The following is a 111,079-nucleotide window of genomic DNA, read 5'->3' on the forward strand; positions in this document are numbered from 1 at the left end:
GAAGCTGACGGTGTTCGGCGACGACTACCCCACGGCCGACGGCACCTGCGAGCGCGACTACCTGCACGTGGAGGATCTCGCCGCCGGGCACGTCGCCGCCCTGGAGCACCTGGACGCGATGGCCACGCCCGTGCGCGCGTTCAACCTCGGCACCGGTACCGGCACGTCGGTGCTGCAGATGATCAAGGCGTTCGAGCGGGCTGTAGGCCGCGAACTGCCCTACGAGGTCGGCCCGCGGCGGGCCGGTGACCTGCCGGCGTTCTGGGCGGACCCGAGCCGGGCGAACACCGAGCTCGGCTGGCACGCCCGCAAGACCATCGACGACATGTGCGCCGACACCTGGCGCTGGCAGTCGGCGAACCCCCAGGGCTTCCCGGACTCCTGAGCCGGCCGTCCGACCGCTTGCGCGGCGTCATCCCGGGGCGCAAGGATGGTGCCATGACCGACGACGGCCGCACCCGCCCTGACCAGCGCTGGAACCCTGGCGCGCGGTACCGGGCGCCCATGCCGGCACGTCGGCAGGTAGCGGCCACCGCCACGGTCCAGCCCTTGGCCGGGCGTCTGCGCCGCGGCCCGGCACGCCGCACCGCCGTGTTCGACCGCGACGTGTGGCGTCCCGACCTCGCCGGAGTGCGGCCTCAGGTCGCCGAGGCCCTGTCCGTGGCGGCCGACCGATACCGCCGAGGTGCCGTGAGCACCAGCGGCCTGGTCCGCGCCGTGGGGCACGCCCTGGCGTCCTGAGCCGGCGACGACGTCGAGCACACGATCCTGACGTGCCGGCAGGCGGCGTCGGTGGCCGCGAGCGCCGAGGTCCGCCACCTCGTGCCGACGCCCTTCTCCCAGCGGTACGCCGAGCCGGCCGAGCTGCCGCTCGCCTTCGAGCGCGAGGCCCGCAAGGTGTTCGACGGTGAGGTGGCGGTGGCCGCCGACCTGGACCGCGTACCGCTACCGCCGCGACGTCGGCACGCAGGGGTCGTCACAGCACGTCGCTGAGCGGCACCTGCTCGAGCCCGTGGGCCTCGGCGACGCCCGGGTGAGTGACGACGCCGTCGTGCGTGGTGAGCCCGTGGGCGAGCGTCGCGTCGGCGCGCAGCGCGTCGCGCCATCCGTGGTCGGCGAGAGCAGCGACGTAGGGCAGGGTGACGTTGGTCAGGGCGTAGGTGGAGGTGCGCGGGACGGCGCCAGGCATGTTGGCGACGCAGTAGAAGACGCAGTCGTGCACGCCGTAGGTGGGGTGCTCGTGCGTCGTGGGGCGCGAGTCCTCGAAGCAGCCGCCCTGGTCGATGGCGATGTCGACGAGCACGGTGCCGGGGCGCATGCGGGCCACGACGTCGTCGGGCACGAGCACGGGAGCCCTGGCGCCGGCGACCAGGACGGCACCGATGACCAGGTCGGCCTCCAGCACGGCATGGGTGAGGGTGAGCTGGTTCGAGGCGAGCGTCTGCACGCGCCCAGCGAGCTCGCGGTCGGCGGCGCGCAGCGCGTCGGCGTCGGTGTCCAGCAGGGTGACGCGGGCTCCCATGCCGACCGCGATGCGGGCGGCGTTCATGCCGGACACGCCGGCACCGATGATCACGGCGTGTCCGGCGGCGACGCTCGGCACGCCGCCGAGCAGGACACCGCGCCCGCCGGCCGCCTTGAGCAGGGTGGCTGCGCCGACCTGTGTGGCGAGCCGGCCGGCGACCTCGGACATGGGGGCGAGCAGCGGCAGCGAGCCGGTGGCCGTCTGGACCGTCTCGTAGGCGACGGCGGTGACGCGGCGCGCCAGGAGCTCCTCGGTGAGCACCTTGTCGGCCGCCAGGTGGAGGTAGGTGAACAGCAGCTGGTCCTCGCGCAGCCGGTGGTACTCCTCGGCCACGGGTTCCTTGACCTTGAGCACCATGTCGCCGGCGGCCCACGTGGCGTCGGCGTCGCCGATGATGTCGGCGCCTGCGTCCGCGTACTCCTCGTCGCTCACGCCGGCCCCGAGTCCAGCGCCCGACTGCACGTGCACGGTGTGGTGGTGCGCGGTGAGCTCGTGGACCCCGGCCGGGGTGATCGCCACCCGGTACTCGTGGTTCTTGACTTCCTTCGGGACCGCGATGCGCATGGTGTGCCGCCTTCAGGTGTGGCTCCGGTCGGAGCGTGCTGGTGCGCGTCGGGGGTGTGACGGCGCTCACGTCCAGTGTGGGGCAGAAGTTCGACTGCACGCCACAGATTCGGTGATCGTTCGGTAGGTTGGCGAGATGGTGTCGGATGCTTCAGGAGGTAGGCCGGACAGGGTGGTCGGCCCGAACGATCTTCGGACGCGCGTCGGCGGCCAGTCGGGTCTCGAACGCCGCTCGGCGGCGCCCCTGCGGCTCGACGACGTCGACCACCGCCTGCTCGCGGCGCTGGCCGAGGACGCCCGCCTGGCGAACAACGCGCTGGCCCGGCGGGTCGGGATCGCGCCGTCGACGTGCCTGACCCGGGTGCGACGACTGCGCGAGGAGGGGGTGGTGCGGGGTTTCCACGCCGACGTCGACCCGGCGCTGGCCGGCCGGCCGCTGCAGGCGATCGTCGCGGTGCGGATGCACGGCACCGCCAGGTCGCGGCTCAAGGCGTTCCTGCGCGAGCTCGCCGAGCTACCGGGCGTGATGAACGTCTACCTGCTGGGCGGGGCGCACGACTTCTTCATCCATGTCGCCGCGCCGGACTCGGACGGACTCAACGACTTCGTCATCGAGAACCTGTCCACCAACCCCGGCGTCGCACTGACCGAGACGAACCTGATCTTCGAGCACGCCCGGGCGAGCTGGTACTGATCCCGGCTCGCGGGCAGCAGGTCAGTGAGCGCCCGCGGTGGCGGCGGTCAGCCAGCGGTGCAGCTCGGTGGCGAGCGCGACCGGGGCGTCGAGCTGGATCAGGTGCCCGGCGTCGGGCACGATCGTGAGCGTGCTGCTGTCGATGGCCGCAGCCAGGCGCTCGGCGCGGTCCGGCGGGATCCAGGTGTCCTGCTCGCCCCAGACGATGTGGGTGGGCGCGGTGATCTCGCCGAGGTGCGGCTCGAGCTCGGCGGTGAAGCGCTCGTCGGCCTCGGCGACCTGCCGGTAGAACGCGGCCTGCCCGACGGCGTCGAGCCAGGGGGCGAGGATCGCTGCGGTCTCGTCGGGGCGCAGGCCGCGGTGGCTCGCGCCGGCGACATAGGCCTCGAGCGCGCCGCGGTGCACGGGCTCCGGGAGGCGGGCGAAGGTGTCGGCGTGCTCGGCCACGAGGGTGAAGAACGCCGATCCCCACGGACGCAGCGCGACCACGTCGACCAGGCACAAGGACGCGTAGTCCCGGCCGTGCAGCAGGTGGGCACGCAGGGACACCGCGCCGCCGTAGTCGTGGGCGATCACGTGCGGTGCGTCGAGGCCGCAGTGCTCCAGCAGCGCGGCGAAGGCCTCGCCCTGCGTGCCGAGGTCGACCTCGTGCCCGGGGTCCTTGGACGAGACGCCGTACCCGGGCATGTCCCACAGGTGCACGGTGAACTCGGCGGCCAGAGCACGGGCGAACGGCGCCCACAGCCAGGAGGACCACGGGGTGCCGTGGCACATGACCAGCGGCGGCCCCGACCCGACGGCCGTCCAGGCGATCTCGCGTCCACGCCAGGCGAACCGGCGCTCGAGCTCCAGCCCGGTGCCCGGCGCGACGGCCATCAGTCCTGGCTCCCGGACTCGGAGGTACTCGCGTCGGCGCCGCGTGCCTCGAGGGCCAGGCGTAGCCCGGCTGCCTCACCCTCGGCCTGAGCCCGCGCCGCGGCCTCGGTGGCACGTTCGCGCTCCGCCCGGCGGGCCTGATCCCGGGCCTCCTGGAGCTCACCGCGCAAGGTGCTGGTCTCGCCCTCGAGACGCGCGACCGCGGCCTGCGCGGCCGTGCGGTCGGCATCGGCCTGGGCCCGGTCCTCCTGGGCCTGCAGGCTCGCGGCCCGCGCGCGCTCCAGGGCGGTCCGGGCCTCGGCCAGGGCTTCGCGGGTGCCCTCCGCGGATCCTTGCGCCTGGGCGCGGGCCTCGGCCTGCTCGGCCCGGCCGCGCTCCGCGTCGGCGAGGCGGCCGCGCAGGTCGGCGATCTGGGAGCGAGTCTGTTCGAGCTCGGTGCCCCACGTCGCGGCCTGCCCGACGGCCTGGGCGGCCTCGGCCCGCGCCTCGTCGCGCGCGGCGGTCGTCTCGTCCAGCCGCGCTGCCAAGGTTTCCACTTCCGCGTGCGCCGCCAGCAGGTCGGCACGAGTGGCCGCGTGCTCGGCCTCGGCGCCGTCCAGCAGTGCGGCGACCCGGTCGGCGTCTTCGCGGGCGGCGTCCAGCTGCTCGCGCGCCTGGGTCAGCTCGGCGGTGTGGGCGGCCCGGGCGGTGCGTACGGCCTCGGACCACAGCGCCGTGACGCCCCGTTCGACGAGCAGCCCGACGCCGCGGGGCAGCTCGGGCAGCCGTGCCGCCTCCGCCTCGGCCGCCGAACGGTCGGCGCGCCACCGGCGCAGGTAGGTCGTCGCGACGGCGTTGGAGCAGCCCGCGCGCTCGCGCACCGTCGTGACGGTGACGGCGGCGTCCTCGGCCAGGAGCGCGTCGGCGGCGGCGTACACCCGGTCTCGGGCGGTGACCGGCAGCGGCTCGGCGTCCGGGCGGTCCTCGTGCCCGGGGGAGTCGTGCACCGGCCTGTCCGCCGGGGCTGCCGCGGCGATCGTCTCGGTCATCATCACGTCCTGCCCTGGGAGGAATAGGAGAAGTGCGGTCAAACTACTACTACTCCTGGCATTCTTCTACCGACACCCGCTTTTCCAAAGCGGGTGCGCAACGATCCGGTCGTAAGTCCGTCGAGACGTATCAGTGCAGGTCAGCGCGCTGCAATGCGAGGCAGCTGACGGACGCCGGGCGTCGCTTCAGTGGCCTCCGTGAGCACATGGTGAGCACCAGATGCAAAGTCCTGCGCTGCGAACTGCGCGGACATCGCCTCGCCCAACCGGTCGAGATCGTCCTCGAACAGGCCGGCGTAGGTGCGCAGCGTGAGCACGGGAGACTCGTGGCCGAGCATGCGCTGGACGGCCTTGACGCTCGCGCCGCCGGCGATCGCCAGCGAGGCGGCCGTGTGGCGCAGGTCGTGCAGGGTCAAGGGCGCGAAGTCCTCCGCCCCGGCACCGAGGGTGAGCCGGGCCGCGACCTCCAGCCGGTGGGTCCGAGCGATCTTCGCGGCGCGGGACAGGTCGTCGCGCCGCCGGCGGTCCGCCTCGACGAGCACCTCCCAGGTGGCGGCGTCGACCACACCCGTGGCCGGGAGCCCGGCCTGCTCCTGGACGCGGCGGACCTGCTCGAGGGTGGCCGCGTCCACCAGGCGGGTGGCCCGCAGCCCGAGCAGCTCCTGCAGCGTCGTGACCGCCGCGCCCGCGGCACGCACCGCTGGGCGGAACGCGTTGCGGTCGAAGCTCTCGCGGCGCAACGCTCCGCCGTCGCGCCCGACGAACAGCAGGCCGGAGCCCCGGGCGGCCAGCAGCACGGACAGGTCCGCGACGAGGACGCCGGGCACCGGCACCTCACGCCGGGCGTGCGTCTTGGTGTCGCCGAGCAGCAGCGTGCCGTCGTCGAGCCGGGTGTAGGCGCGCTCGATCACGACGCGCCCGCGCAGCAGGTCGACGTCACCGGTGCGCAGCGCGGAGAGCTCGCCCCAGCGCAGGCCGGTCAGACCGGCCAGCAGCACCAGGGTCCGGCCCTGGTGGGTGCGCGCGGCGTCCGCGACGCGGCGCAGCTGTTCGTGGCTCAGGTAGCGGTGCGCCTTGGTCTTCGGCGCCCGGGGCAGCCCGGAGACCTTGCCGGACGGCGTGCGAGCGGGGTTCGCGGTCAGGCGCCGTGAGTCGACGGCCGCGTCGAGCAGCGCCACAAGCAGCCGGACGGCGTCGCGCCGCCTGGCCGGGGAGGCCACCTCGCCGCTGCGCGGTGCCCGCATGCCGGCCGCCCAGCGGATGACGTCGTCGTGCGTGATGCGGCGCAGCGGTACCTCGCCGAAGGTCGGCGCCACCAGGGAGCGGAACCGCTCACGCTCCGCCTCCAGCGTGCGAGGTGCGCGGTCGGCCCTCGTGGCCTGCCAGTCGTCGAACCACTCGGCCACCGCGATCGCCGACCCGCGCGGGTCCACCCAGGCGCCGAGCTTGCCGGCCTCCTCGGCCCGGCGCGCCTCGGCCAGCGCGTCACGGCGCGAGCGGAACGCACGGGTGCTGCGCAGCCGCCCGTCGACGCGGAACCGGCCCACGTAGGAGGCCGCGCCACCGCGGGTACCGCGCTTCTCCGTGTAGGCCATGGGCCGACCCTACTGGGAGTCGGGCCGCCCTGACCTGCGAGGACTCTCGCCAGACCGCACCCGGCACGACCTCGACCGTGCGGTGGTCTCACTCGGGCTCAGGACGGGACCAGTTCACCGCACGCGGCGACCAGAACGCCACGAGCGTCGTCGCCAGGACGAACGCGCTGACGAACGCCGACAGCATCAGGGCATCGCTGCTGCTCGTGCTCATCCGGTCGCTGAGCAGGCTCTGCGCGACCCCCTGGAACGCCAGAGGGAACCCGATCGGTGTCCACACGCTGCCGGTCTGGAGCCGGAGCAGGCCGAGCACGACGCCGAGCCCGAAGAACAGCAGACCCCGCTCGGCCAGGACTCCCCACCCGGCGCTGGCGACCCACAGCGCCACACCGAACACGGTGAAGAGCGCTGCCTGCACCATGGCGGCGGCCCACGGCGCCATCGCGGTCATCAGGTTGCGCTGGAGGTAGCCGCGGAAGATCAGCTCCTCCGGCAGCGCCTCGAAGAAGACGAGCACGACGAGCAGGCCCGCCCATCCGACGATCGTGGACCACGGCACCTGAGGTCGCAGGTCGGTCCATCCGGTCAGCAGAGCCACCGTCAGCCCGATCGCCGACGGCACGAGGAAGGCGGCGACGCCCACAAGGAACGGGCGGGCCGCCCGGGACAGCGGATCCAGTCCGAGCCCCGCCCAGGGGCGACGATCCAGACGACGCCGGGCGACGACCACGAGCGGCACGGCGAGCGCACTGATCAGCACGGCGTTCATCGCACGGACCGGGACCGTCAGGTCGCCGGTGACGACAGTGTCGTTGAGCCAGCTCGTCAGGGCCTAGACGGACATCGCACCGAGCAGCACGACGAGGAGGCGAACGGTCAGCGGTGGTCGACGCACCGCGAGGGCGGTGCGATGCCGCCCGGTACCAGCGCGGCGTCCGTGTCGAGGGCGGGAGGCCCCTGGTCAGGCCGTCTCCGGGACGCCGAAGTGGTGGCGCAGGCGTCGGTGCCGATGCTCGAACAGGGCCGTCACCGTCGCCCGGGCGAGGCGCTCGACGCCGGGCACGTGCCTCGGCACGGCGCGGAGCCGGAAGCGGACGGTGTCGCGGACCCGACCCGCACCACGCTCCCCGTCCTCGACCACGCGCTCGTGCTCCCACAACACCGACGTCAGCATCGACGAGCGTTCGAGGAAGCGCCGGCCGGGCTCGAGGTCAGCTATCACGATGTCGTCGTACTCCACGGGCAGCAGCCCGCCCAGGAGCAGCACGCTCCGCCCGAGGCCAGCGCTCGGGGCGATCTCGTCGAGCCGTCGTGCCCGGAGCCCGCGCGGAGTGGTCATGTCGAGCCACGGCCACAGCTCGGCCCTGATCCCTGCGAACGACGTCGCGTGCTGCCACAGCACCGACCGCGGCGCGTCGAGCTCGCTGATCGTCACCACCGGACGTCGCCAGTCCATGACTGAGACCTTAGTGAGGCATCAGGGCAGCGTCAGCGTCATGAAGGTGCTGTGCGGGTCCTCGACGTAGTCGGCGAACGGGCCGCACCCGACGAACCCGTGACGGGCGTACAGGCGGCGGGCGGGAGCGAAGGAGTCCTGCGTGCCCGTCTCGAGGCTGACGCGGGCGTAGCCGCGTGCGGTCGCCAGGTCGAGCAGACGAGCCAGCACGGCTGTCGCCACCCCGCGGCCACGGGCCGCCCGGGCGGTCCGCATGGACTTCAGCTCCCCGTGGCCGCCGCCTGGGCCCGTGGCGCCGACCAGCTCGGTCAGCGCGCCGCAGCCCAGCAGGGAGCCGTCTGCACTGCGCGCCGTGACGAACGTGACCGACGGCGCCAGCAGCGCCGAGTGGTCCAGGGCGTGGACGGAGTCGGGCGGCGAGGTGGCGAACATGTCGGTCAGGTGCTCGTCGAGCAGCGTGCGCACGTCGTCGCGCGCGGGGGAGTCGACCGCGATGATCACGGCCCCATCATCGCCCGGCGATGTTTCGACGGTGTGTCCCGGCCGACCGGTCGGACTCGGTGCGTCCCAGCCGCGCGCGGGTGCCGGCCCCCGCGACCCTGGAGCCGACGCGCATGGACCGCGCGTCGATAGCCGATGGACGTGGCGGTACCCCTCGTGCTGACGTGGCAGCGTGCGCATCACCCGAGAGACCGTCGCTGACGGCGTCCGTGAGCAGATCTTTGCGGTGGGGGACGTCCCGGGCGTGCTCTGGACTCCCTCGGCAGCGACAGGGCCTCGGCCCCTCGTCCTGGTCGGGCACGGTGGCGGTCAACGAGTGGCTCACACGCCCTGCGGCGCGGGTCACCGTCCCGGTCGAGTTCCTGGTGCAGTGGGACGACGAGGAGGTTCCTCGCGACGGCGCCATGAGAATCTTCGAGGCCCTCGCCACCACCGAGAAGTCCCTCCACGCGAACGGGGGTGGCCACCACCAGGTGCCGCACTTCGAGATCGACAGTGCCATCCGCTTTTTCACCCGGCACCTCGGCACGGGAAGCATGAGCTGATCGCGTCCACCGACGGTGGCGTCCTGAGCCGGACCCAGATCTCGTCCGTACGGGTACGGGTACGGGGCCGGTCCGCCTCAGGGTGCGTGCACGGCGGGGTCGCCGCGCAGCACGTCGAGCAGCAGGGCGCGCACCGCGTCGGGGCGTTCGAGCGCCGGCAGGTGGCCGGCGTCGTCGAGGACGAGGTGCTCGGCCCGGGGGATCGTCTCGGCCAGGTGGGCCGCGACGTGCTGGAAGTGGTCCATGTCCCGGGTCCCGCTGACCACCAGCGTCGGTACCGCGATCGCGGCCGGGTCCACCTCGACGTGGTGCGGCGCCGGCGGGTCCTCACGCGCGTCGGCGGCCAGCTGGACCTCGAACGCGTGGCGCTGCATGGCCGCGAGCGCCTCGCGGACGGACAGGTCGGCGTCGGGCCCGAGCCAGGTGGCGACGTTGAGCCGCACGGCGCCCTCGATGTCGCCGGCCTCCAGGAGCCGGGTCTCGGCGTCGTCGAACGCCTGGGCGGCCGGCGTCGGGGCCAGGCCGTCGTAGGCGGGGTCGAGCAGGACGAGCCGGCGCACGCGGGCCGGGTGGGCGGTGGCGAGCTCGAGGGCGACCTGCCCGCCGAACGAGGAGCCGACGACGGCGACGTCGGGCACGTCCAGGTGGTTCAGGAGCGCCGCGAGGTCGTCGGCGTCGGCGTACTCGTCGCCGGGCAGCGGTGTGTCGCCGTACCCGCGCAGGTCGGGCCGGATCACGCGGAAGGCGTGGCTCAGTGCGGGGACCAGAGGTTCCCACATGCGGCGGTCGGCCACGCCCGCGTGGACGAGCAGGACGGGCGGACCGGTGCCGACGTCGTCGTGAGCGAGGATCACGCGTCGAGGCTACGCGGCGTCCGCGGCGTCGGCACGCGAGCGGCCCGCCTACGCTCGTACCATGTCACCGGACCCCGCGACGATCGGCCCCGACGTGCGCTCCGCGCCCTTGCGTGAACAGCTCGAGGCGTTCCTCGACGAGCACCGACGGCACCTGGCGAAGAGCCTCGACGGACTGACCGAGGAGCAGGTGCGGCGGCGTCTGGTGGCGTCCAAGACCACGCTGCTCGGCCTGGTCAAGCATGCGACGTTCGTCGAGCAGGTCTGGTTCGACGAGGCGATCACGAGGCGCTCGCGGGTCGACATCGGCATCCCGGCCACCCCGGACGAGTCGTTCGACCTGACCGACCGGGACACGATCGACGCCGTACGGGCGCACTACCTCGAGGTGTGCGCGGCCTCGCGCGAGCGCGCCGCCACGCTCGACCTGGACGACCTGGTGCGCGGCAACCGCCGCGGCCCGCTGCCGCTGCGCTGGGTCTACCTGCACGTGCTGCGCGAGCTCGCCCAGCACGGCGGGCACGCCGACATCCTGCGCGAGCAGCTCCTGGCCCAGGATCCGGGAATGTCGCCCCCTCCGGGGCGTTGACGCCGGTATGAAGCGCATCGGGTTCTTGTCCTTCGGCCACTGGACCGACCACCCGTCCTCGGCGACACGCAGCGCCGCCGACGTCCTGGCCCAGTCCATCGAGCTGGCCGAGGCGGCCGAGGAGGTCGGGGCCGACGGCGCCTACTTCCGGGTGCACCACTTCGCTCACCAGCTCGCCAGCCCGTTCCCGCTGCTGGCCGCCGTCGGGGCGCGCACCCGCCGCATCGAGATCGGCACCGGCGTGATCGACATGCGCTACGAGAACCCCGCCTACATGGCCGAGGACGCCGGTGCCGCCGACCTCATCGCCGGCGAGCGCCTGCAGCTCGGCATCTCACGGGGATCACCGGAGCAGGTGATCGAGGGGTACCGCCACTTCGGTCACGTCCCGGCACCGGGGGAGTCGGACGCCGACATGGCCCGCCGGCACACCGCCCGGTTCCTCGAGCTGCTCGAGGGCGAGGGGTTCGCCGAGCCGAACCCGCAGCCGATGTTCCCCAACCCGCCCGGGCTGCTGCGTCTGGAGCCGCACTCGCCGGGCCTGCGTCGGCGCATCTGGTGGGGCGCGGGCTCACGCGCCACGGCCGAGTGGACGGCCGCCCAGGGGATGAACCTCATGAGCTCGACGCTGCTGACCGAGGACACCGGCGTGCCGTTCCACGCGCTGCAGGCCGAGCAGATCCAGCGCTTCCGTGACGCGTGGGCCGCCGCCGGTCACGGCTGGGAGCCGCGCGTGTCGGTGTCGCGCTCGATCTTCCCGATCACCGACGACCGCGACCGCGCCTACTTCGGCCTCGAGACGCAGTCGACCGACCAGGTCGGCATCATCGACGGCGGCCGAGCACGGTTCGGCAAGACCTACGCCGGCGAGATCGACGAGATCGTGGCCGACCTGGAGAACGACAGCGCGATCGCCGCCGCGGACACCCTGCTGCTGACGGTGCCGAACCAGCTCGGTGTGGACTACAACGCCCACGTCATGGAGAACGTCGTGGCGCACGTGGCGCCGGCGCTCGGCTGGCGCTAGCGGGCCGGCCGCTCAGTCCCGCCTGAGGTGACGTCGCCCCGACGTCAGCCCACCTGCGCCAGGGCCGCGCGGATCAGGCGGTGACCGTGCGCCTCGAACGCGGCGTCACCCACCTGGTAGGCCCACACCGCCGTCCCGATCGCCACGCGCACCAGGGTGCGCCGCCAGACGTCACCGGTGCGCGGGTCGCCCCCGTAGCCGGCCGCGAACGCCGACGCCAGGTCCTCGCGCCCGGCCAGCTGCTGACGGTGCAGGCGGGCGAAGTCCGTGCACGGCGCGCGCCAGCCCGCGCGGCCGAAGTCGATGACACGCACCACGCCGTCCTCGACCACCCAGCTGCGCGGGTGGAAGTCGCCGTGGGTGGGCACCACCCGCACCGGCGGGTGGGCGTGCGCCGCCACCACCGCACGCAACTGCTCCGTCGTCGCCACGTCGATGCGGTGCGGCGAGTCCAGCCACCGCATCGCGCGCGCGTCCTGCGCCGCCTCCCAGTCGCCGTCCACACGCGTACCCAGCGCGTGCAGGCACGCCAACAGCTCGCCCGCCTGCCGGTAGGTGTCCGGCTCCCGCTCGGCCGCACCGCCCTCGACGAGGTCGCCCGGCAGCCACGCGGTAGCCAGCAGGTGGCGCTCGCGGTCGGCGTGCAGCAGCCGCGGCACCCGCCCACCCGGCACCAGCGGCGCCAGCAGCGTCCGATGGGCGACGATCTCTCGATCCAGGTGATGGTCGGCAGGCCCGGAAGCCTTGAGCGCGACGTCGGTGCCGTCCTCGGCGCGCAGCCGCAGCACCGCGGCGTCCCCCGGCCCCCGGGAGTGGTCCGCGACCAGCGTCACGGCACCGAACCAGGCCGCGACGAGCTCGTGCTGGACGCCGTCGAGGCCGGGCAGGTCGCTGGTCACCCGTGCACGGTACCCGCCGACGGCATACTGGCCCCGACACATCGGTCCCACCGGGCGGCAGCGCTGCCGCCCGAGAAGGAAGGCATCGTGGCTCTTCCCAGCCCCAGCTACACCATCACCCTGCGCGTGCAGGTCCCCGCCTCCCAGCGCGCGACGAGCACCGTGGTCGGCGCGGTCGCCGACGCCGGCGCGGCAGTCACCGGCGTCGACATCGCCCACTCCACACCCGACGGCCTCGTCGTGGACGTCACCTGCGACACCGTCGACACCCAGCACAGCGAACAGGTCGTGGCCACCCTCGAGGCCCTCGACGGGGTGCACGTGCTCAAGTGGTCCGACTCGACGTTCCTGCTGCACCTGGGCGGCAAGATCGAGATCGCGCTCAAGGCGCCCATCAAGACACGCCGCGACCTGTCGCGCGCCTACACCCCCGGGGTGGCACGGGTGTGCACCGCGATCGCCGACAACCCCGACGACGCCCGGCGTCTGACGATCAAGCGCAACACCGTCGCCGTGGTCACCGACGGCACCGCCGTGCTCGGCCTGGGAGACATCGGCCCGGCCGCCGCCCTGCCCGTCATGGAAGGCAAGGCCGCACTGTTCAAGCAGTTCGCCGACGTCGACGCCTGGCCGGTGTGCCTCGACACGACCGACACCGAGGAGATCATCGCCGTGGTCAAGGCGATCGCCCCCGTCTACGGGGGAGTCAACCTCGAGGACATCTCCGCGCCGCGCTGCTTCGAGATCGAGGCACGCCTGCGCGACGAGCTCGACATCCCCGTCTTCCACGACGACCAGCACGGCACCGCCATCGTGGTGCTCGCCGCCCTGGTCAACGCCCTGAAGGTGGTCGGCAAGGAGCTGTCGCAGGTGCGCATCGTGGTCTCCGGCGTCGGCGCGGCAGGCAACGCCATCATCCGCCTGCTCAAGGCCCAGGGCGCCGAGCACATCGTCGCCTTCGGCCGCGGGGGAGCACTCGGACCCGACACCCTCGACGGCGACCCGCACCGCAACTGGATCTCGGCGAACACCAACGCCGCACGGTTCACCGGCACCCTGCGCGAAGGCCTCGACGGCGCCGACGTCTTCATCGGCGTGTCCGCCGGCAACATCCTGACCGGCGCCGACATCGCCACCATGAACGACGACGCGATCGTGTTCGCCCTGGCCAACCCCGCCCCCGAGGTCGACCCCCTCGCCGCGGCCGAGACCGCCGCCGTCGTAGCCACCGGCCGCTCGGACCACCCCAACCAGATCAACAACGTCCTCGCCTTCCCCGGCCTGTTCCGCGGGCTGCTCGACGTCGGCGCCACCCAGATCACCACCGAGCTGATGCGCGTGGCCGCCCTGGCCATCGCCGACGTCGTCGCCGACGACGAGCTCAACAGTGCGTTCGTCATCCCCGGCGTCTTCGACCACCGCGTCGCCGAAGCGGTCGCCGAGGCGGTGCGCGCCGTCCAGGCCGACTGAGCCCGGCACCCGCCGCGCCCACCGCCAGCCAGGCGGGGGACGCCGCCTGCGAGCGCCGGCCGAGCACCGGCACTAGCCTGGCCCCGTGACCGCACGCCGCGCCCCCCGCCCCCTCCTCGCCGCCCTGCTGACCACCGTGCTCGCCACGACGGCGCTCGCGGCCTGCGCCGGCGGCCCGAGCGACGTCGCCGGCCGCACCTTCGTCGCCACCGACGTCGAAGGCCACGAGCTCGCCGAGGGGACCGAGATCGTCCTGGCCTTCACCGACGACTCCGTGGGCGCCCAACCCGGCTGCAACAGCATGTCGGCCCCGGCCACCTGGGACGACGGCACCCTGCGCCTGACCGGCGAGATGCGATCGACCATGATGGCCTGCTCCGACGAGCTCATGGACCAAGAAGCCTGGTTCAGCGAGCTGCTGCGCGCGGAACCGACGCTCGCCCTCGACGACGGCACGCTCACGCTCACCGGGCCGGACGCGACCGTGACGCTCGTCGAGCAGGACCGCCCCTGACCCTGCCCGGCGGATCCCCACCCCCCCCGGGCCACGACCGAGGCGCAGGAGGCACACATGGAGCTCACCGAGCAGGCCAGCGGGCGCACGGACGGGCTGCTGATGTTCGCGATCACCCCACCGCGGCGCACCACCACCCCCGCCGAGGCACAACGCATCGCCGACCGCACCGTCGAACGGCTGGCCGACCTCGACCTCGACGCGCTCGTGCTGTACGACATCGACGACGAGACCGACCGCAACCCCGACGAACGCCCCTTCCCCTACCTGCCCACCCTCGACCCCGCCGAGTTCCGCACCCGCCACCTCACCGGTTGGGAACGCCCCGTGGTCGTCTACCGCAGCACCGGCAAGTACAGCCCCACCGAGCTCACCGACTGGGCCGCCGCCCAGGACCCCGACCGCGTCAGCACCGTGTTCGTGGGTGCCTCGACCAGCGACAGCGCCGTGCGCACCACGCTCGGCCAGGCCCAGCGCCTGTGCCGCGAGCACGCGCCGGACCTGGCTCTCGGGGGAGTGGCGATCCCCGAGCGCCACGAGTCCCGCGGCGACGAGCACGAACGCATGCGCCGCAAGCAGGACGCCGGAGTCGGCTTCTTCGTCACCCAGGTCGTCTACGACGTCGGAGCCGCCAAGTCGATGGTCTCCGACTACCACTACGCCTGCCAGGACCGCGGCCAGAAGCCCGTCCCCGTCGTCTTCACCCTCTCGGTGTGCGGCTCGCCCAAGACCCTCGAGTTCCTCGAATGGCTCGGCGTGCACGTACCGCGCTGGATGCGCAACGACCTGCGCCACACCGACGACGCGTTGACCACCTCGTTCAACCAGTGCACAGCCATCGCCGACGACCTCGCCCAGTTCTGCACCCGCCACGAGATCCCGTACGGGTTCAACGTCGAGTCGGTCTCCATCCGCCGCGCCGAGATCGAGGCGTCGGTCCGCCTGGCCAAGCACCTGCGCGCCACGACCGGCACGGCAGCATCGACGTCATGAGCAGCCGCAGCGCCGCCGACCAGCACCTGCGCGACCTCGCGCTGCTGCGCCGCGTGCGCGACCGCATCGACCGCGAGTACGCCCGACCCCTCGACGTGCCGGCGCTCGCGGCCGACGCCGGCCTCTCGGCCGGGCACCTGAGCCGGCAGTTCAAGGCGGCCTACGGCGAGTCGCCCTACAGCTACCTGATGACCCGCCGGGTCGAACGGGCGATGGCGCTGCTGCGCCGCGGCTCCAGCGTCACCGACGCCTGCTTCGCGGTCGGCTTCTCCTCCCTCGGCACGTTCAGCACGCGGTTCACCGAGCTGGTCGGCATGCCGCCCAGCGAGTACCGGCGACGGGCCCAGGACGCCACCGAGCTGCCCTCGTGCGTGACGAAGCAGGTCGCCAGACCGATCAGGAATCGAGAAGCGCCGGGGGTACGGGCACATCTAGCGTGAGGCGCATGGACATCACCATTCACACCACGTTCCTCCCGCACACCGACCCGGACGCCTCCGTGGCGTTCTACCGCGACCTGCTCGGCTTCGAGGTCCAGGGCGACGTCGGCCAGGGCGACATGCGCTGGCTCACCTTCGTCTCCCCGGCACAGCCCGACGTCCGCCTCGTCCTCGCCCCGCCCGCCGCCGACCCCGGCGTCACCGAGGACGAGCGCCGCACCGTCCTCGAGCTGATGGCCAAGGGCGCCTACCAGTCCATCATCCTGGCCACCCGTGACCTGGACGCGACGTTCGACCGACTCCAGGCCGCCGACGCCGAGGTCGCCTCCGAACCCACCGAGCAGCCGTGGGGAGTGCGCGACTGCGCCTTCCGCGACCCCGCCGGCAACATGGTCCGCATCGACGAGGTCAGGTGACACCGATGACCACCACCACCCCGCGACGACCCGGACGGTTCTCCCGCTGGCTCCAGCACACCGCCAACTCCCGCACCGCGGCCAAGGTCCGCACCAAGGGCGGCACCCAGATGGGCATGGAGCTGCTGGTGCTGCACACCGTGGGGCGCCGCAGCGGCCACCCACGGCAGAACCCTCTGGCGTTCGTCGACGACGGCGCGGACGGCTGGGTCGTCGTCGCCTCGGGCGGCGGGCAGCGCCACCCCGACTGGTACGACAACCTGCTGGCACGCCCCGACGACGCCACCGTCGAGGTCCACGGCAGCACGCCCGTCCCGATCACGCCGCAGGTGCTCGCCGGCGCACCACGCGAGGCCGCCTGGCACCGGCTGACGCAGGTCGTCCGCAGCCTGACCAAGTACCAGGCCCGGAGCGCGCGCACCTACCCGGTGGTCCGGCTCGCCCGCCGCTAACCTGAGTGACGCCGCACCGCGCCACCGACGGCGCACCACACCCCTGAAGGAGACCCCCGCACATGGCTCCCAGCACCCCCCAGCCGGCGCCCGCCCGACCCGCCGACGCCCACGACGTCATCCGGGTCCAGGGCGCTCGCGAGAACAACCTGCGCGGCATCGACGTCGAGCTGCCCAAGAGACGCCTGACGGTGTTCACGGGGGTGTCCGGGTCAGGCAAGAGCTCGTTGGTGTTCGCCACCGTCGCCGCGGAGTCGCGCCGGCTCATCGACGAGACCTACTCGACGTTCGTCCAGGGATTCATGCCGTCCCTGCCGCGGCCCGACGTCGACCACCTCGAGGGGATCACCACCGCGATCCTCGTCGACCAGGAGCGCATGGGCGCCAACGTGCGGTCCACGGTCGGGACCGTCACCGACGCCAACGCCATGCTGCGCAACCTGTTCAGCCGCATCGGCGAGCCGTACGTCGGCCCGCCCACGGCGTTCTCGTTCAACATCCCGACGTCGAAGGCGAGCGGGGTGTTCCGCACCGACAAGGCCGACGGCAAGACGGAGAAGAAGGTCGTGCGCGACCAGGTCTACCTCGGCGGCATGTGCCCAGAGTGCGAGGGCCGGGGGACCGTCTCCGACCTCGACCTGTCGGTGATCGTCGACGAGTCCCGGTCGTTGCGCGGGGGTGCGATCCTCGTGCCCGGATACAAGGCCGACGGCTGGATGGTCAAGGGATTCACCGAGTCGGGGTTCGTCGACGGCGACAAGCCGGTGCGCGAGTACACCGAGACCGAGCGCCACGACCTGCTGTACCGCGAGAAGGGCAAGGTCAAGGCCCTGGGCATGAACATGACCTACCAGGGCCTCATCCCCAAGCTGCGCGAGTCGCTGTTCTCCAAGGACCCGGAGTCGCTGCAGCCGCACCTGCGGCGGTTCGTCGAGCGGGCGGCCGTCTTCGGTCCCTGCCCCGCCTGCGAGGGGACCCGGCTCAACGCCTCGGCCCGCTCGGCCAAGGTCGAGGGCCGCAACATCGCCGAGGTGTGCGCGATGCAGATCACCGACGCCGCGCAGTGGGTCCGCAGCATCACCGACCCCGGCGTGGCGCCCCTGGTGCGCAGCCTGCTGCACCTGTTCGACGCGTTCGTCGAGATCGGGCTCGGCTACCTCTCCCTCGACCGGCCCGCCGGGACGCTGTCCGGGGGAGAGGCGCAGCGCACCAAGATGATCCGCCACCTCGGCTCCGCCCTGACCGACGTCACCTACGTCTTCGACGAGCCCACCATCGGGCTGCACCCGCACGACATCGCGCGGATGAACAACCTGCTGGTCGAGCTGCGGGACAAGGGCAACACCGTGCTCGTGGTCGAGCACAAGCCCGAGGCCATCGCGATCGCCGACCACGTCGTCGACCTGGGCCCCGGCGCCGGGTCCGACGGTGGAACCATCTGCTACGAGGGCACCGTCGACGGTCTGCGGGACAGTGACACCCTCACCGGCCGCCACCTCGACTACCGCGTGCAGGTCAAGGAGACGGTCCGTGAGCCTGACGGCGCGCTCGAGATCCGCGGAGCGTCCCAGAACAACCTGCGCGACCTCGACGTCGACATCCCCACGGGGGTCCTCACGGTGGTCACCGGTGTCGCCGGTTCGGGCAAGAGCTCGCTGATCCACGGCAACCTCGCCGGCCGCGACGGCGTCGTCGTCGTGGACCAGGGCGCCATCAAGGGCTCCCGTCGTTCGAACCCCGCGACCTACACGGGCCTGCTCGAGCCCGTCCGCAAGGCCTTCGCCAAGGCGAACGGCGTCAAGCCCGCCCTGTTCAGCGCCAACTCCGAGGGCGCCTGTCCCACCTGCAAGGGCAACGGGCGCATCTACACCGAGCTCGGGTTCATGGAGACCGTCGAGACGCCGTGCGAGGACTGCGGCGGAAAGCGCTTCATGGCGGAGGTGCTCGACTACACCCTCGGCGGCAGGAACATCGCCGAGGTCCTCGACCTGTCCGTCGCTCAGGCTCACGAGTTCTTTGCGCACGGGGAGGCCAAGATTCCTGCCGTCGCGAAGACCCTCGGTCATCTGAAGGACGTCGGTCTCGGCTACATCCACCTCGGCCAGCCGCTCAACACGCTCTCCGGGGGAGAGCGCCAGCGCCTCAAGCTCGCCATGCACATGGGGGAGCGGGGCGGGGTGTACATCCTCGACGAGCCCACGACCGGCCTGCACCTGGCCGACGTCGAGAACCTCCTGGGCCTGCTCGACCGGCTCGTGGACGCGGGCAGGTCCGTCATCGTGATCGAGCACCACCAGGCCGTCATGGCCCACGCCGACCGGATCATCGACATCGGCCCCGGCGCGGGGCACGACGGCGGCACCGTCGTCTTCGAGGGCACGCCCGCCGAGCTCGTGGCCGCCCGGTCCACGCTGACGGGGGAGCACCTGGCCGAGTACGTCCAGGCCTGAGGCCCATCGGAGGACGCCGGCTGGTGGGTGACATCGGCGCAGGGACGCGCCCGACGTCCTCAGCCTTCGTCAGGCGGGCCCGCACACGACGGCCTGGGTCTCGATGTCGGACGCCAGCCACAGGCCGGGGGTCGAGGCGACATGGAGCACGTCGGCCAGGTCGGCGGCCTCCGGTGCCAGGTCCGCCAACAGGTTCGGCAGGTCGGTCACGCGTTCGGGGCGTACGTCGACGTCAGGTCGCCCGGCGTGCAGGGCGACGTAGAAGATCCCTGCCTCGACGAGGTCCTGGAAGAAGTGGCTGCCGAACGACAGCTCCGGGGCGATGCCCGCATCGGGTGCGGCGACCTCCACGATCCCGACCATCCGGCCGAGCTCGGAGAACCGGACCGGCACGCCGAGCGACGGCGTCGTCGTGCCCCAGCGTCCCGGTCCGACCAGGAGCGTCGGCTGCTGCGCCGCGACGGTCCGGTTGAGCCGGCCGACCGCCCGGGCCACGGCGTGCTTGCGCTGCTGCGGCAGCGCGAGGTACTCGGCGGGACGGACAAGCACGACATGGTCGACGGGCAGGCGCACGTTGCCGCCCATGAAGCTGCCCGTCGCGGCGAACAGCCGCGTGCCGGGGTCGGCACGCGGCATCTGCACCGGTGAGCCAGGTCCGCGCGTCTGCAGCGGCCGACACTGCACGACGTTCATCCGCACCGTGCCGTCGGCGGCGAGGTTGGCGGTGAACTCGATGTCGACGGGGTGGTCGTAGGCCGCCTCGAGCAGGCGCAGGGCACGTCGGACCGTCGCGGGGAGCTCGGTGCGCGTGAGCAGCCCGCGCAGGTCCACGAGCTGCCGGACCGGGCTCGGGCGACCCCAGTCGGCCGCGATGCGCGCGGCCTCCAGGTCCGGGCTCGTCAGGAGCGCAGCGTCCTCGCCCAGGGTTGCGACCGGCTCCTCGCACGGGCGGCTGACCAGCGTGTTCTCACTCAGGCTCAGCAGGTCGACGCGACGCTGCGCGAAGCGCGCCGCGTCGCCGTACAGCGTGGGCGGCACCCGGGCCGGGTCGTCGAGGCAGACGATCCGCGCGTAGTCCTCCGATGTGCGGTCGACCGCGCGGGTCCCCAAACCCATGACGACGCGCATCATGCCGGCCTCGGCGTCGATCCTCGGGTCCCACAGGTAGAGGTTGCGCGAGACGGCGACGCCGGCCGCGTGGGGGAAGAATCCGTCGCCGTGCCGGTCCCCGGAGACACGCTGCACGAGGATCGCCATCTGCTCGTCGCGGTCCTGCAGGCCACGGGCCGCGCGGTAGGCGAGGGCCTCCGTGCTGAACGCGCTCGCGTAGACGGTGCGCACGGCGTCCTCGAACGCCGCGAGCCGCTCGACGGGGTCGCCCTGGTTCACGCAGAAAACGCTGTCGTACTTGCCGGCGAACGCGTTGCCGAAGTCGTCCTCCAGCAGCGAGCTGGACCGCACGATGACGGGGGACTGGCCGAAGTGCTCGAGCATCTCCACGAACTGCTCGCGGACCTCGTGGGGGAAGTGCCCGTGATGGATCCGCTCGCGCAGCTCGGCGGCACGGGTGTCGTAGCCCGCCGGGGTGCGCTGCTCGGCGCGCAGCAACCACCACCCGTTCTCGACCAGGTAGGTGTAGAAGACGTCGGAGCCCACGTAGAAGGAGTCGTGCGGTTCGAGCGATCCGACGAGCTCGGCGTCGTCGCTCGCCTCCAGGATCGCGCGTGCGACGAGCATGCCGGCGCTCTTGCCACCGATCGCCCCGGTGCCGATGGACCGGGCACCCACGAGCAGGAGCTCGGCGAGCGACAGGTACGACTCGGCGAGCCGCGTCATGCGCTCGGAACCGCCCATCAGCATGTGCACCAGCCCCGTGGCGGCACCGCGTTGGTGCTCCGGGGGCAGGTCGAGGGCGCTGTGGGCCCGGTCGAAGGCAACATGCCACGGATCGAGCCGGTCGCCCTGCCGCGGGCGCCGGGCGGACAGTCGCGCGAGCTCGACGCTCGAGGTGACCGGGACGGCCGCGTCGCCACGCACCCGGTGGGGGAAGAACATCGTGGGGGAGTGACGCTCCCAGGCCTTGAGAGGGTGGACGTACACCTCACCGTCCATGCGGTACACGTCGAGGAGCACCTGCGTCGTCTCTCGGATGCGCGCCACCGTGCGGTGGGTGTGCCCACCACGCTCGAGCGCGAAGTACGCGACCGTGTCGAGACGGAACAGGTAGGGGCACGTGACGACGAAGAAGTTCGCGATCATCAGGTCCGAGAACCACCGGGGCAGCAGGTCCGTGAGGCTGTCGAACACGTAGAAGACCCCGGGACCCTCGTCGTTCACGAGGTGGTGGATCCGCAGGGCGAAGCTCTCGAAGCCCTGGTCGGGGTCGATCTCGACCGTGAGCACGCCGTCGTCGTCGGTGAGCAGGCGTTGGTGCTTGCCGAAGCGGACGTAGACCACGCGGCGGCCGTCGGTGACGGCCTGCGTCGCGAACGCACGCGCGACGGTCCGGTAGTCGGCGACGTCGTCGACTCGCCAGACGACGTTGTCACCGATGCGCAGCCCGTCGACCACCGCGTCGAGGCCGGCGAACCCGGTGCTCACGGTGCTCGCGGTGGCAGCGGGTGTGGCGTGGTCCGGCATAGCGAGCATCATGCCGGACCGTCCGTGATCAATCGAGTCGTCTCCGCGCCGCTGGGCGCCGATAATGCGCATTATGTCATTACGGCGGAAGGGAGCGGCCGGCACGCGCCACCGACCGCTCCCCGTGGGCCTGCCTCAGTGCGTCGTCAGCTTCAGTCCCGCCACGCACGCGACGATGCCCAGGATGAGCGCGATCCGCACGACGGTGACCGGCTCGGCGCCGGTCGCCATTGCATAGCCGGCGGTCAGCGACGCGCCGATGCCGACCCAGACGGCGTAGGCGGTGCCGACCGGCAGCTCGCGCAACGAGTACGCCAGGCCGGCCATGCTGGCAGCCAGGCTCACGACGAACACGATGCTGGGCACCAGGCGCGAGAATCCTTCGGAACGGCCGAGCGCCGTGGCCCACACGGCCTCCAGCAGCCCGGAGACGACCAGGACGATCCATGACATGCGGCCCACTCCCCGATGCCGTCTTGTCGCACTCCGGGTACGGCAACCCTCGTCCGGGAGCCATGTCAGGCTCTGCCGAGATCATCGCACGCAACAGCCCGGTGCCGACGGCCGGCCCGACATCGCTGGTCGGCCACGGCTCGCCAGGACGCCGCGCCACAGGTATGCTGAATCGGACAATCGGGCACAAACCATTGTGTATGCCGCAACACAGTGGTCTCATCGATGTCGGTACCTCCGCCTAGCCTGACGACGATGGCCGTGCAGGTCACAGACCTGCGCTCCCCCGGTCGTCCCACCGTCGGACAGGAGGAACCTCATGGTCGCGCCGCCACGGCTCGAACGCCTCACCGTCGCCCAGGCGGCAGACCGCTACCTCGCCTCGGTGCGGGTCGAGACCGTCCGTGGCGTCCTCTCCCCCGCCACCGAACGCTCCTACGCGCGTGACGTCAGCGAGCTCGTCCGGCTGCTCGGCCCCGACCGCGTGCTCGACGACGTCACCGGCGACGACGTCGACGACGCCCTCGTGCGCTACCAGTCGGGCCCGGACGGCCGATACACGGACCCCACCCGCAAGACCGCACCCGGCCGGTCCACCGCCACCGTCAACCGCTTCCGGCAGTCCGTGACCCGGTTCTTCTCCCACTCCGCACGCCACTGCTGGGTGCAGGCAGACCCCATGCAGTGGGCCGCACCACCGGCCAAGGTGCGCGAACGCCTGCGCGTCGAACGCACCGCACTGTCGGCGTCGGCCGCCCAGGCGCTGGTCCACACCGTCCAGGAAGCCGCCGACCGCCCGGGCACGGCCGGCACCACGCGCGCCGACCAGGCGCTCGCTGCCCGCGACCGCCTCGTCGTCGCGCTGCTGATCGTCCTCGGGCCACGCGTCTCAGAACTCGCCCGCGCCGACGTCGCCGACCTGACCCGCGAGCCCGAGGAGACCCGCTGGCGCATCGTCGGCAAGGGCGGCTCGACGAGGACCGTCGCCCTCAGCCCTCCCCTGGCCACCGCGCTGGAGAGCTACCTGACCGACCTGCGCCCCCGGCTGGCCGCGCGGCGACCCGACGACACCGATGCCCAGCGCGCCCTCCTGCTCTCGTGGCGGGGCCGACGCCTCGACACCCAGGCCATCCGGGCGCTGCTGGCGCGCGCGGTGGTACGGATGCCGGAGGCCTACCGCCGACCCGCCACCCCCCACGCGCTGCGCCACACCACCGCCACGCTGCTCGTCGCGGACGGCTGGGACGTCAAGGTGGTGGCCGAGCTGCTCGGCCACGCCTCCATCGCCACGACCGGCGCCTACCTCGACCGGATCGACGGCGAGCTCGCCGCGGCCATCCGCACCCACCCGCTCGCCGGCTCCCTGCGGGACGTCTCACACACCTCCGGGGCGGAATCACCGGGCGCGACGGCGTCGTCGCCGCTAGCGTGAGGGCGTGCCCAGCCCGCAGCAGCAGTCTCTCGCACTCCCGGTCAGGATCCAGGTCGACTGGCGACGCATCCGCAAGGTCGCACGACGCGCCGCGACCGTCGCCTGCGCGATCCCACTCTCCGCCGGTGCCGCGGTCATGGTCACCGACAAGATCCGTGGCCAGCGCCACCCGCTCAACAGCAAGTTCCCTACCGCGGCCCCGCTGTCGACCGAGATCGACGGCACCAACGCCACCCTCTACACCTATGGCGACGACCTCTTCGACGCCATGCTCGAGGCGATCGACGGCGCCCAGCACACGGTCTTCCTGGAGACCTACATCTGGAAGGGCGACGCCACGGGTGAACGCTTCAAGGAGGCGATCTCCCGGGCCGCCGCGCGAGGCGTCGAGGTCTACGTCATCTACGACGGCTTCGCCAACCTCGTCGTCCCCCGGGAGTTCTTCCACTTTCCCCCGCAGGTCCACGTCCTGCGCTTCCCCGCACTGCGACCCGGGCTCCTCACGCTCGACGTGCGCCGCTCCGGGCGTGACCACCGCAAGATCCTCGTCGTCGACGAGGAGGTGGCGTTCGTCGGCGGGTACAACATCGGCGAGGAGTACGCCACCAAGTGGCGCGACACGCACATCCGGCTGGAAGGGCGGGCCGCGTGGGAGCTGCAGAACGCGTTCGTCGACTTCTGGAACCGCTGGCGCACCCACAAGCTCCCTGTGCTCCAGGACAAGGGCGCCGAGCACTGGCAGCCCAGCCTCCGGGCGGCCCGCAACGCCCCCAGCGACCTCGTCTTCCCGATCCGGGGCCTGTACCTGGACGCGATCGACCGTGCGACCAGCCACATCTACATCACGCAGGCCTACTTCATCCCCGACCGCGACATCCTCGAGGCGCTCCTGGCCGCCTCAGCACGCGGGGTGGACGTCCGGGTGCTGGTGCCCGAACGCTCCAACCACTCCCTGGCCGACTGGCTGGCCCGAGGCCGGTACACCAAGCTCCTGCGCGGCGGCGTGCGGATCATGCTGTACGAGGGAGCGATGGTCCACGCCAAGACCGCGACCATCGACGGACGCTGGTCCACCGTCGGCACCGCGAACATCGACCGGCTCAGCCTCACCGGCAACTACGAGATCAACCTCGAGATCGTGGACGCCGGCCTGGCGAGCAAGCTCGAAGAGATCTTCCGCATGGACGAGAGCAACTCCCACGAGCTCACCTACGACGAGTGGCGCGGGCGCTCCCTGCTGACCAAGATCGCCGAGCGCGTGCTCGAGCCCCTCGAACCGCTGCTCTGAACCCCCTCGAACCGTCCCCGTGCGGGGTCGTCTCACACCTCGAAGGACTCCCCCGCGCCGAGCCGGCGGTACACGTGCTCACCGCCGAGGCGTGCGGTGTCCAGCCACCGCCGGGTCAGCTCGTGGCCCGTCTCGCTGAGCATCGCGTCGTGCACCGGGACGACCGTCCGGGCGCTCGCGGCCAGCGTGGCGTCGATGGCCTCGGTCAGCCGTAGCCACGGCCCGGACACCGGCAGGCACAGCACGTCGAGCGCCTCCGTGGGCACGTCGAACGAGTCACCAGGATGGTGGACCGTGGCGCCCTCCAGGGTGACCGTGTACGTCCGGTTGGCCACCCGGGGAGCCCGCGAGTGGATCAGGGCGTGATCACCGCCACCGACACGCACCAGTGCGGCACCGAACTGGAGCTCCTCCACCGGTTCGACGGCGTGCAGCCTCTCGCCGGCCGCCCCGGCGTGCAGCAGTGCCTCGACGGCCCCGGCCGTCCCCCGCACCGTCAGCGCGTCGTCGGCACGCAGCGCCGCGACCACCGCCGCGACGTCCAGGTGGTCGGCGTGCTCGTGGGTGATCAGCACCGCCGTGGCGCCGTCCAGCGCCTCGGCCGAGCGGGCGAGCGTGCCCGGGTCGAGCACGATGCGTGAGCCGGCGCCCGTCAGGCTCACGCAGGCGTGGCCGTGGAACGTCAGCCGCACGGCTCAGCCCACGTGCCGTGCCCGACGTCGGGCGGCGAGCTCGTCCTCGCCGTGCGACCGGTCGTCGCCCTCGTCCTCGAGCGACTCGGTCGGCATCTGCGCCAGCGTGCCCTCGATCTCGCGCCACACGCGGCCGACAGCGATCCCGAAGACGCCCTGGCCGCCCTGGACGAGATCGACGACCTCGTCCGGCGAGGTGCACTCGTAGACGGACGCCCCGTCGCTCATCAAGGTGATCTGCGCCAGGTCGTCGACGCCCCGCTCTCGCAGGTGCGTCACGGCGCTGCGGATCTGCTGCAGCGACACCCCGGTGTCGAGCAGCCGCTTGACGACCTTGAGCACCAGGACGTCACGGAAGCTGTAGAGCCGGTGGGTGCCGGAACCGCTGGCCGACCGGATCGACGGTTCGACCAGTCCGGTCCGCGCCCAGTAGTCGAGCTGTCGATAGGTGATCCCCGCAACCCGGCAGGCGGTCGTGCCGCGGTATCCGGTGCCGCCGTCCTGCTCCGTGAGGTCCTCACCGAAAAGAAGCCCCTGGGCGCCGGTCGGCGCTGCGCCGGTCTCGACGCTCGCCTCACCGCTGCTGTTCACTGTGCCTCCAAGATGTCGACTCCACGCTAGGACCGCCCCTGGGGGCCGTCAACGACGTAGCGCTCGAGAGGTTCGGCGTGTCGCGGGACGGTGCTGAACCGTGACATGTCGCGGAGCGCTGAACCGTGGCCTTGAACTTCCGGTAGAGGGTTCCTCCACACCATAGCCCCCAACCTTCAGGTTGAACCTGAGGGTGGAGGTGGTGTGTCGTCGCCCGGTTCGGTGGGCCCCTCGGGGGTGGTGAAGTCCTCGGCGGTGACGTGGTCGAGAAAGTCGCGAAACTTCTCGACCTCCTTCTGCTGGTCGAGGTCGACGACCTCGACGCCGGCGGCCGCGACCACCTCGGCGGAGCACAGCACCGGGCTCTCGGTCCGCACGGCGAGAGCGATCGCGTCGGAGGCCCGCGAGTCGAGCCGGACGCCGGTGGACAGGACCAGCTCGGCGAAGAAGATCCCGCCGTCGAGCGCGACGATCTCGACCCGGTCGAGGTCGACGCCCACGGCGCCGAGCAGGTCGCGCAGGAGGTCGTGCGTCATCGGCCGCGGCGTAGCGACGCCGGCCTGCGCCATCGCGATCGCGGAGGCTTCGCGGGCGCCGATGACGATGGGCACGGCGAGCTCTGCCGCGGTGTCGAAGAGCAGCACCACGATCTCCTGGTCCCGCTGCTGCTGCCGCACCCCGAGCACCTCGACCGGCACCATCGGGGCCTCGGCCTCGTCGTCGCTCTCCACGCGTCAACGGTATTACGGCACGAGGTCGCACGCTCTGGAAGTCGTGCCGTCGGCAAGGGCTCAGCCGAGGGACGAGGTTCCTTCGCGGACCCAGGCGCTGTGCAGCCGGGCGACGAGGTCACCGAGCTCGTCGGCGAGGCTTGCCGCGTGCGCGCGGCCGTCCGACGTCTGCTGGCTGCGGTACGGAGCGACGACCTGGTCGACGAGGCCGACGTGGCGGTCGGCGGACGAACGCAGCGGCCGCAGGTGCCGGGGCTCGATGCCGTGCTCGGCCAGCCGGGTGGCGAGCCGCACCACCTCGGGCGCTCCGGCATCGAGATATCCCGAGGACGTGCGCAGCAAGCCTGCGGTGATCAGGGACCGGACGAACTCCGGCGGGGTGCTGGTCGCGTCGCAGACCGACTCGACGGTCCAGCGGCGACGGGCCGCGTCGGTCTCCCCCGCGACCGGCGGGGCGAGGCGCGGGGCAGGACCGGGGGCGGGCTCGCCGGCGTCCATCGCGGCGAGCCGTTCCTTGATGACCTTCAACGGCAGGTAGGAGTCGCGCTGCTCCGCCAGGACGAAGCGCAGCCGTTCGACGTCGGCAGGGCTGTACTGGCGGTAGCCGGCCGGCGTACGCACGGGCGTGATCAGCCCTTGCTCCTCGAGGAAGCGCAGCTTGGAGTGCGAGACGGACGGGAAGTCGCCGCGCAGCAGCGCGAGGACCTCGGAGATCCGCATCGAGGCCTGCCTCGAGATCCCGCGCGGCCAGGGCTCCGGGGCGTCGTCGGGCTCCGGGACCGGCTCGATCCCGGCCCCGAAGGTCACGAGACCGGCGCCTGGTCGTCCCGCGGCGCCTGCGGGCTCGCGTGGAAGGACATGCGGAACTTGCCGATCTGCACCTCGTCGCCCGTGGTGAGCTTCGCGGCGTCGATGCGGTCGCGGTTGACGTACGTGCCGTTCAGCGACCCGATGTCGCGCACCACGAACCGGTCGCCCTCACGGACGAACTCCGCGTGCCTGCGCGAGACGGTCACGTCGTCGAGGAAGATGTCCGCCCGCTCGCTGCGCCCCGCGATCGTCCGGTCGGAGTCCAGGAGGAAGCGTTCGCCGACCGCGCCGGAACCGTACTGCACCACCAGCAGGGCGGAGTGTCTCGGCAGCGCGGCCACCGCCGCGCCCTCCTCGGCGGTCAGAGGGATCCGGGGAGCCTGCTCCTCCGCGTGCGCACCGAGCCTACCGAGGTGGGCCGTCGTGTCGACGCCCGTCTCGTGCGGGATTGCGCGGGGGTCCGTCATCAGTCCTCCTGGCTGGGTCGGCCGGTCCGACGTGCGCCGTCGTCCGTCAAACCTACCCTCTCACCGGTCGTGGCGGGAAGCCGCACGAAGCGTCGCGGCGCGACTCATCCCTCGGGTCCTCGGGGCGTGGCGTACTGCGGCTCGGGCGGTTCGCGCACCGCGGTCACCTCGACCTCGTCGTGCTCGGTGATCGTGGCCTCGGCCCCGGCGGTGCGCAGGGTCGCCAGAGCACCGCCGGGGATCTCCAGCGCGGGGCTGAGCGTCGACGGGTCGCCGATGACGGTCCACCGGTACGGCGGGTCGAGCGCCTGGCCGTCGACGACGATCCCCTCGTCCGTGTCGCTGAACCACGTCGAGGTCACCAGGCGGATGCCGTCGAGCTCGACCACCTCCGCGCCCGCGTTGCGCAGCTCCTCGAGCACGTTGAACATCTTCGAGGCGTCCAGGAGGCCGCCCCGGTCGCGCACCACGATCTCCACGCCGGGTCCGACGGCGGGCAGGCGGCCCGACAGGATGCCCTCGGCGCCGGCGCGCTCCTCGGCCAGGTCGACCGCTGCCTGCGCCTGGCCGCTGCCCGACTGCAGCTCGTCGCGCGTCCCGGAGAGCTCGGCGACCTGCTCGGCCAGCTGTTCGGAGCGTTGCGTGACCTCGTCCAGGAGCCGCACGAGGTCGTCCTGGCGCGCGGACGACAGCGGGTCCTGAGCGGACTGCTGCACCTGGACGACGAGGGCGAAGCCCAGCGCGGCACACAGCACCGCGGCCAGGAGCTGCGACCGGTTGGCGCGCGGACGCATCGCACCGACCAGGGCTCGCCACCCGTCGGGCGGCGGCACGGCCGACGCGGCGCCGTCGTCGCCCCGCTCGTTCGCGTCGTGTCCTGCGGCGAGGTCCGGCACCTCAGGCACCGCCGGGACCGCACCCGTGCCCGGGCCGGGCCACGTCCCGGGCACGCTCGGGCTACCCGCGGAGGACGGCGAGCCCGCGCCGCGCTCGCGCGACTCCTCGGCGACCTGCGGGCCGGTGATCGTGGCCACGGGGACGGACAGGTCGAGGGGGTCCGGCGGGCCGGAGTGCTCGGCGGGACCGGCATCCTCGGCCCGGTCCGGCCCGTCGGCCTCCTCGGGGGCGCTCTGCGCGGAACCCGCCCCGTCCGGGGTCGCACCGGAGCCCGACGCGTCTCCCCCGCCGACCGGCGACGCATCGTGCTCGGCCTGCGGCTCGGGAGGTGTGTCCGCCGAGCCGTCGTGCTCGCGGCGTTCGTCGCTCATGCTCACGCCCTGAACAGGTGCCGTCGGATCGCTGCGGCGTTGGAGAAGATCCGGATGCCGAGCACGACCACCACCGCCGTCGACAGCTGGGAACCGACGCCCAGCTGGTCGCCCAGGAAGACGATGAACGCCGCCACGAGAACGTTCGACAGGAACGACACGACGAAGACCTTGTCGTCGAACAGCCCGTCGAGCTTGGCGCGCAGCCCCCCGAAGAGCGCGTCGAGCGCCGCCACCACGGCGATCGGCAGGTACGGCTGCAACGCGACCGGCACCGTCGGGTGCAGGACCATCCCTGCCACGACACCGATCACCAGCCCGACCACGGCGATCATGGAATCTCCTCCTGGCTCTCGTCCACGTCCGGCTCCACCGGTTCTGCGTAGCGCAGACCCTGCCCACCCACGCTCGGCAGGTCGATCTCGTCCACCGTGGCCATGCTCGACCCGATGCCCCACTCCGAGGACAGGTACTGGGTGTACGCCGGAGCGCCGGTCCGAGCGTACGCGGCCTGCATGTCCTCCGGGTCACCGACGGCGCGTACCACGTACGACGGGCCCGGCAGCGGCACCAGGTCGACGAGGATCGCCTCGCCCGCGTGCCGGATGGCCGACAACGACGTCAGCCGCTGGCCCCCCACGCTGACGGCCTCGGCACCCGAGGCCCACAACGCGTTGACGACCGTCTGCAGGTCGACCGCCTGGACTCGCGTGTCCGAGGCCGCGACGTCCGGGTCCAGGTCCGCGTCGCTGTCGCTCAGGGTGAGCTCCAGGCCCGGGCCGGACACCGCCGTGGCGCCCGTCACGACGCCGTCCAGACGCAACCGGTCCAGCAGCCCCTGGTCCGCGGCAGACAGCGCCGCCGACTGCAGCTCCTCGATCTCCTCGTTGAGCGCGACGGTCTGCGCCCGCAGCTCGTCCGCCGACTGCTGCCGCTCGGAGATCTCCTGCTCCAGCAGCTCACGGGCCGACGGCCCGTCGGACGGCGCCCTGAGCTGCTGCGCGGCCGCCACCGTCATGAGGCCCAGCAGCACGGCGACCAGCAGCAGCAGGAGCGTCCCCGCCCCCCGCGCAGGGGCCTCACCCGCCGCACGACGGCGGGCGGCCTCGGCGTAGCCCGCGTCCAGCGGCTTCTCCATGACCTCGACCAGGAGCGTCATGGACGCGTCCGGCCGCCGGTCCGGCGGTACCCGGGTCATCCCGGGCCCTCCTGACGATCACCCTGCTGCAGGACCAGCCGGCGCGTCTGCACGACGTAGTGCCAGCCGGCCAACCAGTACAGCCCGATGCCCCACCAGGCGAACGCCCAGCCCACCGCGTGGGAGACGGTGCCCACCGCCCCCGGCGTCTCGGCGAGGAGCAGCAGCGGGAAGGCGTACAGCAGCGCGAACGTCCCGGCCTTGCCGGTCATGCTCACCGCCAGCGGACCGTAACCGTGCCGAGCGAGGACCGGGGCGAGACAGGCCAGCAGCACGTCACGCAGCACCACCAGGGTCAGCACCCACCACGGCACCACGCCGCGCCACAACAGCCCGACGAGCGTGACCAGGATGAACAACCGGTCCGCCGCGGGGTCCAGCATCTGACCGAGCTTGGTCACCTGGTTCAGCCGCCGCGCGAGGAACCCGTCGAGCCAGTCGCTGGCGCCGGACACCGCCAGCACCACCAACGCCCACACGTCCTCGCCCGAGACGATGAGCACGGCGAACACCGGGACGAGCGCCAGGCGCGCCATGCTCACGACGTTCGGCACCGTCCACACGGCTGCGTCGCCCTGCCCTGCCTGCACGATCACCGCCTGTGTCCACCGAGTCCCCTGCCGCGCACATCCTACGCAGGACCGGGCAGAGCCTGCGGCAGTGGGCAAACTCACCGGGCACCTCACCACCGCCCGGCGCTCGCGACCCGTACGATGGGACCAATCCATCGGAGTTCGTCGTCCTCCCGCGTGTTCGTAGGCCCTGGCAGTCGATCAGACAGCCAGCCAGGTGCAGGTGTGTGTACGGGACCGAGCGACCGCCGTGCCGCAAGGCACGGCAGGACTCCCACCCCGCACCCGACGAAACGGTCACTTCGCCATGAGCACCCCTGACTCCACGCTGCCCACCGAGGCCCAGGTCACCTTCGCCGACCTCGACCTTCCCGCACAGCTGCAGAAGGCCGTCGACGACCTCGGCTTCACCACCCCCTCCCCCATCCAGGCCGAGGCGATCCCCGCCCTCCTGGCCGGCCGCGACATCACCGGCGTCGCCCAGACCGGCACCGGCAAGACCGCCGCCTTCGGCATCCCGCTGCTCGCCGCCGTCGACCCCGCCGCCGACGTCTCCCGCGGGCACGTCCAGGCCCTCGTCCTGGCCCCCACCCGCGAGCTCGCCATGCAGGTCGCCGACGCCGTCGAAAGCTTCGCCGCCCACATGCCCGGCGTCCGGGTGCTGCCCGTCTACGGCGGCGCGCCCTACGTGCCCCAGCAGCGCGCCCTGCGCGACGGCGTCCAGGTCGTCGTCGGCACGCCCGGCCGGATCATGGACCACCTCGAGCGCGGGTCGCTCCACCTCGACACCGTCAAGTTCCTCGTCCTCGACGAGGCCGACGAGATGCTCCGCATGGGCTTCGCCGAGGACGTCGAGAAGATCTTCGGCCAGGCGGCCACCGAGCGGCAGGTCGCCCTCTTCTCCGCGACCATGCCGCCCGCCATCCGCGCGGTCGCCGACACCCACCTGAACAACCCGGTCCAGGTCGCCGTCTCGCGCCAGTCCAGCACCGTCACCGCCGTCGAGCAGACGTACGCCGTCGTGCCGTTCCGCCACAAGGTCGGTTCCCTCGTGCGCGTCCTCGCCACCTCCGAGGCCGACGCGACCATCGTCTTCACCCGCACCCGTGCCGCCGCCGAGGAGGTCGGGGTCGCCCTCGTCGAGCGAGGCGTCTCCGCCGCGACCATCTCCGGCGACGTCGCCCAGAAGGAGCGCGAGAAGATCGTCGAGCGACTGCGCAACGGCTCCCTCGACGTCCTCGTCGCCACCGACGTCGCGGCCCGCGGGCTCGACGTCGACCGCATCGGCCTGGTCGTCAACTTCGACATCCCCCGCGAGCCCGAGGCCTACGTGCACCGTGTCGGGCGCACCGGCCGCGCCGGACGCACCGGCCGCGCGCTGTCGTTCGTCACCCCCCACGAGCGCGGCAAGCTCAAGCACATCGAGCGCACCATCCGGGCCAAGCTCACCGAGGTCGAGATCCCCTCCCCCCGCGACGTGTCGGCACACCGGGCCCGCACCATCCTCGGCACCGTGCCCGCACGCCTCGAAGCCGGCCGCCTCGATCTCTACACCGAGCTCCTGAGCGAGCACCTCGCCCCCCGCGAGGACGGCACCGCACCGGACGCCGCGCAGGTCGCGGCCGCGCTGCTGGCGCTCGCGGTCGGCGACGACGGCCCCGCGCACCGTGCCGCCCAGGAGGAGCACGAGCGGGAGCGCGCCGAGGTCAAGGGCGGGCGCACCCGCGAGACGCACCGGGCGGAGCGTGGCGACCGGGACGGCGACCGCACGCGTCGCCACCCGCGGGCCGACCGTGACGGCCGTGGCGAGTCGGGCCGCGGCATCCGCCGTCCGGCCGAGGGCACCCGCTACCGCATCGCCGTCGGGCACACCCACGGTGCCCAGCCGCGCGGCATCGTCGGTGCGCTGACGAACGAGGGTGGTCTGCGCGGTGGCGACATCGGCAAGATCGACATCTTCGGCAACTTCTCCCTGGTCGACATCACCAAGCCGCTGGACGACGCGACGATGAACCGCATCGGCCGCGCCAACGTCGCCGGTCGGCAGCTGCGGATCTCGGTCGACAAGGGCGCCCCGGAGCGTCGCGCACCCCGCACGGAGCGCCGACCGGCGCACGCCGCGCACTGAGCGAGGCAGGTCAGGGGCTGTCGGGGGCCTCGCCGAGCTGACGGGCCAGTGCCTGCAGCCGGCGGGCCTCCGCCATCCCCCGCTCGCCGTCGGCACGCTGGATCCCCATGACGGCCAGCGTGCCGCCGTCGGCGAGGTCGAGGATCACCCACGGGTCGTTCACCGTCAGCCGGACGGCGACCACCTCGGGCCACGCGACGCGCCGTCTGCGGACGATGTTGCGCACCGTGAGCCCTTCGGCGTCAGGCTTCGCGTGCACGCCACCCAGCCGCCAGAGCAACCACACCGCGAAGATCGCGAAGGCGCCGAGCGAGACGCGCGTCCCGGCACCGAGCAGGACGCCCTGCTCGGCGAACAACGCCACGAGCAGGCTCCCGCCCGCGGCGACGACGCCCGTCACGACGACCGCGACGCGCGTCCACCACGGACGGAAGGTCCGGAACCGGTCCTGCTGCTGCGTGCCGTCGTCGCTCATCGTCTACAGACGGCTCGCGTGGATACGGGTCACCAGGATGCCGCGCGCTCCGACGTCGTACAGCGCGTCCATGACCCGGTTGGTCTCCGAGCGCCGCACCATCGAGCGCACGGCGGCGGACTGCCCGTTGTGCAGGGGTGACACCGTGGGCGACTCGAACCCCGGCGTGACGGCCACGGCCGCGTCGAGCAGCTCGGTCGGCACGTCGTAGTCCAGCAGGACGTACTCCCGCGCGGTGATGACACCCTGCAGCCGACGGGTGAGGATGTCGATCCCGTTCGGGACCTCGTCGCCGGACCGGCGGATGAGCACGGCCTCGGAGCGCAGGATCGGCTCGCCGAAGACCTCGAGCCCGGCGGCCCGCAGCGTGGTGCCGGTCTCGACGACGTCGGCGATCACGTCGGCGACCCCGAGCCGTACCGAGCTCTCCACCGCGCCGTCGAGGTGGACGATGGCCGCGGGCTCGACGCCCTGCCGCGCCAGGTACCGCCGCACGATCGTGGTGTACGACGAGGCGACACGCTTGCCGGCGATCTGGGCGACCTCCTCGATCGTCCCGGCGGGAGCCGCGAACCGGAAGGTCGACCCGGCGAATCCGAGCGGGAGGTGCTCCACGGCGTCGGCGTCGGAGTCGAGCATCAGGTCGCGCCCTGTGATCCCGACGTCCACGGTCCCCGCACCGACGTAGACGGCGACGTCCCGCGGACGCAGGAAGAAGAACTCGACGCCGTTGTCGGCGTCGGCGAGCACGAGCTCGCGGCTGTCGCGGCGCTGGCGGTAGCCGGCCTCGCGCAGCATGTCGGTGGCTGGAGCGGAGAGCGAGCCCTTGTTGGGGACGGCGATGCGGAGCAACGGGTTACCTCGTTCGGATCGGGCGGGACGACGGCGATGGTGCGGATCGGAGCGCGCGCTGCGGTCCGGTGTCGGGCGACACCGGACCGGGCGCTCACAGATGCGCGTACACGTCGTCCAGCGTGAGCCCCTTGGCGATCATCAGCACCTGCAGGTGGTAGAGCAGCTGCGAGATCTCTTCCGCCGCAGCCTCGTCCGGCTCGTGCTCGGCGGCCATCCATACCTCGGCGGCCTCCTCCACGACCTTCTTGCCGATCGCATGGATGCCGGCGTCCAGCTGAGCCACGGTCCCCGACCCCGCGGGTCGGGTGCGGGCCTTCTCGGACAGCTCGGCGAACAGGGAGTCGAAGGTCTTCACCCCACCAGCGTAGACGCCGCCCCCGGTCGTCCAGGCTTCGTCCCGGTGCGCGGGACGGAGGTCACAGGTGTCATATCGGCGCTTGGCACACTATTTCTGTTGAAGGAACAAGGCTCCCCTGCTGCGGAGATGCTCGCTGATCCCCCGCCTCAGTGCGTGTGCTTGCTCGCCAGGTCCCGGAGCACGTCGATCTCCGCCGGGACGTCGTCCGCCCCGAACACCGCGGATCCCGCGACGAAGACGTTCGCCCCGGCGTCGGCCGCCCGCTCGATCGTCTCCCGCGACACTCCCCCGTCGACCTGGATGTGCACGTCGAGCCCCGACTCGCTGACGGCACGGCGTGCCCGCCGGATCTTGGGCAGGGTCCCCTCGATGAAGGACTGGCCGCCGAACCCGGGCTCGACCGTCATCACCAGGATCAGGTCCACCTCCGCCAGCAGGTCCAGGAAGGGCTCCACCGGGGTCGCAGGGCGCAGGGCGACGCCCGCCCGGGCACCCAGCCGGCGCAGCTCGCGTGCGAGCCGCACAGGCGCCCGTGCGGCCTCGGCGTGGAACGTGACCGTCGCCGCGCCCGCCTCGGCGTAGGCGGGCGCCCAGCGGTCGGGGTCCTCGATCATGAGATGCCCGTCGATCGGCACCGGAGAGATCTGCACCAGCCGCTCGAAGACCGGCAGGCCGAGCGTCAGGTTGGGCACGAAGTGGTTGTCCATGACGTCGACGTGCGCGGCGTCCGCCGTCGCGATGACCTGGAGGTCACGCTCGAGGTTCGCGAAGTCGGCCGACAGGATGCTCGGGTTGATCAGGGCTGCCATGGCTACCAGCCTAGAGCCGGGCGCCGGTCGGCACGTCCCGGCTCGCCCGCTCAGGGACCACGTCGGGCGTTGAGCCGGGCGGCCTGGCGCACCAGGTGATCGCGCTCCGGCAGGCTGGACGCCGCCCGCGCGGCGTCGGCGTAGAGCCGTGCCGCGGTCGCCGGGTCCCCGTCTCGCTCGTGCAGGTACGCGGCCGCCGCGGTGAACCGCGGCAGGGCAGGGTCGAGTTCCTCCAGCGCGGCGAGGCCGGCTCTCGCGCCGTCGGCCTCGCCCACCGCGACGGCCCGGTTGAGCCTGGCCACCGGGCTGTCCCTGACCCGCAGGAGCTCGTCGTACCACTCGACGATCTGCACCCAGTCGGTTTCCTCGGCCGTCCGGGCATCCGCGTGGAGCGCGGCGACGGCGGCCTGAGCCTGGAACTCGCCGAGCCGGTCCCGCACGAGCGCCGCCTGGAGGATCTCGACCCCCTCGGCGATCAGGCGCGCGTCCCACCGCCCGCGGTCCTGGTCGGCGAGGGGCACCAGGCTCCCGTCGGCCCGGGTCCGGGCGGCACGGCGGGCGTGGTGGAGCAGCATGAGGGCGAGCAGTCCCGAGACCTCCGGATGGTCGACCTTCGCGCGGAGCTCGCGCGTGAGGCGGATCGCCTCGGCGGCCAGGTCGACGTCGCCCGAGTACCCCTCGTTGAAGACGAGGTAGAGGACACGCAGGACGGTCGCCACGTCACCCGCACGGTCCAGCCGGACACCGGCGACCGTGCGCTTGGCACGGCTGATGCGTTGCGCCATCGTCGCCTCCGGCACCAGGTAGGCCTCGGCGATCTGCCGCGTCGTCAGCCCGCCGACGGCCCGCAGCGTCAGGGCGACCGCCGAGGCGGGTGAGAGGGCGGGATGCGTGCAGAGGAAGTACAGCCGGAGCGTGTCGTCCGTCGATCCTCCCGGGCCCGGCGGCGGCTCGGCCCCGACCCGGGTCTCGCGCTGCCGACGGGACGCGTCCGCGCGGACCATGTCGAGGAACTTGCGCCAGGCGACCGTGACCAGCCACCCCTGCGGGTCCCGGGGCGAGCCGTGCGGCCACCGGCGCACGGCCTCGACCAGCGCCTCCTGGACGGCGTCCTCTGCCGTCGCGAAGTCGGCTCCGCGACGGCAGAGGACGCCGATCACCGTGGGCGTGAGCGCCCGCAGCAACGCTTCGTCCACCGGCTCACTCCATGACGGTCGGCGGTTCGGTGAGGAACGGCCGCAGCTCGAGCCACTCGTGGATCGGACGGCCCCCCGCACCGGGCGCCGCCGACAGCTCCCCGGCCAGCTCCACGGCTCGTTCCTGGCTCTCGACGTCGATCACCATCCAGCCCGCGATCAGGTCCTTGGTCTCCGGGAACGGGCCGTCGGTCACCGGCTGCCGCCCCTCGCCGTCGTACCGCACGAACATGCCCTCCGGGGAGAGAGCGTGACTGTCGACGTACTCGCCGGTGCCCTCGAGCCGGGCCGCGAAGTCGTTCATGTACTGGACGTGCGCGGAGACCTCGTCGGGCGTCCACCGGTCCATCGGCACGTCGTTGACCGAGGCCGGCGCACCCCGGTAGTGCTTGAGCAGCAGGTACTTCGCCATCGTTCGCTCCTTCGTCGTGGCGGCCGTCGTGGCCGCTCTCGTCCCGGGGACGGAGCCGAGCCGGCGTTCTCGACATCCGGTCACGCATCATCCTGACCGGGCCCCGGTACTCTCGCGCCGTGGACACACCCGCCGCCCGGCCGCTCGTCCGTCCCGCCACCCCGGACGACCTGCCTGCCGTCGCCGCGATCCTCGAGCCGTACGTGCTGGGCACCGCCGTGACGTTCGACGAGGATCCTCCTGGGGTCCCGGCCTGGGAGGCCCGGCTGGACGACCTGCACGACCGTGGGCTGCCGTTCCTCGTCGCGGAGGTCGACGGCGTCGTCGTCGGGTACGCCTACGCCGCTCCGTGGCGTCCGAAGGCGGCGTACCGGCATACCGTCGAGACGACGGTCTACCTCTCCCCCGCGGCGCAGCGGCGCGGGGTCGGCACCCGGCTGCTCTCCGCGCTGCTCGACGCGTGCTCCCTGGCCGGTGTGCGCGAGGTCGTCGCCGTCGTCGCGGACGACCCGGCAGCGGCAGGATCGCTGCCGCTGCACCGCCGCCTCGGCTTCGAGGTGGCCGGCGTGCTGCGCGACGTGGGGGTCAAGCACGGGCGCAGCGTCAGCACGATGCTGCTGCAACGCTCCCTCCACTGACGCTCAGCCCACCGACGTCCGCAGGACGTCCGTGTGGTCGACGACGGTCCGCCAGGCCTCGGCCGGGACGCCCGGGTGCCGACCGCGGTCGATCTCGTCCAGCGCGGTCCTGAGGTCGTCGAGCGTCCGCGCGACGACGCGTTCGGCACGACGGCGCGGCAGGCCCCACGAGACGCCCTCCGCGACGAGGTGCTCCCCCGTGATCGAGTCCATGTCCCGCTCCCCCGCGACGTCCATCGCGAAGACGCGCGAGGCGTGGGAGTGGTGCAGGTGCATCGAGACGTCGTAGGCGGGAGCGAGCGCGACGGTGCCGTCCTCGCGGCGGAGCAGCGAGATGTTCTTCGCATGGGCGTCGGTGTTCCCGAGCGCGAGGTTCAGCGCGGTGAGCGCCAGCAGCCGGTCCGGCCTGGCGCCGTCGTCGCGCAGGACCTGGGCGATCCGGGCGAGCGACGGCAGGGCGCGCCCGTGCTGGAACTTGCGCTCCGGGTCGCGGGTGTTGATGCCTAGCGCCTGGGCGGAGTCCTCCTGGTGGATGCGTCGCAGCCCGCCGGGCACGCCGTCGTCGGGCACCCGGTCGTAGCGGGTGACGACGATGCAGCGCATGTCGCCGAACGTCTCGACGCGCGCGTCGACCGTCGTCAGGCCGATGCGACGGGCGAGGTCGAGCGAGGCGGCCTCGGTGTCGACGAGGTCGGCGGTGGGCGATCCCGCGGCGCGGGCGACCTTGAGGATGTGGGTGGTCGGCTGCTCCGGGGAAGCCCGCCACCACCCGCCGTCGGCGTGGACGAGGCCGATCTTCGGCTCCATCCCGGGCAGCGAGCTGGTGAGACGTTGCGTGCGGCCCTGCCCTCCGGCACGGGCGACGCTCGCACGCAGGAGTGTGGCGATGCCCGCCCCGTCGAGCGGCTGGTCGCTGACGGTGCCCGATCGCGGCGCGGCACCGACGGGGACGAACTCGAGCGCACCGACGGTGTCCCCGCCGTAGGCACTGAAGAAGCCGACGACGTCCTCGGGGTCGACTCCGGCGTCCATGGCCATGTGGTCACGGACGCGCCCTTCGGGCATCAGCCCGTCGAGCCACGCGGTGACGCGGGCAGGCGGCGGAGGATCGTCCGGGTCCATGGGCAGGAGGTGGGAGAGCACCCGGGCGCCGTAACCCCAGCGGACGACGGCGTCGGGGTCCCAGGTGAGCTCGACGCGGGGTGCGGCACGACCCACGTCGCGCGCGGTGAAGCGCGCAACGCGACTGCCGTACAGCCATGCGTCCAGCTCAGGCGTCAGCATCGGCCGTCCGCTCCTCCAGGCGTACGTCGATGCCGAGCTCGTCGAAGATCTCGAAGAGCCGTGTGATGTAGAGGTTCCCGACGCCGGACTCCACCTCGGAGACGTACTGCCGGGTGAGGCCGAGCTCGTCCGCGAGCGCCACCTGGCTGAGGCCGCGTCGTCGGCGCGCCTGCTGGACGAAGCGTCCGAGGTCGCGTGGTCCTCGTGGCTGGGTCCAGCGGGACGGTTCGCCGGGCATGGCTCCTCCGATGACAGGCTATTCTGGCAGAAACGTTCTGCCACTTTATCCTGGCGAACGCCAGATCGCAAGGAATACCTGTCAGCCCGTCCGGCGCAGCAGCGTCAGGTGCATCGCGTCGGTGCCGTGCACGTGCGGCCAGAGCTGCGCGTCGAGCCCGTCCGCGCCGCCGCCGTCGGCCCCCAGGTCGATCTCGGCGTGCGGGACGAGCACGTCACGCACCGCGGCACGGGCGTCGAGGCGTTCGACGTCGTCGCGCCGGCGCAGCACGTCGTCCACCACGAGGCGGGTCTCGGCCAGGTGGGGCGAGCACGTCACGTACGCCACCACTCCCCCGGGTCGCACGGCGTCGAGGGCGGAGGCGAGCAGCTCGCCCTGCAGCCCGGTGAGCGTGCCGAGGTCGGCGGGCGTGCGCCGCCACCGGGACTCGGGTCGCCGGCGCAGCGCACCCAGGCCGGTGCACGGCGCGTCGACGAGCACGCGGTCGTAGGCGCCGGGTTCGTCGGAGCCCACCTCACGGCCGTCCCCGGTACGCACGGCCTCCACCGTCTCCTGGGGCACGGCGCGCAGCCCCTGGCGTACGAGACGTGTGCGGTGCGGCTGGACCTCGTTGGCCACGAGCCGGGCGCCCTGCCGGGCCGCGAGCGCCCCGAGGAGCGCGGCCTTGCCGCCCGGTCCGGCGCACAGGTCGAGCCAGCGTTCGTCGCGGCCCTCGAGCGGCGTGGCGGCCAGCGCGAGGGTGACGAGCTGGGACCCCTCGTCCTGCACGCCGGCGCGTCCGTCGGCCACGGGCTCGAGGGCGGCAGGGTCGGTCCCGGAGGCGAGCACCTGTGCCGTGGGTGCCCAGCGGCCGGGCGTGAGGCGCACGTCGGTCTCCGCGCTGCCGGTCAGCTCGTCGGGTCCGACCAGCCCGGGCCGCACGACGAGCGTGACGCGCGGTGCGGTGTTGTCGGCCTGCAGCAGGTCGGCGAGCTCGTCCACGGAGCGTCCGGAGCCGTGCAGGGCCTCGCGCAGGGCGCGGGTGATCCACACGGGGTGGGAGCCGGTCAGCGCGAGCGCGGTGGTCTCGTCCGGGGCTTCGGTGCGCAGCCGGTCGAGCCAGTCGTCGAGGCTCGTGCGCCCGACGGCGCGCAGGACGGCGTTGACCATCTGCGCCGGGCCTGCGCCGACGCGGTCGCGGCACAGCCCCACCGTCTCCGAGACGGCGGCGTGGGCGGGCACCCGCATGCCGAGCACCTGGTGGGCGCCCAGGCGCAGCACGTCGAGGACCTCGGGGTCGAGCCGGTCCAGGGGCCGGTTGACGCAGTGGGCCAGGATCGCGTCGTAGCGGCCCTGCAGGCGCAGAGTGCCGTAGGCGAGCTCGGTGGCGAACGCGGCGTCCCGGCCGGTGATGCGGCGCTCGCGCAGCAGCGGCGGGAGCACGAGGTTGGCGTAGGCGTCCGAGGCGTCGACCTCGCGCAGCACGTCGTAGGCGGCGGTGCGGGCCGGGTCGGTCGCCCGGCGGCGCTGCGAGGGTGCCTGGGAGGTGCGGTGTCCCTGGCTGCGGGAGCGGGCCGCACCGCGCTGGCGGCCGCGCGCGTCCCGCCGGTCGCCGTCCCGGTCCTCGTCACGGTGGACGTTCATCGCGTGCCTCCCAGCGCTGCGTCGGCGGCGAGCACGGCACGGCCGGCGCCGCGTGCCCAGTCGGCTGCCGGCATCGGCCGCTTGCCGACCGGCTGCACGTCGCCGAGGGCGACGGCGTGCGTGGCGGTGCCCACCAGCACCTCGGTCCTGGTGGCACGTACCCGGCCTGGCCCGAGGTCGGTGACCTCGGGCCGCGGGCGCACGGGTCCGACGCCGAGACGTGGCCCCGGCGTGTCGTCGTCGGCCGGGAGCGTGGTCCACGCGCCGGGGGCCGGCGTGACCGCACGGATGCGCCGGTCTACCGCGAGCGCCGGCTCGTCCCACTGCACCAGGGCGTCCTCACGGGTGATCTTGGGGGCGACCGAGGCGCCCTCGGCGGCCTGCGGCCGGGGTGCGAGCCGGCCGGCGCCCAGCGCGTCCAGGGTCGCCACGAGCAGCTCCGCACCGGAGACCGCGAGCCGGGCGAGCAGGTCGCCGGACGTGTCGCGGGGGCGGACGGTCTCGGTGGCGGTGCCGAGGACGGGTCCGGTGTCCATGCCCTCGTCGAGCAGGAACGTGGTGGCGCCGGTGACCTCGTCGCCGGCGAGGATCGCGTGCTGCACCGGGGCGGCACCGCGCCACGCGGGCAGCACCGAGAAGTGCAGGTTGACCCACCCGAGGCGGGGCACGGCCAGGACGTCGGGGCGTAGCAGGTGCCCGTAGGCCACCACGGGGGCGACGTCGACGTCGAGGTCGCGCAGGCGGGCGACGAAGTCCTCCCCGCGGGGCACGTCCGTGATCACCTCGATGCCCGCCTCCTCGGCGGCGACGCGCACGGGGCTCGGCACGAGGCGGCGACCACGTCCGGCACGGGCGTCGGCCCGGGTCAGGACGGCGGCCACCTCGTGCTGGGAGTCGATCAGCGCACGCAGCGCGGGGACGGCGGGTTCCGGGGTTCCGGCGAAGAGCAGACGCACCGCACAAGTCTAGGGCCGGCGCCGCACCGGGACGCCGAGGTCGGCGAGCGCCGTCCGCAGCGCGGGCGTGCCGGTGAAGTGCACGGCCTGGAACCCGACGGTGCGGGCGGCCTCGACGTTGCGGGCGGTGTCGTCGACGAAGACGGTGCGCCCCGGGTCGACGGCGAAGCGTCCGGCGGCGAGGCGGAAGATCGCCGGGTCGGGCTTGGCGACGCCCACCTGGCCGGAGACGATGACGTCACCCAGCCGACCGATGGCGGGTGCGGCCGGCACCGCGTGGTGGAAGGTGTCGGCGGCCCAGTTGGTCAGCCCGTACCGGCGCAGCCCGAGCTCGTCGAGCTCGTCGACGAGCTCCGCCGACCCGGGCACGGGGCCGGTGAGGGTGCCGGGGTACGCGGTGCGGTAGCGCTCGGCGTACGCGGCGAGGTGCGGTCGGGTGGCCTCCAGGTGGGCGACCGCCTCGGACCACGTGCGGCCCGCGTCCTGGGCGTGGTTGAACGCGGCGAAGTCGACGTCGGCCATCCAGGCGTCGACGGCGGCGCGGTCCAGTCCGTCGAACGCCCCGTAGGGGTCCCATCCCACCAGCACGTTGCCGAGGTCGTAGATCACGGCCTCGACCGGGCCGCGGGCGGTCGCGGGGTCGGTCGCCATCAGAGCATCTCCGCGGGGTCGAGCTGGACACGAGCGCTGCCGCCCTCGCGGCGGGCGGCGCGCACAGCCATCGAGGCGCGCAGCTGGTGGGCGAGCTCGGTGCCCTGGGCGAGCGGGACGCGCACCACGACACGTACCGCCGGCTCGAGCCGGGTGCCGTCGTCGGGCAGGTCGACCGGGCCGAGCACGGCCTCGGGCGTGGCGAGCCCGACGCGGGCGACGACGGCGCGCACCGCGTCGACCTGACCGGTGACGGCGGCGACGCGCACGGCGGGCGGCAGGTCCAGCTCGCGGCGCTCGTCCAGCTCGCGCTCGGCCAGACCCGGCGCGTCGAAGCGCACGAGGGCGCTGGTCGGGGCCGGCGCGGCGTCACCCACCAGCAGGACCTGCCCCTGGGGTGCGGGTCGCACCAGGGCGGCGGCGGCGAGCCAACGGTGCGCCGCCTCGGTGGCGGTGGCCAGGCCGGTGCCCGCCGTGGCGACCGCTGCGTCGAGCAGCAGCGCGGCGGCGTACCCGTCCTCGGCCACCGGTTCGGCGCCGGGAGTGGCGACCACGAGCGCCCGGGCCGCGTCGACGTGGTCCAGCACACCGCCGGGCGCGGAGGACGCCGACACCCGCACCGGGACGCCGGGGAAGGCGCGCCCCAGCTCCTCGGCCGTGCGCTCCGAGCCGACCCGCACGGCCCGCACCCGGTCGTGCCCGCACTCGGTGCAGCGCCACCCCCCGGCGAGCCGGCCGCACCAGGTGCACTGCGGCGTCGCGCTCGCCCCGCGCAGCCCCAGCGGGCCGTGGCAGTGCTCGCAGCGTGCCGCCGTCCGGCACCGCGCGCACGCCACCACCGGCAGGTAGCCGGTCCGGGGCACCTGGACGAGCACCGGGCCGTGGGCCAGCGCGTCGCGGGCGGCCCGCCAGGCCGCGCTCGGCAGCCGCGCGGCCGCACCGGCGCCCTCGCGGGCCAGCTCCACGGACGTCAGGGCGCGCACCCGCGGCGCCCGGGAGCGTACGACGTCGCGCGGGGCGCCGATCTCCTGCGCCCAGCCGTGCGCCAGCAGCGCCTGCGCCTGGACGGTCCGGCCGGGCGAGCCGAGCAGGAACGCCGCGCCCTGCAGCTCGCTGCGCAGCGCCAGGACCTCCCGGGCGTGCGGGTACGGGGCGTGCGGCTCGGCAAGCGTCTCCTCGCCGTCGCCCCACAGCACCACGAGGCCCAGGTCCGGCACGGGGGCGAACATCGCCGCGCGCGTGCCGACCACCGCCGCCGCCAGACCGTGCCGTGCGTGCAGGAACGCCCGGTAGCGCGGCGCGGGGCCGTCGTCGGCCTGCAGCCGCACCACGTCGGGCACGCCCGCGACGGCCAGCGCGGCGCACACCCGGTCGACGTCGCGGGCGTCGGGCACCACCACCAGGGCGCGACGCCCGCCCGCCAGGCACGCGCGCACGGTGTGCGCCACGGCGGCCGCCCAGTGCGGCGTGCGCGCCGGACCCTCGGGGCCGGCCGCCAGGCCCGGCAGAGGCGTCCACACGGCCCGCGGAGCCTGTCCGGCCAGCACCCGGCGACTGAACGCCTCCCCGCCCCGGTACGGCGCCCACACGCCCGCCCAGCCGTCACCGTCGGACGGGGAGGCAGGAGGCGGTGCCTGCCCGTCGTTCGTCTGCTCGGCGAGCGCGGCCAGCACCTCGGCCTCGACGCGGGCGTGCCGCGGTGGCACCGCGAGGCGCAGCACGTCCGACAGCGTCCCCGCGTACCGCTCGGCCACCCGGCGTGCCAGCGCCAGCACCTCCGGGGCCAGCACGGGATCGGGCGAGACGACACGCCGCAGGGCCACCAGCCGCCCGTCGTGGTCGGACGTCGCCGCGCGGCCCACGAGGTAGCCGCCGACCTCCTGCGGGCCGAACCGCGCGCGCACCCGCACGCCCGGCACGGCGTCGTCGGCCAGCGGGGCGGGGACCAGGTAGTCGAACTCGCGGTCGAGGTGGGCCGGGGCCAGATCGAGGACCACCCGGGCCACCGGGTCGACGGCGGCCGGACCGGCAGGCTGCTTCGCGCGGCCGCGCCTGCGGGGCGCCGGGGCCGCCGGCACGTCGTCGAGCCCGAGCAGCGCGGGCTGCTCGGGCTCGTCAGCGGTCGTCACGGGACCATGCAACCACGCACCGGCGCTCACACCGCGGCGCGCAGCGCGTCCACCCGGTCGGTGCGCTCCCAGGTGAAGCCGTCGAGCTCACGACCGAAGTGCCCGTAGGCCGCCGTGGTGGCATAGACGGGACGCAGCAGGTCCAGGTCGCGCACGATCGCCGCCGGGCGGAGGTCGAACACCTCGCCGATGGCCGCGCTGATGCGCTCGGGTGCGACCGTCTCGGTGCCGAACGTCTCGACGTACAGACCGACCGGGTGCGCCTTGCCGATCGCGTACGCCACCTGCACCTCGCAGCGCCGCGCCAGACCCGCGGCCACGACGTTCTTGGCCACCCACCGCATGGCGTACGCGGCCGAGCGGTCGACCTTCGAAGGGTCCTTGCCGGAGAAGGCCCCCCCGCCGTGCCGAGACATCCCGCCGTAGGTGTCGACGATGATCTTGCGACCCGTCAGCCCGGCGTCGCCCTGCGGCCCGCCGACGACGAACTTGCCGGTCGGGTTGACGATGAGGCGCACGTCGGACGTCGCCAGGCCCACGGACGCGGCCACCTCGTCGACCACGGGGTCGATCACGTGGTCGGCCACCTCGCGGAAGAGCTTGTCCTGCTCGATGTCGGCGTCGTGCTGGGTGGACAGCACCACCGTGTCCAGGCTCACCGGCCGGTCGCCGTCGTAGCCGATCGTGACCTGCGTCTTGCCGTCGGGCCGCAGCCCCGCCACCGCACCGGACTTGCGGACCTCGGCCAGCCGCTCCGCGAGGCGGTGCGCCAGCCAGATCGGCAGCGGCATCAGGGACGGCGTCTCGTCGGTGGCGTAGCCGAACATGAGCCCCTGGTCGCCCGCGCCCTGCGCGTCGAGCAGGTCGTCCGCCGTGGCCTCGGCGGCGCGGGTGCGGCGCTCGAGGGCGGTGTCGACACCCTGGGCGATGTCCGGCGACTGCTGCCCGATGGACACCGACACCCCGCACGAATCACCGTCGAACCCGATCACCGAGGAGGTGTAGCCGATGCCTCGGACCACCTCGCGCACGATCTGGGGGATCTCGACGTACGCCTCGGTGGTGACCTCGCCGGCCACGTGCACCAGCCCGGTGGTCACCATGGTCTCCACCGCCACCCGCGAGCGGGGATCCTGCGCGAGGAGCGCGTCCAGGATGGCGTCGGAGATCTGGTCGCACACCTTGTCCGGGTGACCCTCCGTCACGGACTCGGACGTGAAGAGGCGCAGCGCATCGCTCATGCCGCCCAGCCTACGTCCCCGGATGCCGTAGACCCAGCAGATCCACCCGAAAACGTCTCACAGCATGGGAACGTCTCACATGTCGGTCAGAATCTTGGCCACAGCGTCCCAGAGCCCGTCCGCGACCTCGCGCTTGGAGCCCGCGACGGCGGCCACCGTCTCACCGTGCGCGTCCAGCACCGTCACGTCGTTCACGTCCGTGCCGAACCCCAGGTTCTCGCCCACCGCGTTCACGGCCAGCAGGTCGGCGCCCTTGCGCCGTGCCTTCGCGCGCCCGTGCTCCAGGACGGAGGTCCCGTCGCCGCCGGTCTCGGCCGCGAAACCCACCACGACCTGGTCGGCGCGGAGACGATGCGCAGCCAGCTCGGCCAGGATGTCGGGATTCTCCACCAGCTCGATCGGGGCGGGCGACGAGCCCGCGACCTTCTTGATCTTGGCCCGCGGCGGAGCGCTCGGACGAAAGTCCGCGACGGCCGCCGCCATGACGACGGCGTCGGCGCTCTCGGCCGCGGAACGCACGGCCTCGCGCAGCTCGGCCGTCGAGCCGACCGCCCGCACCGAGACGCCGGCGGCGACCAACGGTGCCGTCAGGTCCGCGGCCAGGTTCGCCGCGACGAGCGTCACCTGCGCGCCCCGCGTCGCGGCCGCCTGCGCCAGCGCGACGCCCTGGCGTCCGCTGGACCTGTTGCCGATGAAGCGCACCGGGTCGATCGGCTCGCGCGTGCCACCGCCGGACACCACGACATGCCGGCCGGCGAGGTCGTGCCGGACGGAGGCGTCCGCCCCTACCGCCGCAGCCTCCAGCGCCGCACGAGCGATGTCCTCGGGCTCGGGCAGGCGGCCCGCGCCGGTGTCGGCGCCGGTCAGCCGACCGCTGGCCGGCTCGATGACGTGCACGCCCCGGCCGCGCAAGGTCTCGACGTTCGCCCGCGTGGCCGGGTGCTGCCACATCTCGGTGTGCATGGCCGGGGCCATCACGACCGGGCAGCGGGCGACCAGCAGGGTCGAGGTGAGCAGGTCGTCCGCGCGGCCGGCCGCGGCCCGGGCCAGCAGGTCCGCGGTGGCCGGTGCCACCACGACCAGGTCGGCCTCCTGGCCGAGCCCGACGTGCTGGACGCCCGGGACGTCGTCGAACACCTCGGTGCTGACGGGCTCGCCCGAGAGCGCCTCGAACGTCGGCGCGCCTACGAACCGCAGCGCGGCAGCGGTCGGCACCACGCGCACCGCGTGCCCCTGCTCGCGCAGGAGCCGCAGCAGAAGCACCGCCTTGTAGGCGGCGATGCCGCCGCTCACTCCGAGCAGGATCCTCATCGCGGCGCGCCGGGGGTCCGGATCAGACGATCTCGTCGCCGGCGGCCTGCTCGGAGTCCACGACCTCCACGCCCTCGGGGAGCGACGGCGTGGTCGGCTGCTCAGGAGCCGGCTCGGCAGGCTCCGCCGTGAGCAGGCCCTGGTTGATCTCGCGCATCGCGATCGACAGCGGCTTCTCCTGGATGCGGGTGTCCACCAGCGGCCCGACGTTCTCCAGCAGGCCCTCGTTGAGCTGGGCGTAGTACGCGTTGATCTGACGGGCACGCTTGGAGGCGTACAGCACCAGGCCGTACTTGGACTCGCTGTGCGTGAGCAGGTCATCGATCGGCGGGTCGGTGATGCCGATGGGCTGGGGCACGGTTCCGGCCATGAGTGTCACTCCAAGCAGACGTACGGACCGGTGGCGGGGGCCACCGGAAGTTCAGGGGGGAAGTCGTCGCCCAGTCTACCCGCCGCGATCAAGCAGACCGGGAGGTCGCGGGTGCGCCGTCCTGGGCTCGCACGCCCAGCAGCCGCGCCAGCTCGTCCGTGGCCCGCGTGACGTCGTCGTTGACGATCGTCACGTCGAACTCGGGCTCGGCCGCCATCTCCACCGCGGCCGTGGCCAGCCGGCGCTCGCGCTCGGCAGAGCTCTCGGTCCCCCGCCCCACGAGCCGGCGCACCAGCTCCTCGTGGCTCGGCGGGGCCAGGAACACGAACTGCGCGTCGAGGCCCGCCGCACCCATCGCGTCGCGCACCTGCCGGGCACCCTGGAGGTCGATCTCCAGCAGGGTGGGACGGCCGGCGGCCAGATGCTCGGCGACCGGGCCGCGAGGGGTGCCGTAGCGGTGGCGGCCGTGCACCACCGCCCACTCCAGCATCTCCCCCGCGGCGACCATCCGGTCGAACTCCTCGGGCTCGACGAACAGGTAGTGCACACCGTGCACCTCGCCCGGTCGTGGTGGCCGCGTCGTGGCCGAGACCGACAGCCACACCTGCGGGTAGCGGGCGCGGATGTCGGCCGAGACGGTGCCCTTGCCGACGGCCGTGGGTCCGGCCAGCACGGTCAGCCGTGCCGGCCCTCGCAGGGCGTCGTCGTCAGGAGCGGCGCCTCGGGGAGCCGGCATGCCGGCAGGTGATGCGGAAATCTCAGCCAAACCTCTCGATGAGCGCCTGGGCCTGGTGCGGCCCGAGGCCACGGACACGGCGGGTCTCGGCGATCCCGATCTCTTCCATGATCGCCCGAGCCTTCACCTTACCGACTCCGGGGAGCGACTCCAGCAACGAGACGACCTTGAGCTTGCCCACGACGTCGTCCGCCTGGCCCTGCTCGATCACCTCCCGCAGCGACCCCTGGGAGTACTTCAGACGGTTCTTGATCTCCGCCCGGACGCGTCGTGCCTCGGCCGCCTTCTCGAGGGCCGCCGCACGCTGTTCCGGGGTGAGTGGAGGAAGGGCCACGCAAGTCACCTACTCAATCGAACCGACAGGACGTACTGCTCACTCGAAAGTAGCCACGACCTGCGGCGGCGGCAATCGCTGGGGCCTCCTGCGGCGCGACGAACGCCAGATTCCACCCCGCATAGCGACTCAAACGCGGCGAACCGGGCGTGCCGTGTGACTCTTCCGACATCACCGCCGGTCAGGGCCGCGCGCGCAGCGCCGCCCGGACCTCCGCCGTCGACCGCTGCGCGGCACGCAGCAACGCCGTCGGGTCGGGACCCGCCGCAAGGACCCCGCGCGAGGACGAGGCGAGCACGTTGCGGCGCACCGCACCGAACACGTCGGCCAGCTCACGCTCCCCCGCTCCCTGGGCTCCGACGCCCGGGGCGAGCAGCGGGCCGCCGACCGCCTCGAGGTCGGCCCCGGTGCGCCGCGCCGCGTCGCCGATCGTCGCGCCGACCACCAGGCCGACAGAACCCATCGGCAGACCGGCCGACACCGCCGGGGCGTTGAGCGCCGACGCCCGGGCCGCGACGTTCGCCGCGACGCTGACCCCGTCCGGACCGACGGCGTGCTGCACCTCGTGACCCTCCGCGTTCGAGGTCAGGCACAGCACGAAGATGCCCCGGCCCGTGGCCGCCGCGAGATCCGCCGCGGGGGCCAGGGACCCGAAGCCGAGGTACGGCGAGAGCGTCACCGCGTCACCGGCGAGCGCGGAGCCGTCGGCGAGGAACGCCTCGGCGTACCCGCCCATCGTCGAGCCGATGTCACCGCGCTTGGCGTCCACGATCGTCAGCGTGCCCGCCGTCCGCGCGGCGGCGACCACCTCCTCGAGGGCGGCCACCCCCGGGGAACCGTGCCGCTCGAAGAACGCCGCCTGCGGCTTGAGCGCCGCCACGTGGCCGCCCAGCGCCTCGACGACGCGCAGGCCGAACCGACGCACGCCCTCGGCGTCGTCGGGCAGCCCCCAGTCGGCCAGCAACGACGGGTGCGGGTCGATCCCCACGCACAACGGGCCGAGCTCGTCCATCGCGGCCGCGAGCCGGGCCCCGAACGGGAGCCGCGCGGCACGCGGCACGCTCGCGGCGCTCACGCCCCGGCCCCGGCGACCGCCCCGGCGAGCCCACGGCGCACCTGCGCCGCCGCGTCGTGCTCCTGCAGGCTCGCCACGGCGAAGGGCCCGCCCCTGACCGCCTCGATGGCCTGCACCGCCGCGGCCAGCTGGTCCACCGTGGTGGCCATCGGCTTGTCCGCCGCGGTCGTGGCCGCCCGGATCTCGTAGCCGTCGGCCCGCGCGCCCTGGCCCGACGGGGAGTTGACCACGAGGTCCACCCGTCCCTCGCTGATGAGGTCGACCACCGTCGGCTCGCCGCCCGGGCCGGCACCGTCGGAGTGCTTGCGCACCGTCGTCGCCTCGATGCCGTTGCGTGCCAGCACCTGGGCCGTGCCCGCCGTCGCGAGGATCTCGAAGCCGATGTCCGCCAGGCGCTTGACCGGGAACACGATCGACCGCTTGTCGCGGTCGGCCACCGAGACGAACACCGTGCCCGACGTCGGCAGACCGCCGAACGCCGCGGCCTGCGACTTGGCGAACGCGTGCGGGAAGTCCTTGTCGAAGCCCATGACCTCGCCCGTGGAACGCATCTCCGGCCCGAGCACCGTGTCCACCACCTGCCCGTCGGCGGTCCGGAACCGCTTGAACGGCAGCACCGCCTCCTTGACCGCGAGCGGCGCACCCAGATCGAGCATGCCGCCGTCGCCCACCGCCGGCAGGATGCCCTCGGCCCGCAGGTCGGCGATCGACTCGCCCACCATGACGCGGGCGGCAGCCTTGGCCAGCGACGCCCCGGTCGCCTTCGAGACGAAGGGCACCGTCCTCGAGGCGCGCGGGTTCGCCTCGAGGACGTAGAGGACGTCCGAGACGAGCGCGTACTGGACGTTGAGCAGGCCGCGCACCCCGACGCCGCGCGCGATCGCCTCGGTGGAGCGACGGATCCGCTCGATCTCGGACTCGCTCAGCGAGACGGGAGGCAGCACGCAGGCGGAGTCGCCCGAGTGGATGCCCGCCTCCTCGATGTGCTCCATGACGCCGCCGAGGAAGAGCTCCTCGCCGTCGAACAGGGCGTCGACGTCGATCTCCATCGCGTCGTCGAGGAAGCGGTCGATGAGCAGCGGCGCGGGCAGCGTGCCCGGTGCCTTCGCCGCGGCCACCGTGGCGGCGTCCGCCAGCGCTCGCTCGACGTAGCCGGTGAGCTGCTCGGCGGAGTACACGATCTCCATCCCGCGGCCGCCGAGCACGTAGGACGGACGCACGAGGACGGGGTAGCCGATCCGCTCGGCGACCTCCTGGGCCTGTCCCAGCGACCGGGCGGTGCCGAACGCGGGTGCGGGCAGACCGGCGTCGGCCAGGACCTGGCCGAAGAGCCCACGGTCCTCGGCGGCGTCGATCGCCTCGGGCGTCGTGCCGAGGATCGGCAGGCCGGCGTCCGCGAGGCGCTGCGCCAGGCCCAGCGGCGTCTGGCCGCCGAGCTGGACGATGATGCCCTTGACCGGTCCCGCGGCAAGCTCGGCGGCGTAGACCTCCAGGACGTCCTCGAGGGTGAGCGGCTCGAAGTAGAGCCGGTCCGAGGTGTCGTAGTCCGTCGAGACCGTCTCGGGGTTGCAGTTGACCATGACGGTCTCGTACTCGTCCTTGAGCGTCAGCGCCGCGTGCACGCACGAGTAGTCGAACTCGATGCCCTGCCCGATCCGGTTCGGCCCCGAGCCCAGGATGATGACCGCCTCGCGCTCGCGCGGTGCGACCTCCGTCTCCGTGTCGTAGGACGAGTAGTGGTACGGGGTGGTGGCGGCGAACTCGGCCGCGCAGGTGTCCACCGTCTTGTACACGGGACGGACCCCGAGCCCGTGCCGTGCCTCGCGCACCGCGGCCTCGCCGCCCGGCCCCATCTTGCGCAGCTGCGCGACCTGGACGTCGGACAGCCCGTGCCGCTTGGCCCGGCGCAGCACGTCCGTCGTCAGCGTCTGCGACGCAGCGGTCTCCTCGGCCACCTCGTTCATCAGCAGGATCTGGTCGAGGAACCACGGGTCGATCTTCGTGGCGTCGAAGACCTGCTCGAGCGTGGCGTGGCCCGCGACGACGGAACGCAGCGCCTGCTGGACTCCCACGAGCCGCTGCTCGGTCGGCCGTGCGATGTCGGCGAGCAGCTCGGCCAGCGCGTCACCGGACGGCGCCTCGCCCTGCCAGTGGAAGTCGACGCCGCCCTTGTCGATGCTGCGCAGCGCCTTGCCGAGCGCCTCGGTGAAGTTGCGGCCCAGGGCCATCGCCTCGCCCACCGACTTCATCGTGGTCGTCAGCGTGTCGTCCGCGGCCGGGAACTTCTCGAACGCGAAGCGCGGCACCTTGACCACCACGTAGTCCAGGGTGGGCTCGAAGCTCGCCGGAGTGACCCCCGTGATGTCGTTCGGGATCTCGTCGAGCGTGTAGCCGATGGCCAGCTTCGCGGCGATCTTCGCGATCGGGAAGCCGGTGGCCTTGGACGCCAGGGCCGACGAGCGCGACACGCGCGGGTTCATCTCGATGACGATGACGCGCCCGGACTCGGGGTCCACCGCGAACTGGATGTTGCAGCCGCCGGTGTCGACGCCGACCTCACGGATGACGGCGATGCCGATGTCGCGCAGGTTCTGGTACTCGCGGTCGGTCAGCGTCATCGCGGGGGCGACCGTGACCGAGTCGCCCGTGTGCACGCCGACGGGGTCGACGTTCTCGATGGAGCACACCACGACGACGTTGTCGTCCTTGTCGCGCATGAGCTCGAGCTCGTACTCCTTCCAGCCGAGGATCGACTCCTCCAGGAGCACCTCGGTGGTCGGCGAGTAGTGCAGCCCCTGACCGACGATCCGGCGCAGGTCGGACTCGTCGTAGGCCAGGCCGGACCCGAGGCCGCCCATCGTGAACGACGGGCGCACGACCATCGGGTACCCGAGGTCGTCCGCCGCCACGACGGCCTCGTCGACCGTGTGGATGATCTTCGAGCGGGCCGACTCGCCGCCGCACAGCTCGACGACGCCCTTGAACTCCTCGCGGTCCTCGCCCTTGCGGATGGCCGCGATGTTGGCGCCGATCAGCTCCACGCCGTACTCGTCCAGGACGCCGGCCTCGTGCAGCTCGATCGCCGCGTTGAGGGCCGTCTGGCCGCCGAGGGTGGGCAGCAGCGCGTCGGGCCGCTCCTTGGCGATGATGGTGGTCAGGACCTCCCGGGTGATCGGTTCGACGTACGTGGCGTCGGCGAACTCGGGGTCGGTCATGATCGTGGCCGGGTTGGAGTTGACCAGGACGACCCGCAGGCCCTCCTCCCGCAGCACGCGGCAGGCCTGCGTGCCGGAGTAGTCGAACTCGCAGGCCTGGCCGATGACGATCGGGCCGGACCCGATGACCAGGACGGAGGTCAGGTCGGAACGGCGGGGCATCAGTTCTCCTTGTCGCCGGAGCCGCCGGCCAGCAGCGCGAGGGCGCTGGCAGGCACGGTCACGGGCTCGCGGGTGGTCATGAGCTCGACGAAACGGTCGAACAGGTAGGCGCTGTCGTGCGGTCCGGCAGCGGCCTCCGGGTGGTACTGCACCGAGAAGGCCGGCAGGTCGAGCGCGGTGAGTCCCTCGACCACCTGGTCGTTGAGACCCACGTGGGACACGATCACGCGGCCGTACCGGGCTCCTTCGGCGCCCTGGTCGTCTCGCTCCAGGTCGTAGGGCGCGGTGCTCACCGCGTCCAGCGGGGCGTCGACGGCGAACCCGTGGTTCTGGGCGGTCACCTCCACCTTGGCGGTGGTCCGGTCCATCACGGGCTGGTTGATGCCACGGTGACCGTAGCCGAGCTTGTAGGTGCCGTAGCCCAGCGCCCGGCCGAAGAGCTGGTTGCCGAAGCAGATGCCGAAGAACGGGATCCGCCGGTCGAGGACCTGGCGCAGGAGGTCGATCTCGGCGGTCGCCGCCGACGGGTCGCCCGGGCCGTTCGAGAAGAACACGCCGACCGGGCTCCCGGCAGGCAGCAGCGCCTCCACCTCGGCGATGGTGATCGACTGCGGCACCACGTGCACGCGCACGCCGCGCTCAGCCAGCCGCGCCGGTGTCATCGACTTCATCCCCAGGTCGACGGCCACGACGGTCGCGACCGCGTCCGACCCCTCGGGCAGGCCGCGTGGCTCCACCGTGTAGGCCTCGGGGGTCGTGACCTCGCGGGCGAGGTCTGCGCCCGCCATCGGCGGCGCGTCCTGCACCTGCGCGACGAGGTCGTCGACGGCACGCTCGACGCCGTCGCGCAGCAGGTCGTCGCCGGAGAAGATCCCGGCGCGCATCACGCCGCGCTCGCGCAGGTGACGGGTCACGAACCGGGTGTCGACCTCGGCGATCCCGACGACACCCTGCTCGGCGAGCTCGTCGGCCAGGTCGCCGCGCGAGCGCCAGCTCGAGGTGCGTCGTGCCGGGTCGCGCAGGACGTAGCCCGCGACCCAGATCCGGTGGGACTCGGGGTCGTCGTCGTTCACACCGGTGTTGCCCACGTGCGGGGCCGTCATCACGACGATCTGGCGGTGGTACGACGGGTCGGTCAGCGTCTCCTGGTAGCCGGTCATCCCGGTGGAGAAGACGATCTCGCCGACGGTGGTGCCGCGTGCGCCGTAGGCGACGCCGCGGGCGACCGTGCCGTCCTCGAGGACGAGGACCGCCGGGTCGGTGCTGGTGCTGGAGGTCACTTCGTGTCCTTCGTGCTCGGGGTGGACGGGGTGATGAGGGAGCTGGCCGCCTCGACGAGCCGCGCCCTGTCGGCCGTGTAGCGCGGACGCAGCCCGGTGTCGAGCAGCGTCGCGTCGGTCTCGCCGTCGGACGGCACGGACCAGGTCAGGACGACCAGCCCGTCACCGCCGACGTACTTGCCGGCCATGCCGGGGGCGGTGCCGACGTCGAAGAGCGTGGCCGCCGGGACGAGCAGCGGCGGGTTGCCGTCGCGGTCGACGACGATGCCGCCGTCGAGGACCGTCACCTCGGCCGCGCTGCGGTCGCCGAGACCGTGGGTCCCCACGCGGGCGAGCCAGTCGCCCGCCAGGGTGCTGGAGACGTAGGTCGCCTCGAGGGGGCCGAGCCGGAGCGCGCCGAGCGCGCCGTCCGCACCAGGCACCTCGGGAGGCCTCGGCACGAGGTGCCTCGTGCGCGCGGCGATCCGGCGCCGACCGGTCAGCACGAGCAGCAGCAGCGCCAGGCCGAGCACGATCCAGATCCCGACCGCCACGGGCATCGGCAGGTTCATCGCGCACCCACCACGTCGGCGTCGACCGGTGCCCCGTCGAGCACGGTGGCCCGTCCCCGCAGGAAGGTGGCCACGACCCGGCCGGGCAGCTCGCGCCCACGGAACGGGGTGTTGCCGCTGGCGGTCGCCTGCTCGGCGCCGTCGACCGTGCGCGTCGCCGCCGGGTCGACGAGGGTGAGGTTGGCGGGCTCGCCGACCGCGATCGGCCGTCCCTGCGTGGCCTCGACCCGGCCGATGCGGGCAGGGTTGGCGGAGAGCACCCGGGCGACGTCCGCCCAGGTCAGCCGGCCCGTGTCCACCATGGTCTGCTGGACCACGCTCAGCGCGGTCTCCAGACCGGTCATGCCGAACGCCGCGGCGCCCCACTCGCAGTCCTTGTCCTCGCGCGTGTGGGGTGCGTGGTCGGTCGCCACGATGTCGATCGTGCCGTCGGCCAGGCCCTGTCGCACCGCCTCGACGTCGGCCGCCGTTCGCAGCGGGGGGTTGACTTTGAAGGTGGGGTCGTAGGTGCGGGCCAGCTCGTCGGTGAGGACCAGGTGGTGCGGCGTGACCTCTGCCGTGACGTCGATCCCGCGTGACTTCGCCCACCGGATGATCTCGACCGAGCCGGCCGTGGACAGGTGGCACACGTGCAGGCGGGAGCCGACGTGCTCGGCGAGGAGCACGTCACGGGCGATGATCGCCTCCTCGGCGACGGCGGGCCAGCCGGTCAGGCCGACCTGGGAGGAGACGACCCCCTCGTTCATCTGGGCACCCTCGGTGAGCCGGGGTTCCTGGGCGTGCTGCGCCACCACGCCGTCGAACGCCTTGACGTACTCCAGCGCCCGGCGCATCAGGACCGGGTCGTGCACGCACTTGCCGTCGTCGGAGAAGACGCGGACGCGCGCCGCGGAGTCCGCCATGGCCCCCAGCTCGGCCAGCCGCACGCCGTCGAGACCGACGGTCACGGCACCGACCGGGTGGACGTCGGCCCAGCCGGCCTGCTCGCCGAGGCGGTGCACCTGCTCGACGACGCCGGCGGTGTCCGCGACCGGGGAGGTGTTGGCCATCGCGTGCACCGCGGTGAAGCCCCCGACGGCGGCCGCCCGGGTCCCCGAGGCCACCGTCTCGGCGTCCTCGCGCCCCGGCTCACGCAGGTGGGTGTGCAGGTCGACGAGCCCGGGAAGGAGGACGTGGTCGACGGCGTCGACCACCGTCGCACCCTGGACCGTGGCGGTGCCCGCCGCGGTGATCTCGGTGACGACACCGTCGGCCAGGACGACGTCGACCGCGTCTCCGTCGAGGGGACGCGCGCCCCGCAGGACGTACGTGGTGGGGTCGGTGCTCACAGGTCGTTCCCTTCTGCCGAGCTGTCGCCGGCCATCAGCAGGTAGAGGGCCGCCATGCGCACGGCGATGCCGTTGGCGACCTGCTCGACGATCACGGCCTTGTCGGAGTCGGCGGCCTCGGCCGAGATCTCCAGGCCACGGTTCATCGGACCGGGGTGCATGACGATGGCGTGGTCGGCGAGCCGCGCCAGCCGGCGTGCGTCCAGGCCGTAGTAGCGGCTGTACTCCAGCGGGCTGGGGAAGAACGACCCGGAGCCGCCGGACATCCGTTCACGCTGGACCCGCAGCATCATCACCGCGTCGGGGCGCCACTCGTCGAGGGTGGCGTCGAGGTCGTACGAGGTGCGGCACGGCCAGGCCCCGACCCCGACGGGCACCAGCGTGGGCGGGGCGACGAGCGTCACCTCGGCACCGAGGGTGCGCAGCAGCGCGACGTTGGCACGCGCCACCCGCGAGTGGAGCACGTCCCCCACGATGGCGACCCGCAGGCCCGAGAGGTCCGCGCCGACCCCGTCACCGCCGTCGCCCGCCAGGCCCGAGCCGCGTGCCGCGAGGTGGCGGCGGATCGTGTAGGCGTCCAGCAGCGCCTGGGTGGGATGCATGTGCATGCCGTCGCCCGCGTTGAGCACCGCGGCGTCGAGCCAGCCGGCGTGCGCCAGCTGGTAGGGCGCGCCGGACGCCCAGTGGCGCACGACGACGGCGTCGGCACCCATCGCGTGCAGCGTCAGCGCGGTGTCCTTGAGCGACTCGCCCTTGGACACGCTGGAGCCCTTGGCGGAGAAGTTGATGACGTCGGCGCTCAGCCGCTTGGCGGCCGTCTCGAACGAGATGCGCGTGCGGGTGGAGTCCTCGAAGAAGAGGTTGACGACGGTCCGTCCCCGCAGCGTGGGCAGCTTCTTGATCTCCCGCGACTGGGTCGCGGCCATCTGGGCCGCGGTGTCGAGGAGCCCGACGGCCTCCTCCTTGGACAGGTCCGCGGTGGACAGCAGGTGCTTCATCGCGCCGACTCCTTGCCCGCCGCGTCGTCCCGGCCGGCGATCACCACGGCGTCTGCGACGTCGTCGACCTCGGCGAGGCGTACTCGCACGCGCTCGTTCTGGGCGGTCGGCAGGTTCTTGCCGACGAAGTCGGGACGGATCGGGACCTCGCGGTGGCCGCGGTCGACGAGGCAGGCGAGCCGCACCGCCCGCGGCCGGCCGAGGTCGCCGAGCGCGTCGAGGGCGGCACGGATGGTGCGTCCGGAGAAGAGCACGTCGTCCACGAGCACGACCGTCCTGTTCTCGATGCCTGCCGCAGGAAGGCGCGTGACGCCGACGGCACGGGTGGGCTGGCGTCGCAGGTCGTCGCGGTACATCGTGACGTCCAGCTCGCCGACGCGGGCGTCGACGTCGAAGGCCGGGTCGATCTGGGCGAGCCGCTCGGCCAGTCGCCGGGCGAGGGTCACGCCGCGGGTCGGGATGCCGAGGAGGACGAGGTCGTCCACCCCTCGGGCCCGCTCGACGATCTCGTGGGCGATGCGGGTCAGCGCGCGGGCGACGTCGCTCGCGCCGAGGACGGTCGTACCGTCCGGGTCAGAGTCTGCGGGCAGGGCAGGACCAGAGCTCAACGGGACTCCTTCTCCGCCTCACAGGACGGTGTTAAAGGGGGTCTGTCCCGCTCACTGTAACCCGCTGGTCCGGGGACGAGGCAGCCGACGACCAGCATGTGGTCGTCGGCTGCGTCACACCGGCGTCCCCGGCACGCCGAGCTCCGCGCCCGTCAGGCGAGCAGGGTCGGCTTGATCTCGAGGAGGCGCCCCAGGAGGCCGTTGACGAAGGCCGGAGAGTCGTCGGTCGACAGCTCGTGGGCCAGGTCCACGGCCTCGTCCACCGCGACGGCGTCCGGGATGTCGTCGTTGAAGATCAGCTCGAACGTCCCCACCCGCAGCAGCGCGCGGTCGACCGCTGGCATCCGGGCGATCGTCCACCCGCGCGAGTAGGTCTCGAGCAGCTCGTCGATGCGCTCCCGGTGCGCGACGACACCCTCAACGAGGTCGACGGTGTACTGCGGCACCGAGGCTTCGGCGTGCGGCTCGAGGACGCGGTCCTGCAGCAGCACGAGCGGGTCGACACCCCGTGCCTCCGACTCGAAGAGGATGTCGGCGGCCCGCTTGCGGGCCTTGGTGCGGGAGGCCATGTCAGTCGTTCACACGGCCGAGGTACGAACCGTCACGGGTGTCGACCTTGACCTTGGTGCCCTGGTCGAGGAACAGCGGCACCTGGATCTCCGCGCCCGTCTCGAGGGTCGCCGGCTTGGTGCCGCCCGTGGAACGGTCGCCCTGGAGCCCCGGCTCGGTGTAGGTGATCTCGAGCACGACGGACGACGGCAGCTCGACGTAGAGGGGCTGGCCCTCGTTCGACGCGATCATGATGCTCATGCCCTCGAGCATGTAGTCCTTGGCGTCACCGACGGTGGCGGCCGGCACCATGATCTGGTCGTAGGTGTCGGTGTCCATGAACACGAAGTCGGTGCCGTCCATGTACAGGTACTGGAAGTCGCGACGGTCGACGTTCGCCGTCTCGACCTTGGTGCCCGCGTTGAACGTCTTGTCGACGACCTTGCCCGAGAGCACGTTCTTCATCTTGGTCCGGACGAACGCGCCCCCCTTGCCCGGCTTGACGTGCTGGAACTCGAGGATCGACCACAGCTGCCCGTCGATGCGCAGCACGGTGCCGTTCTTGATGTCGTTGGAGGTAGCCACGTTCTTGTCTGTCCTCGGCGGTGTCTCGGGGTCAGGCGGTGAGCCTGTCGGAAAAGCGTGCGGCGCCCACGATAGGCCCGGAACATCCTACAGCGCGCCGACGACTGCGTGCCCGGCCAGCCCGAGTGCCGCCGCCCACACCAGGGACGCGAGGGTGCCGACGACGAAACGCTCGCCCGCGACGGGGTGCTCGCGCAGCTCCGGCAACCGGCCCAGCGCCTTGACTGCCACGACCACCGCGACGCCCTCGGGATAGCCGGCCAGGATCGTCCCGGTGATGGAGAACCGTTCCAGCAGGCCGAGCCAGGTGCCGTTGCCCAGCACGGCCAGCGCCTCGGCCCGTGCCGTCTGTCCGGACTCGGCGTGCCGGAGCACCAGCGGGACGAGCCATGCGCCGAGCCCCACGCTCAGGGCCAGCACGGCTGCCGAGATGCCCGCGATCGCCAGGCCAGTCGCCACCAGTCACTCCTCGTCGTCGTGCGGTCCGTCCGGACGGTCGTCCACGGCGGTCGCTGCGGCGTCCGCCGCCCGCAGCAGGCGCCCGGCGAGCGGCCTCGACGCCAGCTCCTCGGCCCACAGTGCGGTCCGCAGCCGTTGACTGACGGCCTGCTCGCTCACACCGAGCCGCGCGGCGGTCGCCCGTTGCGGGGCATCCACCCCTTCGTGCTCGGCGAGCGTATCGACGGCCTCCCACCCGGCGTCGGACCGACGCGCCGCTACGGCACCCAGGAGCCGCAGCAGCGCCTGGGCGTCCCTCGCGATGGTGGCCGCGGGCTCGTCCTGGGGGCCGACGACGGCGATCGGCGCCGAGCTGCCCCGACCTTTCGCGTCCTCGACGGCCGCGCGGGCCCGGACGAACGCGGGCCCGGCGGCGGCACGGGAGCTCGTGGGCAGGGGCTCGTCCACCCCGCCGACGCCGACGCCGACCGACCAGCCACCGTCGCGCAGGAGGTCGGCGATCAGACCTACCGCCACCCGCGCGCCGTCGTCGTCGGCCGCGAGGACGCCCTGGACCTCGTCGCCGACCGTCCGCTCGAAGGGCAGGACGAGGGCGGCATCTGCACCACGGTCGGCAGAGATCCTCGCCCGCAGGCGCTCGAGGAGGGCGGGCACGAGGTCCCCGCGCGTGGTGCTCGCCTTCTGGTCGACGGTAAGGACGATCATTCATTAAGGCTACACCCTTGATTGGCATCTATCAAGGGTCGAGGCTTGATCAGCGCCGCTCTAGCCCCTGACCTTGTGTGAAACCGCACTCAGGGCGAGACGGTACGAGTCGAAACCGAACCCTGCCACGGTCCCCGTCGCGATGCCCGCGACGACGGAGTAATGCCGGAAGGACTCGCGCGACGCCGGGTTCGACAGGTGGACCTCGACGAGAACGAGCCCCGAGGTGGTCACCTGCGCGGCGGCGTCACGCAAGGCGTAGCTGTAGTGGGTAAAGGCTGCAGGGTTGAGCACAACGTTGGAGCGGATGTCCACGGCCTCGTGCAACCAGCCCACCAGGGTCGACTCGTCGTCGGTCTGGCGCACCTGGACGGCGAGGTCCAGGTCGCTCCCCCAGTGCGCCGCCTCCCGCTCCAGGTCGGCCATGGACGCGTGGCCGTAGATCTCCGGCTCTCGCACCCCGAGGCGCCCGAGGTTGGGACCGTTGAGGATCATCACGCGCGCCGCGCGGCCGTCGACTGTCATGGGCGTGAGCGTACTCACCCCCGTGCCGTGACGGCTCGCGCCGACACACCGGCTTCCCCCTTGACCTCAAGCCCGCTCGAGGTCCGACGCTGGTGAGCGCCGGTGACGAGGAGGCCGATGAGAACTCGCCGCCCGCGCGGTCCTCCTGACCGGAACCGCCTGCTCGCTCCCACCCACCTGGAGACACCATGACCAGCACCCCGCCCCCGTCCGCGCTGCGCGCCGCCCTCGACGGCACCGCCACCGTCCTGACCCCGGAGGCCGACGCGTTCGAGGCAGCGCACCAGATCCGGCTCGGCGGGGTCGACGCCGTGCCGACCGCCGTCGTGCGCCCCACCGACACCACCGGCGTGGCCCGCACCGTCCGGTTCGCCGCCGAGAACGGGCTCGAGCTCGCGGTCCGCTCCGGCGGGCACTCCGCCCTCGGCCGCGGCCGGCAGCACGGCGCGCTGGTCCTCGACGTCCGTGGCCTCGACACGGTCCGGATCGACCACGACGCCGGCACGGCGACCGCCGGGGGCGGGACCACGGCCGGCGCCTACACGGCGGCGACGGCCGCGCACGGCCTGGTCACGCCGTTCGGCGACACCGGGACGGTCGGCGTCGCCGGCATCACGCTGGGCGGCGGCGTCGGCTTCCTGTCCCGCCGGCTCGGCATGACGATCGACTCCTTGCGGGCCGCACAGGTCGTCACGGCCGACGGCGAGGTCCGGCTCGCCTCCCCTGATTCGAACCCGGAGCTGTTCTGGGGGATCCGGGGCGGTGGCGGGAACCTCGGAGTCGTCACCGAGCTGACGTTCGACGTCCACGAGCTCGGTACCGTCGTCGGCGGTCCCCTGATCCTGCCGGGGACGCCGGCCTCCGTGGCGGGAGCGGTCTCCCTGCTGCGGGCGGCTCCCCGCGAGCTGGCGGCCATCGTCATGGTCATGGTGGCGCCGCCGATGCCGTTCCTGCCCGCCGAGGTCCACGGCCGGCTCATCGCCATGGTGAACCTGTGCTGGTCGGGCGACGTCGACGAGGCGGAGGCGGCCGTCGCGCCCCTGCGCGCGCTCGGCGACCAAGAGGGTGGCGTGCTCGCCGACCTGGTGGCCCCCGGCCCGTACCCAGGGCTGCTGGTCGGTCCGGAGGGCCCGCCCCTGGCGATGCACAACAGCTCCTTCTTCGCCGACGACCTCGACGAGTCGCGTGCCGCCGAGCTCCTGGCCGCCCTGGAGTCGAGCACCGCCATGATGCGGGCGGTGCAGCTACGGGTGCTCGGCGGAGCCGTCGCCGACGTCCCAGCCGACGCCACCGCGTTCGCCCACCGCGACGCCGCGATCACCGGCGTCGTGGCCGCGGCCGATCGGACGGCCGCCGCGGTGGCCGAGCACCGCGGGTGGGCGTCCGATCTCGCCGACCGGCTGCGCGCGGGCCGGCCGGGCGCCTACGTCAACTTCGTGCCGGACGGCGACCCGGCACGGCTCGCGGACGCCTACCCCGGAGCCACCGGCCGCCGGCTGGCGGCGCTCAAGGCGACGTACGACCCGCACAACCTCTTCAGGGGCAACCTCAACGTCGAGCCCGTTCAGGCTTCCTGAGCCGTCGTCGACCCGGTCGCCGTCGGCCCCAGTGCACCGACTGCCTCCTCGGCGGTGACGAGGTCGGCCATCGTCACGCAGCGGCCGGGCGCGACGTCCACGACGCGCTCGGCGGCCAGCGCGGTGAGCAGGCCGGTGGCCCGCGACTGCCCGGACCCGACCGCGGCCAGCTGCCGACCGTCCCTCCGGACGGTCGCCTGGAGACTCCAGGCGTCCGAGCCGATCGGCGGCGCTCCGCCGATGAGTCGCCTCCCCCGCCCGAGCCCGCCGACGATCGCCACGGCTGCGGTCGCCGTGGCACTGGAGAACGTCAGCCACGACCGGACGACGAGATCGTCCCTCAGCACGTGGTCGGCCAGATCCGCGCGCAGGTGGGTGCGACGTCGCCCGTCGGGCCCGACGATGCGTCGCCGCTCGTGCAGGTTGCGCACGTGCCCGCCCTCGGGCGGCGCGTGCAGCGCGGTGCCGACGAGGCCCTCCGTCCACGCCACCGCGGCCGCCCCGTGCTTCTCCCCGGATCCCAGCATCACGGCCAGGTCGACCTCGTCGCCGCGGCGCGCTCCCGTCGCGGAGATCAGGACCGTGGACAGTCCTGGCACGAGCCCGGCACCGAGCACCGCGGACACGCCAGCAGGAACCGCCGCACGGAGGCCGACGAGATACGAGCTGGACGCGCTGATGTCCACCAGGGCCGCGCCTCCCAGCACCCCGGCGATCCGAGCGTCCTCGATGCCCGAGGCGTTGACCACCACGTCGTGCCCGGCAGCGGCACGGCCGAGCTGGTCCCGGCCGTCGCTCGCCGTCAGGTCGACGAGAGCGCCGCCGTCGGCCCCCGACCGGCCCGCTGGGGTGACGTCGTGCCCGACCGACCGCAGCGCGTCCACGACATGTCGCCCGACCGCGCCACGGGCGCCCACGACCAGTGCTCTCACGATCATCTCCAAACGTTCAGTTGGAACGCGACCATATCCCAACCGATCGGTTGGAGTCTAGGATGTGCACATGCCCTGGGACACCGCCCGCACCCGCGAGCGCCTGCTGGACGCGGGCAGCAGACAGTTCGCCGCTACCGGGTTCGCCGGCACGTCGGTCGCCGACATCGGCCGCGACTCGGGGGTGAACAAGGAACGCCTGTACGCCTACTTCGGCAGCAAGCGGAAGTTCTTCGACCAGGTGCTGGCCCACCGGCTCGACGGGCTGCTCGACGACCTCGAGGTCCCGGGTACCGGGCCGGAAGCGGTCGGCGCGTGGGCCGGGCTCCTGTGGGACCGCTACGTCGCCGACCCGGACGTCGCCCGCCTGCTCGCCTGGGAGGGTCTCGAGCTCGACGGACCCGCCGCCGCCGCGCACCGGACGTCGGCGTGCGCCGACGTCACGAGGCGTCTGCAGGACGCCCTGCCCACCGCCGACGAGAAGGCCGCCCGCCACCTCCTGCTGTCGGTGATCACCCTGGTCACCGGCGCATGGACGCTGGCGGGCCTCACGGCGCTCGTCACACCCGACGACGACAGGGACGACAGGCGCGCCGCCACGGTCCGTCACGCCGTCGTCCTGGCGCGGGCCGTTCAGGCTCCCTGAGCCGTCCAGCCCGTCCACCGGTCGACGTGCACCCTGACCACCGGGCCGGTGGGGCGGCGCTCGCGGTACGGCGGGTAGCGGCCCGAGAGCGCGTCCAGCGCGATCTCGCGGGCCGGGCCGTCGTGCTCGACCGAGGCGGGCCCGTCCGCACGGACCCACCACAGGCGCGCCCAGTCCTCGTCGTAGGCGTCGACCAGCAGCGCGGCCCGGGGGTTCGCGGCGAGGTTGCGCAGCCGCCGCAGGTCGGTGGTGGACTTGGGCTTGTGGTCGACGGCGGACACGAGCTGCGTGCCGTCCTGGCCACCGAGCAGGGCGAAGGTGACCGGGACCAGGTGCGGAGCGCCGTCCGCGTCGGCCGTGGCGAGCACGGCGCGCCGTGCCCCGGCGAACCGGCGACGGCACTCGGCGACGTCGAGGGCGGGCACCGCCGCTACGCCCGCATCGCGTCGATCTCGTCCCGTCGCAGCCGCACGAGCCGGTCGATCACCGCGTCGGGCAGCGGGCGGTCCAGCGGGAAGCCGATCGAGCCCTTGGTGACGTGGAAGCCTTCGAGGTCGGCGACCACCGCCTCGATCACGGGCGGGCTGAACGGGTAGACGCCGATGTGCTTCTTCGTCCGCATCACGCTGATCAGCGGGCTGTCCCGGTACCGGAGGGCGGGCATGCCGTAGCCGGCCCCCTCCTGGGCCTGCGGCACGATCGTGCGGGCCCGGTCGAGCACCCGCCGTACGGCCGACGCCTCCGGCTCCTCGAGGGACTCGACGTACTCGCTCACCTGGCCCATGCCTCCATCCTGAGCCACCGTGGCCGTCCGCGCCGGTCCGGGGTGCCCGTCCCTCAGGCCTCGGCCGGGTCGGTGACGACCAGCATGAGCACCAGGCCCGCCAGGATGACGGCCACGATGGCCAGCACGCCCCAGATCGTGGCGCCGGTCAGCGCGATGACGAGGCCCCACAGCGCCGGTGTCAGGAACGACACCGCGCGACCCGTCGTCGCGTACAGGCCGAAGATCTCCGACTCCTGGCCGGCGGGGGTCAGCCGGGCGAGGAAAGACCGTGAGGCCGTCTGCGCCGGTCCGACGAAGCAGGTCAGGGCCAGCCCGGCGACCCAGAAGACGATCCCGCCCAGCGTGTGCAGCGCCACGACGACGATGCCGCAGGTCACCAGCGCGGCGAGCGACCAGACGATCACCCGGCGGGCGCCGAGGCGGTCGTCGAGGCGCCCGGCGACGATCGTGCTGGCCCCCGCCAGCAGGTTCGCCACGATGCCGAACGCGATCACCTGGTCGGGTGCGAAGCCGAACGACACGGCCGCCACGATCGCCCCGAAGGTGAAGACACCGGCCAGCCCGTCGCGGTAGACCGCGCTGGCGAGCAGGAACCAGAACGTGGTGCGCGACGTCCGGAACAGCGCGACGACGTCGTGCCACAGCTCGACGTACCCGGCGAAGAAGCCCACCCTGGGGCGGTCGCCCGCGGGCGGGGCCTCCGGGACGTTCCGGAACAGGGGCCAGGCGAAGGCGACGGCCCACACCCCGCAGCCGACGGCGATCGCCCGGTAGCCGAGCCCGTCGTCGGTCGGCATGCCGAAGAAGTCGAATGCCTGGGCGACGACGACCACCAGCAGCGCGACGATGCCGCCCACGTAGCCGAGACCCCAGCCGAGACCGGAGACCCTGCCGACGGTCCGCGGTGTGGAGACCTGGGTGAGCATGGCGTTGTAGTTCACGCCGGCGATCTCGCTGGCCACGCTGCCCAAGGAGATCAGCGCGGCGCCGAGGACGAAGTAGGCGGGGTCGGCACGGACGAACCCGAGCCCGAACATGCACACGACCAGAAGGATCGTGCCCGCGCCCAGCCAGGCCTTGCGCCGTCCCGTGACGTCGGCCCGGCGGCCGAGCACCGGGGCGAGCAGCGCGACGAGCACCCCGCCCACGGCGATCCAGGCACCCAGCGCGCTCGTCAGGCCCGCGAGCGCCCGGGTGTACTCCGGGGCGTCCGAGCCGAGTGCGACGACCGCGGGGTCGAGGAACGACTCGCCCGTGAGGTAGAGCGCGGTGAAGACGAAGGTGAGCACCACCGTGTTGAAGGGTTGCGTGGCCCAGTCCCACAGTGCCCACGACCGCACCCGGCGGCGGCGCTCGGCCGGGGGCAGCGCGTCGACGGGGTGCGAGGAGTCGTGGTCCGACGGCTTCGTCGGCGGGGCGTCGCTCATGGGCGCCGAGTCTGCCGCATCCGGGTGAACGGCGGGTAGCGCCGCGCGGTCGGTCCCGTCGCAGGGCGCCGGGCCGCGATGTCGGCGTACGGTACCCACGTGCCAGCGCTGCCCGACGTCCCGCCGCCCGACGAGCTCGCCTGGGAGCCCGACCCGCTGCTCGACGGCTTCGTGTCCGCTCCTCTCGGCCCCGCGACGCTCGTGCGGCGTGCCGGGCGCCCGTCCGCGCCGCGCGGTGCCGTGCTGCACGTGCACGGGTACAACGACTACTTCTTCCAGGACCACCTGGCGGACGCCCTGCACGAGGCGGGGTACGCCTTCTACGCGGTGGACCTGCGGCGCGCCGGGCGCTCGCTGCTGCGCCCGGCCGACGACGCCGGTGCCGAGGCGGGGATCCCACCGCACTTCACGACGTCGCTGCAGGAGCTCGGGGGCGACCTCGACGCGGCGCTCGCCCGGGTGCACGCCGCCGAGCCAGGGCTGCGCGTGGCCGTGCACGCGCACTCCACCGGTGCGCTGACCACGTCGATGTGGTCGCACGCGCGCGGTGCGAACGGCCCCGACGCCGTCGTGCTGAACTCGCCCTTCCTGGACCTGGCCGGCTCGTGGCTTTCCCGGCAGGTGAACACCGGCGTGCTGGGAGTGCTGGGCAGGCTGCGCCCCCTGGCGGTCGTGAGCACCCACCCCTCGGTCTACGCCACGTACCAGCACGTGGACAACGGGGGCCGGTGGTGGTTCGACACCGACCTGAAGAAGCCCGAGGGGCAGCCCGTCCGTGCCGCGTGGCTGCGGGCCGTGCGGCGCGCCCAGCTGCGCCTGGCCCGGGGTCTCGACATCCCCGGCCCGGTCCTGGTGGCGCGGGCCGCGTCCTCCGGCCCGGACAGCCCCGACAACCCGGGCCTCGACCGGCAGGACACGGTGCTCGACACCCGGCAGATCGCCCGGCTCGCGCCGCGGCTCGGCCCCGACGTCACCCAGGTCGTCGTCGACGGCGGCGTGCACGATCTGACGCTCTCGGCGGACGGCCCGCGCCAGGAGTACCTCGGGACCCTCGTGCGCTTCCTCGACGATCGGCTGCCGGCGGTGGCCGCATGACCGGCGCGTCGCCCTCGGGGCACCCGTACTTCGGGCGGCCCGGGCCCACCGGCCGTCCACCGGTCGCGGCGCTGGCGCACCGCGGCTTCTCGCACGGGCACGCGAACCTGGAGAACTCGATGGCGGCCTTCGCGGCGGCCATCGACCTCGGCTACCGGTACGTGGAGACCGACGCCCACGGCACGCGCGACGGCGTCGCGGTCGCCCTGCACGACGAGTCCCTGGACCGCACCACCGACGGTTCCGGCCTGGTGGCCGACCTGCCGTGGGACGAGGTCCGCCGGGCGCGGATCGGTGGCACGGAGCCGGTGCCGCTGCTGACCGACGTGCTGGGCACCTGGCCCGGGCTGCGCGTCAACATCGACATCAAGGGCGACTCGGGCATCGAACCGGTCGTGGCGGCGATCGAGGCGACGGCGAGCCACGACCGCGTGTGCGTCACGTCCTTCTCGCCGCGCCGCCGTCGGGCCGCGCTGGATCGCTTGTCCCGGCCTGTGGCCACCAGCGCGGGGCGCGGTGAGGTGATCGGGTTCCTGGTGGGCGCCCGGGCGGGGCTCCGCCCGGTGGTGGGACGCGCGCTGCGGCGGGTGGACGCCCTGCAGGTGCCGGTGGTCGAGGACCGCGTGACCGTCGTCGACGCGCGGACCGTGGCCGCGGCGCACCGGGCGGGGCGGGCCGTGCACGTCTGGACGGTCAACGAGCCGGCCGAGATGCACCGGCTGCTCGACCTGGGGGTGGACGGGCTGGTCACCGACCGTGCCGACCTGCTGCGCGACGTGCTCCGCGCCCGCGGCCAGTGGTGACCGCGCCGCGCACGGGTCAGGCGCCGAGCTGGACCGGGACCCCCGCGTTGCCCGACGGCGGCTCCTTCGAGATCTCCGCGTAGGCGGCGGCGAGCACCGTCGGGTCCGGCCCTTCGAGGCGGACCGGTCGGCCGACGTCGTCCAGGACGACGAAGCGCAGCAGGTCGCCGCGGGCCTTCTTGTCGCGGCGCATCGCCGCGAGGAGCTGGTCCCAGCGGTCTCCGCGGTAGGTGGTGGGCAGGCCGACGGCGGTGAGGATCTCCCGGTGCCGCTCGACGACGGCGTCGTCCAGCTTGCCACCGAGCCGGCCGAGCTCGGCCGCGAAGACCATGCCGACGGCCACGGCGGCGCCGTGCCGCAGCTGGTAGCGCTCGACCAGCTCGATCGCGTGCCCGAGCGTGTGGCCGTAGTTGAGGATCTCCCGCAGCCCCTGCTCGGTGAGGTCCTCGGACACCACCCGGGCCTTGACCCGCACCGAGCGCTCGATGAGCTCGGTCAGCACGGCCCAGGTCTCCTCGGTCGCGTCGGCGCCCGCCCACTCCCGCAGTCCGTCAGCGTGCTCGGCGACCAGCTCCAGGATGCGCTCATCGGCGATGAAGCCGGTCTTGATCACCTCGGCCAGGCCGGCTACCAGGTCCCAGCGGTCGAGCGACTCCAGGGCTGCCAGGTCGCACAGCACGCCGGCCGGCGGGTGGAAGGCGCCCACGAGGTTCTTGCCCTCGGCCGTGTTGATCCCGGTCTTGCCGCCCACCGCGGCGTCGACCATGGCGAGCAGCGTGGTCGGCACGTGCACCACCGTGATGCCGCGCAGCCAGGTGGCCGCCACGAACCCGGCAAGGTCCGTCGTCGCGCCGCCGCCCACCGCCACGATCGCGTCGGAACGCGTGAAGTCGGCCTGTCCCATGACCTGCCAGCAGAAGGCGGCCACCTGCGCCGTCTTCTGCTCCTCGGCGTCGGGCAGCTCCGCGGCGAACGCCTCGTAGCCCTGGGCGACCAGGTCCTCGCGGACCGCCTCCCCGGTGGCCTCCAGCGAGGCGGGGTGCATGACCAGCACCCGGCGCACGTCCGGGCCCAGGAGTCCGGGAAGCTCCCCGAGGAGGTGCCGTCCGACCACGACGTCGTAGTGCCTGTCGCCGTTCACCGTCACGCGGACCGTCATGCCTGTACCTCCTGGTGGATCGTCTCGGCCATCTCGTGCGCTGAGCGCCCGTCCGAGTGCACGCGCAGCGTGGCCAGCCGTTCGTAGGTGGGGCGGCGGGCCTCCATGAGCTCGGCCCAGCGCGCCCGGGGGTTGCCGACGAGGAGCGGCCGGGCCTGGTTGAACCCCACGCGCGGAGCAGCCTGGGCGAGCGACACGTCCAGGAAGACGACGACGCCGCCGCCCGCCGCGTAGCCGGCCAGCGCGCTCTGGGTGTGGGAGTCCATCACCGCGCCACCGCCGAGAGCCAGCACGCCCGGGTGCATGGCGAGCGCCGTCGTGACGGCCTCGCGTTCCAGCGCGCGGAAGTGCGGCTCGCCATCCTCGACGAAGATGTCCGCGACACTCTTGCCCGCCTGCTCCTCGACGTCGGCGTCGGTGTCCCGGAACCCCGTGGACAGCCGCCGGGCGAGAATGGTGCCGACCGTTGTCTTGCCACTGCCGGGCGGGCCGATCAGGACCAGGCGTGGCTGTGCCTCCGTCATCGCAGCAGCTCCGGGATGGACGCGAGGTAGGCCTCGGCGTTGCGCCGGACCTCGGCCACCGAGTCGCCGCCGAACTTCTCCAGCGCGGCCTGCGCCAGCTCGAGCGCCACCATCGCCTCGGCGACGACGGCGGCCGGCGGCACGGCGCAGACGTCCGAGCGCTGGTGGTGGGCCGTCACGGCCTCGCCGGTGGCGACGTCGACGGTGGCCAGGGCACGCGGCACGGTGGAGATCGGCTTCATGGCCGCCGAGACGCGCACCACCTCGCCGTTGGACATGCCGCCCTCGATGCCGCCCGCCCGGTTGGAGCGACGCCGGATCCGGCCGTCGGCGTCGCGCTCGATCTCGTCGTGCGCCGCCGAGCCGCGACGCTGCGCCGTCCGGAACCCGTCACCGACCGCGACACCCTTGATCGCCTGGATGCCCATGAGCGTGGCGGCCAGGCGCGCGTCGAGACGGCGGTCGGAGTGGGCGTAGGTCCCGAGCCCGGTGGGTACGCCGTAGGCGAGCACCTCCACGACCCCGCCGAGCGTGTCACCGTCCTTGCGGCACGCGTCGATCTCCGCGACCATCGCCTCGCTCGTCGCGGCATGGAAGCAGCGCACCGGGTCGGCGTCGAGCGCCGCGACGTCCTCGGGCGTCGGCAGGTCGGCGTCCTCGGGGACCTCGACGGGACCGATGGACGTCACGTGGCTGACCAGGCGGACGCCGAGCGCCTGCTCCAGGAACTTCGCCGCAGCCACGCCGAGCGCCACCCGCGTGGCCGTCTCGCGGGCGCTGGCGCGCTCCAGCACGGGGCGGGCGTCGTCGAACCCGTACTTGCGCATGCCCACCAGATCGGCGTGACCGGGACGGGGGCGGGTCAGCGGACGGTTGCGGGCGATCTCGCGCTCATCACCGGTACCGGCGTCGACCTTGAGCGCCTCCGGCGGGACCGGGTCGGCGGACATCACCTCGACCCACTTGGGCCACTCGGTGTTGCCCACCTCGATCGCGAGCGGGCCGCCCTGCGTGACGCCGTGGCGCAGGCCGCCCAGGACGCGCACGGCGTCCTGCTCGAACTTCATCCGCGCGCCACGGCCGTAGCCGAGGCGGCGGCGGGCCAGAGCGTCCTGGATGTCGGAGGTGACGAGCACCACCCCCGCGGGCAGACCCTCCATCACTCCCACCAGGGCCTGACCGTGCGACTCTCCCGAGGTCAACCAGCGCAGCATGGTCGCGATTCTTTCACGCCCGTCCCGGGCTCCGGGACGCGTGGCCGGATGCCGGACGTCGCGCCGGACGGTCCCGTCAGACGGCCTCGGCGGTCAGCGCGCCCTGCAGGGCAGCGTCCATCGCGGCCACAGGGCCGGGACGTCCGGTCATGAGGCGGACCTGCTCGACGGCCTGGTGCAGCAGCATGCGCTCGCCGCCGACGACGGTCCCGCCGGGCGCGGCCCATGCCTGTGAGAGCGCGGTGGGTCGCGGATCGTAGACGACGTCCAGCAGCACGCCGGCCGGGCGGTCGCCGCGCAGGCGCAACGTGTCCGCCACGGGGTCGGCGGCGTGCGCGGGCATGGTGGCGACGACGACGTCGGCGCGGGCCAGGGCTGCCGGCGCGGCGACGGGCTCGAGCACCTCGAAACGGGGCGTGACACCCATGCGCTCCGCCGCCTCCTGCAGCCCGGAGGCCCGGGCCAGGCTGCGCACGAGCACGAGCGGGGTGGTGCAGCCGAGCTCGCCGAGCGCGGCCAGCGTCGAGGCGGCGGTCGCTCCCCCACCGAGCACGACGGCGTCGCGCACCGGCGTACGCCGGGTGCCGTGCCGCTCTGCCAGCCCCTCACGGATCGCCTCGACGAGCCCGTGGACGTCCGTGTTGGTCCCGGTCAGCGTGATGCCGCCCTGCGACGGGCCGACCAGGACGGTGTTGACGGCACCGACCGCCCGAGCCAGCGGGTCGACGTGGTCGACCATGTCCATCACGGCGTGCTTGAGCGGCATGGTCACGCTGAGGCCCGCCCAGCTGAGGTCGAGTTTCTGCACGACGTCCGGCAGGCGCTCGACCGTCGTGTCGACGGCCGTGTACTCCCAACCTTCCAGACCGAGGGCGTCGTAGGCGGCGGTGTGCAACACCGGGGACAGGGAGTGGCCCACGGGGTGGCCGATGACGGCCGCGCGTCGGGTCGCGGTCATCGTCAGTTGTTCTCCGCCTGCCAGGCTTGATACTCGGACTTGAACTGCTCGAACTCGGAATAGTTGTCCGTGAACTTCGTCTCGCCAGTGTTCAAGTTCACGGTGACGTACCAAATCCAACCACCTTCGGGCGGATCGATGACCGCCTCGACCGAAGCCACGCCAGGATTGCTGATCGGCGTCGGCGGAAGACCGACCTGCTGACGAGATGCGTAGGGAAAGTCGCTGTCGTTGAACTCCGACACGGTGATCTGGTCCGCGGGCTTCTGGCGTCCGTAGGCGTCGACGGCGTCCATGCCAAGCGGTGACCCTCGGTCGAGGCGGTTCTCGATCACTCGCGCTACCTCACCCCGGTATCCGTCAGGTGCTTCCTTCTCGACGATGGACGCCTTGGTCAGCACGTCCTGCCGGTCATCCTTGTCGACCCCCAGCGAGTCCAGCTCGGCCTTGGTCTGGTCGATCATCGTCGACAGCAGGTCGGTGACCTCGTCGTCGGGCTGCACGTTGTAGGTCTTGGGGAACAGCCAGCCCTCGGCGTTGCCGTCGGCCGCCTTGGGCAGCCCGATGGCCTTCGGGTCGGCCAGCGCCTCCTCGATCGCCTCGCGCGAGAACTCCGTGATCGACGCGACGCGGTCGACAACCTGCTCGACGGTGTAACCCTCGGGGATCGTGACCTCGGTCTCGACCTTCTCGTTCGTCAACAGGGCCTCGACGGCACCCGAGGCGCTCATCTGCGTGTGGAGCTCGTAGGTGCCCGGTTGGATACCCGCGGCGCCCGGCGCCGACTCGAAGGCGTCGTTGAAGGCGCCGACGCTGGCGACGACGTCCGCCTCGGCGAGCACCTGTCCCATCTGCGACCCGGTCGCCCCCTCGGGGATGACGACTTGCACCGGGTCCGCGCCAGGACCCTCGTAGTCCTCCGGCGCACCGTTGAACAGCGCCAAGTCGAAGCCGTCCAGCGAGCTGCTGAGCCGGTCCCAGAAGATGTAGCCGCCGGCTCCCAGGAGGCCGAGCAGGACCACCATGATGACGGCGGTGCGCTGCTGGCGACGGCGCCTGCGCTTGCGTGCGGCACGCTTGCTCGCGGAGGAGCGGGCCCGCGACGGGGGTGCCGTCGGGCGCTGTGCCGTCGAGGGCTCGAAGAGGTCCGTCACGCCGGAATCATCCTTCGGGTCGTCCGTGCAGTGGTCACCTGTCGCTCACGCATCGACGTGCTCGCCAGCCCGGTCCGCCGTGGTCCGCTCCACATCGAGTGCATGTTGCAGAATGATAACGGCTGCGGCCTGATCAATCACGGGTCTGTGCTGGGAAGTTTTCTTTCCTGCCGCCCGCAGGTGGGCGTGAGCCGTCACCGTGGTCATTCTCTCATCCACCAGGTGGACGGGGACAGGATCGATCGCGCGGGCGAGTCGCGCGGCGAAGCCTCGGGCGTCCGCCGTCGCCGCACCCTCGTGGCCGGACAGGTGCCGCGGGAGCCCGACGTAGACGACCGCCGCGAACCTCTCGGACACCTCGTGCGCGATCCGGGCGATGTCGGGGGTGACAGCCGAGCCACCATCCGCTGTCGTCGGCACCTTCAGCACGCGCGGGACCGTCTCCACCGGGGTGGCAATCAGACCGTCGGGATCGGAGCCGGCCAGGCCGATGCGGGCCTTGCCGACATCCACACCGAGCCGGGCTCCGCGGGGAAGATCAGGCACCGACGGCCTCGCGCACCGCAGCCGACACGCCCTCGAGGGCCGCCGGCACGGCGGAAGCGTCCGAGCCACCCCCCTGCGCGAGGTCCGGCTTGCCGCCGCCGCCGCCGCCGAGGGTCTTCGCCGCGGCCTTGACGAAGTCACCGGCACGCAACCCGGCGTCGCGGGCACCGGCGTTCGTCGCGACCACCACCAGCGGGCGGTCGGCCGCGACGCCCGCCACGGCCACCACTGCCGGGTCCGCGTCACCGAGCCGGCCGCGCACGTCGAGCGCGAGCGCCCGCAGGTCGTCCGCGGTACCGACCGTGCCGGCGTCGTGCGCCACCACCCGGACCTCGCCGAACCGCGGCGCGTCGGAGGCCAGCGCGCCCGCCGCGGCCAGGAGCTGTCCCTGCCGCATCGCGGCAAGCTCCTTCTCCGTCTCCTTGAGGCGCGCGACCAGCGAGCCGACACGTTCCGTCAGCTCGTCGGGGCGCGCGTTGAGCATGCCGGTGAGCTGACCGACCAGGGCGTGCTCCTTGGCGTGGAAGCCGTAGGCGCCGTCGCCCACCAGCGCGTCCACCCGGCGCACCCCGGACCCGATCGAGGACTCGCCCAGCAGCGCCACGCGCCCGAGCTCTCCGGTGGCACGCACGTGGGTGCCACCGCACAGCTCGCGTGACCAGTCGCCACCGATCGAGACGACCCGCACGTCGTCGCCGTACTTCTCTCCGAACAGCGCCATCGCGCCCAGCTCCCGGGCGGCGGACAGCGACATCGTCGCGTCCGTCACCTCGAGGTTCTCCGTGAGCCGGGTGTTGACCCGCTGCTCGATCTCGGAGAGCACCGACGACGGCACGGACGACGGCGAACGGAAGTCGAACCGGATCCGGCTCGGCGCGTTCTCCGAGCCCGCCTGCGTCCGGTCCGGGCCGACCATCTCGTGCAGCGCCTTGTGGATCATGTGCGTCGCCGAGTGCGCACGGCTGATCGCCACGCGGCGCTCCGTGTCGATCGTCGCGGTACCCGGGTCGCCCAGGGTCACCGTCCCCTCGACCAGGCGGCCCCGATGCACCGACAGGCCCGCCACCGGGCGCTGGACGTCGTCGACCTCGACGATCGCGCCGGAGTCCAGCGCGATCGTCCCCTGGTCGGCGAGCTGACCGCCGGCCTCGGCGTAGAAGGGGGTACGGTCCAGCACGACCTCCACGTCCGCGGGCGCGGTGGCCGTCGGCTCCGGGACGCCGTCCACGAGGAGCCCCTCGACCTGCACCGCCGCCTGGACGTCGGTGTATCCCAGGAACTCGACCGGCGCGGCCAGGGCCTTCTGCAGCCCTTCGTAGGCACGCAGGTCGGCGTGCCCGGTCTTCTTCGCCAGGGCGTCGGCCCGAGCACGCTGCTTCTGCTCGGCCATCAACGAGCGGAAGGCCTTCTCGTCCACCTGGACGCCCTGCTCGGCGGCCATCTCGAGCGTCAGGTCGATCGGGAACCCGTAGGTGTCGTGTAGGCGGAACGCCTCGCCACCGCCCAGCACGGCGGGGCCGCCGTCGGACTCCTGCTTGGCCCGCGAGACCGCGGTGTCGAGGATCGTCGTCCCCGAGGCCAAGGTGCGCCGGAAGGCGTCCTCCTCGCCGTACGCCACGTCGCTGATCCGCGCGAAGTCGGTCTCGAGCTCGGGGTAGGAGGCCTTCATCGCGTCCTTCGACACGGGCAGCAGCGCGGGGAGCGCCTGGTCCTCGACGCCGAGGAGCCGCACGGAGCGCACCGCACGCCGGATCAGCCGCCGCAGCACGTACCCCCGCCCCTCGTTGGACGGGCTCACGCCGTCCCCGATGACCATGAGCGCCGAGCGCACGTGGTCAGCCACGACGCGCATCCGGACGTCGTCCAGACGAGCCTCCGGGGTGTCCGCAGCGTTGTACCTCTTGCCCGACAGCTCCTCCACGGTCGCGATGACGGGGTAGACCTCGTCGATCTCGTAGAGGTTCTCCTTGCCCTGCAGCAGGTAGGCGATCCGCTCGAGGCCCGCGCCCGTGTCGATGCTCTTGTGCTCGAGCTCGCCGAGCAGCGGGTAGTCCTTGCCCTGGCCCTCACCGCGCACGAACTGGTCGAAGACGAGGTTCCAGAGCTCCAGGTAGCGGTCGCCGCCCGGATCCACGTTGCCGCCCACGGCCTCGGGTCCGTAGGCCGGGCCACGGTCGTAGTGCCACTCCGCGCAGGGGCCGGCCGGACCCGGCTGCCCGGTGTCCCAGAAGTTCTCCTCGCGCGGCAGGCGCACGATGTGCCGCGGGTCGATCCCGACACCCTTGGTCAGGGCGTCGTAGGCCTCGTCGTCCTTCTCCCAGATCGTGACCCACAGCCGGTCACCGTCGAGGCCGTAGCCACCGGCCGCCTGCTCGGAGGTCAGCAATTCCCACGCGAAGTCCACCGCCTCGCGCTTGAAGTAGTCGCCGAACGAGAAGTTGCCGTTCATCTGGAAGAACGTGCCGTGCCGCGTCGTGTGGCCCACGTTCTCGATGTCGTTGGTGCGCAGGCACTTCTGCACGCTCGCGGCACGCGGCCACGGAGGGGTCTCGGTCCCGAGGATGTAGGGGATGAAGGGCACCATGCCGGCGATCGTGAAGAGGATCGTGGGGTCCGGCGAGACCAGGGGGACGCTCGGCACGATCTCGTGCCCCTTCGACTCGAAGTAGTCGAGCCAACGCTTGCGGATCTCGGCGGTACGCATGATGTCCTTCGTGATGTGGTCGTTGGTGCCCGACGACGGTCGGGCAGGCCCTGCCAGGATTATCCCCCGAGGCGGGCAGGGCTCAGAACGAATAACCGAGCTCGTCCTCGTCGGCCGCGATCTCGGCCTCCGGGTCGGCGGTCGCGGCAGCCGACGACGGCGACGCGTCACGGGCCGCGTGGCGCCCGTGTGCCCCCTGGCGCGCGGCACGCACCTCGTCCGGGTGCACCTGGCCATCCGCCAGCAGTGCCGCCACGAGCTCCGCCTCGCGCGCGTCGCGGGCCGCACCGAACTCGGTCCGGAACGACGACAGGAACGTGCCGGTACGGCGAGACGCCGTCCGGCCGAGCTCCGAGGCGCGGTCGGCGACGGCTTCCGGGGTGTACCGCGCGACGACCCGGCGTCCCTGACGGACGGCGACGACCGTGATCGTGACGCCGACACCCACCCAGAACAGGCGGCGGATCACCGCACGTCACCGCCGTCGTCGGCGGACTGCCTCCGCCACGCCTTGCCGAACGCCTGCCGTACGCCGTAGGAGAACGCCGCCACCTTGATCAGCGGGCGTCCCAGGGTCGATGCGTACAGACCGGCGAGCGCCGAGACGTTCTCGCTCACCTCCGCCGCGGACGTCGTGATCGTGTCGACCTTGACCAGCTGCTCGTTGGTCGACGCGACCGTGGTGGCCGCCTCGTCCAGGATCGGCACGGAGTGCTCGGTCAGCTCGCGGATGGATCGCGAGGTCTCGTCGAAGGCTCTGCCCAGCTTCACGAGCGGGACGGCCAGGAAGCCGACGAGCAGCACGAACGCGAAGGCGGCGACCAGCCCTGCCACGTCCCCAGCGGACATCTGTCATCTCCTCGATCGGGTGCTGGGCCACCCTATCCGAGAACGACGGACGCCCCGCTCCCTGAGGGGGGCGGGGCGTCCGGCCGGCATGCTGGTGGTGTCAGCGGGCGTAGAACTCGACGACCAGCTGGACCTCGCACGTCACGGGGACCTCGGCACGCTTCGGGGCGCGCGTCAGCGTGGCCGACAGCTTCTCCAGGCTGACGTCCAGGTAGCCCGGGAGCTGCGGCAGGACGTCGCGGTGCGCGCCGGCGGCAGCGACCTGGAACGGCGTCGTGGTCTGCGACTTGGGCTTGACCTGAAGGGTCTGGCCCGGCTTCACGCGGAACGACGGGCGGTCCACGATCTTGCCGTCGACGAGGATGTGGCGGTGCGTGACCGCCTGGCGGGCCTGCAGGATCGTGCGGGCGAAGCCGCTGCGCAGGACGAGCGCGTCCAGGCGGGTCTCGAGGTCCTCGACCATGACCTCACCGGTCAGGCCGGGGTTCTTGCGGGCGACCTCGTAGACCTTGAGCAGCTGCTTCTCGCGGAGCGCGTACTGCGCGCGCAGACGCTGCTTCTCCCGGAGCCGCACCGCGTAGTCCGACTCGGTGCGGCGGCGAGCACGGCCGTGCTCGCCCGGGGGGTAGGGGCGCTTCTCGAAGTGCTTGACGGCCTTCGGGGTCAGCGGGATGCCGAGCTTGCGGCTGAGGCGCACCTGGCGGCGCGACTTGGTGACAGCAGTCACAGTTGCTTCCTGTCCTGTCGTTGGATGGTGAGGTCACACCCGAGGCGTCCTGCGGCGTGAGCCGAGGGTGTCGGGTGCGGGACCAGCCGTCGGAGCGAGGTGCTCGCAGGGCCGAGGTCCCAGGTGGTCGCCGTGAGGGCAACCCCACCATGCTACCTCACGCTCTCCCCGCCGGAGAGCAGCCCACGGATCCGCTCCAGACGCTCCGAGATCTGCCGTTCGTACCCCCGATCGGTCGGTTCGTAGTAGCGCCGTCCCACGAGCTCGTCGGGCAGGTACTGCTGGGCGGCGACGCCGTGCGGCTGGTCGTGGGAGTAGACGTAACCCTTCCCGTGCCCGACCGACTCGGCACCGGCGTAGTGCGAGTCCCGCAGGTGCGCCGGCACGACACCGACCCGGCCCGCGCGCACGTCCTCCAGGGCCGCTCCGATCCCGGCGTACGCCCGGTTCGACTTGGGCGCCGACGCCAGGTGCACCACGGCCTCGGCGAGCACGATCCGACCCTCGGGCATCCCGATGAGCTGCACGGCCTGCGCTGCCGCCACCGCCGTCTGCAGCGCGGACGGGTCCGCCATGCCGACGTCCTCCGCGGCCGAGATCACGAGACGCCTGGCGATGAACCGCGGGTCCTCCCCCGCCGCGACCATCCGGGCCAGGTAGTGCAGGGCGGCGTCGACGTCGGACCCGCGGATCGACTTGATGAACGCGGAGATCACGTCGTAGTGCTGGTCGCCGTCACGGTCGTAGCGCACGGCCGCGACGTCGACGGCGCGCTCGACCGCGGCGAGATCGACCACGACCGCGTCGCCCCGCCCCGTGTCGCCGTCGGCCGGGGCGTCGCTCAGCACCGCGCCGGCCGCGGCCTCGAGGACGGTCAGCGCCTTGCGGGCGTCCCCGCCGGCCATCCGCACGAGCTGGTCCTCGGCGTCGTCGGTGAGCACCACGGCGGCGCCCAGCCCTCGGTCGTCCGCCACGGCGCGGCGGACCAGCGTGCGCACGTCCTCAGCGGTGAGCGGCTTGAGGGTCAGCAGGAGCGACCTGCTCAGCAGCGGCGAGTTGACGGAGAACGACGGGTTCTCGGTGGTGGCCGCCACGAGCGTCACCCAACGGTTCTCGACGCTGGGCAGCAGGGCGTCCTGCTGGGTCTTGGAGAACCGGTGCACCTCGTCGATGAAGAGGACCGTCTCCTCGCCACCCGTGGCCAGCCGGCGGCGGGCGTCCTCGATGACCTGCCGGACGTCCTTGACGCCCGCGGTCACGGCGGAGAGCTCCACGAAACGGCGCCCGGAGCTGGTGGCCACCAGGTAGCCGAGGGTCGTCTTGCCCACTCCCGGCGGTCCCCACAGGATCACGGAGCCCGGAGCGGCGCGGCGCGCCGAGTCGTCGGCAGGCTCGACCAGCCGGCGCAGCGGCGAACCAGGCACGAGCAGGTGGGACTGGCCCGTCACCTCGTCGAGGGTGGACGGGCGCATGCGGACCGCGAGCGGTGCACCCGGACCCGGCCGCGTGGTCACCGGGGTGCCGTGCTGACCGGTGATCGCGGAGTCGAACAGGTCCATGCCCCCAGCCTACGGAGGACCACCCACACCCGCGGGCACGCCGCACGGGGACAGCCTGCGCCGGCCTCGGGATCGCACCGACGTCTGGCGTCGGCCGCGGTCGATGGCCGACACTCGACATGACGTCGTCGTTCGAGGGGGCTCCCATGCAGACCCGCGTCATCGTCGTCGGTGCCGGACCCACCGGGCTCCTGCTCGCGGGCGACCTGGCCGCCGCCGGCACCGAGGTCGTGCTCCTCGAGAAGCGCTCTGCGGCGCTCAGCAACCTGTCTCGAGCCTTCGCGGTGCACGCCCGCTCCCTCGAGCTGCTCGACGCCCGCGGACTCGCCGACGACCTGGTCCGCACCGGTCGCACCGTGCGCGACCTCCGGCTGTTCGACCGGCTCCGGCTGAACCTGGACGACCTGCCCGGCAGGTTCCCGTTCGTCCTGGTCACCCCGCAGTACGAGGTGGAGCGCCTGCTGCGCCGTCGCCTGGACGAGCTCGGCGTGCACGTCCGCCACGACACCGAGGTCACAGGCATCACCCAGGACGCTGACGCGGTCACGGTCCGGGCGACGACCCCCGAGGGGGCCACGACCTTCCGCGCCGACCACCTGGTGGGGACGGACGGCGTGCGGTCCACCGTGCGGCAGGCCGTCGGTGTCGAGTTCCCCGGCGAGACCGTGATCCGCTCGATGGTGATCAGCGACGTCCGGCTCGCGCGGCCGCCGTCCGACACGCTGACGGTCTCCGCCCGCGACGACGCCCTCGGGTTCCTCGTCCCGTTCGGCGACGGCTGGCACCGGTTCATCGGCTGGTCCGGCGAACGCGACCCCGACGAGCCGGTCGACCTGGACGAGATCCGGGATCTCGCACGCGCCACCCTGGGCGACGACCACGGCATGCACGAGGTGCGCTACGCGTCCCGGTTCGCCGCCGACGAGCGGCAGGCCACGACCTATCGCGCGGGTCGGGTCTTCCTCGCGGGTGACGCCGCGCACGCCCACAGCCCGGCCGGTGGGCTCGGTATGAACACCGGCCTGCAGGACGCCGCGAACCTGGCGTGGAAGCTGGCCGCGGTGCACCACGGGGCGGACGAGTCCCTGCTCGACTCCTACGAGACGGAGCGCTATCCGGTGGGCCGGCAGGTGCTGCGGGCCAGCGGGACGATCCTGCGGCTGGCCACCCGCCCCGGTCGCGCGGTGGCCTGGGCGCGCCGCCTGCTGACGGCCGTGGTGTCCCACGTGACACCGGTCCGACGGCGAGCGGTGCTGATGATCTCGGCGATCGGCGTCGCCTATCCACCGCCCGCCGGGGCGCACCGATCCGTCGGGCGCCGCGTGCCGGACCTCCCGCTGGTCCCCGGTGAGCACGGCGACCGGCTCGCCGAGGCGCTGCGCGAGGGCCGCTTCGTCCTCGTCCGACCGCCGTCGGCCGCTGCCGGCCCGGCCGTGACATCCTCGGACCCGCCGGCCGTGGCCGGCGAGGTCTCGACCGCGGACCGCGTGGTCGTCCGTCGGGCGGACCAGCACCGCAGCACGCTGCTGGTCCGTCCCGACGGCTACCTGGCCGCGGTCGTGCCCGGGTGAGCCGGCAGGTCAGGCCTCCGGCCGGCCCGTCGTCTCCGGCTCCGCGTCCACGCCGGCCTCCTTGCGCTGCTCCGCCGAGATCGGCGCCGGCGCCTTGGTCAGCGGGTCGTAGCCGCCGCCCGACTTCGGGAAGGCGATGACGTCGCGGATCGACGGCGACCTCGTCAGCAGCGCCACGATCCGGTCCCAGCCGAAGGCGATCCCGCCGTGCGGCGGCGCGCCGAACTTGAACGCGTCCAGGAGGAACCCGAACTTCTCCTGCGCCTCCGCCGGGCCGATGCCCATGACGTCGAAGACCCGCTCCTGCACGTCACGCTGATGGATACGGATCGATCCACCGCCGATCTCGTTGCCGTTGCAGACGATGTCGTAGGCGTAGGCCAGCGCCTCCCCCGGGTCCGACTCGAAGCGGTCGAGCCACTCCGGCTTCGGCGAGGTGAACGCGTGGTGCACCGCCGTCCAGGCGGAGTCGCCCAGCGCCACGTCCCCCTCGGCGGCAGCCTCCCCGGTGGGCTTGAACAGCGGGGCGTCGACGACCCACACGAACGCCCAGGCGTCGTCGTCGATCTGCCCCGTCCGCTCGGCGATCTCCACCCGGGCCGCGCCGAGCAGTGCGCGGGAGTCCGCCGTCCTGCCGGCGGCGAAGAACACGGCGTCGCCGGGCCGCGCACCGGTGGCGTCGGCGAGGCCGGCCCGCTCGGCGTCGGAGAGGTTCTTCGCGACCGGGCCGCCGAGCGTGCCGTCCTCGGCGAACGTCACGTAGGCCAGACCGCGAGCGCCGCGCTGCTTCGCCCAGTCCTGCCAGGCGTCGAACTGGCGCCGCGGCTGCGACGCGCCGCCGGGCATCACGACGGCGCCGACGTACTCGTTCTGGAACACGCGGAACGGCGTCTCGGCGAAGTAGTCGGTGAGCTCGACGAGCGGGTTGGCGAACCGCAGGTCCGGCTTGTCGGTGCCGTACAGCCGCATCGCCTCGGCGTAGGTGATCCGCTCGATCGGGGTGGGCACCTCGACGTCGACGAGCTTCCACAGCGCGACGAGGAGCTCCTCGGTCAGCGCGATGACGTCGTCCTGGTCGACGAAGCTCATCTCGACGTCGAGCTGGGTGAACTCCGGCTGGCGGTCGGCACGGAAGTCCTCGTCGCGGTAGCAGCGGGCGATCTGGTAGTAGCGCTCGACACCGCCGACCATGAGGAGCTGCTTGAACAGCTGCGGCGACTGCGGCAGCGCGTACCAGGAGCCGGGCGAGAGGCGGGCCGGGACCAGGAAGTCGCGGGCGCCCTCCGGCGTGGATCGCGTCAGCGTCGGCGTCTCGACCTCGATGAACTCGTGACCGTCCAGGACCCGGCGGGCAGCCTGGTTGACCTGCGAGCGCAGCCGCAGCGCCGCGGCAGGTCCGGGTCGGCGCATGTCCAGGTAGCGGTGCGCGAGCCGGGCCTCCTCGCCGATCTGCTCGGTCTCGGCCAGCGCCGTCGAGACCTGGAACGGCAGCGGCGCGGACTCGTTCAGCACCACGACCTCGGTGGCGATGACCTCGACCTCACCCGTGGCGAGGTTCTCGTTCGCGTTGCCCTCGGGACGGCGGGACACCTCGCCGGTGACCTGCAGCACGAACTCGGCGCGCAGCGGGTGCGCCACCGACTCGTCACGGATGACGACCTGGGCGATGCCGGAGGCGTCGCGCAGGTCGATGAAGGCCACTCCTCCGTGGTCCCGGCGGCGATCGACCCAGCCCGTGAGGGTGACGGTCTGGCCGATGTGCTCGGCCCGCAGTGAGCCGGCCGTGTGGGTGCGGAGCACGAAGTGGTCCTTTCGAACGGGATCGTTGTCGGCCGCCGGAGCCTCACGGCGTCCCGGCGTGGGCGCGCGCGACGCCCGTGCCATCCTACTGGGGCACCGCACCGCCACCGCGAGGAGATTCCCATGGCCCGCCAGATCGCGACCAGCACCACCGTGTCCCGCGAGGACCTCGTCGACTTCCTGCGGGCGCGCCGCAACGGTGTGCTCGTGACGACCCGTGGCGACGGCCGTCCTCAACTGAGCCCGGTCACCTACGGCGTCGACCCCGCCGGGCGGGTCGTGGTCTCGACGTACCCGGAACGCGCGAAGGTGGCGAACCTGCGCAAGCGCCCGCAGGCGTCCTTCATGTCCCAGGGCGAGGACTTCAACGACGCCTGGGTGCAGGTGGACGGCATCGCGGAGGTGCTCGACCTCCCGGAGTCCGTCGAACCGCTGGTCGAGTACTACCGGGCAGCGGCGGGCACCGAGCACCCGGACTGGGACGAGTACCGCGCCGCGATGGTCACGCAGGGCAAGTCGGTGGTGCGGATCACCATCGAACGGTGGGGTCCGATCGCGACCGGCGGGTTCCCCGCGCGGCTGGCCGACGACGACTGAGGCGCTCGTCACCATCGGTGCACGGGGTGCTGTGCCCGTCGTAACCTCGGCTCATGCGGTGGATTCCTGATCCGACGTGGCCGGTGCTGGTGCTGGCACTCGTCACGGCCGTCGACGCCGTCATGTGCGTCAGGCCGGCAGCGTTCATCGCGCAGTGCTTCCGCGACGTGAACTTCCCGGAGCGGTGGTGGTGGGTCACGCCGTGGGTCAAGGGTGCCGCAGCCCTCGGGCTGGTCGCCGGTCTCCGGATCCCGGTGCTCGGCTCCGTCACGTCGGTCGCACTGGTGGCCTACTTCGTCGTCGCGATGACCTTCCACGTCCGGGCACGCGATCTCGGCCGCAACTTCTTCGTCAACGCCACCGGGATGCTGCTCCTGTGCCTCTTCGTCCTGTGGTTCTCGTTCATCCGGTGACGGCGCCGACTGCCGTCGGCGGGCGGGCAGGCTGGACGCGCCAGCGCGGACGCGCGCTGGACCGTTCAGAAGAGCACCTGCTCGACACCCGCGCCGGCCACCTCGAGCCCGCTGCCGTCGCGAGGCATCCCCGCGACGGCCCCTCGTGCGGGTGCCTCGACCATCGACCCGGCGGGATAGTCGCCCTCGTCGTGCGGACGGAGCTCGCCGTGCCGGCCGGTGGCACCGGACCCTGATCGGTGCCCGGACCGGCCGAACCCGCGCTCGTCGAGCAGGGGACGGACCCGGTCCCACAGCCACTCGCGGTAGCCCTTCAGTGCGTACGTCCCCCGCGTGAAGACCCGTTCGTACCCGGCCACCAGGTGCGGGTGGTCCTGGGCGAGCCACTCGAGGTACCACTCGCGCGTCCCCGGCTTGAGGTGCAGCGGGACGACCGTGACGCCGGTCGCGCCGGCGTCGGCCACGGCGTCCAGCAGGCGTCGCAGATGGTCGGTGGAGTCGGTGAGCCAGGGCAGGACGGGCGCCACCATGACGCCGCACGGCAGTCCGGCGTCGCGCACCGCGCGGACGAGGTCGAGCCGGGCCCGGGGCGTCGGCGTCCCCGGTTCGACCGCCTGCTGGAGCTCTTCGTCGACGAACGCCAGCGAGACGCCGAGGCCCACCTCGACCCGCTCGGCCGCGTCGGCGATCAGAGACAGGTCACGGCGCAGGAGCGTGCCCTTGGTGAGGATCGAGAACGGCGTGCCCGAGTCCGCGAGCGCCGTGATGATGCCCGGCATCAACCGGTAGCGCCCCTCGGCACGTTGGTACGGGTCGGTGTTGGTCCCGAGCGCGACCGCCTCACGCCGCCACGAGGGTCTGGCCAGCTCGGCGCGCAGCACGTCGTCGACGTTCGTCTTGACCACGACCTCGGAGTCGAAGTCCTTGCCGGCGTCCAGGTCGAGGTACTCGTGCGTCGGGCGGGCGAAGCAGTTGTGGCTGATCACACCGTTGGCGACGAAGTCACCGGTGCCGGTCGTGATGTCGACCATCTCCTGCTCGAACCCGAGATTCTCGACGCTGACCACCCGCAGGCCGGCCCACGACGTGACGGTGTCGCCGACGACCTCCAGCGGCCGCGCGGACGCAGGCGTCGCGGCACCCCGAGGACGGCGGCCGCCGCATCCCATCAGGTGGTCGCCCTGCGTCAGGGACGGTCGCTGCGCCCCACCGGGCCGCTGCCTCGCGACGTGCTTCCACCCGTCACCGCGCGCAAGGAACCGGTGTTCTCCACTGGCGACCAGCTCGGTCCCGTCGGCAAGGACGACCCGGTACGCCGTCCTCACGGTCGGCCATCTCGCGAGCACCTGCGTCGTGACGTAGCGCCTGCCCTCGCCGTCCGGCTCGGTGCCCACGATCTGGTCGCCGACCATGACGTCACGGATCGGCTTCTGCCGGCCGTCGGCCAGGAGGACCAGCGTCTCCGGATCCAGACAGTAGCGGCACGCATGACTGCATCCCCGGTACGGGTTGACCGTCCAGCCGAACGGCATGCGGGACGCCGCCGGAACCTTGGACAGCGCGCTCTTGGCCAGCACCTCGTGGAATGTGATCCCGGCGAACTCCGGCGTACGCACGCTGCGCACCAGGCCCGCACGGGCCAGGTCGGTCCGGTCCAGCCCGGGCAGGGCGCCGTCGTCGGCGGTGACCGATTGCGCGTCCCATCTCACGCCGCTATTCGAACACGAGTTCTATCGGAGGTCAACGGCACGGTGGCCATCGCGGGTGCGTGCGGCGTCGGGCCCGGACGGTACCCCTTGAGGTCCCCGCGGAACACCACGTCGCCCGGCACACGGAGCAGCGTCTGGGGGCTGACCTTCCAGCGCGGCATCCCCAGGTCGCAGACGCCTGCGTCACGCAGGACGTGGTAGACGAACTCCGAGCACACGAACCGCGTGCTGTCCTCGGAGCCCTGCCCGAGCAGCCCGGCGTGGTTGTAGGAGTACGCGTCGCTGTCCACGGTGAACCGCGCGATGCTCGCTTCGACCGCGACGCGCTGCCGCGGCGTGGCCGGGACCTCGATCACCGCGCCCGGCAGCACCGGCATGCGCCGATACAGCTCGTCGTCGAGCCGCTCCCGCTTGAAGCACCCGACGAACGGGTTGCCCGCGCGGCGGCGGCCGAAGCTGAACATGTGCTCGAGGCCCGGGTCCAGCGCGAGCGCAGCATGCGTGAACTCGGCGCCGGTGGCCCACCGGATCGCTCGGGACAGGACGGTGGTGCTGCGCGACAGGACGACGTAGACGTTCACGCGACGGACGATATGTCAGCATCGGTCACATCGGGCCAGGTCAGCGCAAGAATCAGGGGTGAACTCAGGGACGGCTCAGGGTTCGCACGACACCCTTGGCCTCACCGTCCGGCGCACGCCCATGGGACTGGAGCTCGACGTCACGGAAGGTTCTGCCGTCTTCGTCTGCCCCAAGGGCGACGCCCACGGACCCGCCTCGTTCGCGTGGTTCACCGACCCGGCAGGCAACGTGCTCGCGCTCATCCAGGCCTGACGCCGAGCCGTCCGTACGGTCCCCGCTCAGCGGGACGTGCGTGCGCGCCGTGCGCGCAGGGCCACAGCTGCCGAGACGGCCAGGAAGAGGCCCGCCACCACGCCGGTCACCGCGGCCGGGACCGCGAGCGCCGCGTCACCGGCCTGAACCTCGGAGAGCATCCGCGCGGAACGGACCCCGAGGAACCAGCCCGCCGCGAACACCAGCCAGTTCCATCGGCCGAGCCTCGCGTGCGCCAGGTCGCCGAGACGGGCCATCCGGCCCGTCAGCGCCGACCAAGCACGCACCACCGGGGCGACGCGCGCGGGCGGTCGCGGGATCGCGTCGGGGCCTCGTGGCGGCAGCGGAATCGTGAGATCGTCGGCGACGCGCCGGTCGATGCTTGCGGCGACCACGTCGGCCGACAGCCCTTCGTGGACGGTCGGTTCGACGGCGACGCGGAACCCGTCGGCGCCGACGAGCACCCGGCCGCCGTCCGGGCGGGTGAGCAGTGCGACGCAGTCGGCGAAACGCACGGTGGCCGCGCCGTCCGGCGTCACGACGCTGGCCCCCTCGCGGCCGACGACGAGCGCGACGCCGGGTGCCACCAGCGACGGGTACCGTTCGCCGTCGACGGTGTCCCGCGACCACACCAGGGCCGGCTCGACCCCGGCCCAGTCGAGACGACCTCCGGGCGTCTGGATCAGGGCGTCGTCCCAGACCCGCTGAGCCACGGCCCGCACGTCCTCGAGCGACACGGCGTCGAGCGTCGCACGTCGTTCCTCGACCGAGACCACAGGCGCCCCCAGCAGGAGGTCGGCCGCGACCGTCGGCAGCATCGCGGCGCCCAGGTGAGGCACGTCGCGCTCGCGGTGCAGCGTCGAGCGCGCCGCGTCCAGGTCCGCCTCGGAGAGGCCGCCGCCGCGGAGCGTCGCGAGCACGTCCACGAACTCCCCGACCACCGCGTCCTGCCTCTCGGGCAGCGCGTCGGCGTAGAGAGTGATCACCGCGGCCGAGGCGTCGCGGACGGAGTAGTCCGCCTCGGTCGCGTAGGAGAGTCCTGTCCGCCGCCGCAGCCGGTCGAACAGCGCACGGGAGGCCACCCGGGTGAGCACGACCGCCGCGGGCGACCTGTCCACGACCGCATCCAGCACGACGGCCCCGTCCGCACCGGCGAACGACGCCGGGGTGACCTCCAGGGCGTTCGTCGGGACCGGCGGAGCGATCCGCGCCCCGCGCGGCAGGCGCAGGTCGAGCCCGGCGGGCACCGCGGCGGTGGTGAGGTGAACCACCGCGTTCTCGGCCGTGAACCGCTCCTCGGCCCAGTCGCGCACCTGCTCCTCGGTGAGCCGCCGGACGCCCAGCTCGTCGAAGCCGCTCAGCCCGTACCCCCGGGGCCCGTGACGCCAGGCGCGCAGCTCCCCGCCGACGCCGCGAACCGAGCCGGACGCCTCCGTGCGCAGCACCTGCTTCTCCAGGGGCAGCCGGGCGACGGGCAGGTCTCGCAGCGCGGCACAGACGGCGTTGAGGTGCGCGACCACCTCGTCGACCGCCCCGGTCGCGTGAAAGGTCGTGTACATGGCGCCCGTCACACCGTTGTGGTGCACGTCGACGGGCTGGTCGGAGTGCAACGCCAGGTGCTCGACCAGGTGGGTGATCCCTGCGGTCGCCAGCGTCTCGTCCGCGCGACCCACCCGGAACGTCAGAGCGCCGGTCACCGGCCCGTCGCGGTGCGCGTGCAGGACCGGGACGTCGTCGACCACCGACCACGAGATCACTCCCGCCAAGGGCGCCAGACGTCGTCCGAGGTCCTCGGACATCGGGGCCCCGGACGGTGCTGCGGCAGTCTCGGCGACGTCGGGCGCTCCGGTGCGGTCGGTGCTCACACCTTCGCCCGTCGTCGGCCGGGCCGCGCGCCCTGCCACAGGTACCGCGCCGCCAGACCCGTCGCCGCCAGGAGCACGACCAGACGGACGACCGCGCCCGGCTCGCCCCGGGACACCGCCCCGACGCTGACGACGACGCCGGTGGCGCACAGGGCCAGCATCACGACGAGGAATGCCATCGAGACCCCCCACAGCACCCTGAGCCACCGGCGTCTGGTGCGCGACGGCGCTCCCGGGGCGTCAGGTACCACCGCTGCCCCCAGGGCCTGCGCACGGCTGCGGGCGTACCAGCCCGCAGCGTCGTCCAGGTGCTCCCAGCCGTCGGGGACGGGGTCGGTGCCGAGGACCGCGAAGTGCGGCGCTGCGTCGTCGGAACGCTCGGCGAACGTGAACAGCAGCGCGAGCCTGGCGTGCACGGCGTCGGTTGCAGGTCCGGTCGCGGCGTCCGGACCGAGGACCTCCCGCGCGGCCAGGCGCAGCTCCGCGACCGTGGCGTCGTCCAGGAACGTTCCGTCGCCCGTGGCGAGCCAACGCTCGACCTGCAAGTTCGCCACGAGCGCCCTGCTCGGCGAGCCCGCCGGCGCGGCCGCTGCGCACTCGGCGACGAACGCCTCGGCACGTTCCCAGGACCCGCCCCACTTCGGCAGGACCTGCTGCAGGTAGGCGTCCTGCGCCCGCCAGTGCCCGGGGACAAGGTCGGCGATCCGGTCGTACCGGCGCCGCGCCTCGGTGAGGCCGAGCCCGAGGCCACGCGCCGTGGTCAGCCGGAGCTCCCAGGCGAGGACCTGGTCGGGGGCCCCCGCGCAGACCTCGGACAGGATGGACTCCGCGCGCACCAGGTGCGCCCGGAAGCGCTCGAGCTGGTCGGCCGAGACGTCCTGCACCCGGGCCCCGCTGCGCGCCTCCCAGGCGAGCACCACGTGGCGACCGGCCAGCAGGGTCCGTGCGAGGACGTCCTGCGGCCGGTCGACCAGCACCTCCTCGACCAGACCCTCCAGGTCCGCGCTCTCGAAGAGCAACCAGGCGGCAAGCGACGCGGTCTCGGTGTCCAGAGCCTCGAACGTCCGCACGAGGCGGCTCGCGTCGCCCGCCTCGAGCGCGGTCCGCAGCTCGTCCAGCTCGCGGTAGCGGACCCACCGGTCGAACGTGGGCGGTCCCAGGTCACCCGTCGCGTCCGTCTCGGTCCCCGCGACCGGCGTTGCACTGCCTACCACGCTGAAGCTCCCTCGCTCGCATGCCGCCCCGGCGGCCCGGGGCGGTCCCAGGACGGGCGGCACGCGCACCCTAGCAGGGGCTTCACCTGCGACGGGACCTCCAGCACAGGTGGTCGGTCCCCGGGACGGCGCTCGCTCACCCGGCGGCGGGCACCACGCGCGGCCACAGGTCGGCCGCGGGAGGCTCCCACGCCGCCGGGTCGGCCTCGACCTGCTCACCCGAGCGGATGTCCTTGACCTGGTGCTCGTCGCCGGGGAACCAGACGAACGGGATGCCGCGGCGGTCGGCGTACTTGATCTGCTTGCCGAACTTCGCCGCCGACGGCGCCACGTCCGTCGGGATGCCGCGCGCTCGCAGCGCCGCGGCCACCGCGTCGGAGGCCGCGCGTGACTCCTCGTCCGAGACCGCGACGAGGACGGCCGTCGGGACTCCTCGCGTGGCCGACAGCAGCCCCGCCGACAGCAGCCTCGAGACGAGGCGCGAGACGCCGATCGACAGCCCCACGCCGGGATAGGTGTTCTTGCCGTCCGAGGCGAGCGTGTCGTACCGGCCACCGGAGCAGATCGAGCCGAGCTCCTCGTGGCCGACCAGGAGCGTCTCGTAGACCGAGCCTGTGTAGTAGTCCAGACCGCGGGCGATCTTCAGGTCGGCCACGACGACACCGGGCGCGCGCGTCGACGCCGCCACGATCAGCGCCGAGAGCTCCTCCAGGCCGGTCTCCAGGAGCTCGGTCCGTGCTCCGTGCTCGTCGGCGAGGGCACGGACACGGTCGACCACCCCGACGTCGGTGCCGCTGATGGCGGCGAGGTCCAGGCACGCTCCGGCCTGCTGCGGGCTGGCACCCTGCTCGGCCACGAGCAGCTCCGCGACACGCTCCGGACCGATCTTGTCCAGCTTGTCGATCTGGCGCAGCACGCCCTCGACGTCCTCGATCCCCAGCCCGCGGTAGAAGCCCTCGGCCACCTTGCGGTTGTTGACCAGCACGCGCACCTCGGGGACCCCGACGTCACGCAGGGCGCCGAGCGCCTCGGCCATGACCAGCGGCAGCTCGACCTCGTAGTGGTACGGCAGCTCGCCTGCTCCCACGACGTCGATGTCGGCCTGCGCGAACTCGCGGAACCGGCCGTCCTGGGGACGCTCACCACGCCAGACCTTCTGGATCTGGAAGCGCTTGAACGGGAAGGCCAACCGGCCGGCGTTCTCCAGCACGTAGCGCGCGAACGGCACCGTCAGGTCGAAGTGCAGCCCGAACTGCTTCTCGGACGACCGCGAAGCGGTGTCCTCGGCCTGCAGCCGGTCGAGGACGTAGACCTCCTTGGAGGTCTCGCCCTTGCGCAGGAGCTGGTCCAGCGGCTCGACCGCACGCGTCTCGATGCCGGCGAACCCGTGGAGCTCGAACGTGCGGCGCAGCACGTCCAGGACGTGCTGCTCCACGACGCGACCGTCAGGGAGCCATTCGGGGAAGCCGGAGAGGGGCGTGATGCGAGCCATGGGGCGATCTTCCCAGATCCGGCCGCAGGGTGCGGACACCGCCCGCCCGGTGGCTCAGCCCCCGAGGAACGGGTTCGTCGCCAGCTCGTGTCGCACGGTCGTCGTCGGCCCGTGGCCGGGCACGACACCCAGCTCCGGGTCCAGGCCGGCGACGACGCCCCGCAGGGTGGCGAGCATCGCGTCGACGTCCGCCCCGGGCAGGTCGGTGCGCCCGACTCCCCCGGCGAACAGCACGTCACCGCTGAGCACCAGGCCCGTCCGGTCCGCCCCCGGCACGAGGTACAGCGTGGACCCCTCGGTGTGCCCGGGGGCGTGCACCGCGCGAAGCCGCACGTCGCCGGCCTGCAGCTCGACGGATGCGCCGTCGAAGCCCTGGACCTCGGACGGCGTGCGGTAGTCGCGCGGCGTGCAGCCGAAGTCTGCGAGCGCCTGGGTCAGCGCGTCGCTGACGGCGCCGGCGGGGGCGTCCAGCTGCCCCCCGAGCCCGATCGTGCCGAACGGGTCGGAGATCCGGTAGACGTCGGCCGCGTGCAGCCGCAGCGGGACGCCGTACCTGTCGCAGACGGCCGCCGCGTCCCACGTGTGGTCCACGTGGCCGTGCGTGGCGAGCACCGCCCGGGGCACCAGCCCGTGCTCGTCGACGACGCGAGCCACACCGTCGGCGGTCCCGGCGCCCGCGTCGACCACGACGCAGTCGCGTCGACCGTCCGCGCGTTCGACGTCGGCGACCACCACACAGCAGTTGGTGCCGAAGACAGGGGCGACGACCACGTGCACGTCCATGGCGCTACCGTAACGGCCCCTCGACAGGGGGCACGAGGGCGCCGCGCACTCCTGGTCGCGGTGCTCGGGCGGTTGACCAGCGCGGCGAGCCCTAGACTGTCGCACGCGCACGGTTCCGCGTGCGAGCACGGATCGAGAGGGGACGAGCGACGGTGGCGCCCAGCAAGCGCGAGCGCGAGTACGCCCGGAAGCGTCAGGCGAAGTGGGAGGATCGGCAGCGCGAGAAGCGGGAGCGCCGTCGTCGGGTCGGCGTGCTCGTCGCGATCCTCGCCGTCTTCGCGCTGGTCGCCGGCGGTGCGGTCGTCGCAGGCATGTCCGGCTCGCAGGCCGACGGCGCCACGTCCGACGCCACCGAGGGCTCTGCGGCGTGCTCCGCCGTCTCGACCGACGCGCGCGACGGCGGCGAGCTTCCCGGACCCGATGCCGCCGAGGGACGCACCTGGGAGGTCTCGCTCGACCTGTGCGTCGACGGAGCCACCGAGACCGTCGCCCTCGAACTGGACGGCGAACGCGCTCCTCAGACGGTCGCGAGCTTCGTCTCCCTGGCCGAGCAGGGCTACTTCGACGCCACCGCGTGCCACCGCCTGGTCACCCAGGGGATCCACGTGCTGCAGTGCGGGGACCCGACGGCCAGCGGTTCCGGAGGCCCCGGGTACTCGTACGGCCCGGTCGAGAACGCGCCCGACGACGACGTCTACCCGGCGGGCACGGTGGCGATGGCTCGCCGCGGTGGCGACGCGGAGTCCATGGGTTCACAGTTCTTCCTCGTCTACGAGGAATCCACCATCCCGTCCGACGCCGCCGGCGGGTACACGGTGTTCGGCACCGTGACGTCCGGCCTGGACACGGTCCAGGCAGTCGCTGACGCGGGCACGACCGACGGAGCCGCTGACGGCTCCCCGGCGAGCCCCGTCATCATCGAAGGAGTTGAGACCCAGTGAGCGAGAGCATCCCCGGCTCGAACGGCCCCGACCACGTCGAGGACTCCGCCGAGCAGGCGCAGGCCGAGACTCCTCCCAGCGAAGCACCCGCGGGCGAGGACCGCGTCGACGAGCCGGCCGCCCCGCGCCCCGCCGCGCCCGCGCCCGGACCGGCGGCGCCCAAGCCTGGCGCACCCCGACCCGCCGCGCCCAAGCCGTCGGCTCTGCGCCGCCCCAAGCCTTCCGCCGTCCCGGCGGCCGCCGCACCGACCACGCCGGTGGCGCCTGTCGTCCACGACGCCGCCGAGGAGGCGTCCGCCGCAGGCTTCGGCCGCGTGGACGACGACGGCACCGTGTACGTGCGCGAGACCGCCGGCGAGCGCAGCGTCGGCCAGTACCCCGGGGTCTCGACCGACGAGGCGCTGAGCCTGTACGTGCGCAGGTATCTCGACCTCGTGGCCAAGGTGGCGCTGTTCGACACCCGGCTCGACAGCGCGGACCTCTCTGTCCGCGAGATCGACCAGACGCTGTCCAAGCTCACCGAGGAGACCGCCGAGCCGGCCGCCGTCGGAGACCTCGACGCGTTGCGGGCGCGCGTTGCCGGGCTGCGGGACCGCGCCGCAGAACGGCGCAAGCAGCTCGACGCCGAGCGTGCCGCGGCCAAGGACCGTGCCGTGGAGGCGCGGACCGCCATCGTCGAGGCCGCCGAGAAGATCGCGAGCACCGACCCGGCGAAGATGCAGTGGCGACCGGCCGGCGAGGAGCTGCGCGGCCTGCTGGACCAGTGGAAGGACGCCCAGCGGCACGGCCCGCGCATCGACCGGCCCAGCGAGGAGGCGCTGTGGAAGCGGTTCAGCCACGCGCGCACCGCGTTCGACCGGGAACGTCGCCACTTCTTCGCCGAGCTCGAGCAGCGCAACACCGCCGCGAAGGCCACCAAGGAGGCGCTGGTGGCCGACGCAGAGGCGCTGCAGCACTCGACCGACTGGGGCGCGACGGCGGGCGCCTACCGCGACCTCATGGCGCAGTGGAAGGCGGCCGGGCGCGCCAACCGCAAGGACGACGACGCCCTCTGGGCGCGGTTCCGGGCGGCACAGGACACCTTTTTCGGGGCGCGGGACGAGGCGAACGCCGCGATCGACGCCGAGTACGGCGAGAACCTGAAGGTCAAGGAGCAGCTGCTCGTCGAGGCGGAGGCGCTCCTGCCGGTCACCGACCTGGCGGCCGCGAAGGCGGCTCTGCGGGACCTCCAGGACCGGTGGGAGGACGCCGGCAAGGTGCCGCGTGGCGACATCCAGCGGGTGGAGGGCCGTCTGCGCGCCGTCGAGAGCGCGGTGCGCGAGGCCGACGACGCCCGCTGGAAGCGCACCAACCCCGAGACGCAGGCGCGCGCCGAGGGTGCGGCGGCTCAGCTCGAGGAGGCCATCGCCGGACTCGAGGCGGAGCTCGCAGCTGCCCGGGAGTCGGGCGACGGACGCGCGGTGGAGGAGCTCGAGACGGCGATCGCGGCTCGCCGCTCGTGGCTCGAGCAGGTCGTCCAGGCCGCCGAGGACTCCCGAGGCTGACACCGGGTGGGCGGCGCCGTCGTCCACAGACCACCACGACGGCCCGACGGGCGAGGAGCACGGTGCGATACGTTCGCACCGCGCTCCTCGCCCGTCGCCGTCCCCGGGAGGTCCTGGTGGTCCTGCTCACCGCCCCGCACGCAGAGCGCCCCCTGAGCGCGCTGCTCACGCCCGTCCGGGCGACGCGGCTCGTCCTGCGACCGGAGGACGTCGGAGGGGCGGCCGCGTGGCAGACCCTCGTGCGCGACGGGTTCCTGCGGGTCCTGCGGAGGGATGCCGCCTGCCCGGCCGACGCCGCCATCGGCCCGACGGTGCGTGCAAGCCTGCTGGCGGCCGAGGTCCCGACGGGCGCCGTCGTGACCGGCCGGACGGCAGCATGGGTACACACCGGGCACGACGACGGTGCGGCCCTCGACCTGACGTACCCGGCCGGCCGCCACCAGCCCGACCGGCCCCCCGGTGCGCGCCTGTGGCAGGGACCCCTGCTGCACGGCGACACGGCGCACCTCGACCTGGTGCCGGTGACCACACCGGACCGCACGGTGGTGGAGCTCGTGCTGCACGTTCCAGCCCCGGTCCCCGCCGTTCTGGCGCTCGCGCGCGGCGCCGGCGCGGACCTGTCCGCGGCACGACGCTCGCTGGAGCGCCGGACCCGTGCCGTAGGGCGACCCCGTGCCCGGGAGCACCTGGACGCCGCCGAGGCCGCGCTCGCACGGGCAGATGCTGAGGCTGAGGCTGGGGCAGCAGTCCTCGACGGCCCGGCGTAGCGTGACCCCATGGCCTCCTCGAAAGCCGTCGAGATCGACGCTGCCGGGCGCTCCGTCCGCATCTCCAGCCCGGACCGTGTCGTCTTCGCCGAGGCAGGGCTGACCAAGCTGGACGTCGTCGAGTACTTCCTCAGCGTGGGCGACGGGATCCTCGGTGCACTGCTGCACCGGCCCACCACCCTCGAACGCTGGCCCAAGGGATACTTCGAAGGCGCCGTCATGGCGACCCGGTCCGACAGCCACGGCGACGCCTTCTACCAGAAGCGGGTCCCGAAGGGCGCGCCGTCGTGGCTCGAGACCGCACGGATCGCGTTCCCCAGCGGACGCACCGCCGACGAGGTCGCGCCGCACGAGCTGGCGGTCGTCGCGTGGGCGGCGCAGATGGGGACCCTGACGTTCCACCCGTGGCCCGTGCGCCGCGACGACGTCGAGTCCGTCGACCAGCTGCGCATCGACCTCGACCCCCAGACGGGCACGACCTTCGACGACGCCGCCGCCGTCGCACCCCACCTGCGCGCGCTGCTCGACGAGCTCGGGCTCGTCGGGTACCCGAAGACGTCGGGCGGCCGCGGCATCCACGTGTTCGTCCCGCTGGCCCCCGAGTGGTCGTTCGCCCAGGCCCGCCGCGCCACCATCGCGATCGGCCGCGAGCTGGAACGACGCCTGCCCGAGCAGGTCACCACGCGGTGGTGGAAGGAGGAGCGCGGCGAGAAGATCTTCGTCGACTACAACCAGATGGCGCGCGACCGCACGATCGCCTCGGCCTACTCGATCCGCGCGAACCCGCGTGCCACGGTCTCGACGCCGCTCGAGTGGGACGAGGTCGGCGACGTCCATCCCGACGACTTCACCGTGGCGACCGTGCCTGCCCGGTTCACCGAGCGCGGAGACCTGTTCGCCGCGCTGCGCGCCGACCGCGACCCGGCCCTCGACTGCTCGCTCGACGCGGCGCTGGCGCTCGCCCGTCGCGACGAGGAGGAGCACGGGCTCGGCGACCTGCCGTACCCGCCCGAATACCCCAAGATGCCGGGCGAGCCGAAGCGGGTGCAGCCGAGCCGCGCCAAGGACCGCCAGCGCACCGCCGAGTGACCGCGCCGTCCGCGGACGCACGGACCCGTGCGCTCAGACTCCGCGCTCAGGCCCGGCCCGCCCGTACGACAGGTACACCGCCCCGTCGCTGAAGGTCCGGCTCTCCCGCAGCTCCAGCGAGGCTTGCATCCCCTGCGGCAACGCCCGCCGACCCTCGCCGACCGTTCGCGGCAGGACGAAGAGGTCGATCTCGTCGACCCGGCCCGCCCGGAGCGCCTCGGCAGCGATCGTCGGGCCGGAGACCTCCACGACGCCGTCGGTCTGCGCCACGATCTCGTCCAAGCGGTCCAGAGTCAGCCGCCGCTCAACCGTGGTGCGCGGTGCGTCCACCGGGTCGAGCGCGTCCGAGCAGACGATCTTGTCCGCCCGCGCCCACAGCGCGGCGAACTCGTCCTCGACCTGCCGGCCGGGCGGCCAGTCGTCCCACACCCGCAGCATCTCGTACATGCGCCGGCCCATCACGAAGACGCTGACGTCACCCACGCGACGGTTGATGAACTCGTGCCTGTCATCGCTGGGCGCCGTCCAGCCGATCTCCCCGTCCCCGTCGTTGACGAAGCCGTCGAGCGAGCAGGTGATCATCCCGAATCTCAGTGTTCCCATGCCCTACCGACCGCCTCTGCCTCCGAGACTCATCGCGCCGTGGTGCCCGGAGCACCCGGTAGCAGACCGGCCAGGTCGTAGCCGACCGGCTCGGCGAGCTGGTCGTACGTGCAGCTGGCGGGGTCGCGGTCCGGCCGCCAGCGCTTGAACTGTGCGGTGTGGCGGAACCGGGTCCCCTCCATGTGGTCGTAGCCGACCTCCAGCACGCGCTCGACCCGCAGCGGGGTGAAGGACAGGTCCTTGCCCGCGCTCCACCGTGACTGCGCGCCCGGCCGCCGCCGGCCGCCCTCCGAGCCGGCGGGGTCCTGCCAGTCCGCCCACGGGTGCTGTGCAGACTCCGGCGACCCCGGCTCGACGCGCAGCGGCACGAGCTCGTCGTACAGCGCGGCACGGCGAGCGGCCGAGAACGACGCGGCCACCCCCACGAACTGCAGGGTGCGGCCGTGCCCGGCACCCTCAGGGTCGTTGCCGTATAGCCCGAGGAGCAGCGACCCCACGAGCGGCCGCCCCGGCGTCGACGTCTTGTGCTCACGCAGCCCGGCCAGCACGACGTCCGCGGTGCGGGCGTGCTTGATCTTGAGCCAGCCACGCTTGTTCGGCTCGTACAGGCCGTCGTCCCGCTTGGCGACGACGCCGTCCAGCCCGGCACCTTCGAACGTCTCCAACCATCCCCGAGCGGTCGCGGCGTCCGTCGTGCGAGGCGTGGCATGCACCTGCGGGCCGCCCAGCCCCAGGGCGTCCAGCCGCGCGAGACGCTCCGACAGCGGCAACCTCGACAGGTCCTCGTCGCCCACGGCGAGCAGGTCGAACACCACCATGCTCGCGGGCACCGACTCGGCGAGCAGACGCACCCGCGACTCCGCCGGGTGGATACGCTGGCTGAGCGTGTCGAAGTCCAGCCGAGCGACGTCGTCGCGCCCGGCGGGCGGGCGAGCCACGACGATCTCTCCGTCGACGACGCAGCGTGCCGGCAGCTCGGCGCGCACGGCCTCGACGATCTCGGGGAAGTAGCGGTCCATGGGCTTCGCGCCGCGCGAGTAGATGCGGACCTCGTCGCCGTCGCGATAGACGATCGCGCGGAAGCCGTCCCACTTGGGTTCGTACACCCAGCGGGCACCGTCGTCGGGCTGATCGGGCACCGTCGCGACCGAGCGAGCCAGCATCGGTCGGATCGGTCCGTCCAGAGGAAGGTCCATGAGGGCGAACCTACGCCGTGGGCGCGTGGCGTGCGCGGGGTTCAGGCGTCGACCGGCGCCTCGGGCGCGTCCGACCCGACCTCGGCGGCCTTCGTGCCGGTGATGCGGTAGACGTCGAAGACCCCGTCGATCTTGCGCGCTGCGGCGAGGACCTGCTGCAGGTGCGCCGGCTCGGCCATCTCGAACACGAAGCGCGAGACGGCGATGCGGTCGGTCGACGTGGACACGGTGGCCGACAGGATGTTGACGTGATGGTCGGAGAGGACCCTGGTGACGTCCGACAGGAGCCGCGAGCGGTCGAGCGCCTCCACCTGGATCTGCACCAGGAACATCGTGTTCGCGCCGGTGGTCCACTCGACGTCCACGAGCCGCTCCGGCTGGGAACGCAGCTGGACGACGTTCGCGCAGTCCGACCGGTGCACGCTCACGCCGGCCCCGCGCGTGACGAACCCGACGATCTCGTCGCCCGGCACCGGCGTACAGCACTTGGCGAGCTTGACCCAGATGTCGTCGACGCCCTTCACGGCGATCCCGGGGTCGCCCGTCGAGCGGGACCGACGCGTGGGCTGGCCCGGCCGGGCGACCTCGGCGGTGTCCTCCGCCGTGCCGTCCTCGCCGCCGAGAGACTTCACGAGCGACTCGACCACGTGCTGCGCCGAGACGTTGTTCTCCCCGACCGCCGCGTAGAGTGCGGTGACGTCCGCGTACCGCAGCTCGTTCGCCAGGCCGACGAGCGTCTCGTGGCTCAGCAGCCGCTGGATCGGCAGGTTCTGCTTGCGCATCGCCTTGGTGATGGCTTCCTTGCCTCGCTCGACCGCCTCCTCACGGCGCTCCTTGGTGAACCACTGACGGATCTTGTTCCGGGCGCGACCAGACTTCACGAAGGCGAGCCAGTCCTGCGACGGCCCGGCCGTGTCGGCCTTCGAGGTGAGGACCTCGACGACGTCACCGTTCTGCAGCGGGGAGTCGAGCGGGACCAGCCGGCCGTTGACGCGGCCACCCATCGTGCGGTGCCCCACCTCCGTGTGCACGGAGTAGGCGAAGTCCACCGGTGTCGACCCCGCAGGCAGGGCCATGACCTCGCCCTTCGGGGTGAAGACGTACACCTCGGCAGCGCCGATCTCGTACCGCAGCGAGTCGAGGAACTCGCCCGGGTCCGCCGTCTCCCGCTGCCAGTCCACGAGCTGGCGCAGCCAGGCCATGTCGTTCGCGCGCGGGTCCTTCGACCCGCTCTTGGGAGCGCGAGCGGACTCCTTGTACTTCCAGTGCGCCGCGACGCCGTACTCGGCCCGCCGGTGCATGTCGTGCGTGCGGATCTGGATCTCGACCGGCTTGCCGCCCGGCCCCACGACCGTCGTGTGCAACGACTGGTACATGTTGAACTTCGGCATCGCGATGTAGTCCTTGAACCGGCCCGGGACCGGGTTCCATCGCGCGTGCAACGCTCCGAGGGCCGCGTAGCAGTCGCGGACGGAGTCCACCAGGACGCGGGTGCCGACCAGGTCGTAGATCTCCGCGAAGTCGTGCCCGCGCACGATCATCTTCTGGTAGATCGAGTAGTAGTGCTTCGGGCGCCCGGTGACCGTCGCCCGGATCTTGGCGCCGCGCAGGTCCGCGGAGATCTGCTCACGCACCACCCCGAGATACTCCTCGCGAGCCGGAGCGCGCTCGGCCACCAGGTGCACGATCTCGTCGTACACCTTGGGGTAGAGCGTCTGGAAGGACAGGTCCTCCAGCTCCCACTTGATGGTGTTCATGCCGAGCCTGTGCGCCAGCGGCGCGTAGATCTCGAGCGTCTCGCGGGCCTTGCGGGAGGCCGAGGGCCCTGAGACGTACTTCCAGGTACGAGCGTTGTGGAGGCGGTCAGCGAGCTTGATGACCAGTACACGGATGTCCTTCGCCATCGCGACGACCATCTTGCGCACGGTCTCCGCCTGCGCAGCGTCTCCGTAGGTCACCTTGTCCAGCTTGGTGACGCCGTCGACCAGCATCGCGATCTCGCTGCCGAAGTCCTGGGTGAGGTCGGTCAGCGAGTAGTCGGTGTCCTCGACCGTGTCGTGCAGCAGCGCGGCCGCGAGCGTCGCGCCGTCGAACCCGAGCTCCGCGAGGATCGTCGACACGGCGACGGGGTGCGTGATGTACGGGTCACCGGACTTGCGCTGCTGGCCCCGGTGGGCGCGCTCAGCGGTCGCGTAGGCGCGCTCGAGGACACCGAGATCGCTCTTCGGGTGGTTCGTGCGCACCGCCTGCAGCAACGGCTCCAGCGCGGGCGTGTTCGCAGGTGCGCCTCGTACGCCGAGGCGGACCAGGCGGTTGCGCACCCGGCTCCCGCCGGACGGCCGGGGCGCGTCCATGTTGCTTCGGACCTGCGTCTCGTCGCTCACGGGCACCTCCTTCGACCAGCGTCGGGCGGGCGACGTCCGGGAGGGCAAGTCTACGACCCCGCCCTGAGCAGGGTGTCGACCGTCCTTCCGGCGAGCCTGTCACGGCCGCCCAGGCCCGCGAGCTCGAGCAGGAAGGCCAGCCCGGCAACCACTCCCCCGCAACGTTCCACCAGGGTGGCCGCGGCACGCGCGGTGCCGCCAGTCGCCAGGACGTCGTCCACCAGGAGAACACGAGCACCCGGCCGGAGTGTTCCCGGCCGCAGCTCGATCGCCGCGACCCCGTACTCGAGCTCGTACTCGACCCGCTCGACCGGGGGCGGAAGCTTGCCCGCCTTGCGCAGCGGGAGGAATCCCACACCCAGCCGGGTGGCCAGCGGCGCCCCGAGCAGGAACCCGCGCGCCTCCATGCCGGCCACCACGTCGACGCCACCGTGCGCGTCGACGATCCGGGCGAAGGCCTCGATCACGTCCGCCAGCGCCGCACCGTCCGCGAGGAGCGGGGTGATGTCCCGGAAGACCACCGGAGGGTGCGGATAGTCGGGCACGTCATGGATCAGCGCGCGGACCTCGGCGGCCCTGGCCGGGCCCAGCCCGGCCAGGGCGACCAGCGAGATGTCGTCCGTCAACGTCGTCCCGTCACCGCTTGCGCCGCGGCTGCGCCGCGTTGCCCTGGTGGTGCCCCGGGATCAGCTGCGACCGGCCGGCGGCCGCGGCCGCGAGCTCGGCCTCCTGGCCGCCCGACGCGGCCAGCTGCTGGCGATCGGCGAGGACCCTCTCGGTGTGCTCGCGGTACTTGGGCTCGCGCTCACGCAGCGCCACGTCGAGCGGCGTCGCCAGGAAGATCGACGAGGCGGCACCGACCGCGATACCCACGAACAGCGACAGTGACAGGTCGCGGAGCGTGCCCGCCCCCAGCCACAGGGCCCCCAGGAAGAGGATGCCGGCAACCGGCAGCAGAGCGACCACCGAGGTGTTGATCGACCGGACGAGGGTCTGGTTGACCGCCAGGTTAGCCCGCTCGGCGTAGGTGTTGCGCGACTGGTCGAGGACGCCTGTCGTGTTCTCGCGGACCTTGTCGAAGACGACCATCTTGTCGTACAGCGAGAAGCCGAGGATCGTCAGGAAGCCGATGATCGTCGACGGCGTGACCTCCCAGCCGATCAGGGCATAGATCCCGGCGGAGATCAGCAGGTCGGACAGCATGGCGAGGATGCCCGCCACCGACATCCGCCAGGCCCGGAAGTAGGCGGCCATGAAGCCGGCAGCGAGCACGATGAAGACGATGACGCCCCACAGTGCACGTTCGGAGACTGCCTCGCCCCACGTCGGACCGACGAAGGACTGGTCGACGTCCGCGGTCTCGACCCCGTAACCCCGGGCGAGCGCTTCGGTGATGGCGGTCGCCTCGGCGTCCTCCACGAGCTCGGTCTGCACCCGTACCGCGCTGCCGCCCACCACGGCCACGCGCGGCTCGTCCTCGGGCAGCACCTCCTGCACCGCGTCGATCGCCACGGACTGCTCGGTCGAGCTCACCTCGTTGACCGTGAACTCCGTGCCGCCGCGGAAGTCGATACCGAGGACGAGCGGCTTGACGACGAGGATCGCGACCGAGGCGATCCCGAGGATCGCGACGATCGTGAACCAGATCTTGCGCTGGCCGATGATCGGGTAGGAGCGGCGACCGGTGTACAGGTCGTTGCCCCACTGGGCGAAGGTCATGCTGCCGGCCATCAGCGGTTCTCCTCGTTCTCGCCGGAGCCGGCGTCATCGTTGCGTGGCGAGCCCGGAGCGTCGTTTGGTGGTTCGTCCCCGGATCCGCTCGAGGCCTTGCGCTCGGCCGCGCGGCGCTCCGCGATCGTCAGACGGCGCCCCGAGGCATCGGTCGCCGGCACGGCGCCGGCCCGTGCACCCGCCAGGGCGGGCTCCGGCTCGGGCGCGTCCACCGCGGCGTCCGCTGCCGGACCGGGCGTCGAGAACCTGCCGGCGCCCGCGTAGCGCGGACCGGCGGCGCGGAGCCGCTGCGGCGACAGGCCCGACCAGGCGTGGCCGTCCCGGAAGAACGGCACCTTGGTCAGCAGCTGCAGCATCGGGTGGGTGAACCAGAAGACCACGGCGATGTCGATGATGGTGGTCAGACCCAGTGTGAAGGCGAACCCCTGGACGCCGCCGACCGCGAGGAAGTAGAGCACGATCGCCGAGATCAGGGTGACCGACTTGGCCGCGAGGACGGTGCGCTTCGCCCGGCGCCAACCGCGCTCGACGGCCATCGCCATCGACCGTCCGTCGCGGACCTCGTCGCGGATGCGTTCGAAGTACACGATGAACGAGTCAGCCGTGAAGCCGATCGCGACGATCAGGCCGGCGACGCCGGCCAGCGACAGCCGGTATCCCATCCCCCAGGACAGCAGAGCGATCGAGAGGTAGGTGATGACGCCGGCCACGAGCAGCGAGCCCACGGTGACCAGGCCGAGCGTGCGGTACTGGAAGAGCGAGTACACGACCACCAGCGCCATGCCGACCAGGCCCGCGAGCAGACCGTTGCGCAACTGCTCCGAGCCCAGCGTGGCCGAGATGGTCTCCTGGCTCTGCACCTCGTAGTTGATGGGCAGGGAGCCGAAGCTCAGCTGGTTGGCCAGCGTGGCGGCGGAGTCCCGCGTGAAGTTTCCGGAGATCTGCGGCCGGCCGTCAGAGATGATGACGCCCGGGTCGAGCGACGGCGCGGAGATGACCAGGCCGTCCAGCACGATGCCGAACTGGTTCTGAGGGCTCTGGAGGCCCTGGAGGCGCTGCGTCGTCTCGCGGAACTGTGCGGAGCCCTCGGAGTCCATCTCGATGAAGACGCCCCACTCGTTGGTGACGGAACCGTTCGGTCCCGGCACCAGGCCGGAGCTGGCCGTCGTGACGTGCGTCCCGTCGACCTCCATCGGCCCCAGGATGTACTTCATCATGCTGCCGTCGTTGGCACACGTGACCAGCACGAGGTCGGGGTCGTCGCCGCCGCCGCCCACGAGGTTGTCCGGGTCGGTGCAGTCCAGCGCGTCGAACTTCTCCTGCACGGCCGGGGTGATCTGTGCGAGGTCCGACGCGTCCGTCGGCTCGACGTCGGCCGCTTCCTCGGCGATGCGGGCGTCGACGTCACCGGTCTCCTCGGCGTCCTCGGAACCTTCCTCGGTTCCCTCGGAGCCTTCCTCAGATCCCTCGGCGTCGTCGCCCTCGGTCTCCTCGGCGGGGTTCTCCTCGGCCGGTAGCCCCATCTCGTAGGTCAGCACGGGCCGGAACCGCATCTGCGCGGGCTGGGACACGAGGTCGATCGTCGCCTGGTCCACCTCGCCGGGGATGCCGACGACGATGTTCTCGCCGCCCTGGTTCGCGATCTCCGCCTCGGCGACCCCCGAGGAGTCGATCCGCTGCCGGATGACGTTGATCGACTCGTCGATCGACTCCGGAGTGATCTCCGAGCCGTCCGTCGAGACGGGCGTCAGGATGATCTGGGTGCCACCCTGGAGGTCGAGAGCGAGCCCCGGGGCCAGGCTCGCGCCCGCCGGGTTCTCGTCAGTCTTGGGCTCGAGGTAGACCCCGGCGAGCAACGCCGCGAACGGCACCACCATGGACAGGATCGCGAAGACCACGAGCGTGCGTACTGGACGCGATCGCTGCGTGCTGGAGTTGGCCACTTGGTTCTCTTCCCGTGTGCGCGCGGCCGCCATGGCCGACGCGTGATCGCGCCGACCGGGCGTACCCGGTCGGCGCAGAGGTCACTTGTCCTCGGTCTCGCCGCTCTCCCGGCGCTTGTTCTCCAGGTACTCCCGCTGCGCGGTGTCCAGCCCGGAGAGGTCGTCGGGAACCTCGACGTTACCGTCTGCGGGGGTGATGCTACCTGCATCGTCCGAGCTCTCCGAGGCCTCGGCCTCCTCGGTCTCGTCAGCGACGGCGGTGTCCGTCCGCTTGGCGACCGCGGCACGCAGCCAGCGGGTCCGGGTGCCCGGCGTGGTCTCGATCGTGATGGTGTCGGACTCGTCGTCGATCTCGACGACGGTGCCCACCATCCCGGAACCCGTCATGACCTCCTGACCGGGTGCGAGCGCAGCACGGAACTCTGCTTGCTGCTTCTGCTGCTTGCGCGTGCGCGAGCTCATGAAGAACATGAGCGCCGCCAGCACGACGAAGAGGATGATGATCGAGAAGTCCACGTGGAGTCAGTCCTTCGGCGGTGGTCGGGGTGTTCTGCCCAGTCTAGGGCCGCGGGACGCGGCCCTAGGCCTCGTCGAACAACGTGCGCGACGCCCGGGAGGTTCCCGGCTCCGCGGCCGGAAGACCGGCAGCCCACGCCCCCGCCGGCGGTTCCAGACCCAGGTGGTCCCACGCCTCGGTCGTCGCGACGCGGCCGCGGGGCGTCCGCGCCACCAGTCCTTCCCGCACCAGGTACGGCTCGGCGACGGTCTCGACCGTCTCCGGCTCCTCACCGACCATCATCGCCAGCGTCGTCAGGCCGACGGGCCCGCCCCCGAAACGCCGGCACAGCGCGTCGAGGACGGCCCGGTCGAGCCGGTCGAGCCCGATCGGGTCGACCTCGTAGACCTTCAGCGCCGAACGGGCCGCCTGCAGGTCCAGGACGCCGTCGCCGCGCACCTGCGCCCAGTCGCGGACACGCCGGAGCAGCCGGTTGGCGATGCGGGGCGTGCCCCGGGAACGACCGGCGATCTCGTGCGCGGCCTCGTGCCGGACGTCGACCCCCAGCAGGCCCGCGGACCGCAGGATGACCCGCTCGAGCTCGGCCGCGGCGTAGAAGTCGAGGTGCCCGGTGAACCCGAACCGGTCGCGCAGGGGGGCCGGCAGGAGCCCTGAGCGGGTGGTCGCGCCGACGACGGTGAACGGGGGCAGGGCGAGCGGGATCGCGCTCGCTCCCGCGCCTTTGCCGACGACGACGTCGACGCGGAAGTCCTCCATCGCGACGTACAGCAGCTCCTCGGCCGGCCGGGCGAGGCGATGGATCTCGTCGATGAAGAGCACCTCGCCCTCCTCCAAGGAGGACAGCACCGCGGCGAGGTCGCCGGCGTGCTGGATCGCCGGTCCGCTGGTGACGCGCAGCGAGGTGCCGAGCTCAGCGGCGATGATCATCGCCAGCGTGGTCTTGCCGAGGCCCGGCGGTCCGGAGAGCAGCACGTGGTCGGGAGCGGTGTCGCGGGCGATGGAGGCGTGCAGGACGAGCGACAGCTGATCGCGCACCACTTGCTGGCCGACGAACTCGTCGAGCTTCTTGGGGCGCAGCGCGGCCTCGGCCGCACGCTCGACCTCGTCGGCGCCGGAACCCACCGTGCGACCGCCGAGCTCGGCCGGGTCGATCGCGCCCTCAGCCACGGGGCCCGAGCCTCCGTAGCGCGGCACGCAGCGTCGCGGGCACGTCGGTCTCGGCGACCGTCTCCGTCCCGGCCTCTGCGAGCACCTTGGCCACCGCGTCCTCCGCGACCTTCACCGACCACCCCAGTCCGGCCAATGCGTCGACCACCTGGGCCCGTCCGTCCGTCGTCGGTGCGGCGACGTGCTCCGCCCCGCCGTCGGCCCCGGGCGCGCCCAGCTTGCCCGTGAGCTCGAGGACGATCCGCTGGGCGCTCTTCGCCCCGATGCCGGGGACCCGTCGCAGTGCCGCGAGGTCCTCGCCGGCGATGGCGCGACGCAGGGCGTCCGGCGTGAGCACGGCCAGCATCGCGAGGGCGATCCGTGGGCCGACGCCTGAGACGGACTGAGCGGTCTCGAACACCTCACGCTCGTCGGCGTCCGCGAAGCCGTAGACGGTCATCGAGTCCTCGCGCACCACCAGCATGGTGTGCAGCTGCGCGGGCTCCCCCGGGCGGAGCCCTGCGAGGGTCGCCGGGGTGGCGTGGACCAGGTATCCCACACCGTTGACGTCGATCACCGCGCGGTCGAGGTTCACCTGCGTCACCGTGCCGGCCAGGGATGCGATCACCGGGCTCCCTCCTTTCCTCGAACACCCGTACGGTACCCCGCGGGCCGCTGCGCCGTGCGCTCCGCGGCCGCCCAGGCGCGTTGCGCCGGGGTGGTCTCGTGCCGGTCACCACCTTGCAGGGCGCCGGCCGGACGCCACAGATGGGTGATCGCCAGCGCGAGCGCGTCGGCCGCGTCGGCCGGCTGCGGGACGCTCTGCAGGCGCAGGATGCTCGCGACCATGCGCTGGACCTGTTCCTTGCCCGCCCGGCCCGAGCCGGTGACCGCGGCCTTCACCTCGCTCGGCGTGTGCAGCGCGACCGGCACGCCTCGGCGCGCGGCCGCCACCATCGCCAGGCCGGCGACCTGCGCGGTCCCCATGACCGTGCCGCGGTTGTTCTGCGCGAAGACGCGCTCCACCGCCACCACGTCGGGCGTGTGGTCGTCGAGCCAGGAGTCCAGCCCGCGCGAGATGTCGAGCAGCCTCAGGTCGGTGCTCGTCTCCGGCACGGTGCGCAGCACGCCCACGCCCACCAGGTCGGCCCGCCGGCCGGGACGGGAGTCCACCACCCCGACGCCACAACGGGTCAGACCCGGATCCACTCCCAGCACTCGCACGGCGTCACTGTCTCACGCAGCACCGACAACCCCTGGGAGCGAAACGTCCGGGCGTGCTCAGTCGTCGCCGTCGAGGGCGGCCATGACCTCGTCGGAGGCGTCGAAGTTCGCGTAGACGTTCTGGACGTCGTCGCTGTCCTCGAGCGCGTCGATCAGGCGTGTGATCTTGCGGGCACCCTCGACGTCGACCTCGACCTGCATCGAGGGGTGCCAGATGGAGTCCGCCGAGTCGTACTCGATGCCCGCCTCGACGATCGCGGTGCGCACGTCGACCAGGTCGGTCGCCTCGCTCAGCACCTCGATGTGCTCCCCGACGTCGGTCACCTCCTCGGCGCCAGCGTCCAGCGCGGCGAGCATCACGTCGTCCTCGGTGACGCCGTCCGTTTTCGGGACGACGACGAGTCCCTTGCGTGAGAAGAGGTACGACACCGACCCGGGGTCGGCGAGGTTGCCACCGTTGCGGGAGAAAGCGGTCCGGACCTCGGCCGCGGCACGGTTCTTGTTGTCGGTGAGGCACTCGACGAGCACGGCGATGCCGTTGTTCCCGTAGCCCTCGTACATGATCGTCTGGTAGTCGACGGCGTCGGCGCCCTCGCCGGAGCCGCGCTTGAGCGCGCGGTCGATGTTGTCGTTGGGGACCGACGACTTCTTCGCCTTCTGGACGGCGTCGAACAACGTCGGGTTGCCCGCCATGTCGCCGCCGCCGGTGCGCGCCGCGACCTCGATGTTCTTGATCAGCTTCGCGAAGAGCTTGCCCCGCTTGGCGTCGATCGCCGCCTTCTTGTGCTTGGTCGTGGCCCACTTCGAGTGACCTGACATGCCTCTACCTGACTCCCTGCGTCTCCGTTGGCTCTTTCACTGGCGTCGAACGGCGGCGGGGAACCTCCGCCGGTCGCCCGCGACCATGCTGACGAACAGCCTGTGCACGCGCGTGTCCCCCGTGATCTCCGGGTGGAACGCGGTGGCGAGCAGCGGCCCCTGCCGTGCCGCAACGATCCTACCGGCGGCCGCTACGGCACGGCCCTGGGTATCCACGGCCGGGATACGCGACAGCACCTCGACGTCGCGCCCGGCCTCCTCGATCCAAGGAGCGCGGATGAATGCGGTGCGCATCGCAGCCCCGGCGGAGACGCCCACGACGTCGAGGTCGGTCTCGAACGAGTCGACCTGCCGGCCGAACGCGTTGCGCCGCACGACGACGTCCATCCCGCCGAGGGTCTGCTGGTCGGCCGTGCCGTCGAGGATCCGGTCCGCGAGCAGGATCATCCCGGCGCACGAGCCGTACACCGGAAGCCCTTCCTTGATCCGTGCCCGCAACGGGTCCCGCAGCTCGAAGATGCGCAGCAGCTTGTCGATGGTCGTCGACTCCCCGCCGGGGAGCACGAGCCCGTCGACGAGTGCCAGCTCGTCCGGTCGTCGCACGGTCACGGGGCGGGCGCCCACAGAGGCCAGGGCGGTCAGGTGCTCACCGACGTCGCCCTGCAGGGCCAGGACGCCGATGGTCGGAGTGTTCACAGCCATTCATCCTACGACCGGCCGACTCGTGCGGGCGGTGTGCGCCACCTCACAGCCCAGGGGCTTGAGCCCGTCGCGACGACAGGGTCTGGACTGCTCAGGCAAGCACCCAGCACCGATCGCGGCAGAAGAGGACGAAGCAGCGTGCGTTCCGACCATGAAGACCAGAAGGCCCTGGCCAGCGGGCCTCACCAGGCGTCAGTCCCACCCGGGGTGGAGTACCACCGGGTCCTGGCGGGAGAGAAACGTCGCATCGGTCGCGGCGTCCTTGCCATCGCACTTCTCATCGGCGGCATGTTCGCCTTCATCTCCGCCTTCTACTACCTCGGTAGCTGGGTCGACGGGCTCCTCTCGCCCGGCGGGCCGCACGACGACGGTCGGGTCCTCACCCCGGTGGCGCACACCGCCAGCCTGATCGCCACCGCGCTGCTCGTGCCGTGGAGCATGGTGATCCAGCACTGGCTCTACGGAGTGCGTGGCGCCTCGCTGACCTCGGTGGCCTCTCGCTTCCGCTTCGGCCTGTTCGGGAGAGCGCTGCTGGCCATCGGCCCCGCGCTGCTGATCGCCTTGGCGATCGCAGAGCACGTGACGCCCTACCGGACCACCGAGTGGCTGCAGAGCGACGTGATCTGGCTGCTCGTCGTGAGCCTCGCGCTGGTGCCGCTGCAGGCCGCGGGCGAGGAGTACGGCCTGCGCGGACTGGTCTTCCGCATCGCGGCGAGCTGGGGGCGCGGTCGGACGACGTCGCTGATCCTGGGCATCGGCGTGTCGTCCCTCATCTTCTCCGTGATCCACACCACGGGGAACCCGATGTGGAACGCGTTCTACGTCGTCTTCTCCGTGACCACGGCGTTCATCACCTGGCGCACCGGTGGGCTCGAGATCGCGATCGTGCTGCACGCCGTCGTGAACACGCTCACGTTCGTCTTCTGGATCGCGCTGAACGCCGACCTCGCCGAGCGGCTCGACCGTTCCGCTCCCCTGAGCCCCGGCCTGGTGATCTTGAACAGCCTCGTGTTCGTCGGCGCGGCGGTGGTGGTGTGGCTGCGCACCCGGCGCTCGGGGCCGGTGACCACGTGACCCGGCCGACGTCGCGCTGAGTGATCTCAGGCCGGAACGCCGGCCGCCCTCCGGGTAGACGCCGGAGGGCGACCGGCACGGGTTCACGCCGCGGCGAGCTCCAGGCCCGGGCCGAAGACCTCGTAGTGGAGCTGGTCGTCACGCACGCCTCGATCGGCGAGTGCTGTGCGTGCCGCCGCCATGAAGGGCAGCGGACCGCACAGGTACACCTCGGCGTCGGCCGGTACGTCGACGCCGTCCAGGCTGAGCCGTCCGGCCCGCAGCAAGGAGTCGGCGTCACGGGCGCCGAGGTCCTCGTACCAGCGCACGAGCTCGCCGTCGGCCAGGTCCCCGACGAGCTCGCGCAGCTCGCTGCGGTGGGCGTGCCGGGCCGGCGACCTGTCGGCGTGCAGGACCACGACTCGCCGGTCGGTCCCCGTGGCTCGCAGGTGGTGCAGGAACCCGATCATCGGCGTGACGCCGATACCCGCGGACATCAGCAAGAGCGGCGCCTCGCCGTCCACCAGCGTCAGCTCTCCGAAGGGCAGGGAGACCTCGACGAGGTCGTCCTCGAAGAGGTTGGCGTGCAGGTGCCCCGACACCTCGCCGGCCGGCGCGATGCGGTCACCGTCGTGGGTGGCGGGAACGGCCTTGACGGAGATCGACCAGGTGCCCGGCGCACCGATCCCGGTGAGGCTGTACTGGCGGATCTGACGTGCGCCGTCAGGCAGGGTCACCGCGACGGACACGTACTGCCCGGCGCGCCCCGCCGGCAGCTCGTGCCCGTCGGCGTCCCCGAGCTCGAACGAGACGGTGTCCGGCGACTGCTGCGTGCGCCGTCGGACCCGGACCGTGCGCCAGACCTGGCCGGGATCGACGGCGGCCTCGGCGTACAGGCCCTGCTCGATCTCGATCAGGGCGTGCGCCATGTGCCAGTAGACCTCGCTCCACGCGGCCGCGACCTCGTCCGTCACCGCCTCGCCGAGCACCTCGGCGATCGCACCGAACAGGTGCTCGTGCACGATCGGGTACTGGTCGGCGGTGATGCCGAGCGAGGCGTGCTTGTGCGCGATCCGCGCCAGCACCTCGTCTGGCTCCGGGCCGTCGTCGTCCACGAGGAACGTCGCGTACGCGGCGATCGCCCCGGCGAGCGCGCGCTGCTGGTCACCGCGAGCCTGGTTGCCACGGTTGAACAGGTCCCGCTCGAGCTCGGGGTGCGCGGCGAACATCCGTCGGTAGAAGGCCGGGGTGATGTCGCCGATGGCACCTCCTATCACGGGCAGCGTGGCACGGACGACGTCGGCGGACCGGGACGAGAGCATGAGTTCTCCTGTCGTTCTTCTGCGGGTGCTGGCTGGACGCGATGCGCTCAGCGAGGTGGTCCCGACCTCAGAGTGAGGAGCAGGGACCGGGTCGGTGGGGCGGCAAGGTCCTGGATCGTCAGGGGGTCCAGGACCTCGAAGAAGGCCTCGCGGGCGCGGGCCAACGCACCGCGCAGGCGACACCCGCCACGCAAGGGGCAGGGCACCGCGCCGTCGCAGTCGACGACCTCACCGTCGCCCTCGATCGCACGTGCCACGGCCCCCACGGAGATCAGGTCGGCCGCAGAGGTCAGCCGCACTCCCCCGCCGCGGCCTCGCCGCGCCTCGACGACGCCGAGCGCCGCA

At 72.7% G+C, this 111,079-nt stretch carries 116 protein-coding genes and 1 riboswitch (1 of these 117 running past the window's edge); of the genes, 31 read left to right on the forward strand and 85 right to left on the reverse strand.

Annotated elements, in window-relative coordinates; translation table 11 throughout:
- The 3 genes from ACWAT2_RS00825 to ACWAT2_RS00835 all read left to right on the forward strand — a co-directional run.
- The coding region (locus ACWAT2_RS00825) for a GDP-mannose 4,6-dehydratase (protein ID WP_480048345.1) at nucleotides 1-385 on the forward strand (385 nt) is incomplete at its 5' end.
- 53 nt (nucleotides 386-438) lie between these two features.
- Entirely contained in the window at nucleotides 439-741 is a 303-nt protein-coding gene (locus tag ACWAT2_RS00830) for a hypothetical protein (protein ID WP_402371847.1), read from the forward strand.
- A 51-nt stretch (nucleotides 742-792) separates the two neighbouring features.
- On the forward strand, nucleotides 793-993 hold the full coding sequence (locus tag ACWAT2_RS00835; protein WP_402371845.1) for a hypothetical protein: 201 nt from the start codon (nucleotides 793-795) through the stop codon (nucleotides 991-993).
- On the opposite strand, the gene ald is transcribed toward ACWAT2_RS00835, so the two are convergent.
- A complete protein-coding gene (gene ald / locus ACWAT2_RS00840) occupies nucleotides 977-2,089 on the reverse strand; it encodes an alanine dehydrogenase (RefSeq protein ID WP_402371844.1) in 1,113 nt (370 codons plus the stop codon). The two genes, ACWAT2_RS00835 and ald, sit on opposite strands and share 17 nt — an antisense overlap.
- Nucleotides 2,090-2,261: 172 nt before the next feature.
- On the opposite strand from ald, the gene ACWAT2_RS00845 reads away from it, so the two are divergent.
- Complete coding sequence (locus tag ACWAT2_RS00845) at nucleotides 2,262-2,783, forward strand: Lrp/AsnC family transcriptional regulator (protein ID WP_402371843.1); 522 nt, start codon at nucleotides 2,262-2,264, stop codon at nucleotides 2,781-2,783.
- 21 nt (nucleotides 2,784-2,804) lie between these two features.
- Here the strand turns inward: ACWAT2_RS00845 and ACWAT2_RS00850 are convergent, their stop codons facing one another.
- The 6 genes from ACWAT2_RS00850 to ACWAT2_RS00875 form a co-directional block, all read right to left on the reverse strand.
- On the reverse strand, nucleotides 2,805-3,659 hold the full coding sequence (locus ACWAT2_RS00850; RefSeq protein WP_402371841.1) for an alpha/beta fold hydrolase: 855 nt from the start codon (nucleotides 3,657-3,659) through the stop codon (nucleotides 2,805-2,807).
- Nucleotides 3,659-4,687: a DNA-binding protein gene (locus tag ACWAT2_RS00855; RefSeq protein WP_402371839.1), complete on the reverse strand. Its 1,029-nt coding sequence runs from the start codon at nucleotides 4,685-4,687 to the stop codon at nucleotides 3,659-3,661. The genes ACWAT2_RS00850 and ACWAT2_RS00855 overlap by 1 nt, the downstream gene beginning before the upstream one ends.
- 140 nt (nucleotides 4,688-4,827) lie before the next feature.
- The gene (locus tag ACWAT2_RS00860) at nucleotides 4,828-6,282 is read right to left on the reverse strand and encodes a tyrosine-type recombinase/integrase (RefSeq protein ID WP_402371838.1); all 1,455 of its coding nucleotides are present in this window, start codon (nucleotides 6,280-6,282) and stop codon (nucleotides 4,828-4,830) included.
- An 88-nt stretch (nucleotides 6,283-6,370) separates the two neighbouring features.
- Nucleotides 6,371-7,051 carry a CPBP family intramembrane glutamic endopeptidase gene (locus tag ACWAT2_RS00865; protein WP_402371837.1) on the reverse strand — a complete coding sequence of 227 codons (681 nt, stop codon included), beginning with the start codon at nucleotides 7,049-7,051 and terminating at the stop codon, nucleotides 6,371-6,373.
- Nucleotides 7,052-7,243: 192 nt separating this feature from the next.
- Nucleotides 7,244-7,738 (reverse strand): hypothetical protein, encoded by a 495-nt coding sequence (locus tag ACWAT2_RS00870; protein WP_402371835.1) that lies wholly within the window; start codon nucleotides 7,736-7,738, stop codon nucleotides 7,244-7,246.
- Between the two features lie 21 nt (nucleotides 7,739-7,759).
- Complete coding sequence (locus ACWAT2_RS00875) at nucleotides 7,760-8,239, reverse strand: GNAT family N-acetyltransferase (RefSeq protein WP_402371834.1); 480 nt, start codon at nucleotides 8,237-8,239, stop codon at nucleotides 7,760-7,762.
- A gap of 302 nt (nucleotides 8,240-8,541) precedes the next feature.
- On the opposite strand from ACWAT2_RS00875, the gene ACWAT2_RS00880 reads away from it, so the two are divergent.
- Complete coding sequence (locus ACWAT2_RS00880; RefSeq protein ID WP_402371833.1) at nucleotides 8,542-8,784, forward strand: alpha/beta fold hydrolase domain-containing protein; 243 nt, start codon at nucleotides 8,542-8,544, stop codon at nucleotides 8,782-8,784.
- Nucleotides 8,785-8,861: 77 nt separating this feature from the next.
- Here ACWAT2_RS00880 and ACWAT2_RS00885 read toward each other — a convergent pair whose 3' ends face one another.
- The gene (locus tag ACWAT2_RS00885) at nucleotides 8,862-9,638 is read right to left on the reverse strand and encodes an alpha/beta fold hydrolase (RefSeq protein ID WP_402371831.1); all 777 of its coding nucleotides are present in this window, start codon (nucleotides 9,636-9,638) and stop codon (nucleotides 8,862-8,864) included.
- A gap of 61 nt (nucleotides 9,639-9,699) precedes the next feature.
- Between ACWAT2_RS00885 and ACWAT2_RS00890 the strand changes: the two genes are divergently transcribed.
- Together ACWAT2_RS00890 and ACWAT2_RS00895 are read left to right on the forward strand one after the other, a co-directional pair.
- The gene (locus ACWAT2_RS00890; RefSeq protein WP_402371829.1) at nucleotides 9,700-10,227 is read left to right on the forward strand and encodes a DinB family protein; all 528 of its coding nucleotides are present in this window, start codon (nucleotides 9,700-9,702) and stop codon (nucleotides 10,225-10,227) included.
- A gap of 7 nt (nucleotides 10,228-10,234) precedes the next feature.
- Entirely contained in the window at nucleotides 10,235-11,254 is a 1,020-nt protein-coding gene (locus ACWAT2_RS00895) for an LLM class flavin-dependent oxidoreductase (protein WP_402371828.1), read from the forward strand.
- Between the two features lie 44 nt (nucleotides 11,255-11,298).
- Here the strand turns inward: ACWAT2_RS00895 and ACWAT2_RS00900 are convergent, their stop codons facing one another.
- Nucleotides 11,299-12,153, reverse strand: a complete 855-nt coding sequence (locus ACWAT2_RS00900; protein WP_402371827.1) for a phosphotransferase — start codon at nucleotides 12,151-12,153, stop codon at nucleotides 11,299-11,301.
- Between the two features lie 87 nt (nucleotides 12,154-12,240).
- Between ACWAT2_RS00900 and ACWAT2_RS00905 the strand changes: the two genes are divergently transcribed.
- From ACWAT2_RS00905 to ACWAT2_RS00935, 7 genes are all read left to right on the forward strand, one after another.
- Nucleotides 12,241-13,623 carry an NAD-dependent malic enzyme gene (locus ACWAT2_RS00905; RefSeq protein ID WP_402371825.1) on the forward strand — a complete coding sequence of 461 codons (1,383 nt, stop codon included), beginning with the start codon at nucleotides 12,241-12,243 and terminating at the stop codon, nucleotides 13,621-13,623.
- Between the two features lie 85 nt (nucleotides 13,624-13,708).
- Nucleotides 13,709-14,137 (forward strand): META domain-containing protein, encoded by a 429-nt coding sequence (locus ACWAT2_RS00910; protein WP_402371823.1) that lies wholly within the window; start codon nucleotides 13,709-13,711, stop codon nucleotides 14,135-14,137.
- Between the two features lie 57 nt (nucleotides 14,138-14,194).
- Nucleotides 14,195-15,130, forward strand: a complete 936-nt coding sequence (locus ACWAT2_RS00915; protein ID WP_402371821.1) for a methylenetetrahydrofolate reductase — start codon at nucleotides 14,195-14,197, stop codon at nucleotides 15,128-15,130.
- Nucleotides 15,127-15,570 carry a helix-turn-helix domain-containing protein gene (locus ACWAT2_RS00920; protein WP_402371820.1) on the forward strand — a complete coding sequence of 148 codons (444 nt, stop codon included), beginning with the start codon at nucleotides 15,127-15,129 and terminating at the stop codon, nucleotides 15,568-15,570. The genes ACWAT2_RS00915 and ACWAT2_RS00920 overlap by 4 nt, the downstream gene beginning before the upstream one ends.
- Nucleotides 15,571-15,575: 5 nt before the next feature.
- Nucleotides 15,576-15,986: a VOC family protein gene (locus ACWAT2_RS00925; protein ID WP_402371818.1), complete on the forward strand. Its 411-nt coding sequence runs from the start codon at nucleotides 15,576-15,578 to the stop codon at nucleotides 15,984-15,986.
- Nucleotides 15,987-15,991: 5 nt separating this feature from the next.
- Nucleotides 15,992-16,438, forward strand: coding sequence for a nitroreductase family deazaflavin-dependent oxidoreductase (locus ACWAT2_RS00930; protein WP_402371817.1), 447 nt, complete (start codon nucleotides 15,992-15,994; stop codon nucleotides 16,436-16,438).
- A 62-nt stretch (nucleotides 16,439-16,500) separates the two neighbouring features.
- Entirely contained in the window at nucleotides 16,501-18,888 is a 2,388-nt protein-coding gene (locus tag ACWAT2_RS00935) for an ATP-binding cassette domain-containing protein (RefSeq protein ID WP_402371815.1), read from the forward strand.
- Between the two features lie 69 nt (nucleotides 18,889-18,957).
- Here ACWAT2_RS00935 and ACWAT2_RS00940 read toward each other — a convergent pair whose 3' ends face one another.
- Together ACWAT2_RS00940 and ACWAT2_RS00945 are read right to left on the reverse strand one after the other, a co-directional pair.
- Nucleotides 18,958-21,540, reverse strand: a complete 2,583-nt coding sequence (locus tag ACWAT2_RS00940) for a PEP/pyruvate-binding domain-containing protein (RefSeq protein ID WP_402371814.1) — start codon at nucleotides 21,538-21,540, stop codon at nucleotides 18,958-18,960.
- Between the two features lie 123 nt (nucleotides 21,541-21,663).
- Nucleotides 21,664-21,981, reverse strand: coding sequence for a DMT family transporter (locus ACWAT2_RS00945; RefSeq protein WP_402371812.1), 318 nt, complete (start codon nucleotides 21,979-21,981; stop codon nucleotides 21,664-21,666).
- A gap of 12 nt (nucleotides 21,982-21,993) precedes the next feature.
- A riboswitch (guanidine-III (ykkC-III) riboswitch) is annotated at nucleotides 21,994-22,057 on the reverse strand.
- 243 nt (nucleotides 22,058-22,300) lie between these two features.
- Between ACWAT2_RS00945 and ACWAT2_RS00950 the strand changes: the two genes are divergently transcribed.
- Nucleotides 22,301-23,413 carry a tyrosine-type recombinase/integrase gene (locus tag ACWAT2_RS00950; protein ID WP_402371810.1) on the forward strand — a complete coding sequence of 371 codons (1,113 nt, stop codon included), beginning with the start codon at nucleotides 22,301-22,303 and terminating at the stop codon, nucleotides 23,411-23,413.
- Between the two features lie 4 nt (nucleotides 23,414-23,417).
- A complete protein-coding gene (locus ACWAT2_RS00955; RefSeq protein WP_402371809.1) occupies nucleotides 23,418-24,701 on the forward strand; it encodes a phospholipase D-like domain-containing protein in 1,284 nt (427 codons plus the stop codon).
- Between the two features lie 32 nt (nucleotides 24,702-24,733).
- On the opposite strand, the gene ACWAT2_RS00960 is transcribed toward ACWAT2_RS00955, so the two are convergent.
- From ACWAT2_RS00960 to clsA, 9 genes are all read right to left on the reverse strand, one after another.
- Nucleotides 24,734-25,393, reverse strand: a complete 660-nt coding sequence (locus ACWAT2_RS00960; protein ID WP_402371807.1) for an MBL fold metallo-hydrolase — start codon at nucleotides 25,391-25,393, stop codon at nucleotides 24,734-24,736.
- Nucleotides 25,394-25,396: 3 nt separating this feature from the next.
- Nucleotides 25,397-25,984 (reverse strand): MerR family transcriptional regulator, encoded by a 588-nt coding sequence (locus ACWAT2_RS00965; RefSeq protein ID WP_402371805.1) that lies wholly within the window; start codon nucleotides 25,982-25,984, stop codon nucleotides 25,397-25,399.
- 176 nt (nucleotides 25,985-26,160) lie between these two features.
- On the reverse strand, nucleotides 26,161-26,685 hold the full coding sequence (locus ACWAT2_RS00970) for a bifunctional nuclease family protein (protein WP_402372087.1): 525 nt from the start codon (nucleotides 26,683-26,685) through the stop codon (nucleotides 26,161-26,163).
- Nucleotides 26,686-26,775: 90 nt separating this feature from the next.
- The gene (ftsR, locus tag ACWAT2_RS00975; RefSeq protein WP_402371803.1) at nucleotides 26,776-27,522 is read right to left on the reverse strand and encodes a transcriptional regulator FtsR; all 747 of its coding nucleotides are present in this window, start codon (nucleotides 27,520-27,522) and stop codon (nucleotides 26,776-26,778) included.
- Nucleotides 27,519-27,992, reverse strand: coding sequence for an FHA domain-containing protein (locus tag ACWAT2_RS00980; RefSeq protein ID WP_402371801.1), 474 nt, complete (start codon nucleotides 27,990-27,992; stop codon nucleotides 27,519-27,521). Before ACWAT2_RS00980 ends, ftsR begins: the two co-directional genes overlap by 4 nt.
- A gap of 104 nt (nucleotides 27,993-28,096) precedes the next feature.
- Nucleotides 28,097-29,260, reverse strand: coding sequence for a DUF881 domain-containing protein (locus ACWAT2_RS00985; protein ID WP_402371799.1), 1,164 nt, complete (start codon nucleotides 29,258-29,260; stop codon nucleotides 28,097-28,099).
- A gap of 2 nt (nucleotides 29,261-29,262) precedes the next feature.
- Complete coding sequence (locus ACWAT2_RS00990) at nucleotides 29,263-29,595, reverse strand: small basic family protein (RefSeq protein ID WP_402371798.1); 333 nt, start codon at nucleotides 29,593-29,595, stop codon at nucleotides 29,263-29,265.
- Nucleotides 29,592-30,458: a DUF881 domain-containing protein gene (locus tag ACWAT2_RS00995; protein WP_402371797.1), complete on the reverse strand. Its 867-nt coding sequence runs from the start codon at nucleotides 30,456-30,458 to the stop codon at nucleotides 29,592-29,594. Before ACWAT2_RS00995 ends, ACWAT2_RS00990 begins: the two co-directional genes overlap by 4 nt.
- Nucleotides 30,455-31,048 carry a cardiolipin synthase ClsA gene (gene clsA / locus ACWAT2_RS01000; RefSeq protein ID WP_402372086.1) on the reverse strand — a complete coding sequence of 198 codons (594 nt, stop codon included), beginning with the start codon at nucleotides 31,046-31,048 and terminating at the stop codon, nucleotides 30,455-30,457. Before clsA ends, ACWAT2_RS00995 begins: the two co-directional genes overlap by 4 nt.
- Before the next feature lie 289 nt (nucleotides 31,049-31,337).
- Here clsA and ACWAT2_RS01005 point away from each other — a divergent pair, with 289 nt between their 5' ends.
- Nucleotides 31,338-33,158, forward strand: a complete 1,821-nt coding sequence (locus ACWAT2_RS01005) for a DEAD/DEAH box helicase (RefSeq protein WP_402371795.1) — start codon at nucleotides 31,338-31,340, stop codon at nucleotides 33,156-33,158.
- A gap of 10 nt (nucleotides 33,159-33,168) precedes the next feature.
- Here ACWAT2_RS01005 and ACWAT2_RS01010 read toward each other — a convergent pair whose 3' ends face one another.
- The 6 genes from ACWAT2_RS01010 to ACWAT2_RS01035 all read right to left on the reverse strand — a co-directional run bounded on the left by ACWAT2_RS01010 (nucleotide 33,169) and on the right by ACWAT2_RS01035 (nucleotide 37,263).
- On the reverse strand, nucleotides 33,169-33,633 hold the full coding sequence (locus ACWAT2_RS01010; RefSeq protein ID WP_402371793.1) for a PH domain-containing protein: 465 nt from the start codon (nucleotides 33,631-33,633) through the stop codon (nucleotides 33,169-33,171).
- Between the two features lie 3 nt (nucleotides 33,634-33,636).
- Nucleotides 33,637-34,485 carry an ATP phosphoribosyltransferase gene (gene hisG, locus ACWAT2_RS01015; protein WP_402371792.1) on the reverse strand — a complete coding sequence of 283 codons (849 nt, stop codon included), beginning with the start codon at nucleotides 34,483-34,485 and terminating at the stop codon, nucleotides 33,637-33,639.
- A gap of 94 nt (nucleotides 34,486-34,579) precedes the next feature.
- A complete protein-coding gene (locus ACWAT2_RS01020) occupies nucleotides 34,580-34,843 on the reverse strand; it encodes a phosphoribosyl-ATP diphosphatase (protein WP_402371790.1) in 264 nt (87 codons plus the stop codon).
- A gap of 149 nt (nucleotides 34,844-34,992) precedes the next feature.
- Nucleotides 34,993-35,655: a ribulose-phosphate 3-epimerase gene (gene rpe / locus ACWAT2_RS01025; RefSeq protein ID WP_402371788.1), complete on the reverse strand. Its 663-nt coding sequence runs from the start codon at nucleotides 35,653-35,655 to the stop codon at nucleotides 34,993-34,995.
- A 50-nt stretch (nucleotides 35,656-35,705) separates the two neighbouring features.
- Nucleotides 35,706-36,851, reverse strand: a complete 1,146-nt coding sequence (locus ACWAT2_RS01030) for an RNA polymerase sigma factor (protein WP_402371786.1) — start codon at nucleotides 36,849-36,851, stop codon at nucleotides 35,706-35,708.
- Nucleotides 36,852-36,855: 4 nt separating this feature from the next.
- On the reverse strand, nucleotides 36,856-37,263 hold the full coding sequence (locus ACWAT2_RS01035) for a YciI family protein (protein ID WP_402371784.1): 408 nt from the start codon (nucleotides 37,261-37,263) through the stop codon (nucleotides 36,856-36,858).
- Nucleotides 37,264-37,382: 119 nt separating this feature from the next.
- Between ACWAT2_RS01035 and ACWAT2_RS01040 the strand changes: the two genes are divergently transcribed.
- Nucleotides 37,383-37,901 (forward strand): GNAT family N-acetyltransferase, encoded by a 519-nt coding sequence (locus tag ACWAT2_RS01040; protein ID WP_402371783.1) that lies wholly within the window; start codon nucleotides 37,383-37,385, stop codon nucleotides 37,899-37,901.
- A gap of 3 nt (nucleotides 37,902-37,904) precedes the next feature.
- On the opposite strand, the gene ACWAT2_RS01045 is transcribed toward ACWAT2_RS01040, so the two are convergent.
- The 23 genes from ACWAT2_RS01045 to ACWAT2_RS01155 form a co-directional block, all read right to left on the reverse strand.
- Nucleotides 37,905-39,185 carry a HipA domain-containing protein gene (locus tag ACWAT2_RS01045; RefSeq protein WP_402371782.1) on the reverse strand — a complete coding sequence of 427 codons (1,281 nt, stop codon included), beginning with the start codon at nucleotides 39,183-39,185 and terminating at the stop codon, nucleotides 37,905-37,907.
- Complete coding sequence (locus tag ACWAT2_RS01050) at nucleotides 39,172-39,423, reverse strand: helix-turn-helix domain-containing protein (RefSeq protein ID WP_402371780.1); 252 nt, start codon at nucleotides 39,421-39,423, stop codon at nucleotides 39,172-39,174. The genes ACWAT2_RS01045 and ACWAT2_RS01050 overlap by 14 nt, the downstream gene beginning before the upstream one ends.
- A gap of 81 nt (nucleotides 39,424-39,504) precedes the next feature.
- On the reverse strand, nucleotides 39,505-41,046 hold the full coding sequence (locus tag ACWAT2_RS01055) for an RsmB/NOP family class I SAM-dependent RNA methyltransferase (protein WP_402371778.1): 1,542 nt from the start codon (nucleotides 41,044-41,046) through the stop codon (nucleotides 39,505-39,507).
- Nucleotides 41,043-42,002, reverse strand: a complete 960-nt coding sequence (gene fmt, locus ACWAT2_RS01060) for a methionyl-tRNA formyltransferase (protein ID WP_402371777.1) — start codon at nucleotides 42,000-42,002, stop codon at nucleotides 41,043-41,045. The genes ACWAT2_RS01055 and fmt overlap by 4 nt, the downstream gene beginning before the upstream one ends.
- A 9-nt stretch (nucleotides 42,003-42,011) precedes the next feature.
- Nucleotides 42,012-42,653 carry an HAD family hydrolase gene (locus ACWAT2_RS01065; RefSeq protein WP_402371776.1) on the reverse strand — a complete coding sequence of 214 codons (642 nt, stop codon included), beginning with the start codon at nucleotides 42,651-42,653 and terminating at the stop codon, nucleotides 42,012-42,014.
- A complete protein-coding gene (locus ACWAT2_RS01070; protein WP_402371775.1) occupies nucleotides 42,653-44,782 on the reverse strand; it encodes a primosomal protein N' family DNA-binding protein in 2,130 nt (709 codons plus the stop codon). The genes ACWAT2_RS01065 and ACWAT2_RS01070 overlap by 1 nt, the downstream gene beginning before the upstream one ends.
- A gap of 26 nt (nucleotides 44,783-44,808) precedes the next feature.
- Nucleotides 44,809-46,023, reverse strand: coding sequence for a methionine adenosyltransferase (metK, locus tag ACWAT2_RS01075; RefSeq protein WP_402371773.1), 1,215 nt, complete (start codon nucleotides 46,021-46,023; stop codon nucleotides 44,809-44,811).
- 75 nt (nucleotides 46,024-46,098) lie between these two features.
- Nucleotides 46,099-47,334 carry a bifunctional phosphopantothenoylcysteine decarboxylase/phosphopantothenate--cysteine ligase CoaBC gene (gene coaBC, locus ACWAT2_RS01080; protein WP_402371772.1) on the reverse strand — a complete coding sequence of 412 codons (1,236 nt, stop codon included), beginning with the start codon at nucleotides 47,332-47,334 and terminating at the stop codon, nucleotides 46,099-46,101.
- Between the two features lie 22 nt (nucleotides 47,335-47,356).
- Nucleotides 47,357-47,692: a DNA-directed RNA polymerase subunit omega gene (gene rpoZ / locus ACWAT2_RS01085; protein WP_402371771.1), complete on the reverse strand. Its 336-nt coding sequence runs from the start codon at nucleotides 47,690-47,692 to the stop codon at nucleotides 47,357-47,359.
- A gap of 100 nt (nucleotides 47,693-47,792) precedes the next feature.
- Nucleotides 47,793-48,440, reverse strand: coding sequence for a guanylate kinase (gene gmk, locus ACWAT2_RS01090; protein ID WP_402371769.1), 648 nt, complete (start codon nucleotides 48,438-48,440; stop codon nucleotides 47,793-47,795).
- A 22-nt stretch (nucleotides 48,441-48,462) separates the two neighbouring features.
- Complete coding sequence (gene mihF, locus ACWAT2_RS01095; RefSeq protein ID WP_402371768.1) at nucleotides 48,463-48,774, reverse strand: integration host factor, actinobacterial type; 312 nt, start codon at nucleotides 48,772-48,774, stop codon at nucleotides 48,463-48,465.
- Nucleotides 48,775-48,955: 181 nt separating this feature from the next.
- Nucleotides 48,956-49,849, reverse strand: a complete 894-nt coding sequence (gene pyrF / locus ACWAT2_RS01100; RefSeq protein ID WP_402371767.1) for an orotidine-5'-phosphate decarboxylase — start codon at nucleotides 49,847-49,849, stop codon at nucleotides 48,956-48,958.
- Complete coding sequence (gene carB, locus ACWAT2_RS01105; protein ID WP_402371766.1) at nucleotides 49,846-53,226, reverse strand: carbamoyl-phosphate synthase large subunit; 3,381 nt, start codon at nucleotides 53,224-53,226, stop codon at nucleotides 49,846-49,848. The genes pyrF and carB overlap by 4 nt, the downstream gene beginning before the upstream one ends.
- Nucleotides 53,226-54,506, reverse strand: a complete 1,281-nt coding sequence (gene carA / locus ACWAT2_RS01110; protein WP_402371764.1) for a glutamine-hydrolyzing carbamoyl-phosphate synthase small subunit — start codon at nucleotides 54,504-54,506, stop codon at nucleotides 53,226-53,228. Before carA ends, carB begins: the two co-directional genes overlap by 1 nt.
- Nucleotides 54,503-55,057: a PH-like domain-containing protein gene (locus tag ACWAT2_RS01115; protein WP_402371763.1), complete on the reverse strand. Its 555-nt coding sequence runs from the start codon at nucleotides 55,055-55,057 to the stop codon at nucleotides 54,503-54,505. The genes carA and ACWAT2_RS01115 overlap by 4 nt, the downstream gene beginning before the upstream one ends.
- The gene (locus ACWAT2_RS01120) at nucleotides 55,054-56,385 is read right to left on the reverse strand and encodes a dihydroorotase (RefSeq protein WP_402371762.1); all 1,332 of its coding nucleotides are present in this window, start codon (nucleotides 56,383-56,385) and stop codon (nucleotides 55,054-55,056) included. The genes ACWAT2_RS01115 and ACWAT2_RS01120 overlap by 4 nt, the downstream gene beginning before the upstream one ends.
- Nucleotides 56,382-57,383 (reverse strand): aspartate carbamoyltransferase catalytic subunit, encoded by a 1,002-nt coding sequence (locus tag ACWAT2_RS01125; RefSeq protein WP_402371761.1) that lies wholly within the window; start codon nucleotides 57,381-57,383, stop codon nucleotides 56,382-56,384. The genes ACWAT2_RS01120 and ACWAT2_RS01125 overlap by 4 nt, the downstream gene beginning before the upstream one ends.
- Nucleotides 57,380-57,991 (reverse strand): bifunctional pyr operon transcriptional regulator/uracil phosphoribosyltransferase PyrR, encoded by a 612-nt coding sequence (gene pyrR, locus ACWAT2_RS01130; RefSeq protein ID WP_402371760.1) that lies wholly within the window; start codon nucleotides 57,989-57,991, stop codon nucleotides 57,380-57,382. Before pyrR ends, ACWAT2_RS01125 begins: the two co-directional genes overlap by 4 nt.
- A gap of 152 nt (nucleotides 57,992-58,143) precedes the next feature.
- Nucleotides 58,144-58,560 (reverse strand): transcription antitermination factor NusB, encoded by a 417-nt coding sequence (gene nusB / locus ACWAT2_RS01135; protein ID WP_402371758.1) that lies wholly within the window; start codon nucleotides 58,558-58,560, stop codon nucleotides 58,144-58,146.
- A gap of 1 nt (nucleotide 58,561) precedes the next feature.
- Nucleotides 58,562-59,125, reverse strand: a complete 564-nt coding sequence (gene efp, locus ACWAT2_RS01140; RefSeq protein WP_402371756.1) for an elongation factor P — start codon at nucleotides 59,123-59,125, stop codon at nucleotides 58,562-58,564.
- 87 nt (nucleotides 59,126-59,212) lie between these two features.
- Nucleotides 59,213-59,584 carry a hypothetical protein gene (locus tag ACWAT2_RS01145; protein WP_402371754.1) on the reverse strand — a complete coding sequence of 124 codons (372 nt, stop codon included), beginning with the start codon at nucleotides 59,582-59,584 and terminating at the stop codon, nucleotides 59,213-59,215.
- Between the two features lie 3 nt (nucleotides 59,585-59,587).
- Nucleotides 59,588-60,289: a hypothetical protein gene (locus ACWAT2_RS01150; RefSeq protein ID WP_402371753.1), complete on the reverse strand. Its 702-nt coding sequence runs from the start codon at nucleotides 60,287-60,289 to the stop codon at nucleotides 59,588-59,590.
- Nucleotides 60,290-60,349: 60 nt separating this feature from the next.
- Nucleotides 60,350-60,814 carry a type II 3-dehydroquinate dehydratase gene (locus ACWAT2_RS01155; protein WP_402371751.1) on the reverse strand — a complete coding sequence of 155 codons (465 nt, stop codon included), beginning with the start codon at nucleotides 60,812-60,814 and terminating at the stop codon, nucleotides 60,350-60,352.
- A gap of 188 nt (nucleotides 60,815-61,002) precedes the next feature.
- Between ACWAT2_RS01155 and ACWAT2_RS01160 the strand changes: the two genes are divergently transcribed.
- The gene (locus ACWAT2_RS01160) at nucleotides 61,003-62,391 is read left to right on the forward strand and encodes an FAD-binding oxidoreductase (RefSeq protein WP_402371750.1); all 1,389 of its coding nucleotides are present in this window, start codon (nucleotides 61,003-61,005) and stop codon (nucleotides 62,389-62,391) included.
- Here the strand turns inward: ACWAT2_RS01160 and ACWAT2_RS01165 are convergent.
- The gene (locus ACWAT2_RS01165; RefSeq protein ID WP_480048361.1) at nucleotides 62,379-63,329 is read right to left on the reverse strand and encodes an SDR family oxidoreductase; all 951 of its coding nucleotides are present in this window, start codon (nucleotides 63,327-63,329) and stop codon (nucleotides 62,379-62,381) included. The genes ACWAT2_RS01160 and ACWAT2_RS01165 overlap by 13 nt on opposite strands.
- Before the next feature lie 64 nt (nucleotides 63,330-63,393).
- Between ACWAT2_RS01165 and ACWAT2_RS01170 the strand changes: the two genes are divergently transcribed.
- Nucleotides 63,394-63,969, forward strand: a complete 576-nt coding sequence (locus tag ACWAT2_RS01170) for a TetR/AcrR family transcriptional regulator (protein WP_402371748.1) — start codon at nucleotides 63,394-63,396, stop codon at nucleotides 63,967-63,969.
- On the opposite strand, the gene ACWAT2_RS01175 is transcribed toward ACWAT2_RS01170, so the two are convergent.
- From ACWAT2_RS01175 to ACWAT2_RS01185, 3 genes are read right to left on the reverse strand one after another with little or no spacing between them, the layout of a single operon-like run.
- Nucleotides 63,957-64,394 (reverse strand): TIGR03668 family PPOX class F420-dependent oxidoreductase, encoded by a 438-nt coding sequence (locus tag ACWAT2_RS01175; protein WP_402371747.1) that lies wholly within the window; start codon nucleotides 64,392-64,394, stop codon nucleotides 63,957-63,959. The genes ACWAT2_RS01170 and ACWAT2_RS01175 overlap by 13 nt on opposite strands.
- Before the next feature lie 5 nt (nucleotides 64,395-64,399).
- Nucleotides 64,400-64,753 carry an iron chaperone gene (locus ACWAT2_RS01180; protein ID WP_402371746.1) on the reverse strand — a complete coding sequence of 118 codons (354 nt, stop codon included), beginning with the start codon at nucleotides 64,751-64,753 and terminating at the stop codon, nucleotides 64,400-64,402.
- A 53-nt stretch (nucleotides 64,754-64,806) separates the two neighbouring features.
- Nucleotides 64,807-66,183 (reverse strand): MFS transporter, encoded by a 1,377-nt coding sequence (locus ACWAT2_RS01185; protein ID WP_402371744.1) that lies wholly within the window; start codon nucleotides 66,181-66,183, stop codon nucleotides 64,807-64,809.
- Between the two features lie 99 nt (nucleotides 66,184-66,282).
- On the opposite strand from ACWAT2_RS01185, the gene ACWAT2_RS01190 reads away from it, so the two are divergent.
- Together ACWAT2_RS01190 and ACWAT2_RS01195 are read left to right on the forward strand one after the other, a co-directional pair.
- Nucleotides 66,283-67,278: an alpha/beta hydrolase gene (locus ACWAT2_RS01190; RefSeq protein WP_402371743.1), complete on the forward strand. Its 996-nt coding sequence runs from the start codon at nucleotides 66,283-66,285 to the stop codon at nucleotides 67,276-67,278.
- Nucleotides 67,275-68,081 carry a glycerophosphodiester phosphodiesterase family protein gene (locus tag ACWAT2_RS01195; RefSeq protein WP_402371742.1) on the forward strand — a complete coding sequence of 269 codons (807 nt, stop codon included), beginning with the start codon at nucleotides 67,275-67,277 and terminating at the stop codon, nucleotides 68,079-68,081. Before ACWAT2_RS01190 ends, ACWAT2_RS01195 begins: the two co-directional genes overlap by 4 nt.
- A gap of 16 nt (nucleotides 68,082-68,097) precedes the next feature.
- Here ACWAT2_RS01195 and aroB read toward each other — a convergent pair whose 3' ends face one another.
- The 11 genes from aroB to ACWAT2_RS01250 all read right to left on the reverse strand — a co-directional run bounded on the left by aroB (nucleotide 68,098) and on the right by ACWAT2_RS01250 (nucleotide 79,475).
- Nucleotides 68,098-69,240, reverse strand: a complete 1,143-nt coding sequence (aroB, locus tag ACWAT2_RS01200) for a 3-dehydroquinate synthase (protein WP_402371741.1) — start codon at nucleotides 69,238-69,240, stop codon at nucleotides 68,098-68,100.
- Complete coding sequence (locus ACWAT2_RS01205) at nucleotides 69,237-69,764, reverse strand: shikimate kinase (RefSeq protein ID WP_402371740.1); 528 nt, start codon at nucleotides 69,762-69,764, stop codon at nucleotides 69,237-69,239. The genes aroB and ACWAT2_RS01205 overlap by 4 nt, the downstream gene beginning before the upstream one ends.
- Nucleotides 69,761-70,978, reverse strand: coding sequence for a chorismate synthase (gene aroC, locus ACWAT2_RS01210; protein ID WP_402371739.1), 1,218 nt, complete (start codon nucleotides 70,976-70,978; stop codon nucleotides 69,761-69,763). Before aroC ends, ACWAT2_RS01205 begins: the two co-directional genes overlap by 4 nt.
- Nucleotides 70,979-71,054: 76 nt before the next feature.
- A complete protein-coding gene (locus tag ACWAT2_RS01215) occupies nucleotides 71,055-71,936 on the reverse strand; it encodes a shikimate dehydrogenase (protein ID WP_402371737.1) in 882 nt (293 codons plus the stop codon).
- A gap of 2 nt (nucleotides 71,937-71,938) precedes the next feature.
- Nucleotides 71,939-73,090, reverse strand: a complete 1,152-nt coding sequence (gene mltG / locus ACWAT2_RS01220) for an endolytic transglycosylase MltG (RefSeq protein ID WP_402371735.1) — start codon at nucleotides 73,088-73,090, stop codon at nucleotides 71,939-71,941.
- Nucleotides 73,091-73,135: 45 nt separating this feature from the next.
- A complete protein-coding gene (gene ruvX / locus ACWAT2_RS01225) occupies nucleotides 73,136-73,603 on the reverse strand; it encodes a Holliday junction resolvase RuvX (RefSeq protein WP_402371733.1) in 468 nt (155 codons plus the stop codon).
- A gap of 25 nt (nucleotides 73,604-73,628) precedes the next feature.
- Nucleotides 73,629-76,340, reverse strand: a complete 2,712-nt coding sequence (gene alaS / locus ACWAT2_RS01230; protein WP_402371732.1) for an alanine--tRNA ligase — start codon at nucleotides 76,338-76,340, stop codon at nucleotides 73,629-73,631.
- 82 nt (nucleotides 76,341-76,422) lie between these two features.
- Complete coding sequence (locus ACWAT2_RS01235; RefSeq protein ID WP_402371731.1) at nucleotides 76,423-76,809, reverse strand: hypothetical protein; 387 nt, start codon at nucleotides 76,807-76,809, stop codon at nucleotides 76,423-76,425.
- Complete coding sequence (locus ACWAT2_RS01240) at nucleotides 76,806-77,189, reverse strand: DUF948 domain-containing protein (RefSeq protein ID WP_402371729.1); 384 nt, start codon at nucleotides 77,187-77,189, stop codon at nucleotides 76,806-76,808. Before ACWAT2_RS01240 ends, ACWAT2_RS01235 begins: the two co-directional genes overlap by 4 nt.
- A 100-nt stretch (nucleotides 77,190-77,289) precedes the next feature.
- Complete coding sequence (gene rpsD / locus ACWAT2_RS01245) at nucleotides 77,290-77,916, reverse strand: 30S ribosomal protein S4 (protein WP_402371728.1); 627 nt, start codon at nucleotides 77,914-77,916, stop codon at nucleotides 77,290-77,292.
- A gap of 152 nt (nucleotides 77,917-78,068) precedes the next feature.
- Nucleotides 78,069-79,475 carry a replication-associated recombination protein A gene (locus ACWAT2_RS01250; protein ID WP_402371727.1) on the reverse strand — a complete coding sequence of 469 codons (1,407 nt, stop codon included), beginning with the start codon at nucleotides 79,473-79,475 and terminating at the stop codon, nucleotides 78,069-78,071.
- 119 nt (nucleotides 79,476-79,594) lie between these two features.
- On the opposite strand from ACWAT2_RS01250, the gene ACWAT2_RS01255 reads away from it, so the two are divergent.
- A complete protein-coding gene (locus ACWAT2_RS01255) occupies nucleotides 79,595-81,046 on the forward strand; it encodes an FAD-dependent monooxygenase (protein ID WP_402371725.1) in 1,452 nt (483 codons plus the stop codon).
- A 9-nt stretch (nucleotides 81,047-81,055) separates the two neighbouring features.
- Here the strand turns inward: ACWAT2_RS01255 and aspS are convergent, their stop codons facing one another.
- Entirely contained in the window at nucleotides 81,056-82,846 is a 1,791-nt protein-coding gene (gene aspS / locus ACWAT2_RS01260; RefSeq protein WP_402371724.1) for an aspartate--tRNA ligase, read from the reverse strand.
- A 123-nt stretch (nucleotides 82,847-82,969) separates the two neighbouring features.
- On the opposite strand from aspS, the gene ACWAT2_RS01265 reads away from it, so the two are divergent.
- Nucleotides 82,970-83,443: a PPOX class F420-dependent oxidoreductase gene (locus tag ACWAT2_RS01265; RefSeq protein WP_402371723.1), complete on the forward strand. Its 474-nt coding sequence runs from the start codon at nucleotides 82,970-82,972 to the stop codon at nucleotides 83,441-83,443.
- 53 nt (nucleotides 83,444-83,496) lie between these two features.
- Complete coding sequence (locus ACWAT2_RS01270; RefSeq protein WP_402371722.1) at nucleotides 83,497-83,856, forward strand: DoxX family protein; 360 nt, start codon at nucleotides 83,497-83,499, stop codon at nucleotides 83,854-83,856.
- A gap of 65 nt (nucleotides 83,857-83,921) precedes the next feature.
- On the opposite strand, the gene ACWAT2_RS01275 is transcribed toward ACWAT2_RS01270, so the two are convergent.
- Together ACWAT2_RS01275 and ACWAT2_RS01280 are read right to left on the reverse strand one after the other, a co-directional pair.
- Nucleotides 83,922-85,565 (reverse strand): Rv2578c family radical SAM protein, encoded by a 1,644-nt coding sequence (locus ACWAT2_RS01275; RefSeq protein ID WP_402371721.1) that lies wholly within the window; start codon nucleotides 85,563-85,565, stop codon nucleotides 83,922-83,924.
- Nucleotides 85,562-86,146 carry a hypothetical protein gene (locus ACWAT2_RS01280; protein ID WP_402371720.1) on the reverse strand — a complete coding sequence of 195 codons (585 nt, stop codon included), beginning with the start codon at nucleotides 86,144-86,146 and terminating at the stop codon, nucleotides 85,562-85,564. The genes ACWAT2_RS01275 and ACWAT2_RS01280 overlap by 4 nt, the downstream gene beginning before the upstream one ends.
- A 121-nt stretch (nucleotides 86,147-86,267) precedes the next feature.
- Between ACWAT2_RS01280 and ACWAT2_RS01285 the strand changes: the two genes are divergently transcribed.
- Nucleotides 86,268-86,399 (forward strand): hypothetical protein, encoded by a 132-nt coding sequence (locus ACWAT2_RS01285; RefSeq protein WP_402371719.1) that lies wholly within the window; start codon nucleotides 86,268-86,270, stop codon nucleotides 86,397-86,399.
- Between the two features lie 26 nt (nucleotides 86,400-86,425).
- Here the strand turns inward: ACWAT2_RS01285 and ACWAT2_RS01290 are convergent, their stop codons facing one another.
- From ACWAT2_RS01290 to ACWAT2_RS01305, 4 genes are all read right to left on the reverse strand, one after another.
- Complete coding sequence (locus ACWAT2_RS01290; protein WP_402371717.1) at nucleotides 86,426-88,264, reverse strand: M16 family metallopeptidase; 1,839 nt, start codon at nucleotides 88,262-88,264, stop codon at nucleotides 86,426-86,428.
- Nucleotides 88,261-89,478: a hypothetical protein gene (locus ACWAT2_RS01295; RefSeq protein WP_402371715.1), complete on the reverse strand. Its 1,218-nt coding sequence runs from the start codon at nucleotides 89,476-89,478 to the stop codon at nucleotides 88,261-88,263. The genes ACWAT2_RS01290 and ACWAT2_RS01295 overlap by 4 nt, the downstream gene beginning before the upstream one ends.
- A 136-nt stretch (nucleotides 89,479-89,614) precedes the next feature.
- Nucleotides 89,615-90,970, reverse strand: coding sequence for a histidine--tRNA ligase (hisS, locus tag ACWAT2_RS01300; protein ID WP_402371713.1), 1,356 nt, complete (start codon nucleotides 90,968-90,970; stop codon nucleotides 89,615-89,617).
- A 54-nt stretch (nucleotides 90,971-91,024) separates the two neighbouring features.
- Nucleotides 91,025-91,753 carry an MBL fold metallo-hydrolase gene (locus ACWAT2_RS01305; protein WP_402371712.1) on the reverse strand — a complete coding sequence of 243 codons (729 nt, stop codon included), beginning with the start codon at nucleotides 91,751-91,753 and terminating at the stop codon, nucleotides 91,025-91,027.
- Nucleotides 91,754-91,905: 152 nt separating this feature from the next.
- Here ACWAT2_RS01305 and ACWAT2_RS01310 point away from each other — a divergent pair, with 152 nt between their 5' ends.
- The 4 genes from ACWAT2_RS01310 (at nucleotide 91,906) to ligD (ending at nucleotide 96,094) form a co-directional block, all read left to right on the forward strand.
- Nucleotides 91,906-92,694, forward strand: coding sequence for a peptidylprolyl isomerase (locus ACWAT2_RS01310; RefSeq protein ID WP_402371710.1), 789 nt, complete (start codon nucleotides 91,906-91,908; stop codon nucleotides 92,692-92,694).
- Nucleotides 92,691-94,238, forward strand: coding sequence for a DUF349 domain-containing protein (locus tag ACWAT2_RS01315; RefSeq protein WP_402371708.1), 1,548 nt, complete (start codon nucleotides 92,691-92,693; stop codon nucleotides 94,236-94,238). Before ACWAT2_RS01310 ends, ACWAT2_RS01315 begins: the two co-directional genes overlap by 4 nt.
- 62 nt (nucleotides 94,239-94,300) lie before the next feature.
- Entirely contained in the window at nucleotides 94,301-95,005 is a 705-nt protein-coding gene (locus tag ACWAT2_RS01320; RefSeq protein WP_402371707.1) for a hypothetical protein, read from the forward strand.
- Nucleotides 95,006-95,014: 9 nt separating this feature from the next.
- Nucleotides 95,015-96,094 (forward strand): non-homologous end-joining DNA ligase, encoded by a 1,080-nt coding sequence (ligD, locus tag ACWAT2_RS01325; protein WP_402371705.1) that lies wholly within the window; start codon nucleotides 95,015-95,017, stop codon nucleotides 96,092-96,094.
- Nucleotides 96,095-96,127: 33 nt separating this feature from the next.
- Here ligD and ACWAT2_RS01330 read toward each other — a convergent pair whose 3' ends face one another.
- The 12 genes from ACWAT2_RS01330 to pdxT form a co-directional block, all read right to left on the reverse strand.
- Entirely contained in the window at nucleotides 96,128-96,697 is a 570-nt protein-coding gene (locus ACWAT2_RS01330; protein WP_402371704.1) for a dihydrofolate reductase family protein, read from the reverse strand.
- 29 nt (nucleotides 96,698-96,726) lie between these two features.
- Nucleotides 96,727-97,893, reverse strand: coding sequence for an ATP-dependent DNA ligase (locus ACWAT2_RS01335; protein ID WP_402371703.1), 1,167 nt, complete (start codon nucleotides 97,891-97,893; stop codon nucleotides 96,727-96,729).
- A gap of 41 nt (nucleotides 97,894-97,934) precedes the next feature.
- The gene (locus ACWAT2_RS01340) at nucleotides 97,935-100,247 is read right to left on the reverse strand and encodes a RelA/SpoT family protein (RefSeq protein WP_402372084.1); all 2,313 of its coding nucleotides are present in this window, start codon (nucleotides 100,245-100,247) and stop codon (nucleotides 97,935-97,937) included.
- Nucleotides 100,248-100,327: 80 nt separating this feature from the next.
- Nucleotides 100,328-100,903 (reverse strand): adenine phosphoribosyltransferase, encoded by a 576-nt coding sequence (locus ACWAT2_RS01345; protein WP_402371702.1) that lies wholly within the window; start codon nucleotides 100,901-100,903, stop codon nucleotides 100,328-100,330.
- Between the two features lie 10 nt (nucleotides 100,904-100,913).
- Nucleotides 100,914-102,008, reverse strand: coding sequence for a protein translocase subunit SecF (gene secF / locus ACWAT2_RS01350; RefSeq protein WP_402371701.1), 1,095 nt, complete (start codon nucleotides 102,006-102,008; stop codon nucleotides 100,914-100,916).
- A complete protein-coding gene (gene secD / locus ACWAT2_RS01355) occupies nucleotides 102,008-103,885 on the reverse strand; it encodes a protein translocase subunit SecD (protein WP_402372083.1) in 1,878 nt (625 codons plus the stop codon). The genes secF and secD overlap by 1 nt, the downstream gene beginning before the upstream one ends.
- A gap of 147 nt (nucleotides 103,886-104,032) precedes the next feature.
- Nucleotides 104,033-104,467: a preprotein translocase subunit YajC gene (gene yajC, locus ACWAT2_RS01360; protein WP_402371699.1), complete on the reverse strand. Its 435-nt coding sequence runs from the start codon at nucleotides 104,465-104,467 to the stop codon at nucleotides 104,033-104,035.
- Between the two features lie 64 nt (nucleotides 104,468-104,531).
- The gene (gene ruvB, locus ACWAT2_RS01365) at nucleotides 104,532-105,635 is read right to left on the reverse strand and encodes a Holliday junction branch migration DNA helicase RuvB (protein WP_402371697.1); all 1,104 of its coding nucleotides are present in this window, start codon (nucleotides 105,633-105,635) and stop codon (nucleotides 104,532-104,534) included.
- A complete protein-coding gene (ruvA, locus tag ACWAT2_RS01370; RefSeq protein ID WP_402371696.1) occupies nucleotides 105,628-106,242 on the reverse strand; it encodes a Holliday junction branch migration protein RuvA in 615 nt (204 codons plus the stop codon). Before ruvA ends, ruvB begins: the two co-directional genes overlap by 8 nt.
- Nucleotides 106,239-106,838 carry a crossover junction endodeoxyribonuclease RuvC gene (gene ruvC / locus ACWAT2_RS01375; RefSeq protein WP_402371694.1) on the reverse strand — a complete coding sequence of 200 codons (600 nt, stop codon included), beginning with the start codon at nucleotides 106,836-106,838 and terminating at the stop codon, nucleotides 106,239-106,241. The genes ruvA and ruvC overlap by 4 nt, the downstream gene beginning before the upstream one ends.
- A gap of 57 nt (nucleotides 106,839-106,895) precedes the next feature.
- On the reverse strand, nucleotides 106,896-107,657 hold the full coding sequence (locus ACWAT2_RS01380; RefSeq protein WP_402371693.1) for a YebC/PmpR family DNA-binding transcriptional regulator: 762 nt from the start codon (nucleotides 107,655-107,657) through the stop codon (nucleotides 106,896-106,898).
- A 36-nt stretch (nucleotides 107,658-107,693) separates the two neighbouring features.
- Nucleotides 107,694-108,353, reverse strand: a complete 660-nt coding sequence (gene pdxT / locus ACWAT2_RS01385; protein ID WP_402371692.1) for a pyridoxal 5'-phosphate synthase glutaminase subunit PdxT — start codon at nucleotides 108,351-108,353, stop codon at nucleotides 107,694-107,696.
- A 294-nt stretch (nucleotides 108,354-108,647) separates the two neighbouring features.
- Here pdxT and ACWAT2_RS01390 point away from each other — a divergent pair, with 294 nt between their 5' ends.
- Nucleotides 108,648-109,433, forward strand: a complete 786-nt coding sequence (locus ACWAT2_RS01390; RefSeq protein ID WP_402371691.1) for a CPBP family intramembrane glutamic endopeptidase — start codon at nucleotides 108,648-108,650, stop codon at nucleotides 109,431-109,433.
- A gap of 83 nt (nucleotides 109,434-109,516) precedes the next feature.
- Here ACWAT2_RS01390 and ACWAT2_RS01395 read toward each other — a convergent pair whose 3' ends face one another.
- Together ACWAT2_RS01395 and ACWAT2_RS01400 are read right to left on the reverse strand one after the other, a co-directional pair.
- Nucleotides 109,517-110,734, reverse strand: coding sequence for a globin domain-containing protein (locus ACWAT2_RS01395; RefSeq protein ID WP_402371689.1), 1,218 nt, complete (start codon nucleotides 110,732-110,734; stop codon nucleotides 109,517-109,519).
- Nucleotides 110,735-110,781: 47 nt separating this feature from the next.
- Nucleotides 110,782-111,079, reverse strand: partial view of an RrF2 family transcriptional regulator gene (locus ACWAT2_RS01400; RefSeq protein ID WP_402371688.1) — the 3' portion only. It continues 146 nt past the right edge of the window; 298 of the gene's 444 nt are visible here — the last part of the coding sequence; its start codon lies beyond the right edge, outside the window; its stop codon occupies nucleotides 110,782-110,784.

Source organism: Isoptericola sp. GX10416 (assembly GCF_056590155.1).

Bases quoted from the DNA above. Each gene is read 5' to 3' on its own strand.
- ACWAT2_RS01240 (WP_402371729.1), bottom strand. From the start codon at position 77,189: ATGTCCGCTGGGGACGTGGCAGGGCTGGTCGCCGCCTTCGCGTTCGTG.
- ACWAT2_RS01170 (WP_402371748.1), top strand. From the start codon at position 63,394: ATGCCCTGGGACACCGCCCGCACCCGCGAGCGCCTGCTGGACGCGGGC.
- ACWAT2_RS00870 (WP_402371835.1), bottom strand. From the start codon at position 7,738: ATGGACTGGCGACGTCCGGTGGTGACGATCAGCGAGCTCGACGCGCCG.
- aroB (WP_402371741.1), bottom strand. From the start codon at position 69,240: ATGACGGTCCGCGTGACGGTGAACGGCGACAGGCACTACGACGTCGTG.
- ACWAT2_RS00890 (WP_402371829.1), top strand. From the start codon at position 9,700: ATGTCACCGGACCCCGCGACGATCGGCCCCGACGTGCGCTCCGCGCCC.
- ACWAT2_RS00895 (WP_402371828.1), top strand. From the start codon at position 10,235: ATGAAGCGCATCGGGTTCTTGTCCTTCGGCCACTGGACCGACCACCCG.
- ACWAT2_RS01270 (WP_402371722.1), top strand. From the start codon at position 83,497: ATGCGGTGGATTCCTGATCCGACGTGGCCGGTGCTGGTGCTGGCACTC.
- hisS (WP_402371713.1), bottom strand. From the start codon at position 90,970: ATGGCTCGCATCACGCCCCTCTCCGGCTTCCCCGAATGGCTCCCTGAC.
- ACWAT2_RS01160 (WP_402371750.1), top strand. From the start codon at position 61,003: ATGACCAGCACCCCGCCCCCGTCCGCGCTGCGCGCCGCCCTCGACGGC.
- ACWAT2_RS01340 (WP_402372084.1), bottom strand. From the start codon at position 100,247: ATGGACGCGCCCCGGCCGTCCGGCGGGAGCCGGGTGCGCAACCGCCTG.
- ligD (WP_402371705.1), top strand. From the start codon at position 95,015: ATGGCCTCCTCGAAAGCCGTCGAGATCGACGCTGCCGGGCGCTCCGTC.
- ACWAT2_RS00935 (WP_402371815.1), top strand. From the start codon at position 16,501: ATGGCTCCCAGCACCCCCCAGCCGGCGCCCGCCCGACCCGCCGACGCC.
- ACWAT2_RS01250 (WP_402371727.1), bottom strand. From the start codon at position 79,475: ATGGACCTGTTCGACTCCGCGATCACCGGTCAGCACGGCACCCCGGTG.
- ACWAT2_RS00925 (WP_402371818.1), top strand. From the start codon at position 15,576: ATGGACATCACCATTCACACCACGTTCCTCCCGCACACCGACCCGGAC.
- ACWAT2_RS01215 (WP_402371737.1), bottom strand. From the start codon at position 71,936: ATGACCGCGACCCGACGCGCGGCCGTCATCGGCCACCCCGTGGGCCAC.
- ACWAT2_RS00985 (WP_402371799.1), bottom strand. From the start codon at position 29,260: ATGAGCGACGAACGCCGCGAGCACGACGGCTCGGCGGACACACCTCCC.
- ACWAT2_RS01395 (WP_402371689.1), bottom strand. From the start codon at position 110,734: ATGCTCTCGTCCCGGTCCGCCGACGTCGTCCGTGCCACGCTGCCCGTG.
- ACWAT2_RS00865 (WP_402371837.1), bottom strand. From the start codon at position 7,051: ATGAACGCCGTGCTGATCAGTGCGCTCGCCGTGCCGCTCGTGGTCGTC.
- ACWAT2_RS01205 (WP_402371740.1), bottom strand. From the start codon at position 69,764: ATGACGGAGGCACAGCCACGCCTGGTCCTGATCGGCCCGCCCGGCAGT.
- ACWAT2_RS01195 (WP_402371742.1), top strand. From the start codon at position 67,275: ATGACCGGCGCGTCGCCCTCGGGGCACCCGTACTTCGGGCGGCCCGGG.
- ACWAT2_RS01155 (WP_402371751.1), bottom strand. From the start codon at position 60,814: ATGACAGTCGACGGCCGCGCGGCGCGCGTGATGATCCTCAACGGTCCC.
- ACWAT2_RS01285 (WP_402371719.1), top strand. From the start codon at position 86,268: ATGGGACTGGAGCTCGACGTCACGGAAGGTTCTGCCGTCTTCGTCTGC.
- secF (WP_402371701.1), bottom strand. From the start codon at position 102,008: ATGGCCGGCAGCATGACCTTCGCCCAGTGGGGCAACGACCTGTACACC.
- ACWAT2_RS00920 (WP_402371820.1), top strand. From the start codon at position 15,127: ATGAGCAGCCGCAGCGCCGCCGACCAGCACCTGCGCGACCTCGCGCTG.
- ACWAT2_RS00860 (WP_402371838.1), bottom strand. From the start codon at position 6,282: ATGGCCTACACGGAGAAGCGCGGTACCCGCGGTGGCGCGGCCTCCTAC.
- ACWAT2_RS01380 (WP_402371693.1), bottom strand. From the start codon at position 107,657: ATGTCAGGTCACTCGAAGTGGGCCACGACCAAGCACAAGAAGGCGGCG.
- ACWAT2_RS01180 (WP_402371746.1), bottom strand. From the start codon at position 64,753: ATGGGCCAGGTGAGCGAGTACGTCGAGTCCCTCGAGGAGCCGGAGGCG.
- ACWAT2_RS01255 (WP_402371725.1), top strand. From the start codon at position 79,595: ATGACGTCGTCGTTCGAGGGGGCTCCCATGCAGACCCGCGTCATCGTC.
- ACWAT2_RS01390 (WP_402371691.1), top strand. From the start codon at position 108,648: ATGTTCGCCTTCATCTCCGCCTTCTACTACCTCGGTAGCTGGGTCGAC.
- metK (WP_402371773.1), bottom strand. From the start codon at position 46,023: ATGAGCGATGCGCTGCGCCTCTTCACGTCCGAGTCCGTGACGGAGGGT.
- carB (WP_402371766.1), bottom strand. From the start codon at position 53,226: ATGCCCCGCCGTTCCGACCTGACCTCCGTCCTGGTCATCGGGTCCGGC.
- ACWAT2_RS00830 (WP_402371847.1), top strand. From the start codon at position 439: ATGACCGACGACGGCCGCACCCGCCCTGACCAGCGCTGGAACCCTGGC.
- ACWAT2_RS00850 (WP_402371841.1), bottom strand. From the start codon at position 3,659: ATGGCCGTCGCGCCGGGCACCGGGCTGGAGCTCGAGCGCCGGTTCGCC.
- secD (WP_402372083.1), bottom strand. From the start codon at position 103,885: ATGGTGGTGCCGTTCGCGGCGTTGCTCGCCGGGGTCTACCTCGAGCCC.
- ACWAT2_RS01050 (WP_402371780.1), bottom strand. From the start codon at position 39,423: ATGCCCGGCGAACCGTCCCGCTGGACCCAGCCACGAGGACCACGCGAC.
- rpe (WP_402371788.1), bottom strand. From the start codon at position 35,655: ATGGCAGCCCTGATCAACCCGAGCATCCTGTCGGCCGACTTCGCGAAC.
- ACWAT2_RS01185 (WP_402371744.1), bottom strand. From the start codon at position 66,183: ATGAGCGACGCCCCGCCGACGAAGCCGTCGGACCACGACTCCTCGCAC.
- ACWAT2_RS00995 (WP_402371797.1), bottom strand. From the start codon at position 30,458: ATGACCCGGGTACCGCCGGACCGGCGGCCGGACGCGTCCATGACGCTC.
- ACWAT2_RS01330 (WP_402371704.1), bottom strand. From the start codon at position 96,697: ATGGGAACACTGAGATTCGGGATGATCACCTGCTCGCTCGACGGCTTC.
- ACWAT2_RS01005 (WP_402371795.1), top strand. From the start codon at position 31,338: ATGAGCACCCCTGACTCCACGCTGCCCACCGAGGCCCAGGTCACCTTC.
- coaBC (WP_402371772.1), bottom strand. From the start codon at position 47,334: ATGAGGATCCTGCTCGGAGTGAGCGGCGGCATCGCCGCCTACAAGGCG.
- alaS (WP_402371732.1), bottom strand. From the start codon at position 76,340: ATGCGTACCGCCGAGATCCGCAAGCGTTGGCTCGACTACTTCGAGTCG.
- gmk (WP_402371769.1), bottom strand. From the start codon at position 48,440: ATGCCGGCTCCCCGAGGCGCCGCTCCTGACGACGACGCCCTGCGAGGG.
- ACWAT2_RS00940 (WP_402371814.1), bottom strand. From the start codon at position 21,540: ATGATGCTCGCTATGCCGGACCACGCCACACCCGCTGCCACCGCGAGC.
- ACWAT2_RS00915 (WP_402371821.1), top strand. From the start codon at position 14,195: ATGGAGCTCACCGAGCAGGCCAGCGGGCGCACGGACGGGCTGCTGATG.
- ACWAT2_RS00950 (WP_402371810.1), top strand. From the start codon at position 22,301: ATGGTCGCGCCGCCACGGCTCGAACGCCTCACCGTCGCCCAGGCGGCA.
- ACWAT2_RS01115 (WP_402371763.1), bottom strand. From the start codon at position 55,057: ATGAACCTGCCGATGCCCGTGGCGGTCGGGATCTGGATCGTGCTCGGC.
- ACWAT2_RS00970 (WP_402372087.1), bottom strand. From the start codon at position 26,685: ATGGTGCCGGTCGAGGTGCTCGGGGTGCGGCAGCAGCAGCGGGACCAG.
- ACWAT2_RS01125 (WP_402371761.1), bottom strand. From the start codon at position 57,383: ATGAAGCACCTGCTGTCCACCGCGGACCTGTCCAAGGAGGAGGCCGTC.
- aroC (WP_402371739.1), bottom strand. From the start codon at position 70,978: ATGCTGCGCTGGTTGACCTCGGGAGAGTCGCACGGTCAGGCCCTGGTG.
- ACWAT2_RS01265 (WP_402371723.1), top strand. From the start codon at position 82,970: ATGGCCCGCCAGATCGCGACCAGCACCACCGTGTCCCGCGAGGACCTC.
- ACWAT2_RS01065 (WP_402371776.1), bottom strand. From the start codon at position 42,653: ATGGCGACCGACCCCGCGACCGCCCGCGGCCCGGTCGAGGCCGTGATC.
- ACWAT2_RS01010 (WP_402371793.1), bottom strand. From the start codon at position 33,633: ATGAGCGACGACGGCACGCAGCAGCAGGACCGGTTCCGGACCTTCCGT.
- nusB (WP_402371758.1), bottom strand. From the start codon at position 58,560: ATGGCCTCCCGCACCAAGGCCCGCAAGCGGGCCGCCGACATCCTCTTC.
- ACWAT2_RS01335 (WP_402371703.1), bottom strand. From the start codon at position 97,893: ATGGACCTTCCTCTGGACGGACCGATCCGACCGATGCTGGCTCGCTCG.
- ACWAT2_RS00990 (WP_402371798.1), bottom strand. From the start codon at position 29,595: ATGATCGCCGTGGTCGGGCTGGTGATCGGTGTCGTGGCAGGGATGGTC.
- ACWAT2_RS01055 (WP_402371778.1), bottom strand. From the start codon at position 41,046: ATGAACGTCCACCGTGACGAGGACCGGGACGGCGACCGGCGGGACGCG.
- ACWAT2_RS01150 (WP_402371753.1), bottom strand. From the start codon at position 60,289: ATGATCGTCCTTACCGTCGACCAGAAGGCGAGCACCACGCGCGGGGAC.
- ACWAT2_RS01035 (WP_402371784.1), bottom strand. From the start codon at position 37,263: ATGGCGAAGTACCTGCTGCTCAAGCACTACCGGGGTGCGCCGGCCTCG.
- ACWAT2_RS00945 (WP_402371812.1), bottom strand. From the start codon at position 21,981: ATGTCATGGATCGTCCTGGTCGTCTCCGGGCTGCTGGAGGCCGTGTGG.
- ACWAT2_RS00855 (WP_402371839.1), bottom strand. From the start codon at position 4,687: ATGACCGAGACGATCGCCGCGGCAGCCCCGGCGGACAGGCCGGTGCAC.
- ACWAT2_RS01305 (WP_402371712.1), bottom strand. From the start codon at position 91,753: ATGGACGTGCACGTGGTCGTCGCCCCTGTCTTCGGCACCAACTGCTGT.
- ACWAT2_RS00980 (WP_402371801.1), bottom strand. From the start codon at position 27,992: ATGACGGACCCCCGCGCAATCCCGCACGAGACGGGCGTCGACACGACG.
- ACWAT2_RS01165 (WP_480048361.1), bottom strand. From the start codon at position 63,329: ATGATCGTGAGAGCACTGGTCGTGGGCGCCCGTGGCGCGGTCGGGCGA.
- ald (WP_402371844.1), bottom strand. From the start codon at position 2,089: ATGCGCATCGCGGTCCCGAAGGAAGTCAAGAACCACGAGTACCGGGTG.
- ACWAT2_RS00930 (WP_402371817.1), top strand. From the start codon at position 15,992: ATGACCACCACCACCCCGCGACGACCCGGACGGTTCTCCCGCTGGCTC.
- ACWAT2_RS01045 (WP_402371782.1), bottom strand. From the start codon at position 39,185: ATGCTGACGCCTGAGCTGGACGCATGGCTGTACGGCAGTCGCGTTGCG.